The 114,821-nt window shown below is 64.3% G+C and carries 99 protein-coding genes, 2 tRNA genes and 1 other RNA gene (2 of these 102 running past the window's edge); 36 read left to right on the top strand and 66 right to left on the bottom strand.

The genetic code is table 11. The features are described from left to right. The 5 genes from ACQCSW_RS08090 to ACQCSW_RS08070 form a co-directional block, all read left to right on the top strand. A protein-coding gene (locus ACQCSW_RS08090) for a metal-dependent transcriptional regulator (protein ID WP_111907780.1) crosses the window boundary here: on the top strand, positions 1-243 show its final stretch. Its footprint begins 471 nt before the window's first position; the window shows 243 of its 714 coding nt (coding positions 472-714); its start codon lies off the left edge, out of view; the stop codon is at positions 241-243. Further along, a complete protein-coding gene (locus tag ACQCSW_RS08085) occupies positions 244-663 on the top strand; it encodes a fluoride efflux transporter FluC (protein WP_426990280.1) in 420 nt (139 codons plus the stop codon). After that, positions 660-1,058 carry a fluoride efflux transporter FluC gene (locus ACQCSW_RS08080; protein ID WP_426990279.1) on the top strand — a complete coding sequence of 133 codons (399 nt, stop codon included), beginning with the start codon at positions 660-662 and terminating at the stop codon, positions 1,056-1,058. The genes ACQCSW_RS08085 and ACQCSW_RS08080 overlap by 4 nt, the downstream gene beginning before the upstream one ends. Before the next feature lie 42 nt (positions 1,059-1,100). After that, entirely contained in the window at positions 1,101-1,469 is a 369-nt protein-coding gene (locus ACQCSW_RS08075) for a hypothetical protein (RefSeq protein WP_426990278.1), read from the top strand. Between the two features lie 81 nt (positions 1,470-1,550). Then, positions 1,551-1,688, top strand: a complete 138-nt coding sequence (locus tag ACQCSW_RS08070; RefSeq protein WP_181577319.1) for a hypothetical protein — start codon at positions 1,551-1,553, stop codon at positions 1,686-1,688. A gap of 4 nt (positions 1,689-1,692) precedes the next feature. Here ACQCSW_RS08070 and ACQCSW_RS08065 read toward each other — a convergent pair whose 3' ends face one another. The 15 genes from ACQCSW_RS08065 to galE all read right to left on the bottom strand — a co-directional run bounded on the left by ACQCSW_RS08065 (position 1,693) and on the right by galE (position 14,291). Beyond that, entirely contained in the window at positions 1,693-2,673 is a 981-nt protein-coding gene (locus ACQCSW_RS08065) for a S1C family serine protease (RefSeq protein WP_426990277.1), read from the bottom strand. 204 nt (positions 2,674-2,877) lie between these two features. Further along, positions 2,878-3,246, bottom strand: a transfer-messenger RNA (tmRNA) gene (gene ssrA, locus ACQCSW_RS08060). Between the two features lie 87 nt (positions 3,247-3,333). Further along, entirely contained in the window at positions 3,334-3,804 is a 471-nt protein-coding gene (gene smpB / locus ACQCSW_RS08055; protein ID WP_426990276.1) for an SsrA-binding protein SmpB, read from the bottom strand. A gap of 87 nt (positions 3,805-3,891) precedes the next feature. After that, positions 3,892-5,298 (bottom strand): peptidoglycan DD-metalloendopeptidase family protein, encoded by a 1,407-nt coding sequence (locus ACQCSW_RS08050; RefSeq protein WP_426990275.1) that lies wholly within the window; start codon positions 5,296-5,298, stop codon positions 3,892-3,894. Between the two features lie 27 nt (positions 5,299-5,325). Next, complete coding sequence (ftsX, locus tag ACQCSW_RS08045) at positions 5,326-6,240, bottom strand: permease-like cell division protein FtsX (RefSeq protein WP_426990274.1); 915 nt, start codon at positions 6,238-6,240, stop codon at positions 5,326-5,328. Beyond that, the gene (gene ftsE / locus ACQCSW_RS08040) at positions 6,237-7,031 is read right to left on the bottom strand and encodes a cell division ATP-binding protein FtsE (protein ID WP_160672170.1); all 795 of its coding nucleotides are present in this window, start codon (positions 7,029-7,031) and stop codon (positions 6,237-6,239) included. The genes ftsX and ftsE overlap by 4 nt, the downstream gene beginning before the upstream one ends. Positions 7,032-7,209: 178 nt before the next feature. Continuing rightward, complete coding sequence (gene prfB / locus ACQCSW_RS08035) at positions 7,210-8,325, bottom strand: peptide chain release factor 2 (protein ID WP_426990273.1); 1,116 nt, start codon at positions 8,323-8,325, stop codon at positions 7,210-7,212. A gap of 53 nt (positions 8,326-8,378) precedes the next feature. Next, positions 8,379-8,849, bottom strand: coding sequence for a pilus assembly protein TadG-related protein (locus ACQCSW_RS08030; protein ID WP_426990272.1), 471 nt, complete (start codon positions 8,847-8,849; stop codon positions 8,379-8,381). An 8-nt stretch (positions 8,850-8,857) separates the two neighbouring features. Further along, positions 8,858-9,250 carry a hypothetical protein gene (locus tag ACQCSW_RS08025; protein WP_426990271.1) on the bottom strand — a complete coding sequence of 131 codons (393 nt, stop codon included), beginning with the start codon at positions 9,248-9,250 and terminating at the stop codon, positions 8,858-8,860. Positions 9,251-9,323: 73 nt separating this feature from the next. Then, positions 9,324-9,767, bottom strand: a complete 444-nt coding sequence (locus ACQCSW_RS08020) for a TadE family protein (RefSeq protein WP_426990270.1) — start codon at positions 9,765-9,767, stop codon at positions 9,324-9,326. 3 nt (positions 9,768-9,770) lie between these two features. After that, entirely contained in the window at positions 9,771-10,037 is a 267-nt protein-coding gene (locus tag ACQCSW_RS08015) for a hypothetical protein (RefSeq protein WP_426990269.1), read from the bottom strand. 68 nt (positions 10,038-10,105) lie between these two features. Next, entirely contained in the window at positions 10,106-11,047 is a 942-nt protein-coding gene (locus ACQCSW_RS08010; RefSeq protein ID WP_426990268.1) for a type II secretion system F family protein, read from the bottom strand. Further along, complete coding sequence (locus tag ACQCSW_RS08005) at positions 11,044-11,898, bottom strand: type II secretion system F family protein (protein ID WP_426990267.1); 855 nt, start codon at positions 11,896-11,898, stop codon at positions 11,044-11,046. The genes ACQCSW_RS08010 and ACQCSW_RS08005 overlap by 4 nt, the downstream gene beginning before the upstream one ends. After that, positions 11,898-13,121, bottom strand: coding sequence for a CpaF family protein (locus ACQCSW_RS08000; RefSeq protein WP_056343673.1), 1,224 nt, complete (start codon positions 13,119-13,121; stop codon positions 11,898-11,900). The genes ACQCSW_RS08005 and ACQCSW_RS08000 overlap by 1 nt, the downstream gene beginning before the upstream one ends. A gap of 150 nt (positions 13,122-13,271) precedes the next feature. Next, positions 13,272-14,291, bottom strand: coding sequence for a UDP-glucose 4-epimerase GalE (galE, locus tag ACQCSW_RS07995; RefSeq protein WP_426990265.1), 1,020 nt, complete (start codon positions 14,289-14,291; stop codon positions 13,272-13,274). 89 nt (positions 14,292-14,380) lie between these two features. On the opposite strand from galE, the gene ACQCSW_RS07990 reads away from it, so the two are divergent. The 4 genes from ACQCSW_RS07990 to ACQCSW_RS07975 all read left to right on the top strand — a co-directional run bounded on the left by ACQCSW_RS07990 (position 14,381) and on the right by ACQCSW_RS07975 (position 20,501). Beyond that, the gene (locus ACQCSW_RS07990) at positions 14,381-15,532 is read left to right on the top strand and encodes a glycosyltransferase family 4 protein (protein ID WP_426990264.1); all 1,152 of its coding nucleotides are present in this window, start codon (positions 14,381-14,383) and stop codon (positions 15,530-15,532) included. Between the two features lie 88 nt (positions 15,533-15,620). Continuing rightward, on the top strand, positions 15,621-16,604 hold the full coding sequence (locus ACQCSW_RS07985) for a GDP-mannose 4,6-dehydratase (RefSeq protein WP_104172283.1): 984 nt from the start codon (positions 15,621-15,623) through the stop codon (positions 16,602-16,604). Continuing rightward, entirely contained in the window at positions 16,601-17,608 is a 1,008-nt protein-coding gene (locus ACQCSW_RS07980; protein WP_426990263.1) for a GDP-mannose 4,6-dehydratase, read from the top strand. The genes ACQCSW_RS07985 and ACQCSW_RS07980 overlap by 4 nt, the downstream gene beginning before the upstream one ends. A 190-nt stretch (positions 17,609-17,798) precedes the next feature. Continuing rightward, a complete protein-coding gene (locus ACQCSW_RS07975; protein ID WP_426990262.1) occupies positions 17,799-20,501 on the top strand; it encodes a GH25 family lysozyme in 2,703 nt (900 codons plus the stop codon). Between the two features lie 46 nt (positions 20,502-20,547). Here the strand turns inward: ACQCSW_RS07975 and ACQCSW_RS07970 are convergent, their stop codons facing one another. After that, positions 20,548-21,834: a hypothetical protein gene (locus ACQCSW_RS07970; RefSeq protein ID WP_426990261.1), complete on the bottom strand. Its 1,287-nt coding sequence runs from the start codon at positions 21,832-21,834 to the stop codon at positions 20,548-20,550. Positions 21,835-21,992: 158 nt separating this feature from the next. Here ACQCSW_RS07970 and ACQCSW_RS07965 point away from each other — a divergent pair, with 158 nt between their 5' ends. Beyond that, positions 21,993-22,880 (top strand): glycosyltransferase, encoded by an 888-nt coding sequence (locus ACQCSW_RS07965; protein WP_426990260.1) that lies wholly within the window; start codon positions 21,993-21,995, stop codon positions 22,878-22,880. Positions 22,881-22,941: 61 nt separating this feature from the next. Further along, positions 22,942-24,051, top strand: a complete 1,110-nt coding sequence (locus ACQCSW_RS07960; protein WP_426990259.1) for an NAD-dependent epimerase/dehydratase family protein — start codon at positions 22,942-22,944, stop codon at positions 24,049-24,051. Positions 24,052-24,204: 153 nt separating this feature from the next. On the opposite strand, the gene ACQCSW_RS07955 is transcribed toward ACQCSW_RS07960, so the two are convergent. The 5 genes from ACQCSW_RS07955 to rfbB all read right to left on the bottom strand — a co-directional run bounded on the left by ACQCSW_RS07955 (position 24,205) and on the right by rfbB (position 29,024). Beyond that, on the bottom strand, positions 24,205-25,449 hold the full coding sequence (locus ACQCSW_RS07955; RefSeq protein WP_426990258.1) for an acyltransferase family protein: 1,245 nt from the start codon (positions 25,447-25,449) through the stop codon (positions 24,205-24,207). Beyond that, a complete protein-coding gene (locus tag ACQCSW_RS07950; protein ID WP_426990257.1) occupies positions 25,449-25,796 on the bottom strand; it encodes a DUF2304 domain-containing protein in 348 nt (115 codons plus the stop codon). Before ACQCSW_RS07950 ends, ACQCSW_RS07955 begins: the two co-directional genes overlap by 1 nt. Before the next feature lie 32 nt (positions 25,797-25,828). Further along, the gene (locus ACQCSW_RS07945; protein WP_426990256.1) at positions 25,829-26,494 is read right to left on the bottom strand and encodes a glycosyltransferase family 2 protein; all 666 of its coding nucleotides are present in this window, start codon (positions 26,492-26,494) and stop codon (positions 25,829-25,831) included. A gap of 120 nt (positions 26,495-26,614) precedes the next feature. Further along, complete coding sequence (locus ACQCSW_RS07940) at positions 26,615-28,021, bottom strand: sugar nucleotide-binding protein (protein WP_426990255.1); 1,407 nt, start codon at positions 28,019-28,021, stop codon at positions 26,615-26,617. A 4-nt stretch (positions 28,022-28,025) separates the two neighbouring features. Beyond that, positions 28,026-29,024, bottom strand: a complete 999-nt coding sequence (gene rfbB / locus ACQCSW_RS07935; protein ID WP_426990254.1) for a dTDP-glucose 4,6-dehydratase — start codon at positions 29,022-29,024, stop codon at positions 28,026-28,028. Between the two features lie 106 nt (positions 29,025-29,130). Between rfbB and rfbA the strand changes: the two genes are divergently transcribed. Further along, positions 29,131-29,997: a glucose-1-phosphate thymidylyltransferase RfbA gene (gene rfbA, locus ACQCSW_RS07930; RefSeq protein WP_426990648.1), complete on the top strand. Its 867-nt coding sequence runs from the start codon at positions 29,131-29,133 to the stop codon at positions 29,995-29,997. Between the two features lie 55 nt (positions 29,998-30,052). Here rfbA and ACQCSW_RS07925 read toward each other — a convergent pair whose 3' ends face one another. The 7 genes from ACQCSW_RS07925 to ACQCSW_RS07895 form a co-directional block, all read right to left on the bottom strand. Further along, positions 30,053-32,191, bottom strand: a complete 2,139-nt coding sequence (locus ACQCSW_RS07925; RefSeq protein ID WP_426990253.1) for an acyltransferase family protein — start codon at positions 32,189-32,191, stop codon at positions 30,053-30,055. Positions 32,192-32,230: 39 nt separating this feature from the next. Next, complete coding sequence (locus tag ACQCSW_RS07920) at positions 32,231-34,207, bottom strand: DUF6541 family protein (RefSeq protein ID WP_426990252.1); 1,977 nt, start codon at positions 34,205-34,207, stop codon at positions 32,231-32,233. 122 nt (positions 34,208-34,329) lie between these two features. Beyond that, entirely contained in the window at positions 34,330-35,067 is a 738-nt protein-coding gene (locus tag ACQCSW_RS07915) for an ABC transporter ATP-binding protein (protein WP_426990251.1), read from the bottom strand. Position 35,068: 1 nt separating this feature from the next. Further along, positions 35,069-35,962, bottom strand: coding sequence for an ABC transporter permease (locus ACQCSW_RS07910; protein WP_426990250.1), 894 nt, complete (start codon positions 35,960-35,962; stop codon positions 35,069-35,071). Then, positions 35,959-37,986, bottom strand: a complete 2,028-nt coding sequence (locus ACQCSW_RS07905) for a glycosyltransferase (RefSeq protein ID WP_426990249.1) — start codon at positions 37,984-37,986, stop codon at positions 35,959-35,961. Before ACQCSW_RS07905 ends, ACQCSW_RS07910 begins: the two co-directional genes overlap by 4 nt. Then, positions 37,983-39,170, bottom strand: a complete 1,188-nt coding sequence (glf, locus tag ACQCSW_RS07900) for a UDP-galactopyranose mutase (RefSeq protein ID WP_426990248.1) — start codon at positions 39,168-39,170, stop codon at positions 37,983-37,985. The genes ACQCSW_RS07905 and glf overlap by 4 nt, the downstream gene beginning before the upstream one ends. A gap of 128 nt (positions 39,171-39,298) precedes the next feature. Then, positions 39,299-39,886: an acyltransferase gene (locus ACQCSW_RS07895; protein ID WP_426990247.1), complete on the bottom strand. Its 588-nt coding sequence runs from the start codon at positions 39,884-39,886 to the stop codon at positions 39,299-39,301. A 164-nt stretch (positions 39,887-40,050) separates the two neighbouring features. Between ACQCSW_RS07895 and ACQCSW_RS07890 the strand changes: the two genes are divergently transcribed. Together ACQCSW_RS07890 and ACQCSW_RS07885 are read left to right on the top strand one after the other, a co-directional pair. Further along, positions 40,051-40,941 carry an FHA domain-containing protein gene (locus ACQCSW_RS07890; RefSeq protein ID WP_426990246.1) on the top strand — a complete coding sequence of 297 codons (891 nt, stop codon included), beginning with the start codon at positions 40,051-40,053 and terminating at the stop codon, positions 40,939-40,941. Continuing rightward, on the top strand, positions 40,938-44,111 hold the full coding sequence (locus ACQCSW_RS07885; RefSeq protein ID WP_426990245.1) for an FtsK/SpoIIIE domain-containing protein: 3,174 nt from the start codon (positions 40,938-40,940) through the stop codon (positions 44,109-44,111). Before ACQCSW_RS07890 ends, ACQCSW_RS07885 begins: the two co-directional genes overlap by 4 nt. A 14-nt stretch (positions 44,112-44,125) precedes the next feature. Here the strand turns inward: ACQCSW_RS07885 and ACQCSW_RS07880 are convergent, their stop codons facing one another. Continuing rightward, positions 44,126-44,548 carry a hypothetical protein gene (locus ACQCSW_RS07880; RefSeq protein WP_426990244.1) on the bottom strand — a complete coding sequence of 141 codons (423 nt, stop codon included), beginning with the start codon at positions 44,546-44,548 and terminating at the stop codon, positions 44,126-44,128. A gap of 246 nt (positions 44,549-44,794) precedes the next feature. On the opposite strand from ACQCSW_RS07880, the gene ACQCSW_RS07875 reads away from it, so the two are divergent. Then, entirely contained in the window at positions 44,795-45,043 is a 249-nt protein-coding gene (locus tag ACQCSW_RS07875) for a WhiB family transcriptional regulator (RefSeq protein ID WP_015937605.1), read from the top strand. A 134-nt stretch (positions 45,044-45,177) separates the two neighbouring features. On the opposite strand, the gene ACQCSW_RS07870 is transcribed toward ACQCSW_RS07875, so the two are convergent. The 4 genes from ACQCSW_RS07870 to ACQCSW_RS07855 are packed head-to-tail and all read right to left on the bottom strand — an operon-like array spanning position 45,178 to position 53,535. Beyond that, on the bottom strand, positions 45,178-46,647 hold the full coding sequence (locus ACQCSW_RS07870) for a sensor histidine kinase (protein WP_111909285.1): 1,470 nt from the start codon (positions 46,645-46,647) through the stop codon (positions 45,178-45,180). 28 nt (positions 46,648-46,675) lie between these two features. After that, on the bottom strand, positions 46,676-51,529 hold the full coding sequence (locus tag ACQCSW_RS07865; protein ID WP_426990243.1) for an NAD-glutamate dehydrogenase: 4,854 nt from the start codon (positions 51,527-51,529) through the stop codon (positions 46,676-46,678). 57 nt (positions 51,530-51,586) lie between these two features. Further along, entirely contained in the window at positions 51,587-52,894 is a 1,308-nt protein-coding gene (locus ACQCSW_RS07860) for an AAA family ATPase (protein WP_426990242.1), read from the bottom strand. Continuing rightward, a complete protein-coding gene (locus tag ACQCSW_RS07855) occupies positions 52,891-53,535 on the bottom strand; it encodes a hypothetical protein (protein ID WP_426990241.1) in 645 nt (214 codons plus the stop codon). The genes ACQCSW_RS07860 and ACQCSW_RS07855 overlap by 4 nt, the downstream gene beginning before the upstream one ends. A gap of 152 nt (positions 53,536-53,687) precedes the next feature. On the opposite strand from ACQCSW_RS07855, the gene ACQCSW_RS07850 reads away from it, so the two are divergent. Further along, complete coding sequence (locus tag ACQCSW_RS07850; RefSeq protein WP_111909281.1) at positions 53,688-53,903, top strand: helix-turn-helix domain-containing protein; 216 nt, start codon at positions 53,688-53,690, stop codon at positions 53,901-53,903. A gap of 112 nt (positions 53,904-54,015) precedes the next feature. Here ACQCSW_RS07850 and ACQCSW_RS07845 read toward each other — a convergent pair whose 3' ends face one another. Beyond that, positions 54,016-54,588 (bottom strand): hypothetical protein, encoded by a 573-nt coding sequence (locus ACQCSW_RS07845; RefSeq protein ID WP_426990240.1) that lies wholly within the window; start codon positions 54,586-54,588, stop codon positions 54,016-54,018. Positions 54,589-54,736: 148 nt separating this feature from the next. Here ACQCSW_RS07845 and ACQCSW_RS07840 point away from each other — a divergent pair, with 148 nt between their 5' ends. Both ACQCSW_RS07840 and ACQCSW_RS07835 read left to right on the top strand, forming a co-directional pair. After that, on the top strand, positions 54,737-55,570 hold the full coding sequence (locus ACQCSW_RS07840; protein WP_426990239.1) for a LysM peptidoglycan-binding domain-containing protein: 834 nt from the start codon (positions 54,737-54,739) through the stop codon (positions 55,568-55,570). 43 nt (positions 55,571-55,613) lie between these two features. Beyond that, positions 55,614-56,078, top strand: a complete 465-nt coding sequence (locus ACQCSW_RS07835; RefSeq protein ID WP_354251271.1) for an Rv3235 family protein — start codon at positions 55,614-55,616, stop codon at positions 56,076-56,078. Between the two features lie 108 nt (positions 56,079-56,186). Here ACQCSW_RS07835 and secA read toward each other — a convergent pair whose 3' ends face one another. From secA to mtrA, 7 genes are all read right to left on the bottom strand, one after another. Beyond that, complete coding sequence (gene secA, locus ACQCSW_RS07830; RefSeq protein WP_426990238.1) at positions 56,187-58,925, bottom strand: preprotein translocase subunit SecA; 2,739 nt, start codon at positions 58,923-58,925, stop codon at positions 56,187-56,189. 47 nt (positions 58,926-58,972) lie between these two features. Next, positions 58,973-60,238, bottom strand: coding sequence for a winged helix-turn-helix domain-containing protein (locus ACQCSW_RS07825; RefSeq protein ID WP_426990237.1), 1,266 nt, complete (start codon positions 60,236-60,238; stop codon positions 58,973-58,975). A 32-nt stretch (positions 60,239-60,270) separates the two neighbouring features. Then, positions 60,271-60,996, bottom strand: a complete 726-nt coding sequence (gene hpf / locus ACQCSW_RS07820) for a ribosome hibernation-promoting factor, HPF/YfiA family (protein ID WP_426990236.1) — start codon at positions 60,994-60,996, stop codon at positions 60,271-60,273. A gap of 144 nt (positions 60,997-61,140) precedes the next feature. After that, positions 61,141-62,028 (bottom strand): ComF family protein, encoded by an 888-nt coding sequence (locus tag ACQCSW_RS07815; RefSeq protein ID WP_426990235.1) that lies wholly within the window; start codon positions 62,026-62,028, stop codon positions 61,141-61,143. Between the two features lie 162 nt (positions 62,029-62,190). Continuing rightward, a complete protein-coding gene (locus ACQCSW_RS07810; RefSeq protein ID WP_426990234.1) occupies positions 62,191-63,909 on the bottom strand; it encodes an LpqB family beta-propeller domain-containing protein in 1,719 nt (572 codons plus the stop codon). Beyond that, positions 63,906-65,828 (bottom strand): MtrAB system histidine kinase MtrB, encoded by a 1,923-nt coding sequence (gene mtrB, locus ACQCSW_RS07805; RefSeq protein ID WP_426990233.1) that lies wholly within the window; start codon positions 65,826-65,828, stop codon positions 63,906-63,908. Before mtrB ends, ACQCSW_RS07810 begins: the two co-directional genes overlap by 4 nt. Further along, positions 65,800-66,474, bottom strand: a complete 675-nt coding sequence (gene mtrA / locus ACQCSW_RS07800; RefSeq protein WP_111909273.1) for an MtrAB system response regulator MtrA — start codon at positions 66,472-66,474, stop codon at positions 65,800-65,802. Before mtrA ends, mtrB begins: the two co-directional genes overlap by 29 nt. Positions 66,475-66,862: 388 nt before the next feature. Between mtrA and ACQCSW_RS07795 the strand changes: the two genes are divergently transcribed. Genes ACQCSW_RS07795 through ACQCSW_RS07770 form a run of 6 tightly spaced genes read left to right on the top strand, consistent with a single transcriptional unit; the run spans position 66,863 to position 72,882 of the window. After that, on the top strand, positions 66,863-67,930 hold the full coding sequence (locus tag ACQCSW_RS07795; protein ID WP_426990231.1) for a hypothetical protein: 1,068 nt from the start codon (positions 66,863-66,865) through the stop codon (positions 67,928-67,930). Beyond that, positions 67,920-68,576: a DUF4129 domain-containing protein gene (locus tag ACQCSW_RS07790; RefSeq protein WP_426990230.1), complete on the top strand. Its 657-nt coding sequence runs from the start codon at positions 67,920-67,922 to the stop codon at positions 68,574-68,576. Before ACQCSW_RS07795 ends, ACQCSW_RS07790 begins: the two co-directional genes overlap by 11 nt. A 14-nt stretch (positions 68,577-68,590) precedes the next feature. Continuing rightward, positions 68,591-69,826 (top strand): DUF4350 domain-containing protein, encoded by a 1,236-nt coding sequence (locus ACQCSW_RS07785; RefSeq protein ID WP_426990229.1) that lies wholly within the window; start codon positions 68,591-68,593, stop codon positions 69,824-69,826. Then, on the top strand, positions 69,823-70,824 hold the full coding sequence (locus ACQCSW_RS07780; RefSeq protein WP_426990228.1) for an AAA family ATPase: 1,002 nt from the start codon (positions 69,823-69,825) through the stop codon (positions 70,822-70,824). Before ACQCSW_RS07785 ends, ACQCSW_RS07780 begins: the two co-directional genes overlap by 4 nt. 10 nt (positions 70,825-70,834) lie before the next feature. Further along, a complete protein-coding gene (locus tag ACQCSW_RS07775; protein WP_426990227.1) occupies positions 70,835-72,127 on the top strand; it encodes a DUF58 domain-containing protein in 1,293 nt (430 codons plus the stop codon). Positions 72,128-72,168: 41 nt separating this feature from the next. Then, complete coding sequence (locus ACQCSW_RS07770; RefSeq protein ID WP_426990226.1) at positions 72,169-72,882, top strand: DUF4166 domain-containing protein; 714 nt, start codon at positions 72,169-72,171, stop codon at positions 72,880-72,882. Between the two features lie 37 nt (positions 72,883-72,919). On the opposite strand, the gene ACQCSW_RS07765 is transcribed toward ACQCSW_RS07770, so the two are convergent. The 7 genes from ACQCSW_RS07765 to mnmA form a co-directional block, all read right to left on the bottom strand. Further along, positions 72,920-73,930 (bottom strand): hypothetical protein, encoded by a 1,011-nt coding sequence (locus tag ACQCSW_RS07765; RefSeq protein WP_426990224.1) that lies wholly within the window; start codon positions 73,928-73,930, stop codon positions 72,920-72,922. Further along, positions 73,921-74,307, bottom strand: coding sequence for a chorismate mutase (locus ACQCSW_RS07760; RefSeq protein WP_426990223.1), 387 nt, complete (start codon positions 74,305-74,307; stop codon positions 73,921-73,923). The genes ACQCSW_RS07765 and ACQCSW_RS07760 overlap by 10 nt, the downstream gene beginning before the upstream one ends. 120 nt (positions 74,308-74,427) lie before the next feature. Next, complete coding sequence (locus tag ACQCSW_RS07755) at positions 74,428-76,143, bottom strand: ABC transporter ATP-binding protein (protein WP_426990222.1); 1,716 nt, start codon at positions 76,141-76,143, stop codon at positions 74,428-74,430. Then, positions 76,140-77,165 carry an ABC transporter permease gene (locus ACQCSW_RS07750; protein ID WP_426990221.1) on the bottom strand — a complete coding sequence of 342 codons (1,026 nt, stop codon included), beginning with the start codon at positions 77,163-77,165 and terminating at the stop codon, positions 76,140-76,142. The genes ACQCSW_RS07755 and ACQCSW_RS07750 overlap by 4 nt, the downstream gene beginning before the upstream one ends. Before the next feature lies 1 nt (position 77,166). Further along, positions 77,167-78,258 (bottom strand): ABC transporter permease, encoded by a 1,092-nt coding sequence (locus ACQCSW_RS07745; RefSeq protein WP_426990220.1) that lies wholly within the window; start codon positions 78,256-78,258, stop codon positions 77,167-77,169. Positions 78,259-78,386: 128 nt separating this feature from the next. After that, positions 78,387-80,018, bottom strand: a complete 1,632-nt coding sequence (locus ACQCSW_RS07740; protein WP_426990219.1) for an ABC transporter substrate-binding protein — start codon at positions 80,016-80,018, stop codon at positions 78,387-78,389. A 175-nt stretch (positions 80,019-80,193) separates the two neighbouring features. Beyond that, on the bottom strand, positions 80,194-81,318 hold the full coding sequence (gene mnmA, locus ACQCSW_RS07735) for a tRNA 2-thiouridine(34) synthase MnmA (protein WP_426990218.1): 1,125 nt from the start codon (positions 81,316-81,318) through the stop codon (positions 80,194-80,196). 207 nt (positions 81,319-81,525) lie between these two features. Here mnmA and ACQCSW_RS07730 point away from each other — a divergent pair, with 207 nt between their 5' ends. Beyond that, positions 81,526-82,797: an NAD(P)/FAD-dependent oxidoreductase gene (locus ACQCSW_RS07730; protein WP_426990217.1), complete on the top strand. Its 1,272-nt coding sequence runs from the start codon at positions 81,526-81,528 to the stop codon at positions 82,795-82,797. Here the strand turns inward: ACQCSW_RS07730 and ACQCSW_RS07725 are convergent. Next, complete coding sequence (locus ACQCSW_RS07725; RefSeq protein WP_426990216.1) at positions 82,773-84,005, bottom strand: cysteine desulfurase family protein; 1,233 nt, start codon at positions 84,003-84,005, stop codon at positions 82,773-82,775. The two genes, ACQCSW_RS07730 and ACQCSW_RS07725, sit on opposite strands and share 25 nt — an antisense overlap. Positions 84,006-84,061: 56 nt before the next feature. Then, positions 84,062-84,697: a helix-turn-helix transcriptional regulator gene (locus ACQCSW_RS07720; protein WP_426990215.1), complete on the bottom strand. Its 636-nt coding sequence runs from the start codon at positions 84,695-84,697 to the stop codon at positions 84,062-84,064. Between the two features lie 163 nt (positions 84,698-84,860). On the opposite strand from ACQCSW_RS07720, the gene ACQCSW_RS07715 reads away from it, so the two are divergent. Continuing rightward, the gene (locus ACQCSW_RS07715; protein WP_426990214.1) at positions 84,861-85,244 is read left to right on the top strand and encodes a hypothetical protein; all 384 of its coding nucleotides are present in this window, start codon (positions 84,861-84,863) and stop codon (positions 85,242-85,244) included. Between the two features lie 9 nt (positions 85,245-85,253). Here ACQCSW_RS07715 and ACQCSW_RS07710 read toward each other — a convergent pair whose 3' ends face one another. Both ACQCSW_RS07710 and ACQCSW_RS07705 read right to left on the bottom strand, forming a co-directional pair. Next, positions 85,254-85,919: a hypothetical protein gene (locus ACQCSW_RS07710; protein ID WP_426990213.1), complete on the bottom strand. Its 666-nt coding sequence runs from the start codon at positions 85,917-85,919 to the stop codon at positions 85,254-85,256. 74 nt (positions 85,920-85,993) lie between these two features. Continuing rightward, positions 85,994-86,905, bottom strand: a complete 912-nt coding sequence (locus tag ACQCSW_RS07705) for a diacylglycerol/lipid kinase family protein (protein WP_426990212.1) — start codon at positions 86,903-86,905, stop codon at positions 85,994-85,996. 125 nt (positions 86,906-87,030) lie between these two features. On the opposite strand from ACQCSW_RS07705, the gene ACQCSW_RS07700 reads away from it, so the two are divergent. The 4 genes from ACQCSW_RS07700 (at position 87,031) to ACQCSW_RS07685 (ending at position 90,219) form a co-directional block, all read left to right on the top strand. Then, positions 87,031-87,993 (top strand): J domain-containing protein, encoded by a 963-nt coding sequence (locus tag ACQCSW_RS07700; protein ID WP_426990211.1) that lies wholly within the window; start codon positions 87,031-87,033, stop codon positions 87,991-87,993. Between the two features lie 80 nt (positions 87,994-88,073). Next, positions 88,074-88,541 (top strand): tRNA (cytidine(34)-2'-O)-methyltransferase, encoded by a 468-nt coding sequence (locus tag ACQCSW_RS07695; RefSeq protein ID WP_426990210.1) that lies wholly within the window; start codon positions 88,074-88,076, stop codon positions 88,539-88,541. A gap of 189 nt (positions 88,542-88,730) precedes the next feature. Further along, positions 88,731-89,339, top strand: coding sequence for an ECF RNA polymerase sigma factor SigK (sigK, locus tag ACQCSW_RS07690; RefSeq protein WP_111908542.1), 609 nt, complete (start codon positions 88,731-88,733; stop codon positions 89,337-89,339). Position 89,340: 1 nt separating this feature from the next. Next, on the top strand, positions 89,341-90,219 hold the full coding sequence (locus ACQCSW_RS07685; protein WP_426990209.1) for an anti-sigma factor: 879 nt from the start codon (positions 89,341-89,343) through the stop codon (positions 90,217-90,219). 117 nt (positions 90,220-90,336) lie between these two features. Here ACQCSW_RS07685 and ACQCSW_RS07680 read toward each other — a convergent pair whose 3' ends face one another. The 4 genes from ACQCSW_RS07680 to ACQCSW_RS07665 all read right to left on the bottom strand — a co-directional run bounded on the left by ACQCSW_RS07680 (position 90,337) and on the right by ACQCSW_RS07665 (position 94,807). Beyond that, on the bottom strand, positions 90,337-91,116 hold the full coding sequence (locus ACQCSW_RS07680; protein ID WP_426990208.1) for a PIG-L deacetylase family protein: 780 nt from the start codon (positions 91,114-91,116) through the stop codon (positions 90,337-90,339). A gap of 2 nt (positions 91,117-91,118) precedes the next feature. Continuing rightward, a complete protein-coding gene (locus tag ACQCSW_RS07675) occupies positions 91,119-92,072 on the bottom strand; it encodes an electron transfer flavoprotein subunit alpha/FixB family protein (protein ID WP_426990207.1) in 954 nt (317 codons plus the stop codon). A 14-nt stretch (positions 92,073-92,086) separates the two neighbouring features. After that, positions 92,087-92,887 (bottom strand): electron transfer flavoprotein subunit beta/FixA family protein, encoded by an 801-nt coding sequence (locus ACQCSW_RS07670; RefSeq protein ID WP_354251337.1) that lies wholly within the window; start codon positions 92,885-92,887, stop codon positions 92,087-92,089. A 303-nt stretch (positions 92,888-93,190) separates the two neighbouring features. Next, positions 93,191-94,807, bottom strand: a complete 1,617-nt coding sequence (locus ACQCSW_RS07665) for a trypsin-like peptidase domain-containing protein (RefSeq protein ID WP_426990206.1) — start codon at positions 94,805-94,807, stop codon at positions 93,191-93,193. Positions 94,808-95,093: 286 nt separating this feature from the next. Between ACQCSW_RS07665 and ACQCSW_RS07660 the strand changes: the two genes are divergently transcribed. The 3 genes from ACQCSW_RS07660 (at position 95,094) to ACQCSW_RS07650 (ending at position 99,666) form a co-directional block, all read left to right on the top strand. Next, positions 95,094-97,166 (top strand): TPM domain-containing protein, encoded by a 2,073-nt coding sequence (locus tag ACQCSW_RS07660; protein WP_426990205.1) that lies wholly within the window; start codon positions 95,094-95,096, stop codon positions 97,164-97,166. Between the two features lie 109 nt (positions 97,167-97,275). Further along, the gene (locus tag ACQCSW_RS07655; protein ID WP_426990204.1) at positions 97,276-98,061 is read left to right on the top strand and encodes a PspA/IM30 family protein; all 786 of its coding nucleotides are present in this window, start codon (positions 97,276-97,278) and stop codon (positions 98,059-98,061) included. Between the two features lie 129 nt (positions 98,062-98,190). Continuing rightward, positions 98,191-99,666, top strand: coding sequence for a cryptochrome/photolyase family protein (locus tag ACQCSW_RS07650; RefSeq protein WP_426990203.1), 1,476 nt, complete (start codon positions 98,191-98,193; stop codon positions 99,664-99,666). Here ACQCSW_RS07650 and ACQCSW_RS07645 read toward each other — a convergent pair. From ACQCSW_RS07645 to ACQCSW_RS07625, 5 genes are all read right to left on the bottom strand, one after another. Next, positions 99,656-100,588: a cytochrome b/b6 domain-containing protein gene (locus ACQCSW_RS07645; RefSeq protein WP_426990202.1), complete on the bottom strand. Its 933-nt coding sequence runs from the start codon at positions 100,586-100,588 to the stop codon at positions 99,656-99,658. The two genes, ACQCSW_RS07650 and ACQCSW_RS07645, sit on opposite strands and share 11 nt — an antisense overlap. Positions 100,589-100,718: 130 nt before the next feature. Continuing rightward, positions 100,719-100,795: transfer RNA gene (locus tag ACQCSW_RS07640), tRNA-Met, on the bottom strand. 273 nt (positions 100,796-101,068) lie between these two features. Then, positions 101,069-101,142 (bottom strand) — tRNA-Met (locus ACQCSW_RS07635). 80 nt (positions 101,143-101,222) lie between these two features. Further along, positions 101,223-104,210, bottom strand: coding sequence for a UPF0182 family protein (locus ACQCSW_RS07630; protein ID WP_426990647.1), 2,988 nt, complete (start codon positions 104,208-104,210; stop codon positions 101,223-101,225). Between the two features lie 157 nt (positions 104,211-104,367). Continuing rightward, complete coding sequence (locus tag ACQCSW_RS07625; protein ID WP_426990646.1) at positions 104,368-105,456, bottom strand: YlbL family protein; 1,089 nt, start codon at positions 105,454-105,456, stop codon at positions 104,368-104,370. Positions 105,457-105,692: 236 nt separating this feature from the next. Here ACQCSW_RS07625 and ACQCSW_RS07620 point away from each other — a divergent pair, with 236 nt between their 5' ends. Then, complete coding sequence (locus tag ACQCSW_RS07620; protein WP_426990201.1) at positions 105,693-107,114, top strand: zinc-dependent metalloprotease; 1,422 nt, start codon at positions 105,693-105,695, stop codon at positions 107,112-107,114. 118 nt (positions 107,115-107,232) lie between these two features. Next, positions 107,233-107,799: a dihydrofolate reductase family protein gene (locus ACQCSW_RS07615; RefSeq protein ID WP_426990200.1), complete on the top strand. Its 567-nt coding sequence runs from the start codon at positions 107,233-107,235 to the stop codon at positions 107,797-107,799. Here ACQCSW_RS07615 and ACQCSW_RS07610 read toward each other — a convergent pair. From ACQCSW_RS07610 to nudC, 4 genes are all read right to left on the bottom strand, one after another. Beyond that, positions 107,796-108,101: a hypothetical protein gene (locus tag ACQCSW_RS07610; RefSeq protein ID WP_426990199.1), complete on the bottom strand. Its 306-nt coding sequence runs from the start codon at positions 108,099-108,101 to the stop codon at positions 107,796-107,798. The genes ACQCSW_RS07615 and ACQCSW_RS07610 overlap by 4 nt on opposite strands. 188 nt (positions 108,102-108,289) lie before the next feature. Further along, positions 108,290-108,901 (bottom strand): M48 family metallopeptidase, encoded by a 612-nt coding sequence (locus tag ACQCSW_RS07605; protein WP_426990198.1) that lies wholly within the window; start codon positions 108,899-108,901, stop codon positions 108,290-108,292. After that, positions 108,898-111,033: an ATP-dependent DNA helicase UvrD2 gene (locus tag ACQCSW_RS07600; protein WP_426990197.1), complete on the bottom strand. Its 2,136-nt coding sequence runs from the start codon at positions 111,031-111,033 to the stop codon at positions 108,898-108,900. The genes ACQCSW_RS07605 and ACQCSW_RS07600 overlap by 4 nt, the downstream gene beginning before the upstream one ends. Before the next feature lie 68 nt (positions 111,034-111,101). After that, entirely contained in the window at positions 111,102-112,124 is a 1,023-nt protein-coding gene (nudC, locus tag ACQCSW_RS07595) for an NAD(+) diphosphatase (RefSeq protein ID WP_426990196.1), read from the bottom strand. A 156-nt stretch (positions 112,125-112,280) separates the two neighbouring features. On the opposite strand from nudC, the gene ACQCSW_RS07590 reads away from it, so the two are divergent. Beyond that, positions 112,281-113,525 carry a macrolide 2'-phosphotransferase gene (locus ACQCSW_RS07590; RefSeq protein ID WP_426990195.1) on the top strand — a complete coding sequence of 415 codons (1,245 nt, stop codon included), beginning with the start codon at positions 112,281-112,283 and terminating at the stop codon, positions 113,523-113,525. Positions 113,526-113,574: 49 nt separating this feature from the next. Here the strand turns inward: ACQCSW_RS07590 and ACQCSW_RS07585 are convergent, their stop codons facing one another. After that, a protein-coding gene (locus ACQCSW_RS07585; protein ID WP_426990194.1) for an ATP-dependent helicase crosses the window boundary here: on the bottom strand, positions 113,575-114,821 show its end. The gene runs 2,296 nt beyond the window's last position; 1,247 of the gene's 3,543 nt are visible here — the last part of the coding sequence; its start codon lies beyond the right edge, outside the window — the gene reads right to left on this strand; its stop codon occupies positions 113,575-113,577.

Below are 114,821 nucleotides of genomic sequence, written 5' to 3'. Positions count from 1 at the left end.
ACCGGCCGGATCACCCGCATCAGCGACGAGAATCCGGATCTGCTGCGGTATCTTTCCGCCGAGGAAATCGACCTCGACGCCGAAGTAGAGGTAGTGGGCCGCAAGCCGTTCGGCGGCGCGCTGGTGGTGCGGATCAGCAACGCCGGCAGGAAGCGGGACTACGACCTCGCGGATGAAGTCACCGCTGCGCTCTGGGTCCACAGCGACCACCCCCACACCGGCTGCACGCTCAGCGACAGCTGAATGACGAACGCCCTCATTCCGTACTGGCGGGCCTGGCTGGCCGTTGCCGCCGGCGGCCTGGCCGGAACGGAACTCCGATACGGCCTGGGACTCGCGTTTCCGGAAACCGCGGGGGCAATGCCCTGGACCACCCTCGGGATCAACGCGGCTGGCAGCTTTGTGCTGGCCGCCCTGACCACGGTCTGGATGGCCCGGCCGCAGACGGCATTCTGGCTCCGCGCCGGCCTCGGGCCAGGACTTCTGGGCTCCTTCACCACGTTCTCAGCCGTAGTTTTCTCGATTGACCAGCTGGCCAGGACCGGCGAACACCCCATGTGGATTGCGTATCTGGGGCTGTCTCTGATGCTGGGCCTGGGCGCTGCGGCCGGTGGCTGGCGGGCCGGGCGGCTGCTCGCCGACCGGCTGGGGGCAGCGTCATGACGGGCGCGGTCCTGGTCGGAGTGTTCGGTATGGCGGGCGCCCTGCTGCGCTTCGCCATCGACAGCTGGTTCGCTCACCGTGAGGGGCTCCGTGCTACCGTCAGCCACAGCGGTACGCCGCGGCACTGGCCGTGGGCCACGCTGACAGTCAACGTCATGGGGTGCCTGATCATCGGGCTGTCCATCGGCATCACCGGACGGCTCGGCCTTGCTCCCGAGTGGCAGACGGCCGTCGCCACCGGCCTTGCCGGCGGCCTCACCACGTTCAGCTCCTGGACCACCGCCACGGTGCGGCTCCTGAGTGAGTCGCGTTTCGGGGCGGCAGCCCTGAACATCGGCGCCAACCTGGCCTGGGGATTCGGAGCGGCAGCCGTGGGCATCGCCCTGGCGTCGTAGGACGCTCTTCGGGTTTGGCCCGGTCCCGTATCGTTGACTCTGATGATTAGCAGACGCGACGCGGCAATTGCCCTTGATGTACCGATGGAAATGGCCCAGCGCCATGGCATCCCGAAACGACTAACTGAGGCGGAGCTGGGCGAAATCCTGGACAACCCGCCGGTATGGCTCATCCAGTCGCGGGCCAACCGGACCGGCAAGCGTCCGGTCTGGGTGCACCTGGAATGCGCCGTCTGCGGCTACGAGGAAGCGGCCCGACCCAAGAAATGGTGGCCGGAATTCACGCATGTGGTGTGCGAGCACCATGCCCCGGATGAGGTGCCGCCGCTGCGGCCGGGCCTCATCAGGAGCGAGTTCGACGGCGTCGGGACCCGTTTTGTGGGCATCGCCGACGTTGCAGTTCCGGACTGATTCGGGGCATTACATTCGGGGCTGAACAGGCGTATTTTACGAAGTGGGACGCAGCCCGTCCCCCGTTGTAAGGAGCACGCCATGCCGGACAAGTCACCACACCATCAGCTGCACAAAAAGCCGGTCAAAACCATCAAGGAAAAACGCGCCGAGAAGAAGGCCAAGAGCCCGATTGAAGGCCCGCAGGACCCAGTAGCGCACCTGAAGAAGCGCCGGTAGCGGGTTACCCGTTCCCAGCCATCTCTTCGGGCACTGCCACAATGTCCACTTCCTGGCCGTCCCTCACCACTCGAATCGGCAGCGGCTGGCCGATCGCATCGGCGAACAGCAGCTTCTGCAGGCTCTCGGCGTTGCTGACGGGGCGGCTTCCGGCTGTCAGAATCACGTCGCCCGCCCGCAGGCCCCCGCGATCTGCGGGCGAACCGGCCAGCACCTCCACCACGCGCAGCCCGTCCCGTTGTCCCGTCCTGATCACCGCGCTGGCATTTAGCCGGAAGGGTGTGCTGACAACGCCGAGATAAGCCCGCCTGACGCGGCCGTCCTTCAGCAGCGCTGAGATGATGCGCCGAGTGGTGGCGTTGATGGGCACGGCCAGGCCCAGCCCGGCGCCGGCCACTGCGGTGTTGATTCCCACGATTCGGCCGTGGGTATCAGCCAGGGCCCCGCCGGAACTGCCTGCATTGAGTGCCGCGTCGGTCTGGATGACGTCCTCGATCACGCGACGGTTGCCGCTGGACCACACCGGAATGGCGCGGCCCAGGCCGCTGACTACACCTGCCGTGACTGATCCGGCCAGGCCCAGCGGATTTCCCACCGCAATGACCAGCTGGCCCACCCGGAGCGTCTCGGCATCGCCGAACTGCGCCGGGGCCACCTTCGGTGCCCTGCCGTGGACCACCGCGAGGTCGGACAAGGGATCCGCCCCCACCAGTTCGAGATCGGTCCTGCTGCCGTCCGCAAAGGCGGCATGGCCTTGGTGCGTGCCGGCTACGACGTGTGAATTGGTGAGGAGGTAGCCGTCTTCCGTGAAGAGCACCGCCGAGCCGGCACCCATCCGGAACCGGCCGTTGCGGCGGTTGCCGGTCATTTCAAGGGCCGCAACATGTGGGGTGACTGTCTCAGCCACGCGCATGACGGTCTCCGAATACGAGTCCAGCGGACCGTCGTCGGCCGCTGCAGAGTTGGATTCCCGCGCCGGATCCATGGCGCACCTCCTGGCTGGCGTTGCTGCCTCCGGTTTCCAGACCTTGTGCTGCGCCGGAGCTTATTGGCGACAACCACGCGGTGGCGCCCGGTAGTCCCGGAACGGCTACGCCGTGGGTGAACAGGGCTCTTACCACGGCGCTTAAATGCCAGAAGACCCGGACGCGGGGTCCGGGTCTTCTGGCAATGTCTTGCGACATTCAAAATGTGGAGATGGGGGGAATTGAACCCCCGTCCGATGTCGTGTTAACAGGTCTTCTCCGGGCGCAGTTTGCGTCGGATTTTCTCGGCCCCAGCCCTCCTGCAAACAGGTGGCTGATCCGGGCCCAGTCATCTAAGAGTCCCGTTTGCCCCGATGACGGAGGCAAGCAGCAGTGGCTATCTAAATGACGCCAGGATCCGGGGCAATAGCAACCTCGGGCTGACGGACTGTCTTACTGCTTAGGCAGCGAGAGCGAAGTCAGTGCGGTTTGATTTGGCACTTATTGGTTTGCAGACAGCGTTTACGAGATAATTCTGCATCCTCGGCCCGCTTCACCTGTCGCGACTAACATCGTCGAAACCGATCATCCCCGTATTTTGTTTTCAAACCGGCCGGGCTGTGCACGCACAAATCCCTGCCGGACTACTTATCCTAACGCATCTCCGGCGGAAATCATTCCTACCGGCGGTTGCGTTCCCGGACCTCGCGAAGGGCTTCGCGGTTGTCCTGCTGCTCACGCAGTGTCTGTCGCTTGTCGTACTCCCGCTTACCGCGGGCGATCGCGATTTCCACCTTGGCCCGGCCATCGAGGAAGTACAGCTGCAGCGGAACCACCGTGAAGCCGGACTCGCGGATCTTTACGGAGATCTTATTGAGCTCCTCACGGTGCAGCAACAGCTTCCGACGGCGGCGTGCGGAGTGGTTGGTCCAGCTCCCCTGGTTGTACTCGGGGATATGGATGCCCTCCATCCACAGCTCGTCGTTGTAGAACGTGCAGAAGCCGTCCACCATGGAGGCGTGGCCTTCGCGCAGGGACTTTACCTCGGTCCCCATCAAGGCGATGCCGGCCTCGTAGGTATCCAGCACATGGTAGTCATGCCGGGCCTTGCGGTTGGTGGCCACTACTTTACGGCCACTTTCTTTGGGCACGGTGGAACTCCTCAGTTCTTGGATCCTGGTTGGCTCCGGCCGTTCCGGCGCGGAGTTATACAAGTGTACGGCAGGCGCGGCCGGGCGTTACAGCAGCCGCATCGGGTCTACTGCGGCCCCGTTGAGCCAGGTTTCAAAGTGTGCGTGGCAGCCCGTTGAGTTGCCGGTGCTGCCCGAGTAGGCGATGAGCTGCCCGGCCGAAACCTGCTGGCCGTTGGAGACCACGATGCTGCTGTTGTGGTAAACGATGGTGGTCAGCGAGTTGCCCTGCACCACTCCGTGGGACAGCTTCACGCGCCAGCCACCGCCGTCGGCGGAGTTCCAGCCTGAGGAGAACACCTCGCCGGCCGCCGCCGCGTAGACGGGGGTGCCGCAGGCGGCGCCAAAGTCGATGCCCGTGTGGAGGTACCCGCCGGTGCCATAGAAGTCGATAGTTCCCGGCGGCGTGGCACGCCAGCCGAAGCCTGACGTGATGGGGATGTTGCCGTCGAACGGATGCCGCAGGCCAAAGGCCGACGGCGATCCCGTCACCGGGGCGTACGGCTGCTCGGCCTGGCCCTGCGCCCGGGCGGCGGCAGCGGCAGCCTCAGCGAGGCGGCGCTGCTCTGCTTCCCACTGCTCGCGGAGCCTGCGGTCACGTTCAGCGATTTCGTTGGCAACGGAGTTCTGGCTTGCTGCAACCGCCGCCATCTGGGACTGGATGCCCGGCTTCGCCGCCTGGAGTTCGGCGTCAAGTCTTGATGTGTCGGCGATAAGCTGGTCAACCTGGGCCTTCTTGGCAGCGGCCTCGTCGCGCGCAGCCTTTTCCCGCTCCAACGCGGCGTCTGCCTTGGCTTTGAGGTCCCTGATCTCGGCCTCAACGGCTTCGAGCCGGGCCTGGGAGTTCACGTTGGTGGCACTTTGCTGGGACAGCTTGTCCATGGCGGCGTTCTGGCTGCGCATGGCCTGGTCCGCGAGGTCCATGGTATCGGTCAGGCTGCCGCCGTTGTTGGCCCCGAAAAACAGGGTCAGATTCGACGGGACGCCGCCGGATTTGTAGGCCTGTGTGGCGATCTGGCCGATCAGCTTCTTGGTGTCGGCGATTTTCTGCTTGTCAGCCTCAAGCTGCTGCGTGATTTTGGCCTTGTTCTGCTGCGCAAGGTCAACGCGCGCCGTCAGCGCCTCGACTTCCTTGACCGCACTGGCCACGCGCCCCTGGGCCTCCAGGAGGGCCTGCTGGGCGCCGGGCAGCTGGCCCTGGTAGATCACCAGGTCGCCGGCGGCCTTCGCGATGCGTGAATCCACGAATTCCAAGGACTGCTGGACCCGGGCCGCCTCAGCTTCCAGGGCGGCACGCTTGTCATCGAGCTCATCGGCGTGCGCCACTGGGGCTGATGCGCCCATGCTGGCGGCGAGGAGCAGTGCCAGGACGCCGCTGATCAGGCCGGCGCGGCGGCCCTTAGGTCGCGTGCGTTCCGCACGGTGCCGGGGCGTAGTTCGGTGCAATTCGCTCATGAGGATTCCTTGTTCGGTTTGCACAGCCTAAACCTTCAAATATCTGCGTAAGGTCAAGAGAGACGAAATTCCTGCCAAAGATCCGCCCAGGATCAGCAAGGCCGGCGCAAGAATCAGCGTCTGCCCCGGTGAGATAAACGCCGTGTCCGGATACTGCTTGGACAGGTACTCGCCCAGGAAGAAGTGCGCCACCGCCCACAAGGTGCCGGATGCCAGGGCTGCGCCGATCACAGCCGCTATCACGCCTTCCAGGATGAACGGGAGCTGGATGACCATCTTGGACGCGCCCACCAGGCGCATGATCCCGGTCTCGCGGCGGCGGCTGAAGGCCGAGAGCCGGATGGTGGTGGCGATCAGGAGGATGGCGCAGACAATCATCACACCGGCGATACTGACGGCCACGAGAGAGGCGGCGTTCATGGCGGAGAAAAGCCGCTCGAGCAGCTGGCGCTGGTCAATGACCGTCTCGACGCCCGGCTGCGAGGAGAACGTCTCGCTGATGATCTGGTACTTTTCCGGATCCTTCATGTTAATCCGGAAGGAAGAAGGGAGCTGGTCCGGCGTGACGGAATCGACGATCGGAGAATTGGAGAACTGGTCCTTGAAGTGCTTGTAGGCCTCTTCCTTGGACTCGTACTGGAAATCGTTGACGTACTGGGCCACGGCAGGTGATGCGAGCAGGGTCCGCAGGTTGTCCTGCTGCTCCGGGGTGACCGGGCCTGTGGCACAACCGGCCGCCGTCGAACCGTCACTGCAGAGGAAGATGGCAACCTGGACTTTGTCGTACCAGTAGCCCTTCATCTGGTTGATCTGGAGCTGCAGCATGCCTGCAGCACCCACAAATGTCAGTGAGACAAAGGTGACCAGGATGACCGAAACCACCATGGAAACGTTGCGACGCAGTCCGCTGCCGATTTCACTGAGGACAAAGGCGAGCCTCATCGCTGCTCCTCTCCTGCGCCGGGATTGCGTTCCCCGGGTGCGGGGGGCTGAGCTTCGTCCCGGCCGCTGGCGTCCCTGAGCCTGCGGGACTGGCCCACGACGGGGATCATGGAGGTATACAAAGCCCTGGCCTCGTCGCGGATCACGATGCCGTTCTTGAGCTCTACAACGCGTTTGCGCATCTCGTTGACGATGTCGTCGTCGTGCGTGGCCATGACCACGGTGGTGCCGTTCTGGTTGATCTTGTCCAGCACGCCCATGATGCCCATCGAGGTGGTGGGGTCCAGGTTGCCGGTGGGTTCGTCGGCAAGAAGGATGCCGGGGCGGTTGACTACGGCGCGGGCAATGGCGACACGCTGCTGCTCGCCGCCGGAAAGCTCATGGGGAAGGCGATTTTCCTTGCCTTCCAGGCCCACGGTCTTGAGGACTTCGGGGACGGTGTCGCGGATGACGCTGCGGCTCGTGCCGATGACCTGCATCGCGAAGGCAACGTTGGCGAACACGCTCTTCTGCGGAAGGAGCCGGAAGTCCTGGAAGACCACGCCGATTCCACGGCGGAGCCTGGGCACGCGCCAGCTGGAGATCTTGGCGACGTTTTGCCCGGCCACGTACACGGCGCCAGACGAGGCCCGGTCTTCCTTCAGCACCAGCCGCAGGAAGGTGGACTTTCCGGATCCGGAAGCGCCGACGAGGAACGCGAATTCACCACGGTCAATCTCAAGGCTGACATCGTCCAGCGCAGGCCGGGCCGTCTGGTCGTAGACCTTGGTGACATTTTCGAATCGGATCATGGCCCTAATTACCCTGCAGGGCACGGCTGATACAGCCCAGATCTGCAGCCGGCGCACGGGCATTCGTTTGGGGGAAGTAGAGCTCCGGTTCCTCGACTATACGCAGTCTTTTGGCCGGTTTTAGGGGGCCTCGGGGGTGTGTCGCGCGATCAGGCTGACCGGGTAGGCACGGCTGGTGCTACTTCGCAGCGTTGCGGTTGTCGGTGCGCCAGCGGATCCCGGCGTCTATGAAGTCGTCAATTTCGCCGTCGAACACAGCGGAGGTGTTCCCCACCTCGTGGTCGGTGCGGAGGTCTTTGACCATCTGGTACGGGTTCAGGACGTAGGAGCGCATCTGGTCGCCCCAGGATGCCTTGACATCGCCGGCGAACGCTTTCTTCTCGGCGTCCTCCTGTTCCTTCTTCAGGAGAAGGAGCCGCGACTGCAGAACGCGCAGGGCTGCTGCCCGGTTCTGGAGCTGCGACTTTTCGTTCTGCATGGACACCACGGTGCCGGTGGGGATGTGGGTCAGGCGTACGGCAGAGTCTGTGGTGTTAACGGATTGCCCACCCGGGCCGGAGGACCGGAAGACGTCCACGCGGATCTCGTTGTCCGGGATGTCGATCGAGTCCGTGGATTCGATGAGCGGAATGACTTCCACTGCCGCGAAGGACGTCTGGCGGCGGCCCTGGTTGTCGAACGGGCTGATCCGCACCAGGCGGTGGGTTCCGGCTTCGACGCTGAGCGTGCCGAACGCATACGGTGCTTTGACTTCGAACGTTGCAGACTTCAGTCCCGCCTCTTCGGCGTAGGACGTGTCCATCACGGTGGTGGGGTATCCGTGGCGTTCGGCCCAGCGCAGGTACATACGCATCAGCATTTCGGCGAAGTCTGCGGCGTCAACGCCGCCTGCTCCTGCCCTGATGGACACGACGGCTTCACGTTCGTCGTATTCCCCGGAAAGCAGGGTCACTACTTCGAGGTCCTTCAGGGATTTACGGATGGACTCCAGTTCGGCGGCGGCTTCGCCCATGGAATCGGCGTCGTCTTCGTCCTGGCCAAGCTCCACCAGCACTTCGAGATCATCGATCCGCGACACAAGCCGATTCAGCCGCTCCAGCTCAGACTGGCGGTGCGACAGGCGTGACGTGATCTTCTGGGCCGCGGCGGGATCATCCCACAGGTCTGGCTCGCCGGCGCGTTCGCTCAGTTCGGCGATGTCTTCCTTCAGAGCCTCAACATCGCTGACTTGCTCGATGGAGGTGTAGGTGGCGCGAAGTGCGCGGATTTCTGCGGAAAAATCAATATTGGCCATGGTTGTTTAAGCCTACGCTATCCGGCCGGAGTGCCTGACTTCCCTGCTTCCGCTCATCGGGTGAGCCGGGAACGGGCCGTTGAGGCAGCCTCGATTCTGATGCCATCAGGCACCAGGAAGTTCACCACCGGCGGGTGGACAGCAGCGCTGAGAACCACGACGGCGGTGGACCCGTCAGGGCTGCCGGTCGCCGCTGAAACGGCTAAGCCGTCGAACCGGGCCGACGACGGGCTCCTGGCGATAAAGTCGGCCGCCACGCTGCGGACGCGGCCGGAACCCAACACAGCTGAGGGGCTCCCGCCCTCTCCCCCAACCTCGCCCAAGGTGTAGCTGTCGGCGGCGGCCAACGAGGCGCCATCGGCGAGGGACAGCAGCCGCTTGTGTTCGAGGTAGACGCTCGAGATGCCGATAACCACTGAGACCACCAGCAGGGCCAGCAGGACGTAGCCAATAATCATGACGATCATCTGGCCGTCCTCACCTGAATCGTTGGGCTTGGCTTTGGGGATCGCTTTGTGCCTCATCTTTGGGGTCACCGGAACCTGCCCACCAGTTGGGTGGACGAAGCTTCAACTTCGCTTGCCTTGAGCCTGAAGTCCTCGTTGAACGGCACGAACGGTAGCGGCACGGTGAGGTTGACCGTGACGGTGACGGCCGTGCCCGCAGCCTGGCAGTCGGCAGGGTCGCAGCGCGTGGATACGCGTGCCTGCCCGGCATCGTGACCGAAGTCCGCTAGTGCGATGAGGGCTGCCTGTTCGGCGGCGGCCTGGGCAGACCCTGCATCCGGCTGGGCGACGAACACCTTCGCCGCCTGATCGGCCGCGCCGACCACGGCGAAGGACCCACCCTGGATCTGGCCCACGGTGATGATGAAGTACACCAGCGGGACCATCAGGAGCAGTGCCAGGAACGTGAATTCGACCACCGCGCTCCCTTCTTCACTCGATCCCTCGCCAAGTGCCTCCCGGTATCTCTTGCGTAGGCGGGAACGCAAGCCATTAGGGTTGGATGGCCGCATGGCCTTTCACCTCCAGCAGGTCCCGGGGGCCGATCAGTCCGATGACGGGCATGGGAGCCTTGATGGTCACTTCCAGGGTCCGCAGACCCTGGAACGTCACTTCGGTAGTGCTGATGTCCTGCGCGAAGTCAGCATTCAGTGCGGTCCCAATCAGCATCGCCGCCCGTTCCTGTGCATCTGATGCTCCCCGGTCTGCGAGCGTTCCGTAGCGCGCCCCGGAGGCGGCGGCGTCGATCAGTGTGTTGCGGACGTGCAGGACCAGGGTCAGCTGGATGATCGCCAGGAAAAACATGGTGAGCAGCCCGCCCACCAGGACGAAGTCCACTACGGCGGAGCCACGTTCCTCGAGGCGCCAGCCCGGCCCAGCGCCGATCCGGGACCGGCACAGCTCCCGGCTTGACGTGCACTGGCTGGCGCCCTGCATGTCCTACTTTCCGACCTTGTCCATGGCCTGGTTGAACATAGTTTCGAGGGCCGGGCCGGCGAGAGCCAGCAAGCCCGCCACCAGGACTGCGGACATCAAAGTGATCATCACCCACCCTGGTACGTCGCCGCGCTCGGGGTGGTCGTCGACAGGCGCGTCGGTGCCGGTCCGGCCGTATTTGCGACCCGACGCGGTACCGGTCGCCCATGACCACAGGCCGGCCAGCAACGCAAGGAGCAAGGCGCTGCTCGAGATTCCCATGTTTTTCATTTTGGTCCCAATCATTGTGGAAGTGATGTGGCGGTTTAGGGATGTGTCGGCTGGGGTGATGGTCATGGCTACAGTCCGAGGCTGATGGCCGCGATGCCTGGGAACACCGCGAAAACGACGGTTAAGGGAAGGACACCGAAGACCAGAGGAACCATCATGGCAATTTCCTTCTTGCCCGCCGATTCCATGAGGTCCCGCTTTGCGGTGTCCCGGACGTCCTGGGCCTGAGCCCTCAGCACACCTGCCAAAGGTGTGCCCCGCTCGACCGCGACGATGATGCCATCAACAAATCTGACGAGCGGCCCAAGATCTGTCCGGGAGGAAAACTCCTGGAGCGCTTCCACCAGCGGTTTCCCGGCTCTGGTCTCAGCAAGAATCTCTGAAAACTCCTTGGCCAGTTCTCCACTCGCACTGCGACAGACGCGGTCCAGTGCACCTGTGGCACTTTCACCGGCACCGACAGCCAGGGCCATAAGCTCGGCGAGACTGGGAAACTCCGCCATCATCCGGGATTCCCGCTTGCTGATCTGGACGCCCAACCAGAAGTCACGGAACAGAAAACCGCCGAGCGCGCTTCCGAGGACGGCCACAACCGCGAGGAAGGGACTGAACCGGCCGGCTACCGCGCCCAGCACCACCGCCGCCAAGGCGGCAGCGAAGCCGGCGGCGGCCCAGAGGAGCTGCTCGGCCCGGAAATCAACGGGTGATTTGTTGATGCCTGCTTGGGCCAGCCTTCGGGTCAGTGCCTTGGATCCGAGGTTCAGCTTCCCCAGGGCGGCGTGTCCGTCGTGAAGTAGGGGACGCACGATCCTTTCCAACGGTCCGAATGGCGTGGCGTTCTGCCCGCTGGCCCGCAGCAGCCGCGATTCGAGGTTTTGCGATTTCAGCTGCGGCTCGATGCGCTCGACGAACGTGAGCGGCCGCATAAAGGGCAGCCGGACGAAGAGCAGCCACAGGCCCGTCCCGAGGACGATGCCGCAAACAATCGCAGCCGCCGGGATCCCGTTCATCGCAGCACCCGTTCGTCCTGCGGAAGGGCGCCGATGCGCAGCATGATGGAGTAGCAGACCAGCGAAACGACGAGGCCGCCCAGGAGGACACCGGCTCCCATGGGGGTGTTGTAAGCGTTGACGGCCTCAGGCCTGGTGGCAAGGAGGAGCATCACGATCCAGGGAGCGGCAACCGCGAGCCTGGCGGCGTTGACAGTCCAGGACTGCCGGGCCTCGAGCTCGCTGCGGGTCCGCGCGTTTTCCCGGAGAAACTCCGCGAGGGTGCCCAGCAGTTTCCCCAGGTCCGAACCGCCCACTTCACGGGTCAGCCTGAGTGCCTCGACGATCCGGTCCGCCACCGGGTCCGCCAGCCGGTCCTTGAGCTTGTTAAGAGATGCATCGAATTGCCCGCCGGCGCGGTGGTCGGCTCCGAAGTCCCGGAAGACATGCCGAAGCTCCACGGGGCCCTTCTCCCCCAGCTGGATCAGGGCCTCCGGCAGTGAAAGCCCGGCGCGGATGGCTGAGCGCAGGTGGTCCACCACGTCCGGCCAGAGCTGGCGTAGGACGGCGGTCCTCCTGTTCGCCCGCCACCGCACAATGCTGACGGGCAGCCAGGCGCCGAACAGTCCGAAGCAGACGGAAATCGGCCATGACCGGCTGACCACAAAGAAAATGAGAGCCACAAAAATGCCTAATCCCAGACACGAGGCGACAAGGCCTGTCCCGGTGACCTTTTCGATTCCGGCGGAGGCCAGCAGGTCCTCGAGGCGGCTGGCCCGGGGGCGGCGCTTCAGCGCTGTCGGCTTTTCCCAGAACGACCACCAGATCAGAAATAGCCCGGCGCCCGCAATCACCCCAAACAGGGGCGCCATCAGCGCGGCTCCAGCAGCGCCGCGACGTCGTACCCTGCCCTGGAAAACTTCTCCGCCGCAGGCATGGAGTTGGCCCGCGGCTGCAGCTGGCCATCCTCCATGGCGAAAACCATCGAGGACTCAATGATGCCGTTTTCCACCCTCCGGCCGAGGGAAAGGATCTCGGTTACCTGGCGGCGGCCGTTGGCGTGCCGGCTGCAGTGGACCACGAGGTCGATGCACGATGCCACGGTGGGAACGACGAAGGCAGACGAGATGTTTTCGCCGGCGAGTAACGGCAGCGTGCAGATCTTGGTGACGGCGTCGTGGGCTGAGTTTGCATGGACGGTGCACATCCCCGGAAGACCACTATTTAAAGCGATCAGCATGTCCAGGCTTTCCGCTTCCCGGACCTCTCCCACCACCAAGCGGTCCGGGCGCATCCGGAGGGCTTCCTTGACGAGTCTCCGGAGCGGAATCTCACCCTCGCCCTCGAGGTTGGGCTGCCGGCACTGGAGGCCCACCACATCCCGGAGCGGGAACTGGAGTTCGAAGATCTCCTCGACCGTAATGACGCGTTCACGGCTGCCGATGCTCGCAGCCAGGCAGTTGAGCATGGTGGTCTTGCCCGCCTGTGTTGAGCCCGATACCAGGATGTTCAGTCCGCTGGAGACTGCTGCACCGAGGAACCGGGCCGACTGCGGCGTCAGTGTGCCCAGCTCGACCAGGTGCTCAAGCCTGCTGGCCTTGACCACGAACTTGCGGATATTCACGGCCCAGTGCCGGCGGGTGACATCCGGGATAACCACATGCAGCCTGGAACCGTCGGGGAGGGCGGCGTCAACAAAGGGTGATGACATGTCCAGGCGCCGGCCCGAACTCTTGAGCATGCGTTCCACGAGATCGCGAACCTGCTGGTCCGTGAGGCTGAGGGAGGTCAGTTCCGACTCGCCGTTCCTGGCGACGTAGATTTCGTTGGGCGCGTTGATCCAGACTTCCTCGATGGTCGGATCGTCCAGCAGCGGCTGAAGCACTCCGAAGCCGGCCACCGCGTCAAAGACGAATCTGCGCGCGGCCTCCAGCGGACCTATCGGAGGGAGCGGCCCCATGAGAGCGCGTTCGTCGTAATCGCTGACAGCTGCCTCGACCAGACGGCGGACCTCGCCCGCCTGCCGCAACGGATCCAGACCCCGACGGCGGATCAGCTCGCGGACTTCGTCTTCAACGATTCGCACGGCGTCCATGTTGTTCCCCAATACAACTGCCGCCCCCGGCGGAGGCAGTTCAACTGGGTACAGCCTAGGGACCGTACACCACGCCGCCAAGTCACATGGAGTGGCCTGTGGATAACAATTGGGGTCAGGCCCGTCCTAGCAAGGCTCGGAGCGCCAGCCTCAACCGACCTGGTTGTAGCCCATTGGGTTTGAACTCTGCCAACGCCAGTGGTCTTCGCACATCTGCCGCAGGTCACGGCGAGCAGCCCAACTCAGGTCGGCCAACGCTGCCGACGGATCGGCGTAGCTGACAGCAGCATCGCCAGGACGCCGTCCTGCAATCTCAAACGGGATGGGCTTGCCGACAACCGCACCGAAAGCCTCGATGACTTCCATAACCGACGATCCCTTGCCTGTGCCGAGGTTCCAGCGGAATACTCCCTTTTTGTTCGCCAAGTAGCCAAGTGCGGCAAGGTGCCCAGCGGCCAAGTCCATGACATGGATGTAGTCGCGTACACCGGTACCGTCGGACGTCGGGTAGTCATTGCCAAACACTTTGACTGTTTCCCTGCGGCCCACCGCAACCTGGGCAACAAATGGCAGCAGGTTGTTGGGGATGCCGCTGGGATCTTCGCCAATCAGGCCGGATTCATGGGCACCCACGGGGTTGAAATAACGGAGCAAAGCGATACTCCAACTTGGGTCAGCGGCTCCCAGATCAGTGAGGATGTCCTCGATCTGTTCCTTGGTGCGTCCGTAGGGGTTGGTCGCGTCCAAGGGCTCTTTTTCGATGAGCGGCACTTCTTCGGACGCGCCGTACACGGTGGCCGAGGAGCTGAACACCAACTGACGGACATCATGGGCATCCATGCTGTGCAACAGGTTCAGCGTTCCCACAACGTTGTTCTGGTAGTACCAGAGCGGCTTTTCGACCGACTCCCCCACGGCCTTCAATCCGGCGAAGTGGATGACTGCTTCGAAGCCACCCTCGGTGAAAAGCTTGTCGACTGCCTCAGCATCAAGTAGGTCCAGTTGCCTGAAGTCGACCGCCCGTCCAGTTAGCTGCTCCACTCTCCGCAGTGACTCGCGGCTTGAGTTCATCAAATTGTCGAGCACGACGACGTCGTGTCCTTCTTCGAGGAGACAAAGCGTGGTGTGCGATCCGATGTAGCCGGCGCCGCCGGTGACCAGTACTTTCATGCAGGACAGTTTAGGCTAACCCTTTCCTTAAACCGCATGCGGTTAAGGAAAGGGCTTGTTGAGTATGCCTCACCGTTAGGATATTCAGCATGACTAACCCGGAACCAGGCCAATCACACAGTCCTCAACTTCCTCCCAGTGAGGTATTAAACGTGGGGGTGTCCATGCTCACCCTGGTCCCGGGCGGGATGGGTGGCAGTGAGACTTATGCCCGAGAGTTGACTCGGCAGCTAGGTGCTTCCAAAACTGTGAATGCCACGTGCTACGTCAATGAAGCAGCGAGAGGTTTCTCCGAAGGAGCGCAGGAGGTGGTTGTTTCGGGGTTGAGTGGAGGGGCTTCCACGCTGTCGCGACTGGCCACTCTGGTGATGGGGATGGCGAAGCGGAACACGATTCTGCGCAGAATGCGTCCGATGGACGTATTCCATGTCCCGTTCACCGTTCCGCTGCCTAGGCCGCCGAAGGGCACGCCGTTTGTTCAGACACTGCTGGACGTTCAGCATCTCGACCTTCCCGAGCTGTTCGGCACCGCCGACAAGCTCTACCGGAAGGTCTTCTATGAGAAAGCCGCGCGCGACGCGGACGCCATCGTGACCATCAGCGACTTTGCCAAAGAGAGCATCGTCAAGCACCTCGGCATCGCACCGGACAAGATCTTCACCGCGCATCTGGGCGTCAACGCCGAAGAGTTCATACCGAATTTCGGACCGCGCGAAAGTTTCATCATGTACCCGGCCCGAGGGTGGAAACACAAGAACCACGCCAAGCTTTTCGAAGCCATGCGGTTGCTTCAAGTCACCAACCCCGAGCTGCGCCTCATCCTGACAGGCGGGGCCTTGGACACACTTACGGACATTCCCGCCAACGTGGAGGTCCGCGGCCTGGTTCCGCTCGCCGAGCTCAGGGAACTGTACCGCAGCGCCGCCTGCATGGTGTTCCCCAGCCTTTACGAGGGGTTCGGCCTGCCGCCGCTGGAGGCCATGGCTTCGGGCTGCCCCGTGGCAAGCTCAACCGCCGGTTCACTTCCTGAAATTGTTGGAGACGCCGCCGAATTGTTCGATCCGCAGGACCCTGCGGCCATCGCCACGGCGATCCGGAACGCCATCGCCAGAACCGACGAGCTGCAGCGGCTTGGCCTGGAGCAGGTGCGCAAGTTCACGTGGGAACACTGCGCCGATGTGCACGAACAGGCGTACCGCTATGCACTCAATCAGCGCTCCACAGCAGCGAGCACCGTTTGATCACCCGTTACACGCCGCCTCTGAGCCAAAGCTCCCTGCCATATATAGTTGCTGTAGCCCCGCAAACAATCTGTAAGGACCTCTTCCCATGCCCCGTGCGCTAATCACCGGAATCACTGGCCAGGACGGCCTGTATCTCGCAGAGCTCCTTCTCTCGAAAGGCTACGAGGTGTTCGGCCTCATCCGAGGACAGAACAACCCCAAGCACGATCTGGTCCGCCAGACCGTTCCGGGCGTGAAGCTGCTCACCGGCGACCTCACCGACGTCTCCTCACTGGTCCGGGTGCTCGGCGTTGCCCAGCCGGACGAGGTCTACAACCTCGGGGCAATTTCCTTCGTGGCTTACTCCTGGGAGAACGCGTCCCTGACCACTGACGTCACCGGCAAGGGCGTCCTGAACATGCTCGAGGCAACCCGCCTGTATGCCGGGGACGACATCTCCAGGGTGCGCTTCTACCAGGCGTCCTCGTCCGAGATGTTTGGCAAGGTTCAGCAGGTGCCCCAGACCGAGGAAACCCTCCTTTGGCCCCGGTCCCCCTACGGTGTAGCCAAGGTCTTCGGCCACTACATGACCATCAACTACCGCGAGTCCTACGGCATGCACGCATCAAGCGGCATCCTCTTCAACCACGAGTCGCCGCGCCGAGGTCCGGAATTTGTTACCCGCAAGGTTTCCATGGCTGTTGCACGGATCAAGCTGGGACTCCAAGACGAAATCGTCCTTGGCAACCTGGACGCCAAGCGCGACTGGGGCTTCGCCGGGGACTACGTGGAGGCCATGTGGCTGATGCTGCAGCAGCCCGAAGCTGACGACTACGTCATCTCCACCGGCGCAACGCACTCCATCGAAGAACTCCTCCAGGCTGCCTTTGACGCCGCGGGCCTCGACAACTGGCGGCAGTACGTCCGGCAGGACCCCAAGTTCATGCGCCCCGCCGAAGTCGATCTGCTTATCGGTGACGCATCCAAGGCCCAGGAGAAGCTCGGCTGGAAGCCGAAGGTCTCCTTCAACGAACTCGTCAAGATGATGGTTGAGAACGACATTGCCGAGCAGACTGCCTTGATGCGGTGAACCCGCTCAGCGAGGCGGGACCCGTTCCCGTCGGCACCGCCTTCCTTACCGGGGTAACGGGCCAGGACGGGTCCTACCTTGCGGAATCACTGCTCTCCCGCGGATGGGAAGTCCATGGCCTCATCCGCGATGAACTGCGGCCGGGAGCGCACGAGGGGGAAACAACCGTGGACGGGGTGGAATACCACGTCGGAGATCTTTCACGCCCGGATGCTGTGGGCTCCATTCTGGAATCGGTCAAACCTGACCTGGTCTTCAACCTCGGCGGCATCAGTTCGGTGTACCAATCGTGGCAGCACCCCTACGACACGGCGCTGATCTCAGGTGCCTCGGTCGTCTCAATGCTGGAAACCACCTGGCAGCTGCAGCAGGCCACCGGCAAAGAGATCCGCTTTCTCCAGGCCTCGAGTGCCGAGCTGTTCGGCGAGGCGGAGTCGGCGCCGCAGAGCGAGACCACCCCGATCAGGCCCATCTCCCCCTACGGCGCCGCGAAGGCGCTGGCGCACCACACCGTCAGCGTCTACCGGAGCCGTGGCATGTTCGCTTGCTCTGCGATTCTCTACAACCACGAGTCGGTGCGACGGCCGGGAAAATTCGTCACGCGCAAGATCACATCGGGAGCTGCGGCCATCGCGGCGGGCAAGCTGGACAAGCTTTCGCTGGGAAACCTGAACGCTATCCGGGACTGGGGCTGGGCTCCGGACTTCGTCGACGCCATGGTGAGGATTATCCACGCACCCGAGCCTGACGACTTTGTCGTCGCGACCGGCGTCTCGCACTCCGTCCAGGACTTCGTGGAGGCGGCCTTCAAAGCTGTCGGCATAGACGACTGGCGCGCGGTGGTGGACGTTGACGAATCTTTGGCTCGTCCAACCGACGCTGCGGAGATGAGGGGCGACATCTCCAAGATTTCGTCCCGGCTGGGCTGGCGTCCTTCCGTCGATTTCGACGCCCTGGTTACTGCCATGGTTCGGCACGACCAGTCGCTCCTCGCAGGCAAATAGGTTCCCGCAAGTTTCACATTGGCAACAGCTAGCACTCTGGTTACACCCGTAACATTGGTGCTACATTGGCCGGGTCATAAAGATGATCTGGAAACGGCACAGCTGTCCCCCACCGTCCGAAATGACAAAACCAATTGGTTTCTAATTTTGCGATGTGTGGGGATCTGCGCGTTGCTGGCCGGAGCAGAACATGAGTCTCAGCAAAGTCACAAGCGCACGTGCGGGCGCAGCAACTTCCTTCGGCGTTCGGGTACTGGCCGCGGCCCTTCTGACCTCAGCCCTGGTGTGCAGTTCCTTCGTGCCGGCCGTGCCGGCTTCCGCCGCCGAACAGGTTACGCCGTCACCGTCGTCGACACCCACACCGGCGACCGTTTCCACTGCGGCGCCGACTACGGACACCGCAACTGAAGGCCCGACGGCGTCCGCTCCGGCTTCGTCGTCGGGCGAGGCAACAGCGGCCAGCCCGGCGCCGATCCCCACCGAGGCAGTTCCGCCGGGATCGACGGTCGACGCAGAAACGCAGTCCAAGCTCAAGGCCGCCCAGGGGGTAGATGGCGCGCACATGGGCCAGGGGCTGCAGCAAAAGCTCGGGATGAGGGCAACCTCCGAAGCAGCCGTGGCGTCAACACAGGCCACATACATGCCGCCCGGCATCCAGGGGCTTGATGTCAGCAGCCACCAGGGCGACGTAAATTGGCAGCAACAGCGCAACATGGGCGGGCTGTTCGCCTATGTTAAGGCGACAGAAGCCCTAAACTACCAAAACCCCTACTTTTCCAGTCAGTACAACGGCTCCCGCAGCGTTGGCATGATTCGGGGCGCCTACCACTTCGCGATCCCGAACGTATCTTCCGGCGCCTCGCAGGCGAATTACTTCGCGTCTAACGGTGGTGCCTGGAGCGGCGACGGAACCACCCTGCCTCCCCTGCTGGATATCGAATACAACCCATACCCGGAACTGGGCAACACCTGCTACAACTTGTCCCAGAGCCAGATGGTCCTCTGGATTGCGGACTTCTCCAACACGATGTACACCCGGACAGGCCGCTATCCAGCGATCTACACCACCACAGACTGGTGGACACAGTGCACGGGCAACAGTCCGGCGTTCCGAAACCAGCCGCTCCATATCGCGTCCTACCGGGCTGACAGCCCCGGGACATTGCCGGCCGGATGGTCCAAGTACGCCATCTGGCAGTACAGCAGCCAGGGCCCCTTCGTCGGGGATTCTAATGTGTTCAGTGGGAGCTATGCAGAACTCCAGGCGCTGGCCACCGGCTATGATCCCGTCCTCAATAAGTACGCAGCCATGGGCGGGGTATCCAGCAGACTTGGCGCGCAAACCCTCCCGCTTTACTGTGGCCTGCTTGGCGGCGGCTGTTACCGGCAGTATGTCGGTGGCCAAATTATCTGGCATGCCAACACAGGTGCGCAGGCGGTTTATTTTAGCTCGATCGGAGCGACGTGGCGGTCGTCAGGTGGTGTAGACGGCCGGCTCGGCTACCCAACTTCTGATGAGACGTGTTCGGCGTCCGCCTGTTTGCAGAACTTTCAGGGTGGCTCAATCTACTGGAGCACGTCCACGCCTGCCGTTTCGGTATTCCAAGGCGGCATCGGTCAGCGATGGCTTGCGATGGGAGGCACAGCCAGTTCCCTCGGGTATCCAACAGTTGCCGAATCGTGCTCGGCAATTGCGTGCAGTCAGCCGTTCCAGGGCGGGCGAATTGTCTGGACTGCAGACACAGGAGCGTGGGCACTCACTAAGAGTGCGATTGCCTCGAAGTGGACCAGCCTGGGTGCCGAAACTGGAAAGCTTGCCTACCCGGTCGACAATGAGTCGTGCAATTCAGTTACTTGTATCCAAAACTTTCAAGGTGGATCCCTGACCTGGAGTTCCGCCGCAGGACCGGTACCGGTCTGGAACACCCTGATTGGATGGAAGTGGAGGTCACAGGGCGGCCTCTCGGGGCTTCTGGGTGCGGCACTTTCTGCAGAAACCTGTGGGGCGGTGTCCTGCCTGCAGGCTTTCACCAGCGGCGAGGTTTTCTGGGCGCCTGATACAGGTGCCCAGATACTTGCCAGCGGCGAAATCTCCAAGAAATGGAAAGCCTCGCAATCAGACAGTGGCCGGTTCGGGGCCCCAACCGGCGACACTGCCTTCTGCAACGATAAGGAATGCTTCCAGGAATTCACCGGCGGAAAAATCCTCAAGGATCCGGTCGCAGCGGGACCCGCATTTGGCGTGCTCTGGCGCACCGGGATCGGATCCTTGTGGCACGGCATGGGCGGTCAGCAGGCCCGCCTCAGTTATCCCACGGCGGATGAGACATGCCAAGGCTCAACATGCCTGCAGTCGTTCAATGGCGGAACAATCTATTGGACTCTTGAAACCGGTCAGTGGGCTGTCTACAACGGAAGCATCGGAAATCTCTGGAAGGCGCTCGGAGGTGCTGGCGGACGTCTGGGGTACCCTACGAGCAACGAGACCTGTGGCGTCGATTCCTGCCGGCAGAATTTCCGCGGTGGCGACATCCTCTGGTCTTACGCCACGGGGGCAGTAGCCGTCTATAAGGGCAGTATTGGCTTGCTGTGGTCCTCGATGGGCGCAGAATCCGGCAGACTGGGCTTTCCTACTTCGTCAGAAACTTGCGCGGCCACTTCCTGCACCCAAGGGTTTGTCGGTGGGGAAATCCTATGGGCTTCAGGAGTTGGCATGGGTGCCGTCTACAACAGCGGTATTGGCGGAATATGGCGGTCTAACGGGGCCCAACAGGGTTTCTTCGGATTTCCCACAAGCACAGAAACGTGCATCACCAACGAGTGCATGCAGTACTTCAAGGGCGGCTCAATCAGGTGGAGTGCGACGGCGGGCTACACCACTACCCGGTACTGAGTCTTCCCGTCCCCACTGCAACCCAGTTGTAGGGCCCCGTGGGATCCTACGCCGTAGGAACAGCAGTGCGGCGTGAGAGTGCCACCGTGTGGATCGACACACCAAACAGTGGACCCACCAGCAGGGACACGACGGCCCTGACGTCCGCGTCCAGGGGCAGCAGGAGGACCACCAGCGTAAGGACGCCTGCGCTCACCCAGCCGACAGAAGATACCCGGTGCCGGTTGAGGGCTACACACATACCGCCGGTGAGCGTGAGCAGCGCCAGCACTGCGGCGGCAGCGGTCAGCCCAGCGAGGACCCACGGTGCTACGTGGTAGTCCGGGCCAAACAGCAGGACCATTAGCCAGGGTCCCAGGAAGTACGCCGCCACGGCGCCCACAACCGCGACGCCGGTAATTGCGAGGGCGATCGGCCGGAGTGCCGCAAGGCCGCGGTCGCGGTGCCGGACGAAATGGGCGATGGCGACGCTCTGGAAGGTTCCCAGTGGAACCATCAGCGGTGCCCTGGTCAGGAGTATGGCAAGCAGCAGCGGAGCCGACGCGAGGTATACGTCAGCCGGTGTCGTGATCCGATACAGGATCGGGAATCCGACAACGAGCGACGCGCTGGCGGCCGTCGAGATGCTGGCGTGGCCCACTTTCCGTGCAAAGTCGCTGACGGGAACGGCCAACGGCATCCTGAACGCGGACCGCAGCCCGGGGCTGAAGACGGCTACCAGCCCCCAGGCGAGGGCACCGGCGGCTGCCGCGGCTGCCAGCCCGGCAGTGGAACCCGCCAGCAAACCGACGATGAGGACAAGGACCAGCCGGAACGAGGACTCGGAAGCGACGAGGGCCGAGAAATTGCCCCAGAGGTGCCGGCCGCTGAGGACGCCCGCCAAGGCGGCGTGGACGGAAAAGGCCACGCAGGCACCGGCGAGGACGAAAACCAGCACCACCCAGTGGGGGCCCAACACTGCGCGGCCCCATAGCAGGGACGTCAGAACCAATACGAGGGCGACCCCGGCGGCAATGCCGAAGACCACTGCGAAGAGGGGCACTGTTCGGGGCTGCTCCGTGCCGCCGCGGGGCTTGCCGGCAGGGTCCGTGCCCAACGCGGTCACGTACCTAATGATCTCCGTTTGAAGGCCGCCGAGAATACCGAACAGCAGGAAGAGCGCTGACCAAAAAGCCAGGAACTCGGCGTTATCTGCCTTGTTCAGTACGCGCGGCACAAACCAGATGACCAGGTACCCGGCTGCAGCAGAAGCAATCGACGCCAATCCCACGGAAGCCGCCTGGCGTGCAGCAATAGTCGACTTCTCCGGTGCCCTGCCTTCAGTGTGCGTCATCCGTTAAGAACCGGGGCTGCGGGGGTCAATGTCCGGATAACTTGGGAGGTCATGGCAACATATTAGTATCGGATACGGACGGGCACTCAATTGAAGCCGCCGCCCCGGCACCCGTGAACGAGCTCAGTTGAGCTAGGACAACCCGTGGAAGTTGGAAAATGCCGCTCGATATTTTTGTACCGTACTGGGGCGATCCGTCGCTGCTCAAGGAAACAGTCGCGAGCGTCTTTGCACAAACCAACGGGCACTGGATACTCACGGTCATCGACGATTGCTACCCCGATCCCTCCGTGAAGGAGTACTTCGCGACGATCGATGATGAACGGGTCTCCTACCAGCGGAACGAATCCAACAAGGGCATCACGGAGAACTACCGCACATGTGTTTCCGAGGCCACGCAGGACCTCATGGTGATCCTCGGCTGCGACGATGTGCTCCTGCCGAACTACGTGGACGTCGTCCTGCAGGCCCACCGCGATTTTCCGGACGCTTCCGTGATCCAGCCCGGTGTCCAGGTCATCGATGAAACCGGGCGGATTGTCAGGTCCCTTGCCGATTCCGTTAAGCGGAAGTTCGTCGGACCCAAAACCAACGCCACAACCGTTCTGGCCGGGGAATCCCTCGCCGTCAGTCTCTTGGGCGGCAACTGGCTGTACTGGCCTTCCCTCGCCTTCCGGACGGATGCAATCCGCAAGGTCAACTTCCGCGACGGCCTCCCCATCGTCCAGGATCTGGCGCTGGTCATGGACATCGTCCTGCAGGGCAGATCGCTGGTTCACGTCCCCACGCTGGCGTTCTCCTACCGCCGCCACTCCGCAAGTGCCTCGGCTGCGACGCTGACCGACGGAACGCGTTTCGCCGGGGACCGGGAGTACGCCCGCATTGCCGAGGACCTTTGCCGGGCGAAGGGCTGGAAGAAGGCCGCGATGGCAGCCCGTGTGCGCTGGACATCGCGCCTGCACGCCATCACCCTCATGCCGGGAGCCCTGCTCTCCCGAAATCCGAAAGCGGTCAAAGCAGCATTCGGGCACGCGTTCGGTCACTGAGCCGCGCCAGTCCTATGAGAAACTGGACCTTGCAGACGTCCGCCCCAGAAAGGTTTCACTAGTGACCCCCTCAACGTCATCAACAACGTCCACTGCCAAACGGGGTACTGTCCTCGTGACGGGAGGCGCCGGGTTTATCGGATGCGCCATTTCCCCGGCCCTGGTGGCGGGGTTCGACCGAGTGGTAGCTGTGGACAGCCTGCACCCGCAGATCCACGCCAGCCAGTCGCGGCCGGAGGAACTCGATCCCGCCGTCGAGCTGATAGTTCGTGACATCACTGACGCTCAGACCTGGGACGAGGTGCTCGCTGGTGTCACGCCCGACGTCGTGATTCACCTTGCCGCCGAGACCGGAACCGGACAGTCGCTGGAGGAATCCACACGACATGCCATCGCCAACGTGGTGGGCACCACGCAGATGCTGGATGGCCTGAACCGCAGCGGCAAGCTGCCGCGCCGCATCGTCCTGACGAGCAGCCGCGCTGTATATGGAGAAGGTGCCTGGAAGTCGGACGCAGACGGCGCCCTGTTCTATCCCGGCCAGCGATCAAACGAAATCCTGTCACGCTCACAGTGGGATTTCCCCGCGGCCCAGCCCGTGGCGATGTCTGCTTCGGTCGTTGCCCCGGCTCCGGTCAGCGTGTACGGCTCCACGAAGCTCGCCCAGGAGAACATCCTGGAGTCGTGGGCCAAGTCCTACGGGGTCGAAGCCGCCGTGCTGCGCCTCCAGAACGTTTACGGTCCAGGCCAGTCCCTTATCAACCCGTACACCGGGATCATGTCCCTCTTCTGCCGGATGGCAAAAGCCGGCAAGTCCATCCCGCTTTACGAGGACGGCGAGGTGCGCCGCGACTTCGTGCTGATCGACGACGTCGCCGCAGCTGTGGTTGCAGCCGCTGTCGCTGACGAGGCACATGATGGTGCCCTCGACATCGGCTCGGGTGAATTCCAGACCATCCGCACGGCCGCTGAGATCATCAGCCGCCACTACGGCGCACCGGAGCCGCACGTCACGGGCCAGTTCCGCCAGGGCGACGTCCGGCATGCGTGGGCTGATGTGGAGCCGGCCAAGGCCGCGCTGCCGTGGGAACCCCGCTACGACCTGGAGGCCGGCATTGCACGTCTTGCTGAATGGATCGACGGGCGCTTGCCGGCAGAGGCAAACCTCTAGGATTACTGCCCGCTAGCGACTGCTTGGGCACACAAAAGGGCCTCCGGTATCGATTGGGCGATTACACTCAACTGATACCGGAGGCCATCATTTTTTACGTCGGTTAACGTGGGCGCGAACCATACACGCACCCGCGGTCACCGCGCCGTCGTGCTAGTGTCTTCCTGCCGTTGTGATTCCGGCTTCCGACGGGGAGTCAGCGGACACAGATACGCCGTCGTTCGCGGCTTCGGGAGGCACCACCGCCGGAACTGCAGACGGCACCGATGCTTTGCGCCGCCGGACCGCACGCATGACAGGCCGCTCCACCAGCAGCCAGCTGAGCGTGGCCAGGACCAGAGTGCCGGCACCGGAGGCCAGGATGTAGATTGCCATGCCGCGGTTATGCACACCATAGAGCGCCAGCAGCTGCTGAACGGGCCAGGCATAGATGTAAAACCCGTAGGAGACATCGTGGATATGGATCAGCTTCGGTGAGGGAAGCACTGACGAGACCCACAACAGGCCGTAAGCGATAAACGGGCCGGCAAGCTGGCCTCCCCATACGGGAATAGCGAAAATGCAGAGCGCCGCCGCCGCGATTGACCCGATGCCAGTGGCCCAGTGGAGGCCAACCCATTTGGAGATCGACTGGACAAGGGCTCCGCCAAGGAAGAACGGCACCAATTTCGCCAGCAGGGAGAAGTCAGTGTCCTGCAGCAGGGGCATGACGGCCGGCAGGTTCGCGTAAACTGCGACGCTTGCGCCGAACGCCAGCGCGAGCGGCAGCGGTGAGCGCCGGACCCACGCCAGGCCGCCAATGGCCGCAATGATCAGATAGCAGAGGAATTCGTAGTAGAGGCTCCACAGTGACCCGTTCCACGAGCCGGCAAAGGGCACCGTCGCGGGAGTCAATGCGACATCGTAGTTCTTCATCTCCAGGAACAGGTTAGAAAAGACGAACCGGAGCGGCGTCGTTTCCGTGGACCAGTAGCCCGTCAGAGTGCCGTTCTGGCGCAGGAATCCCAGCGGAGCAAACACGAGGACCGTGACCGCGAGGCACGCCAGGAATGCGGGATAAATCCTCGCGACACGGTGTACGAGGTACTCGCCGAGGCCGTTGGTGAAGCGGCTCCCGGTGATCAGGTATCCGCTGAGGGCGAAGAAGCCCGCAACAGCCCAGCCGCCCAGGTTCTCACCGCGAAGATGGGGCCCCTCCCCCGCACCGGCCAGATAGAAGCTGTGGGCAAAGAGCACCATGGCTGCCAGGCCCAGCCTGATCATGTTCATGCTGTTGTTGCGCGAATCCAACGCCTTGCCCCAGCGCGGTCCGGAACCCTGCGGCTCAACCCGGCTCGGGGCAGCCGAAGCGGCCAACGGCTTTCGCGTGCTTTGGGATGTGGCGGAGATCTCCTCCACTAGCTCAGCTGCCCGGGTTTCTCGGCTTCATCGATCGCGATGCGGCGCGAGAGCTTCGTGAGGGCGTTTTCAGCGTGCCGGAAGCGCTGGTAGGTGGTGGCCATGAAAACGAAGAGGGAAACTACCGTGCCGTAGAGCACCAGGTCGGTTCCTCGTCCGATGCCAAGGAAGCCCGCAACCCGGGTGAGGGCCTCAGGAAAGAACACCGACAGCGCCGCGACGACTGCGAAGATCATAAGCAGGATGCGGCGTACGGCCAGGTGCCGGGCGTTGGAACCGCCGCGCATCAGGGCGAGCGAGACAACCATGACGGCAGAAACGAGGACAATTTGGACAATGATTAGCAATCCGACACCTTGGCTTGTTGAAGAACTGGGGGCTATTTGAAGAACAGTTCGGCCACGATGTTGACCGAGTTCAGCAGCGACTGTCCCTTGGACTTGGAATAGTCCGTGTAGATGATCTCCACGGGGTGCTCCGCATATTTCGGCTTGAGCCTGGCCAGCTGGTTCACCAGCTCGGATGCATGGGCCATCCGGTTCTGGGTCAGGTGGATGTTGGAGGCGACCCGGGGGTTAAAGGCGCGCAGCCCGTTGTGCGCGTCGGTCAGGTTCATACCTGTGGCAAGCCTGGACTGAATGGCTGCCGTCTTGAGAACGAGCCGTTTCGCTGACGAGAGCTTTGTGCGGTCGTCCAGGAAGCGCGAGCCGAGGATGATTTCGGCCTCCCCCGATTTCACCCGCTCCGCCATGGCCATGGCGTCGTCAACCCGGTGCTGGCCGTCGGCGTCGAACGTTACGATGCACTCCAGTTCCGGATCCTGCAGGGCGAACTCGATGCCGGTCTGCAAGGCAGCACCCTGGCCCAGGTTGATGGGGTGCTGTACAACGACGGCGCCGGCCGCCCGTGCCTTCTCCTGAGATCCGTCCGTGCTGCCGTCATCAACGCAAACGACGTGGGGGAACTGCTTCCGCAGCCCCTCGATGACCGAACCTACGACAGTAGCCTCGTTGTACATGGGGATTACGATCCAGGTGCGACTCACAGATCAATTGTTGCATATGGCACGCCGCCGGCTTGGCAGCGGCACCGGAACACGATGCCGCTGCCAAGGCCCCAAATCCGGCAATTTATACCCGGTCCAGGCCGGGCCGGCGCCCTCCGGCTAGCTCAGGTACTCTTTTAGCCTGCTGGCGACGCTGGCCGGATGAAAGCCTGTGGACTGGATTTTTGCCAGGTCCAGCACGCTGTTCAGCGGCCGGGGTGCGGCGGCCTTGCCTTTGAAGTATTCTTCGGTGCTGACGCCGGTAACGGCTGTCCGCGGCCGCCCTGACAGCTCGTACACGTCCGCGGCAATGTCCGCCCAGGACTGCGGTTCACCGTCGTTGCTCAGGTTGTACGTGCCGTACGCGCCGCCGGATTCGAGCAGGTGCCGGATGCCGGCGGCGATGTCCGCGGTGAAGCTGAGTCGGCCGATCTGGTCATTGACCACGGACGGGCCGATGCCGCGGCCGGCGAGGGACGCCATGGTGCGGACGAAGTTGTTGCCTTCGCCGATGACCCAGCTGGTCCGCACGATGTAATGACGGGGAACAACGCTGACAACGGCATCACCGGCCGCCTTCGTCTGCCCGTATACGCCAAGCGGCGTGAGCGGTTCAGCCTCATCGTGGCTCTCACGGACGCCATCGAAAACGTAGTCGGAGGAAACGTGCACCAGGGTGAGGTCATGCTCGACGGCGGTCCGGGCCAGCCGGGACACTGCGGCGACGTTGACGGCCCAGGCAGCGGTGCGGCCTTCTGCGGTTTCCGCGGTGTCGACTGCGGTGTACGCGGCGGCGTTAATGATCGTCGAGTAGTTTTCCCAGTTCCGCTCCGCGAAGGAGGCTTCGCTGGACAGATCGAACCCGGCCCGGCCGGCGAACTCGACGGTCGCGTCCCCGTCGTACAGTTCCCGCAGCGCCTTGCCCAGCTGTCCGTCGGCACCGACAACGAGGATCATCTTCGCCGGCATCGGCACGACGTCAGCGAGGTGGGGGTGGGCCTGGTCCTTATCGGACAGCTCAGCGTCCGCCAGCGGGACCGGCCACTGGATGGCTGCGGTTTCGTCGGCGAGGTTCAGAAACGTGTACTGGCCCTGCGCATCGGCGGACCAGTGATCGTTGACCAGATACGCGTATGCGGTGTTGTCTTCCAGGGTCTGGAAGGCGTTGCCCACGCCGCGGGGAATGAAGATCGCCTGGCTGGGATCGAGTTCGGCAGTGAAGACTGCACCGAACGAAGGTCCTTCGCGCAGGTCCACCCAGGCACCGAAGATCCTGCCCGTGGCGACGGAAATGAACTTGTCCCACGGCTCGGCGTGGATGCCGCGGGTGGTGCCGGCCTTTTCGTTAAAGGAGATGTTGTTCTGCACGGGGCGGAAGTCCGGCAGTCCCAGGGCCACCATCTTTTCCCGCTGCCAGTTTTCCTTGAACCAGCCACGGTTGTCACCATGGACCGGCAGGTCATAGAGGACGACGCCGGGGATCGGGGTTTCGTGCGCGGTCAGCTTCTTGGAGAACTCGATCGACATTGCTCTACTGGCCCTGTTCCTTGTATTTGGCTTCGGTCTGGGCTTTTTGCGGCCGCCACCAGTTTTCGTTGTCGCGGTACCAGGCGATGGTGTCCTCGATGCCGGCGTCGAAGTTGGAGAACTTCGGTTCCCAGCCGAGCTCGTCGCGGAGCTTGGTGGAGTCGATGGCGTAGCGCAGGTCGTGGCCGGGCCGGTCCACGACGTGGTCGTACGCGTCGCGGGGCTGGCCCATGTGCTCAAGGATCAGCTCGACGACGTCCTTGTTGTTCTTTTCGCCGTCGGCACCGATGAGGTAGGTCTCGCCGATGATGCCTTTGTCTATGATCGCCAGCACGGCCGAGGAGTGGTCGTTGGCGTGGATCCAGTCCCGGACGTTCTCGCCCTTGCCGTAGAGCTTGGGGCGGATCCCGTCGATCACGTTGGTGATCTGGCGCGGGATGAATTTCTCCACGTGCTGGTACGGGCCGTAGTTGTTCGAGCAGTTGCTGATGGTGGCCTGCAGCCCGAAGGAGCGCACCCAGGCCCGGACCAGCAGGTCCGAGCCCGCCTTGGTGGAGGAGTACGGGCTGGACGGGTTGTACGGGGTGTCCTCGGTAAACCGCTCCGGGTCATCGAGTTCCAGGTCCCCATAGACCTCGTCGGTGGAGATGTGGTGGAAGCGCCTGTTGTGCTTCCGCGCGGCTTCGATGAGCGTGTAGGTCCCGATGATGTTCGTGTCCAGGAACGGGCGCGGGTCATGCAGGGAGTTGTCATTGTGTGACTCGGCCGCGTAGTGAACCACCACGTCGACGTCGGCCACCAGACCATCAACCAGTCCGGCATCGCAGATATCACCCTGCACGAACCGGAAGCGCTCCTCGGGGAGCCCGCTCAGGGATTCCAGGTTGCCTGCATACGTCAGCTTATCCAGAACCAAGACGTGATCCTCAGTGTTCTCAAGGACGTAGTGGACAAAGTTGGAACCGATGAAGCCGGCACCGCCGGTGACAAGGAGTTTCTGCATTCAGCCAGTTTAGCTCGCGCCTGCAGCAGGGACTTTCCGCGACGGGCCCTCCGCAGCAGGTCTTACTGGTTTGCTGGCCGTGACAATGCGCGCAATGATAGAGCGCATGCGTGGAATCATCTTGGCCGGCGGCACAGGCTCGCGGCTGCACCCGATCACTCTTGGCTCAAGCAAGCAACTGGTGCCTGTCTACGACAAGCCCATGATCTACTACCCGCTCTCCACCCTAATCCTGGCCGGCATCCGGGACATCCTGATCATCACCACGCCCCACGACGCCGAACAATTCCAGCGCCTGCTCGGCGATGGTTGGCAATTTGGCGTCAATATCACTTACAAGCAGCAGCCAAGTCCGGACGGACTCGCTCAGGCATTCGTTCTGGGAGAAGAGCACATCGGCAATGAGCCGGTGGCCCTGGTACTCGGCGACAACATCTTCTACGGCCAGGGCATGGGCACCCAGCTCCGCCGTTTCAAGGACATCGAGGGCGGTGCCGTGTTCGGTTACTGGGTCTCGGACCCGACAGCCTACGGTGTGGTGGAGTTCGACAGCAGCGGACAAGCGATCTCCTTGGAAGAGAAGCCGGAAAAGCCGCGCAGTCACTACGCCGTTCCCGGACTATATTTCTATGACAACGAAGTCATTGCCATAGCCAAGGACCTCAAGCCCTCTCCCCGAGGCGAACTCGAGATCACGGACGTCAACCGCACGTATCTGGAACGCGGCAAGCTGAAAGTTGAAATCCTTCCCCGCGGCACGGCATGGCTAGACACGGGCACGTTCGACTCGCTCAACGACGCGTCCAACTTCATTCGTACCGTGGAGAACCGCCAGGGCCTGAAAATCGGCGCACCCGAAGAAATCGCGTGGCGGCTCGGCTTCCTTAGCGATGAAGAACTCCGCGAACGAGCTGAGCCCTTGGTAAAGAGCGGCTACGGCAGTTACTTGCTGGACATGCTTAGTCAATCGTAAACCGGGCGGAGGCTGATACCCCAGGCTCCGAGGCGATGCGAGCACGTACTACCTTTCACCTCCCGGCGATTCGCTCTTCTATCATCGGCGCAAGAAGTCTGCTGAACTCGCCGTTGAGATGATTGGCGTCGAAGTAGACAACCACCCCGCCGACCACGCTAAAGCACCGTTGACTGTCGCAGAAATAGTCAGTTAGGTCGACCAGCTTAAGCAGGGGATCTTGCAGTCTTTCCGCAGCGCGCACCATTGGGTCTACCGGGGCGGCATCGCTACGGTTGACAGCACATTTCAGGGGCTCAGCCGCATTCAGCTGAGCACAGTCTGGAGTTCGGACATCCACATTGTAGGGCGGGTCCGCCAACACCACGACGTTACTGCCATTTGCCATCCACGGCTTCCAGTAAGCTCCGAATCCATCAATGTACTGATCAATCTGGGATCTTCCTGTGTTGTCGTCAACGGACTCTTTGCGGGAAAACGAAGAGGTAAAAACATATGCAGGCTTGTCTGCAATGACGGCCCCGGAAACAGCACGCCCCCAACTTTCGCATCCCTCCACCGCGGACGGCTCCGCCCTTGCGTTGTAGTAGCCTACGTAAGAAACCTCGGCCGGTGGGCACGCCCCCAAAAAGCTAACCTTCAGCATCCAGTTATGTCGTCTTGCGAGCTCAAAAACAGGCGCCTGCCACTGTTGAGCGTGGGAGTCCCCCACCAGCCAGACGGTCTCCGCATCGGCGCTGCCCTCCGTGAAGTCGCAGTGCCGAGTTGTCCTCTTATCGCCCGCCATTAGTTCATTCAGGTTATCTGAACACTCGCCAGGCGTTTCGTAGTAGGCGTTGGCCTCGCTCATAGTTGGGACGTGGGCTGGACCAAATCGTTCTGTGCACTCGATTGGGAGGTCCATGGCGCCTGGCCCGTAGCAAGCTGAGTCGCCTTGACTGGCTATCAGCTGTTCAGCCTCAGAAACCCGCGTTTGATGTGCCGCCAAAAGGCCAGCGGCCAGGGCCACGATGAGAACCATCCCTGTACCGGTGAAAAGAAACGTTCGAGCAACAGGCCTCGACTTGGGTTTCCAGCTGATACCCCAGTCCTCGACGGAAACTTTCGTCAACCATGCCAGAACAACAGAAACCGCGAGGAGAACCAACTTGGAGGGCGTTCTGAGTTCGGCGTTGAATAGAAAGGGTCCGAACACGATCAGGGGCCAGTGCCAGAGATACAGCGAGTAGGATACGTTTCCGATGAACTGGACCGGATAGGCTGACGTCAACCGTCTATGCCACAGGTTATGACCCGGGGTGCCGCTCGCAATCACCAAAGCTGTTCCGAGGACCGGAATAAGTGCAGCGCTGCCCGGGAAGGGCGTGGCCGAACTGTACGCTACAGAGCACCACAGAAGGGCGAAGAAGCCTGCCATGGCAATGACGTTTGCAATCCGCCGGGACATATTCATGAACGGCGACATCAATGCGAGTGCACCGCCCACACCGAATTCCCAAAGCCTGCCGTGAGTGAAGAAGTATGCCTCGGGAGCGCCAGCTTCAGCCAGATGGGCAGACACGGCGAACGAGGCTGCCGATGCGGCACAGATGCCCACAAGCACGAGCGTTCGTCTACTGACCCTGACGGAGGGGGCCAGGGCGGCTAGCGCTACAAGGAAGAGCGGCCAGACCAAATAAAACTGTTCTTCAACCGATAGCGACCAATAATGTTGGGCCACCGTCGCGGACGCCGTCGACGCTGAATAGTCAACTGATTTGGAAGCTAAAAGCCAATTCTCCGCATAGAAAATGCTCGCGATGACCTCCTGGGCCGTATCCCCCCAGCGGGAAAACGGAAGGATAAAGTAGGCGGCCACAAGAGAAATAATGGATACCAGGAATGCCGCCGGCAGTAGGCGCCTAACACGACGGGAATAGAAAGACGAGAAATCAAGACGCGCGGACGAAAGGACTTCCTTGGACAAATGACTCGTGATGAGAAAACCCGAGATTACAAAAAAGACGTCAACGCCAACGTAGCCTCCGGTGAGGGATTTTGGCCAAAGATGGCCTACAACGACCAGAATGACCGCCAGTGCGCGCAGGGCCTGAATGTCATGCCGAAACTGGCTGGGGCGCCGCTCCGCTTTGAACGGGACTGGCCGTGTTCCTTGTGACCGTACTTCAAGACCGGGAACTGTGTTAGTTGACAAACTCGCTCCACTCAGCTCGAACGGAATCGTTGAATATGGCTATCCGCATGCCACTACCTTGTAAAGAGCAGCTTGGCCTTGGGAATCAACGAGGGTCGCGACCCCCTCCGCAACGAGATCATCCAACCCGCGATACCCGTGGTCCCCGCCATGTACCTCAGAATGTCCAAAGTCCAGTACGTACTCTACGTTCAGGCGCTCAACGATTGGGCAAAGGGAGGGATCCATCTCGGCGTCATTAAGGCTGTCGAACACGTGGCTTGCCCCGTCGGGCGGCACGCCGTTCATATGGGCCTGAAGCACGTTCCGGCCTGCAAATGCGTAGGCAAGGGCGCTGCCATTCCATGGATTTCCCGCGATGATAGCGCCTTCCGGGACCTCCTGCGGAAGCCGATGTATAAGGGCCAGTTCATCCGTCGTGATCAAGGGTGAGGAATTCGAAATCTGATAACCCGGTACTGCCGCTGCGACGGCTTCCCGGACGTTAGCCTGTTGTGTTGAGAAAGTAAGAAGGCCGACAACCACCATCCCGCCAACAAGCCGGCAAGCCAACGGAACGGACACACCATGCTCTGGTTCACCAGCTCCGATCCTGGCGCTGACCCTGCCCAGGGCGGGACATATCCACTTGTCCCAAAGTACGACAGCGCCAACAGTCGCCAGCGGGATAGTGGCCAATGGCAATAGGGAAGCAAGCCGTGGCGGGTCGTTGTACCAAACCCCGGTGATGAATGTCCGTAACCCACCGAAGGGAACGGACGCCGCGACTATGAATAACGCTGCAGCCACGGCGTACATCCCCACCAGCCACAGGCGGGACCGCTGAACTATCAGGGCAACGATGCCGGTGAGGGCCAGGGCCATCACTGCCCACGCGACCGGGCGCCCAATGGCTGAGCTTGTGAATACTTCCCCGATTGCTCGGCCCGTCGTTTCGATTGGCGACCAAGTGGAAGCCTCCTCTGGAGGCCGCACTTGTTTCCAGGCCACGACGAGCGTCAGGACCGCAGCGGCCAGCGCCGCCAGCATTCCTGCAAGTGTTAGCCCTGGTACGGGCCTACGCCGCCCCATGCTGACGAATGCCTTTGCCCAAACATACGCTGCAGGGGCAACCATGAAAGCGAGAAAAGCCATGGCACTACTGGGGTGGGCCAGAGCTACGCCAGCCAGGATGGTCGCCAAGATCATCCCGTCAAGGATGCGCGATAGCGACATGTCGTGGGCCAACCCCAGTACTTTGAGGCCCATAGCCAGTGCTACAGGGAGCAGCGCATTTCCGAGGAAATTGGGGTAAAGGACGCCGAAATCGATGAGCAGTAATGGAAAGGCTCCAAAAGCGGCTGCCATAATGGCGGCTGTAATGCTGGCTGCCACCCGTTTCCCGACAATCGTATGAACTAGATAGATGCAACCAAGCGGCCATACGAGTGCGCCAACAACGAGGTTGACGACGTTCACGGCGACCGGTATCTCGGCTCCGGCCATCGTGGCGATCAAAGCGACCACATCGTGCCAGGCCGCAGGGTAAAAAGTTCCCCCGGTAAACGTGCTGAGACTCAGCGAGGAGCCCGAACCGCTGTCCTGAATGTATCGGACCGCGTTGAGGTGGAAGACGTTGTCGAAGGTCTGTGAAAACGAATCAGGTGTTCCGACTGCCGCAACAATTCTGCGCCCAACAAGGAAGGCTCCAATGGCCGCCGCCGCTAGGTAGCCTGCCCCCGCTGTCCAATCAATAGGAGCACTAAGTGCCGTGTGTCGCTTGACCAGCAAACGGCTAAGCACGAATGCCACGACACTAACGGCGAGGGCTAGCAGTACGACGACGATCCACGACCAGGGTAACCCGACCAAGGGTGCACACACAGCGGCCACTGCTATCAGCGAAACCGTAATGGGTGGGGTTATAGCAACCAAAGCGAAGCCGCGAACTCTGCTCGCCCAAGCCACTGCCGCTCCCGGCAGCATGAGGACCGCTACCGCAAGGCCAATGTTCGGAACTACGGACCACCAAGACACAAAGAATCCTCACGAGAGCGAAAAAGGTATTGGCCGTCTTCGTCCGGCCTTCCATGAACAGTACAAACTCAAGCTGCGTCTCTGGCAGATTTTGCACTGCTAAGACGCGGAGCGCTAAGTAATCAGTGCTGGTTTGCGGACCTCAGTACCGCAACCGCATCAACGATAGGCCCGTCGAAAACGACATTTCCACGTTGCAGAACAACCCCTCTGTCACAGATTCGGGCCACAAGATCGAGGTCATGGCTGACGACAACCAGTGTTTTGCCCGCTGAGGACAGCTCCTTGATCTTGTCGAGGCACTTGCGCTGGAAGGGCTCGTCGCCGACGGCCAGGATCTCATCTACTAAAAAAACCTCGGGATCTGTGTGGACCGCAACCGAGAACGCCAGCCGTAGGTACATCCCGGACGAGTAGAACCTAACTTCCGTGTCGATGAATTCGCCAATTTCGGCGAACTCGACGATTGAGTCAAATTGCTCGTTGATCTGGGTCTCGGTCATGCCCAAGATAGCGCCGTTCAGGTAGACGTTGTCCCGACCAGACAGATCATGGTGGAACCCGGCGCCTACCTCGATGAGGCCAGCGACCTTCCCCCGAGTGCGGACTGTCCCAGTGTCCGGAAGCATTACTCCCGATATGTGTTTGAGCAATGTGGATTTTCCTGAGCCGTTCAGGCCCAGGAGCGCCACAGTCTCGCCCTTTTGCACCTCGAGGTCGACGTCGTGAAGCGCATGGAACTTCTTGGAAAGGTCACCCTTCCGTCCCTTGATGAGCCACACGACGGCCTCCTTTAGGGACCTGGTATGGCGCAAAACAAACTGCTTGTTGACTTTTTGTACTTGGATTGCAATAGGCATCTCAAAGCTCCTGCGCGAAACGGCCCTCAAGCCTACGGAATATCCACTGGCCCAGAAGGAGCACCAAGAAGGAAGCAACCAGACCCACCGGGATCCACAGCGAAACAAGGTTAGGCGGGATCGCCGAGCTGCCATCGGTCGTGGGGTACCAGAACGCATAATGAAAAGCTTCAACACCGATTGTGATGGGGTTGAGTTGATAGACGAAATACCATCCCGCACCGACTTTGTCCCGCACCATTGTCCACGCGTACATTACCGGCGAAGCCCAAGTGGCCACCATAAGGAGCATATCGACGATGTTCTCGAAGTCCCTGAAGTACACATTCGCGGAACCGAAGAGCAGTCCCAAGCCTGTGGCCAACATGGCGACGATCACGAATCCTGCTACGGCTGCCGCGAGCTGGAGCGGCGTTGGATGCCAGCCAGCCACGAAGCAGGCCGCAACAAGTACAACCAGTTGAGGAACAAAATGTACACCGGAGACCCAAACTGAGGCTACCGGAAATAGTTCGCGTGGCAGGTAGATCTTCTTAATTAGGCCGCCGTTGCCCACGATAGATCTAGCTGCGTTGCTCAGGGATTCCGTGAAGAAATTGATCAGCACAATGCCTGAGAACAGGTAAACAGCATAATTCGCAAGGCCTTCTGGGTTTCGAGGACTCTTTTCCAGACCCAGAAAAACGCCCAAAGCAATGTAAAAGACAACGAACTGAACGCCGGGTTTTACATAGGACCACAACAGGCCCAGCACGGATCCGCGGTAGCGGATCTGCAGCTCCTTGCGGACCAACAACTTAAGAAGGAAGCGTTGCCTAAAGACTTCAGCGAGTCCGCCTCCTACCCCAGGGTGAATGAGGGAATCAGCCTTCCCTCCGGTAGTGTCTGAGGTCACTTCTTGTCCGGAGTCTTGCCAGACGACTTGTCGGTCATGGCCTCAAAGGTCTCTTTCCAGGCACCGGGCGAAGTGAATTCGGGTAGCGCCTCGGAATACTCCCGGGCCAGCTTGTCCCAGTCCCTTAGCAGTTGTTGATGGAGCCTAAGGCTGCGTGCCATCATCGTTCTGAATTCCTGTGGCTGCCGCTTATACCATGAAGCGCCGGATCCATCTGCCGAAGAAACTATTGCCGAGTCGAGCTGCGACAGTCTCCACCAGCGGGCATCCATCGCCGGGACGACGGCTTCCGGGTTCTCCAAAGCTCCTGGGCGCACGGCTTGAATCGCACGAACGCCGGCCGATGCCGCCGTAGCCAACCCACCGAGAATCGACTTGGGAGCCGCAGGCTTTTTCCCACGTTTAGGCGGCTTGACCCTCTTGACCTGAGGAAAAGCTGCCACGTCCTTGGTGATGCGGGCATCGTCGAAGTCCGCTCGACGGGCCCGGATCTCCGGAAGCTTCGTCCTGATCGTCTCGTGCAGATGGGACGGTCCTTTAAGGAGGTCATCAAGGGCATCAAGTCGAAGCTCCACCGCTGAATACTGCATGGACAAGAGGTGCTTGACGTCCACCATCAGACTCTTGCGCGGCAGGATGCCACCCTTTTTGTAAGGCGAGTACATGAATGCAGCCAGCCAGCGGTTTCGCTGGTGGAAGTAGGCCTGCCAATCAATGGTGTCGTCTTTTTCCGTCCACGGCATGTGCCAAACAGCCGCGCCTGGCAAGGTAACGGTCGAGTATCCGTGGCGCTTGGCACGGATGCCGTATTCGGCGTCGTCCCACTTAATGAAAACAGGAAGCGCGAGACCAATCTCTCGCACAATGCTCGTGGGGATGAGGCACATCCACCATCCATTGAAGTCCACATCGATCCTGCGATGCATCCACGGTGTAGTGCGCAGGTTGCTAGCAGAAAAGTCGTGAGCCTCCTTGGTGGTGTCAACGGCACCCCAGAAGAATCTGTACTCATCAATTTCTTCGCCAAAGCTATGCAAGACTGAACGCTCGTAGAGGTTGAACATATGTCCACCCACGATGGTCGGCCTGCGCGTGAAATCCGCGAAGTTGATCGCACGGAGGACGCCTTCGGTCTCGATGATGACATCGTCATCCAGTAGCAGGACATACTTGCTACGGCCGTCCTCCACTGCTTCGTGCATTCCTCGAGCGAAGCCTCCAGAGCCTCCGAGGTTACCCTGCTCGATCAATGCAAACTTGTCCCCAAGCCGCGCTGCCGCTTCATCGAATCCGTCTTGGTTGCGAACCTTCTGCGTGCCCTGGTCCGTAATCAGCAAGCGATCGAGAACGCTCAAAAGCTCAGGGGCGTCAGCAAAGGTCGACAGGTGTTTGACACAGTAATCCGGCCGGTTGAACGTAGTTACGGCCACAGTGGCAGTTCCTGGCACGAAGCCGTCCGGGGTCCGGACCGACCACTCGGCGCCAAGGAGTTTAACCTGTTCAGCGCCTGCAACCAGATCGAACCAGTACCAGCCACCGTCGCCAAAATTGGACAGTGGCAACACGACATCTGCCGGCTGTCCGGCCTTTACATCGATGCTTTCTACCCGGTTTGAGGTTCCGCGTGCGGTCGAGCGCGAGATCACGACGGTCGCTGCCGCATCCACTTTAACAGTGAGCCGAACACTAGACACATCCGTGTGGGCGCGCCAGTAGCTCGCCGGAAACGCGTTGAAGTAGGTACCGAACGACACGCGTCGGTACGCAGGCAGGTGCATCTGCCTGCGGTTCTCAATGAAGTCCGACCTCATCTTGGCGCCGGTATTCGCTACGGCAGTCACGCTGGCGCCGGACTTTGCGTTCTGTCCGTCGTCCGCTACGACTCGCTGAGCCGCATTGAAGTCTAGGTAAAGGGGAAGCGTGTCAGTATCGCCATCGGTCGGAAAGACAACCCGGTGAACTGTCTGCCATTCGGAGCCGGCAGAGAGGTCCTGTCCGCCTGAGGTAAGTTCAGTGATCGTCATGCGTCTACGCCTCCGCTTTCAAGCTTCGCTCCGGCCTCAAAATGCGGCCGAATCTGGTTGTCAAACATGGTCAGGGCCGAGCCGATGGCCATGTGCATGTCGAGGTACATGTAAGTGCCGAGCCGTCCGCCGAAGAGAACGTCCTTCTCGGCTGCGGCCAGGTCGCGGTACTTCAGCAGCCGCTCCCGGTCCGTTGGCGTGTTGATCGGGTAGTAGGGCTCGTCGCCCTTCTCCGCGGCACGCGAGAATTCGCGCATGATGACGGTCTTTTCCGTCTGGTACTCACGCTCGGGGTGGAAGTGGCGAGGCTCGATGATGCGTGTGTACGCCACATCGGAGTCGTTGTAGTTGACCACCGAAGTTCCCTGGAAGTCGCCGACGTCGAGCACTTCCTTCTCGAAGTCGATGGTGCGCCACGAAAGGTCGCCTTCGGCGAAATCGAAGTAACGGTCAACCGGACCCGTATAGATCACCGGGATGTTGCCCACAACCTTGTTCTTGCTGTACTCGTGCGACTCATCGAAGAAGTCGGTGTTGAGCCGGACTTCGATGTTCGGGTGCTCCGCCATCTTTTCGATCCAGGCCGTGTAGCCGTTGGTGGGCAAGCCCTCGTACTTGTCGTTGAAGTACCGGTTGTCGTAGTTGTAGCGCACCGGGAGCCGGGAAATGATGCCGGCGGGCAGGTCCTTGGGATCGGTCTGCCACTGCTTGCCCGTGTAGTACTTGATGAACGCTTCGTAGAGCGGACGCCCGATGAGCTGGATGCCCTTGTCGTTCAGGTTCTGCGGATCAGTTCCGGCGAGCTCGCCAGCCTGTTCCTGGATCAGGGCCTGGGCCTGGGCCGGCGTCAGGTTGGCGCGGAAGAACTGGTTGATCGTGGCCAGGTTGATGGGCAGGGAGTAGACCTCGCCCTTATGTACGCCGTAGACCTTGTGGACGTAGTTCGTAAACGTGGTAAACCGGTTCACGTACTCCCACACGCGCTCGTTCGAGGTGTGGAACAGGTGAGCACCGTAACGGTGCACCTCGATCCCGGTCTGTTCTTCCTTTTCGCTGTACGCGTTTCCACCGATGTGGTGGCGGCGGTCGAGGACGACCACCTTCAAGCCGAGCTCGGTGGCGGCCTGTTCTGCGATTGTCAGGCCGAAAAAGCCAGACCCTACGATGACGAGGTCAGCGGTCACAAAATCTCCTGGTTCGAAAGCGGGCAGCGCAATGTTGCGCATTGTCTGCTGAACCAGCCTACCCGAGACCCCATCGTGACCTACTAATCCGGGGAGGCCGCCCCCATTCCGCCTGCACAAAACGGCCGCTAATCCACCAACTGGCGCAGGCCGCCGTCGTGCTCCTCGTAGCGGTTGCCCGCGTGCGGGCACACCCACGATCCGCTGTCCTCATGCGGAAGTCCCGCCTTTCCCACCCAACCAATGCGTTTGGCCGGGACACCCGCCACCAAGGCGAACTCGGGCACATCGCGTGTCACAACAGCGCCGGCGGCTATGGTGGCCCAGGCCCCGATGATCACCGGGGCAATGCATACGGCACGAGCTCCGATTGCGGCACCTTCTTTGATGGTGACGCCCACCTTGTCCCAGTCGTCCTCGGTCTTGACGGTCCCGTCGGCGTTGATGGCCCGTGGAAACACGTCATTCGTCAGCACCACCGCCTGTCCTATGAAGACACCCTCCCCAAGCACGGCAGGCTCGTAGACCAAGGCGTAGTTCTGCACCTTGCAGTTGTTTCCCAGCTGCACGCCGGGACCGATGTAGGCGCCGCGGCCGATGATGCAGTTTTCCCCGAGTCTGGCCCCCTCGCGGACCTGCGCAAGGTGCCAGATCTTCGATCCCTTACCGATGTCTGAGCTGGCTGAAACGTCGGCGCTTGCTTCCACTGAACTCAAGGGAATCGCTCCTTCTGGTGGAGGGCTCGGACATTGCGTGCGGCGTAGTGCCACTGATCCTAAGAAGCCGGTCCCTTTATCCACATACGGGCAGCACCCCCGCGACACACTCCTGCCTGACGGCTAGCTTGAAGGGACAAGCTGACCGTAAGGACTCTCACATCATGCCGCTGCACTGCACGCTCGTTCGAAGCCCGGGCGCAGCTCTTCAGGAACCACCCGTGGAGCTGACCATCGAGGCTCCAGACGGGGCTGCCGGTGCGGAACTGCAGGCCGCGCTGGCGGGCAAATTCGGGACCGGGATCGTGTCGGTCGACAGCCTGCGTGTCACTGAGCTCACGCTCGGGCAGCCTCCGCTGGTCAACGGGGCCACACTCGTCGATGGAGCGTACCTGACGGCGCGCAGGTCCCGGCAGCGCGCCTCCGAGGCTCCGGCGTCACTGGCATTGGCGGTCCACAGCGGTGCCGGCGCGGGGACCGTAGTGCCGCTGCGGCGGGGCACCTACACCATCGGCCGCAGCAATGCCGACATCCTCATCCCCGACGCCGACCTTTCGCGCGCCCACGCACGCCTCGTGGTCACCGAGACTGCCATCACAATTGTTGATCTGGGCAGCGCCAACGGCACCGACGTGGACGGCGAGCGCGTGCGGAACGCCGTGATTTCGACCGGCTCCACCATTCGATGCGGCAGCTCCACCATGTCATTGGTGTTCCTTGAGCGTTCGGGCTCCGGCCTGGGCGACGCGGGGATGGATGTCCATGAGCCGCTTGTTGTCAGCCGCCGAGACGATCCCACGAACCGCGCGGCCCTGCTCCTGACGGCTGTGCTGCCGGTGGTCATCGGCGTGGGCCTTGCCGTCATGACCGGAATGTGGATGTTCCTGGCCTTCACCGCCGTCTCTGCAATCTCCATCCTGGTGCCCGTGATCGGCGGGCGCCGGCAACGCCGCGAACTCTCTGCCGCAGTCCATGCCGCGCTCTCCCATGATCAGGAACGACGACGGCGGGCCGCGCCGCCGCTCTCGGACCTGATTATCGGGGCACAACGGTGAAGGACCGGGCCGGGCCGGTCGCCAACGAGGGCATCTGGCTGCGGCTGGGCCAGGCCATTCAGCCGGCCAACCTCCGGTTCGAGCCCACGGATCCGGGCCGCGCAGTTCCTTCGGCCGGTACACTGCCACTCACGCTCAGTCCGGCCCGGCCCCTCACCACCATCCGCGGACCACGCCCCGCCGTCGACGGGCTGGTGCGCTCACTCCTGATGCAGCTCGCCGGCTATCCGCTGGGCCGGAATACCCGGGTGGTTATCCATGGCAAGGCGGAGCATCTCCCCCTCGCCGCACGCTTTCTGGACGGCGTCACGCTTTCCTGTCAGTTCAGTACCGTCGGGACCCTGCTCGAACAAGGCTTCGGGCCTGCACATGGACACGGGCTGCTCCTTCTTGTGGACGGCACGGAGTCCGCGGCCAAGATCACCGCCACCGCCTTGGAACACGGGTGGCAGGTCATTCATGCCCCCGAAGGCGCGACCGTGCTGACGACAGCCGACGTGGAACTCGGTGAACGCTCGTCCGTTTCCAACGCTGGTGACGAAAGCATCCGATTCGCCCCTGATCTGGCGCCAGTTGACGTCTTCAACAGGTTTTGCCACAGCATGGCGCGGGATGAGAACCGGCCCGGCGGCGCAGGACGCACCATCCCCACGTCCTGCCGGCTCGCAGAGCTGCTCCCCCACTCCACGCCCGAAACATCCAGGCGATGGTCGGCAAACAGCATCCTACCCGGACTTGCCGTTCCCATCGGGCGCGGTCTTGAGGGTGTCCGGACACTCGATCTCCAAAACGACGGACCCCACCTGCTGGTCGCCGGCACCACCGGCTCAGGCAAATCCGAACTCCTGCGCAGCCTGACTGTGGCCCTCGCCCTCAGCTACGCGCCGGACCGCATCAACTTCCTGTTTGTGGATTTCAAGGGCGGCTCCGGACTCGGACCCCTGACCGGGCTCCCGCACTGCGTGGGAATGCTCACCGACCTGAGCAGCCATGAGCTCGAACGCGCCCTGCAGTCCCTCCGTGCTGAAATCAGGTTCCGTGAGGAGGCACTGGCAGCAGTCCAGGCGCCGGACCTCACGTCCTACCGGGCAACGCCGGCAGGCCTTACCTCGCCGCTCCCTCACCTCGTGATCATCATCGATGAATTCCGGATGTTGGTGGAGGATGCCCCCGAATCGCTCCGGGAATTGATGAGGATCGCCGCCATCGGCCGTTCCCTGGGCATCCACCTGATCATGGCCACGCAACGGCCCCAGGGCGCGCTGACGGCCGACATTCGCGCCAACGTCACCACCAGCATCGCGTTGCGAGTCCAGTCGGAGATGGAATCGGTGGACATCATCAATTCCAAGGCCGCGGCCGGGATCAGTGTGGATACGCCGGGCCGGGCATATCTGGCCCGCGCAACGGAGGCTCCTCTGGAGTTCCAGGCCGGATCGCTGACAGCCGGAGCCATCCGGTCCGAACCGGCCGGAGTCTCGGTATGGTTGGCCTCCGAGTACATTGATGCCCCTGCCGTACCGGAGGGGTCCGGATCCGCCGGCAGTGATCCGACTCCTGCCGAGGCAACTGCCCCGTTGATGGCTTCCATGTCCGGGTTGTGGGAGGCCATGAACCGTCCGGCCATCCGGAAGCCGATTGCTGCACCACTCCCCTGTCTCCTCCCCGAACCTGCAGGCTCGTCTAACCCCGAGACCGCTGACGAGGACAGTGACTGTGCCCATTACACGGCCAAGGCCGACGGCGGTGGAGCCAGCTGGTCCGTAACGCTCGGCCTGATGGACCTGCCCGCCGCACAGCAAACGGCACCTTTGATCTGGGAACCGGCCCGCCACGGACACCTGGCGCTCGTCGGCGGACCGGAATCCGGGGTGCCCGAGGCAATCCGGCTGGCAGTCCTCCGTTTGGCATCCCACGCCCGGGAATCGCACTTGTATGTGCTGGACCCGGACAGTTCGTTCGCCTGGTTGGCTTCCCACCGGCAGGTGGGCGCCAGGGCAGGACTGCAGGAGCTTCGCCGCGCCGTACGCATCCTGGAACGTCTGGCACGGGAGCAGTCGCTCCGGCTCGGACGTCCCGCCGCCGACGACGACATACCGCTCGTGCTGGTGATCAGTGGCTGGGGATCCTGGCTCTCGGCCTTACGTGCCGGGCCGCTGGCGTGGGCCGAGGACGTTCTCCATGACCTGGTCCGTGATGGAAGCCGGGCCGGTATCACGGTGATCATCTCCGGACAGCGGGAACTGGTCACTTCCAGGTTCTTCGCGGCCGTTCCCAACCGCGTGTATTTCCCGACCGGATCCAGCGACGACAGCCGGATTGCCTGGCCGAAACTGCCTTCGACAGCGCCCGTGGTGGGAAGGGGCGTGGCAGTGGGCGCACTGTCGGGTGGAAGAACTGCCGTTTGCCAGTTCTACACCTCCGCCGGCGGTGAGGCAGGAGATCCGGGGGTAGCCCAGGCGCAGGAGCCTTCCGTGCGGCGTCGACCATTCCGCGTGGAGCCCCTGCCGGCCGTGGTACCGGCGGCCCGGATTCTTGACAGGGCCGCCCCTCAGATCCCGGCTGGACTGAAAGCCAGGGTCACGCAGGGGCTGCGCGTCCTCCGCGTCGGCGTGGGCGGCGATGAACTCGAACCGGTATCCGTCCGGGTGCCGCCGGGCGGAGTGCTGGCCGTGCTGGGCGGGCCGTCGTCGGGCAAGTCATCATTTCTCCGGCTCCTACCCAGGCTCAACCCTGAAGCAGGACCGTGGCTCACGCCGGAGCAGGACACCGAACCAGGAGCCTACTGGTCCGGGATCCTGCGCCAGGCGACAGCGGGCGGTCTGGAACGGAACTCGGTGGCATTGGTTGACGATGCGGACCTGTTGCCGCAGGACGTCAACCGCGACCTTGCCGACCTCAACACGCTTGGAATCACAGTGGTGATGGCTGCGGGGTACAGTCCGATACTCGCCCAACGGGTGCCGCTGGCACTCCACGCCCGCAACCTGGGCTGCGGCATCCTGATCGCGCCCCGGACCTTCATGGACGGCGACCTCTTAGGGGTCCGCTTCGAGGCGGAACGCAACCCGCCACCGGGACGGAGCATTCTCATCCAGAACGGCCGCGCCACCTCCGTCCAACTGGGCTGGTTACCGCCGGATCAGTCGCTGGAAGGATTGGCCGCCTAGAGCGCAAGTAATGCCTAGAATGCTGGAGGCGAATCGCCTGTCCGGGATGCATAGCTGATGACGCGTTTGTCGAACAGGAGCACTATGGCAGCAAGTGCCGGCACCACCATGGCAATCCCCGCCCAGATAACGCCGCTGGTAAGGGTCGGGACGCCGATAGTGAGGACAAACAACTGGGCCACCAGCGCCGCTGCCCGCGTCCACCGGCGCCCACGGAAGAGGAAGTGCCCCACCGAATAGAGCCAGGCCGAGAAAGCGAGCAAGAGGCCCAGGGTAAAAACGGCTCCCCAAAAAGACAGGACCGGCGCGCCGGTCAGGAGTTCGTAGCCATACCAGGCGGCGGCAATCAAAAGCGCGGTGGCCTCAGCGGCAACAACCAGCGCTATCGCCACAATGCCGCGCGGGCGCGTGGAAGGCGACGGATCTGAAGGATTCATGGGGGGTCTTGACACACTGGCACCCTACCGGAGATAGTCGGACAGTGGCGGGGGTCGGCAATGCCCGTGTGATGTATCGCTCAGCTATCCGGGGATTTCAAGCTGTATTACCCCTTGTTTACACAGCGTTAACATGACAGGCTTGACGGAGATGACCAAGGGGGCCCCTCAGGGCCCTTTTCCTTTGTAGCTACTAGTGAATTATTTCACAAATGGCTTATCCCAGAATTGGAGCAACTGATCAGCATGGATTGGCGTAACCGCGCGGCGTGCCTCGAAAAGGACCCGGAACTGTTTTTCCCCGTAGGAAACACAGGGCCTGCCCTCCTCCAGATTGAGGAAGCCAAAAGCGTTTGCCGCCGCTGCCCCGTCGTTGACACGTGCCTCCAGTGGGCTCTCGAGTCCGGCCAGGACGCCGGCGTCTGGGGCGGCATGAGCGAAGACGAACGCCGCGCCCTTAAGCGCCGCGCCGCACGCGCCCGCCGCGCCTCCTAGGCTCGGTCCCACCGGGCCCAGTCCCACCAGGCCCAGTCCTACCGGGCCCACGCACCAACAGCCTCACATGCCGATGGCCGCGACCCTTCCGGGTTGCGGCCATCGGCGGTTAAGTCCCTGGCTAGGTCCCGGGGCTACCTGGCCGCCAGGCTGAGGCGGATCTGGACAGCCGTCCCGCCGCCGTCGCGCGGGTGCCACGCGATGGTGCCGCCCAGCTCACTGGTGACCAGCGTACGGACAATCTGCAGCCCCAGTCCCTCCACGTGCGGCGTATCCGGCAGTCCCACACCGTCGTCGGCAATCGTGACGGTCAGCAGTTCCTCGCCGTCTTCCTCTTCGGAACGGTCCGCGATGAGCCAGACGGTGCCCGTGCGTCCTTCGAGGCCATGCTCGACGGCGTTGGTCACCAGTTCATTGATGACCAGTGCCAGCGGGGTGGCGAAGTCGCTGGGCAGTTCCCCAAACAGTCCGGCACGCTCGGTCTTGACCTGCTGCGACGGCGAAGCGACCTCGGCGGACAGCCTGAACTGGCGGCCGATCAGCTCGTCGAAGTCAACGCTCTGCGCCAATCCCTGTGAAAGAGTCTCGTGGACCAGCGCGATGGTGGCCACCCGCCGCATCGCCTGCTCCAGGCCCTGCTTGGCCTCGTCGCTGACCATCCGGCGGGACTGCATACGCAGCAGGGCTGCTACGGTCTGCAGGTTGTTTTTCACCCGGTGGTGGATCTCGCGGATGGTGGCATCCTTCGTGACGAGTTCCATCTCCCGGCGCCGCAGTTCCGAGACATCCCGGCACAGCACCAGCGCACCAAAGCGCTGCTGCTCATCCCGCAGCGGGATGGCCCGCAGTGACAGGCTCACACCGCGGGATTCAATCTCGCTGCGCCACGGCATCCGCCCCGTCACCACCAGCGGCAGCGTCTCGTCCACCAGCCGCCGGTCCTTCAGCAGCCCGGCGGTCACCTCGGCCAGGGAACGGCCTTCCAGCGACTCGCCGTCACCCAGCCGCCGGAAGGCCGATACCCCGTTGGGGCTTGCGTACTGCACAATTCCTTCGGCATCGAGCCTGATCAGCCCGTCCCCCACACGAGGCGCGCCGCGGCGCGAACCGGTGGGCGAGGCAAAGTCGGGCCACAGTCCCAGCGTTCCCATCCGGAGGAGATCGTAGGCGCACTGCCGGTACGTCAGCTCCAGGCGGGACGGCATCCTGGAACTGGACAGGTCCATGTGGGTGGTCACCACAGCCAGGGTCCGGCCGTTGCGGACCATCGGCACAGCCTCCACCCGCAACGCCATGTCCGTGCTCCAGTTGGTCTCGCTGGACCGCTCGATGGCACGGCTGCTCCAGGCCTTGTCCACCAGCGGCTGCAGGTCCTGCCGGATGGGCTCGCCAACAAAGTCGCCGTGGAACACGGTGTGCGTGGTGGAAGGCCTGACGTGCGCCAGCGCCACATAGCCGTGATCCGGGTGCGGGAACCACAACGCCAGGTCAGCGAACGCCAGGTCAGCGACCATCTGCCAGTCGCCCACCAGGAGGTGCAGCCATTCGGCATCGCCCGGCCCGAAATCAGCGTGTTCCCTGATGGGGTCCGTAAAGATTGCCACTGCACCTCCAGTTACGACGCCGGGATTCCTAGCGTCGGACGATTGACCTCAAGAGCCTCAATGCTACCGACAGTGAAGCCATATCGTCGGCCTCGAGCGAGTTGACCTCGTCAAACATGCTCTTCGCCCTGCCCAGTTGCTCGGCATTCTGGCGTTCCCAGTCTTTCAGCCTGTCCTCCGCAGAGTCCCCGGACGCTGTCGACTCAAGCACCGCCGTCGTCATGTCCGAGACGGTGGAATAGAGGTCATCCCGCAGTGCGGCCCTGGCCAGTGCCTGCCACCTGTCCTGGCGCGGCAGGCTGCTGATCCGTTCCAGCAGCGAGTCAGCGTGGAAGCGGTTGAACACGGTGTAGTAAACCGCCGCAATCTCCTCCACCGGCTCCTTACGGGCATGCACGATTTTGGCGATGTCCAGCAGGGCAAAGCTCTCGAAGAGCTCCGCCCACCGGAAGGCAAGCCCATCCGGAAGTTCCCATGCGCGCGCGGTCTCCAGCCAGCTGGCAACGCGGTCACGGTCATCGCCACGCAGGTAGTCCAGGAGCCGGGCGCGCATCGGGTCCAGAAGCGGCTTGAATTCGGCAACGGTGTCAGCGATGGGCCGCGACGTGCCGCCCTGGGCCAGCAGCCACCGGACAGCGCGGTCCAGCAGACGGCGGATGTCCAGGTGGACGGTGCTCCAGTGTTCGGTGGGGAACGACGCCGGCAGGCTGTTCAGCTCCCCCACCATGGTGTTCAGGTCGAAGATCTCGCGGAGCGCTACGAAGGACTTGGCCACAGCCACTTCCGTGGCCGAGGTTTCCTCCATGGTCCGGAAGGCGAACGTGATGCCGCCCATGTTGATCATGTCGTTGGCCACCACCGTGGCAATAATCTCGCGCCGCAGTGGATGGGTGTCCAGTTCGGCGTCGAACCGTTCGCGCAACTGCTGCGGGAAGTACGCGCGCAGCGTCCCCCGGAACCACGGATCGTCGGCGAGGTCGCTGTCACGCAGCGCCGACGCCAGCTCGATCTTCGCGTAAGCCGCCAGCACCGAGAGCTCCGGTGACGTCAGCCCCTGCCCCTGGCCCAGCCGTTCCCGCAGCGTTTCCGTGCTCGGCAGCGCTTCAAGGTCACGCTTCAGGTCAGCCGACTTTTCCAGCCAGTCCATCAGGCGCTCATAGCTGGGGCTCCACTCGGCCACCCGCATCCGGTCGTTCAGGAGCAGGATGTTCTGGTCCACGTTGTCCTCGAGGACCAGCCGCCCCACCTCGTCCGTCATGGAGGCGAGGAAACCTGCCCGTTCCTCCGGGGTCAGTTTGTCCGCAGCCACCATCCGGTCCACAAAGATCTTGATGTTCACTTCATGGTCGGAGCAGTCGACGCCGGCCGAGTTGTCGATGGCGTCGGTGTTCAGGATGACCCCCTGCAGGGCGGCTTCGATGCGGCCGCGCTGCGTCATGCCCAGGTTTCCGCCTTCGCCCACCACTTTGACCCGCAGGTCCTTGCCGTCCACGCGGATGGCGTCGTTGGCCTTGTCACCCACGGAGGCGTTGGACTCGGTGCTGGCCTTAACGTACGTTCCGATCCCGCCGTTGTACAGCAGATCGGCGGGGGCGAGCAGAACGGCGCGGAGAAGCTCCGGCGGGCTCAGCTCGGTAGTCGCCTCGGGCAGACCCAGTGCTGCCCGGACCTGCGGCGAGACCGGAATGGACTTGGCCTGGCGGGCGTACACGCCGCCGCCTTCGCTGATGAGGGATTTGTCGTAGTCGTCCCACGAGGACCGCGGCAGTTCGAACAGCCTCCGCCGCTCCACGAACGACGATTCCGCTTCCGGCGCGGGGTCAAGGAAGATGTGCCGGTGGTCGAAGGCTGCCAGCAGCCGGATGTGCCGGGACAGGAGCATGCCGTTGCCAAACACATCGCCGGACATGTCGCCCACGCCCACCACGCTGAACGGCTGGGTCTGGGTGTCCACGTCGAGCTCGCTGAAGTGGCGCTTGACCGACTCCCAGGCCCCGCGGGCCGTGATGCCCATGGCCTTGTGGTCATAGCCCACCGAACCTCCGGAGGCGAACGCGTCACCAAGCCAGAACCCGTATTCTGCGGCCAGGCCGTTGGCGATGTCCGAGAACGTGGCCGTTCCCTTGTCCGCCGCCACCACAAGGTAGGAATCGTCGTCGTCGTGCCTTACAACGTCCGACGGCGGCACAACAGTTTCGCCCTCAGCTCCGGTGACGAGGTTGTCGGTGAGGTCCAACAGACCCCGGATGAACGTCTTGTAGCTTTCAACACCCTCAGCCATCCACGCCGCACGGTCCGCGGCGGGGTCGGGCAGCCGCTTGGCGAAGAAACCGCCCTTGGCCCCGGTGGGAACAATAACCGCGTTCTTGACGGTCTGCGCCTTCACCAGGCCAAGGATCTCCGTCCGGAAGTCCTCGCGCCGGTCAGACCAGCGCAAGCCGCCGCGGGCCACCTTGCCGAAGCGCAGGTGGACGCCCTCGACCCGCGGGGAATAGACCCAGATTTCGAACATCGGCCGCGGGAACGGCAGACCCTCGATCCGGGCAGGATCGAGCTTGAAGCTCAGGTGCGTCTTGTACTGGTAGTAGTTGGTGCGGAGGGTCGCCTCGACCAGGTTCGCCAAGGTCCGCAGCACACGGTCGGCGTCGAGCGTTGCCACCCCTTCAATGGCAGCTGACAGCTCGCCGCGGACTTTCTCCTGCGCCGCAAGGCGCTCAGTCCCGCTCAGGGCGGGATCGAACCGGGCCGCGAATAGAGCTGTCAGTGCCTTGGTGACATCAGGATTGGCGAGCAGCGTGTCCGCCATGAAGCCCACCGAGTTGGTGTTCCCCATCTGCCGCATGTACCGGGCATAGGCCCGCAGGACCGTGATCTGGCGCCACTGCATCCCCTCACGCAGCACCAGCCGGTCAAAACTGTCCGACTCAACGGCACCGGATACTGCGGCACCAAACGAGTCAGCCAGCAGCTGTCCCGTAGCCAGCGGATCAATGCCCGCAGGGTATTTCAGCCCGAGGTCATAGAGGAAGAAATCCCGCTGGTCAGCCGTCTCGATCTCAAAGGGCCGCTCATCCAGCACCTCGAGTCCCAGATTGTGGAAGAACGGCAAGATCTGGCTCAGGCTCTTGGGCTCGAGCATGTACAGCTTGACGCGTGCGTCCTCCTCCAGGACCTCACCGGCACCCTTGGGCAAGTACACGTGGACGCCCGGCCGCTCCTGCCTGGCACCGGCTGTGCGCTCGGCTTCAGCCCCGTATTTCTCGAAACGGGCGATGTCCTCCAGCGCGTCTTCAACCTCGTAATCCACGCGGTATCCGGCAGGAAAAGCCTCCGACCAGATCGCGGCGAGCTCCTTCGCCTGCTCGTCAGCGCCGCCTTCCCGTAGGACTTCAGTGATGCCCTCACCCCACGAACGGGCCGCCCGGACCAGCCGCGCTTCAAGCTCATCGGCGTTAACGTGGCTGATCTCAGCGCCCTTGGGCAAGCGGATCCGGAAGAACAGGCGGGCGAGGGCCGACTCGGTCATCCGCGCCTCGTAGTCGATGGACTCAGCCTGGAACGTGGTCCGCAGTTCCTCCTCGATGCGGAGCCGGACATTGGTGGTGTACCGGTCACGCGGAAGGTAGACCAACGCGGACATAAAACGGCCGTAGATATCCGGCCGGAGGAACAGGCGGGTCCGCCGCCGCTCCTGCAATCTCTGGATGCCGGTTGCGGTGGCCGCCAGGTCCTCGGTCTCGATCTGGAACAGTTCGTCGCGGGGGTAGGTCTCCAGGATCCCCAAAAGGTCCTTGCCGGAGTGTGAATCCGGCGGGAAGCCGGCATTGCCCAGGACTGCGTCCACTTTTTCGCGCACGATGGGGATGTTCCGGACGGAGCCGGCGTAGGCACTGGTCGCGAACAGGCCGATGAAGCGGCGCTCGCCGTTGACGTTGCCTGCCGCATCAAAACTCTTCACGCCGATGTAGTCAAGGTACGCGGGACGGTGGACCGTGGACCGTGAGTTTGCCTTGGTGATTACCAGCGCCCGTTTTTCCCGTGCCTTTTTTCGTCCGGCGTCGGTGAGGTGCTGCATATGCGGAGCGCCCGGCTTCGCCCGGAGCAGTCCGAGACCGCTGTCTTCACGCAGTTCCAGCACATCTTCACCGTCGACGGTGACGAGGTCGTACTCGCGGTATCCGAGGAAAGTGAAGTTGCCGTCGTCGAGCCAGCGCAGAAGGTCCTGCGCCTGCCGCAGTTCGGCGATTTGGGCCGGGTGGGACACCTGGTCCAGGCTGGCGGCAATCTGCAGGGCCTTGTTGCGCATCTTGGGCCAGTCTTCGACGGCGGCGCGCACGTCTCCCAGGACCCGGTCCAGGCCTTCCAGTAAGGACGCGTGTGCTTCGTCGGAGACACGATTGATTTCCACTGCGATCCACGACTCCATGTGGGAGGCGTTTTCGTCCTGAGCGATGAGGTGGGACAGCATGGGCATCGCCGCGGTATCACCGCTGGAGAGACCTATGTGGGACGGGACGCGATCAACTTTAACCAGCTGCCCCGTTTCCCGGTTCCGGGTCACCACGAACAGCGGATGAAGGACGAGTCCGATGGCGGCGTTCTGCCGCACTAGCTCGGCGTTGACCGAGTCAACAAGGAAGGGCATATCGTCCGTGACGACATAGACGACGCTGCTGTCCTCCTCGTTAACGACGGAAACCTGCGCCTGACCCGGCAGCCGGTTCGCGGCTACACCGCGGTGGGTTTCCGCCCGGCTGGCCAGCGACTCCGGGGAATAAGTCCGGGCATCCTCTTCGGCAAGATGCTGGTAGTAATCCGCCAGGAATCCCTCCCGGTCACCAATAGCCAAGGCTTGATCCTCCACGCTGGATCCAGACGACATCGACAAACGCCTCCATCACAAGTTTGATGCTGCACCGTTGCAGCTCCTACGGTGAGCCTAGCTGTTTCGTTGAAGCCTCGGTGTGGAAGAAAATACAGAGGATCTGGAGGATCGCTGGACAGGTGCACAAACCAATTCGGCGATAGCCTGCCTGAGCTTGGAATCCGGCGCCGTTTCGAGCAGCAGCGAGCCGCCGAGCAGCGCCGCGTCAGCTGCGGGGTTGTCCGCCGGAAGGAAGGCTGCGATCCGTGACGACGGGCCATACCGCTCCCACGCATCCTTCAGCTGGCGTTCCGGGGATCTCCCCACCGCCGCAGCCCGGACCTTATTCATCACTACAACAGGTGACACGTGCGGTACTGCCAACTCGAGCTCCGCGAGTCCGCGGACCAGCCGGGGAACCCCCACCGGATCGGCGGCCCCCACGGCATAGACGGTGTCCGCCAGTTCCAGGCTCCGCAGGGTCGCGGCATTCCGGCGCGGAGCCATCGTGTCGAAGCTGAGTTCCTCGTCCGCCTCCAGGCAGAAGCCGGTGTCCACAACCACGACGTCGGCAACCTCCTTCGCGCGTTCCAGCACCAGCGACAGGGCTGCTGCCCGCAATTCGGTCCACCGGTCCGCCCGCGTGATCCCGGTCAGTACCCGGAAGGTCCCAAGCTTGGTGGTGACCGGTGTGGCCACCTTCAGCAACGCATCGGCGTCGAGCAGTCCCTGGTCCGCGAGCCGGCAGGCCTGCGCGATCCCCGCAGATTCATCAAGCAGGCCCAGCACTGCCGCGATGCTGGCCCCGTAACTGTCCGCATCGACGAGGAGCACCGACTTCCCATCTGCAGCCAGCTCCCCCGCGATGTTGGCCGCGACGAAGGTCCGGCCGGGTGAACCGGCGGGACCCCACACGGCAATGATCTTGCCCGCTCCGGAGGCCGGTGGCACGTCCGCCTGGTCGGCGGGACGCTGACGTAGCGCGGCGCTGGTGTCCCCCATCCCGCTCCCGAACGTCGCATCCTTGCCGGTGCCGGTCAGCTGGGCAACCGCTTCGGCAATCCTGCCGGCCAGGGCTGCAGACTCCACTCCGGTCAGTGCGGACGCCACGCCGATCCCGCGCAGCCTGGCGGCCTCGTCGGCGTCATCCGTGAGGGCGATGATGGCCACGCCCACGGCGCCGAGCCGGTCAACGAGCGAAGCCGTCAGGCCCTCGCAGCCATCGGCCACAACCGCCGCCCGGGCCAGTCCGCTCTGGCAGGCGGCCAGCAGTTCAGTCAATTCGGAGCAGCGCCGGACCACCGTGACCGGACCGTGGAGCCGCTCCAACCCGCCCACCACATCCTCGCGGGCCTGGCCCACGGTGACCACGGGGATGCTCATGAGGCCCCACCGCCCGGGTTCCACACCACGGAAATCTTGGCCTGGTTCGCCTGCGCGCCGAGAATGGCCGGCATCTGACTGTCGGCAACCAGCACCATCAGCACCGTGTTGCGGGAGGACCCCAAGGCAGTGGAGCCGGCGGTGACCTGTGCAATTTCCGCGCCGGGCAGCAGGAGCTTCGGCTCACTGAAACCGTTGCGCGCATCCGGCAAAGCAACCCAGACATCCACCCGGGTCCCGGCCACCGCCTGCGGCGGCAGTGCTTCATCAATGGTCACGGCCACGGGCTTGCGGTCCAACGCATCCACAGTGGCCAGACTTTCCTTGGGCACCAACTGGTTCTTGCCGATTCTTTGGACTGCCACCAGCCCGTCGGGAAGCCCCGCTTCAACAGTGACGTAATGCTGTTCGGTCTCACCCAGGCGGACCTTGGCCCGGACCACATTGTCGGTGGTGAGCTTCTCACCCACCGCAATGGAGTCCCGGGCGGCGTAAACCTCGGTGGTCTGATCAGCGCTGCCAACCAGGGAGATGACTCCCACCACCGATGCCAGGACCAGCAGTACGCCAACCAGCAGGCGGGGATCCTTCCACGACGGCGGTTTCAGCCTGGCACCTGTAGTAGCTGCATCGTGGCTCATGCTCTTCTCCCCCTAGCTCCGGTCCAGACGGTTGACTGCGCCCGGACACCTCATTGTTACGGCATGAGCCCCGGAACAAAAGTCAAAAGCCCAAACAACATCAAACTGTGGATAACCGCACTAGATAGCGCCTTCAATGGCAAAATGGAACTATGCCCAGATTCCTCACTCTCGCCGATGTTGCTGAACAGCTGCAGATCAACTCGCCAGCGGCCTATGCCCTGGTCCGCAGCGGAGAGCTGAAAGCCATACAGGTGGGTGGCCGCGGGCAGTGGCGCGTTGAGGAAAAGATGCTGGAGCAATACATCGAAGAGCGTTACGCCGAGGCCAGCCGCGTGATCCAGGAAGCCAAGGCCAAACAGGGCTGATCCAGGCCCGGGCGTCCGCCTCGGCTACCCCCGTCCGCTGAGTTTTTGTCCAGATAATCGCCTCAAACGGGCCGGAAATCTCGATTATCTGGACAAAAACTCTGGCCCACGGCTAGAGTTCCCCTGCACTCCGTGACCGGAGGGCACCCAGCGCTGCAAAGGGAATCGTGGCAACCTGCCGGACCTGCGATGCCCGCCGGGACTCCCCGGGACTGACCAGCGCCAGATCCAAAAAGTCACCGCCCACCCTGTCAATGACTCCGGCCAGCCCGGAGTCCCTCTCCTGCACGTGGCGCAGAGTAACTGCAAGTTCGGCCCGGTCCCGCGCGAGGCCCCGCAGCGCATGTGCCAATCCGATCCGCCGCCGCACCTGCGAAGTCTCGGCCACGGACACGCGCCCCAGGCCCGCGTAGCGCGCCACCGCGCCATACGGGATCAGGACCTGGTGACGCAACTCGTCCAGGACCAGGGCGTCGGCGCCGGCATGGCTCAGGGTTCCTTCGAAGACGAGCCCACACGCCAGGTGCACGGCCACGTGGCTGTTCAGGGAACCCCGCAAGCGGTCAGCCAGGGCTACGGAGGCTGTTTCTGCTCTTGCCCGCTCAGAGATCTCGGCATCGAAGGCCAGCCGTTCGCCCTCGGCGAACTGTGCCTCCATATCACTGAACAGAGCATCCCAACGCATGGGGCCAAGCGTAGGGTGCGGCTTCATTCGCGGTCAATTCACCAACAACTTCACTCCAGTCTCTGGACAAATCCAGCACAGTTGCGTCAAACTGGTCCTAGATTCATCAAACTGCATCAAACTGCATCAAACGCGAGTTAGGAACACGATGACGGCAGGCACAGCACGGGGGCTCCGCGCAGACGCAGTCATGGCAGCGTCCATCCTCCTGTTGGGATTCTTCCTCTGCATTGCCGGCGGGGGCATGGTGGATCGGTGGCAACTCTCCACAGCCCGCCGGCAAGGCCCGGACGTCGATGACCTTCTTGGTGCCGTGGCTGTTGCCGTGGGGCTGGCCATCGTGGCGTGGTGGATCTTCTCGATGATTTTAGCGTCAGCGGCCGCCGTCCTGGACAGGTCCGGCAGGCGGCGGGCCGCCGACAGGGCAGGCAAGTGCTGCCCGGCATTCATGCGCCGGCTCGCTGTGGCCGCACTATCTGTGCAGCTACTGTCGGCACCGTTGGCTCACGCAGCCGTCCCACCGGCCGGACCCGCCTGGGTACCGACGCAGGAAGCGGCCGTCCAGGACGTACCGGTCCACGGCGTAGCCATCCAGGCCCAGTGGTCCCCCGCAAACGGCCACCGGCAGCTCCCGGAAGCAGAGGGCAAAGTCCCCGCGGACACAGGAGAACAGACCACCCAAGCTCCTGCGGCTGCAGTCCGGCCCGACTGGCGTCCCAGCCCGCCGGTCCCGGACCCCGGCCTGATGGCGGCCCGGCCCGTCCGGGCGGAACAGGGTACGCCTCCGGCATTGAGTGAGGTCACGGTGCTGGCAGGCGACACACTGTGGGACATCGCATCCCGCTACTTGGGCCCGTCGGCTTCGGATGTGGACGTCGCCCTGCACTGGCCTCGCTGGTACGAGGCCAACAAATCCCAGATCGGCGAAAGCCCGCACGTCCTGCTGCCCGGGCAGATTTTGAAAGCACCGTCCACGGCCTAGCCGACGTTCCGACATTCATCAGCTCACGACTAAGGGGAATCACATGTATGCAGTTACGCCAATCCGCTCCGCCACGGTTAACCCGGGCCGCGCGGCAGCAGTCCGCCAGGTTCCTCTGCGCACTACCGCACCGGTCGCGCCGCTGCGTGCGGCAGACGAGACCTCCGAAATCCTGGCGATCACCCGCAGCACAGTGCAGGCGGCTATGGAAGTCCTCGCCGGCATCAGGCCGATTCACCAGCTCGCCCGCCGTCTGGATCCGCGCTGCCTCGCCGTGCTGCAGCACCGTGCGGCCCTGATCCGCCGCGAACAGGCGCGCTCCGCCTCCCCATCCCTGGCCCGGCTGCACAAGAACTCCATGGTGCGCTCTGTCCGCGCCTGCCCGGTCGCCCCGGGCATTTATGAGGCAAGCGCCGTGGTGGTTGACGATGTCCGCGCACGCGCTGTGGCGGTCCGGCTTGAACGCAGCAAACAGGTCTGGCGGGTAACTGAGTTTATGGTCGGCTGAACCGTTTGCCCCCCGAATGCAGAAGTGCCCGGAGCTGAGGCTCCGGGCACTTCCAGTGTCGATCTATTTCAGTGTCAACCTATGGCTGATCAGCCTCGATCCCTGCTGTCAGCGGCGCTTTTTCTTGGCCGGACGCTTGGTGGCGTCCTGCGCTGCAGCCTTGGCGGGATTTCCGGACCGTGATGAAACACGGCCCTCCACCCGGGTCTGGGATGCGCCGTCCTCGCCGGGTGCGGTGTACTGCAGCTGGGCGGGCTTCTCCGGAGCCTCCAGGCCGGCCGCATGGATCTGCGGCTCGACATGCTCGGTGTGGCCACCTGCTGCGTCGGCCACCACCACATCCTGGGCCGGGGTCACCTCAACTTCAAGGTTGAACAGGAAACCGACGCTTTCCTCGCGGATGGCCTCCATCATGCTCTGGAACATGGTGAAGCCCTCCCGCTGGTATTCCACCAGCGGGTCACGCTGTGCCATGGCGCGCAGGCCGATGCCTTCCTTGAGGTAGTCCATCTCGTAGAGGTGTTCCTGCCACTTACGCCCGATGACGGACAGCACCACGCGGCGTTCCAGCTCACGCATGCTCTCTGCGCCGATGGTCTCCTCCCGGGTCTGGTAGACCACGCGGGCGTCGGAGAGCAGTTCCTCCTTAAGGAATTCAACAGTGAGCTTGGACTTGCCACCGGCTTCCTCGATGATCTCTTCCGCTGTGACGCTGACGGGGTAGAGCGTCTTCAGGTTGGTCCACAGCTGGGTGTAGTCCCAATCGTCGCCATTGCCTTCGGCCGTGGCGGAGTCGATCAGGGCGGTGATGGTGTCCTCCACAAAGAACTGGACCTTCTCGTGCAGGTCGTCACCTTCGAGGATCCGGCGGCGGTCACCGTAGATGGCTTCGCGCTGGCGGTTGAGGACGTCGTCGTACTTGAGGACATTCTTGCGCTGCTCGGCGTTGCGGCCTTCAACCTGGCCCTGCGCAGACGCGATGGCCCGCGAGACGAGTTTCGATTCCAAGGCCACATCATCCGGGACGGAACTGTTCATCAGCCGTTCGGCAGCGCCTGAGTTGAAGAGCCGCATCAGGTCATCGGTCAGGGAGAGGTAGAAGCGTGATTCGCCGGGGTCGCCCTGGCGGCCGGAACGGCCACGGAGCTGGTTGTCGATGCGGCGGGATTCGTGCCGCTCAGTTCCCAGGACATACAGCCCGCCGAGGTCCAGCACTTCCTCGTGTTCGTCCTTCACGGACTGCTTGGCCGCCTCCAGGGCAGCCGGCCATGCGGCCTCGTACTCTTCGGAATTCTCTTCCGGGTCCAGCCCGCGCTTGGCCAGGTCGGCCACCGCGGTGAATTCGGCGTTGCCGCCCAGCATGATGTCAGTGCCTCGGCCTGCCATGTTGGTGGCCACCGTGACAGCAGCCTTGCGTCCGGCCTGCGCAACGATGGCCGCTTCACGGGCGTGGTTCTTGGCGTTCAGGACTTCGTGCCGGATGCCCTCCTTGGCGAGCAGCCCGGAGAGGTATTCGCTCTTTTCGACACTCGTGGTGCCCACAAGGATCGGCTGGCCCTCTTCGTGACGCTCGGCAATGTCCTTCACGACGGCGTCGAACTTCACCTTTTCGTTCTTGAACACCAGGTCCGACTGGTCGAGACGCTGCATGTCCCGGTTGGTGGGGATGGCCACCACGCCGAGCTTGTACGTGCCCATGAACTCGGCGGCCTCAGTCTCGGCCGTGCCGGTCATGCCTGCCAGTTTGGAGTACATCCGGAAGTAGTTCTGGAGCGTCACGGTGGCCAGGGTCTGGTTTTCGGCCTTGATCTCCACGGCTTCCTTGGCCTCGATGGCCTGGTGCATACCCTCGTTGTAGCGGCGTCCGGCCAGGATGCGGCCGGTGTGTTCGTCAACGATCAGCACTTCGCCGTCGAGGATGACGTAGTCCTTGTCCCGCTTGAACAGTTCCTTGGCCTTGATGGCGTTGTTCAGGAACCCGATGAGCGGAGTGTTCGCGGATTCATAGAGGTTCTGGATGCCCAGGTAGTCCTCCACCTTTTCGATGCCGCTCTCAAGGACGCCGACGGTGCGCTTCTTCTCGTCCGCCTCGTAGTCCTCGCCGGCCTTCAGGCGCTGCACCATCTTGGAAAATTCGCTGTACCACCGGTTGGTGTCGCCCTGGGCAGGGCCGGAAATGATGAGGGGCGTGCGGGCTTCGTCGATGAGGATGGAGTCGACCTCGTCAACAATGGCGAAGTTGTGGCCGCGCTGGACCAGTTCTGATTGGTCCCACGCCATGTTGTCGCGCAGGTAGTCAAAGCCGAATTCGTTGTTGGTGCCGTAGGTGATGTCCGCGGCGTATTGCTGCCGGCGCACCGCGGGATCCTGGTTGGACAGGATGCAACCGCTGGTCAGGCCAAGGAAGCGGTAGACCCGGCCCATGAGGTCTGACTGGTATTCGGCAAGGTAGTCGTTCACCGTGATGACGTGGACGCCATTGCCGGTGAGGGCATTAAGGTAGGCGGGCGCGGTGGCCACGAGGGTCTTGCCCTCGCCGGTCTTCATTTCGGCGATATTGCCCAGGTGGAGTGCGGCGCCACCCATGAGCTGGACGTCAAAGTGACGCATGCCCAGGGTGCGGGACGAGGCCTCGCGCACGGCGGCGAAGGCCTCCGGGAGGAGATCGTCCAGTTGTTCGCCGTCCTGGTGGCGGGCGCGGAGGTGGTCAGTTTCCTCGCGGAGCTCAGCATCCGTAAAGGTTTTGAACGAGTCTTCGAGCGCATTGATGGAGTCGGCATAGTTCCGAAGTTGCCGCAGGGTTTTTTTGTCACCCGTGCGGAGAAGTTTTTCGATAAGTGATGCCACGTGAAGATACTCCCAGTCTTATGCTGCCGAATTCTGGCGTTTTTAGTCTACGGGAGAGACACCGGCCACGTGGCCGGTGTTCCCTGAGAGCGGAGCGGGCCGGCGCGGTGACGCAGGGCGCCCGCGAGGGACTCCGCCAGGTCCCCGGCCGGGCTGACCACAATGTCCTCCAGCTCCAGCCACTCGGCCATCAGTTCCAGCTCGGCTGCGAGTTCGACGGCGGTCCCTGGCGGTGCGTCCGGCTCACCGTAGGCGGACCTGACCAGCAGTTTTCCGGCTGCACGGTCAGCTTTAAGGTCCACCCGCGCCACGATGGTGTCGCCCAAGAGAAAGGGCAGGACGTAATACCCGAAGCGCCGGAGGTGCGCGGGCGTGTAAATCTCGATGCGGTAGTGGAACCCGAAGAGCTCCTCAAGCCGGCGCCGCTCGAAGACCAGGGAGTCAAAGGGACTGACCAAGGCCCGCCCTGCCGCCCGCCGCGGCATGGTGGCGTCGGCATGGAGGTATACCTTTCGGTCCCAGCCTGCGACAGCCACCGGCTCCAGCCTCCCTATGCTGGCCAGATGGTCCACCGACGCGGCAGCCGCCTTGACCGGTGTACGGAAGTAGTCCGCGAAACACTTCACGGTTCCGATGCCATGGGCTTGCGCGGCCGCATCGATGAGCCGATGCATGGCCTCAACAGGGTCCGGGGTGGCTTCTAGTGCCGGCCGGCGCGGCAGCACCCTGGCCGTCAGCGTGTACTTTCGCTCGAACTGTTCGGTTCTGGACGCCGCGGAAATGATGCCGGCCTCGAACAGATCTTCAAGCACGCGTTTGACGGCGTTCCAGTTCCATCCCCAGTTGTCGTCCCGCCGGTCCTCCACGTGCCCGATGTTCGCCGTCAGTTCCACCGCTGTCAGGGGCCGCCCGGCGGCGAGGGCGTCGAGGATCTTTCCGGCCACCGCGCCGCGCAGCTCCGGGTCCATGGCTGACGCACCCACCCACGTGCGTTTCTGCCACAAGAGGAGGTCCTGGAAGTGCTCGGGCCGGATGAAGCTGGCCTCGTGCGCCCAGTACTCCATCATTCGTCTGGGAGGCGAGCTGGCCATCCGCTGAAGAATGGTGCGGTCGTAGTTGCCGAGCCTTGAAAAGAAGGGCAGAAAGTGACTGCGGGACAACACGTTGACGGAATCGATCTGGACAAGCTGGATCCGGGCAAAGGTACGGCCCACCGTCCGTGAGGTCACGGGGCCGGCGGGCCGTCCTTTGTCGAGTCCCTGAGCTGCCAAGGCGATCCGCCGGGCCTGATTAAGGCTCAGCGTCGCTGGCACATCAGTCCTTTCATTGAGGGGCGTGAGCCACCCTAGACTTTTGCAGCCTCGTCATCGGAGCGGTAGGCGAGGATCTTTTCTTCGACGGCTGTGTCCCCCGGTTCGCATTCGTGGTCCAGGGTGATCACCCCGTACGTCCAGCCACGGCGCCTGTAGACGACCGAGGGCGTGTTGGTGGCTTTGTCCACAAACAGGTAGAAATCGTGGCCTACGAGCTCCATGTTGTCCACAGCATCGTCAAGGGTGAGGGAGGCCGCGGGGAAGACTTTGCGCCGGATCAGCACTGGGGAGTCCCCTGCCGGAATGTCGTTCTCGACCTCGTAGGGCGATCGTTCAACGGGCGGCGTCTGGGGTTCGCTGCGATGGCTCGCCTCGACGTATATGGGTTCACTGGCGCTTGCAGGCTCCAATGCCGCGGTGGCCTCACGTACTGCCTTGGGGGTGTGGCGCCCGTGGTGGACCTTCTTGCGGTCCTTGGCGCGGCGGAGACGTTCAAGCAGTTTGGTGTAGGCGAGATCGAATGCAGCGAATTTGTCTGCGGCGCTGGCTTCGGCACGGATTACGGGTCCCCGGCCCAGGACTGTCACTTCAACGGTGAGCTGGTCGCCGGTCTGGCGTGCATTCGTTTCCTTGGAAACCTTCGCGTCAACCCGTTGGACCTTGTCGCCAAGTGACTCGATCTTCGAGATCTTCTCACCGGCGTATTCGCGGAAGCGGTCTGAGACCGTCAGATTTCGTCCGCTGATCATAAACTCCATGGTGCCCTCCAAATGACTTCGGTGACACGACGGCGGCACATCCCAAGGCCGATCTGCTTGACAGTCGAGCCCCTTTCCGAGCCGCTATCGAAAGGTACAACTTGTTCTTGGTACCCATAACCGACGTTAGTTCATAGCCAACTGTTATTCATCCTTTCTTCGTTTATTTTTTTCTAAGACGGGCAGCTTTCCGCCAGCTCCCGGGCCGGGCGATTCGCCGCCAGCTGAATCGGGCGGGCGTGTCGCGGCGAGGACCACCGCCCCCACCACCACGGCGCCGCTGAGGTGGAGAGCGCGGGCTGCTTCCGCGAGTGTGGCCCCGGTGGTGAGGACGTCGTCGACAATGATGCAGCGGCGGCCGGCCACCCGCGCGCGCTGGCGTCCCGGGACCTTCATGGACCCCCTGACCCGGCTCGCCCGGGCACCGCGGCCGAGTCCCTTTTGGCCTCCAGGCAGCCGCTCCAGTGCGGCGCGGCGCCGGGATTTCCGGATCACGTCAACCACCGGGGTTCCGGGAATGATGGTCCCCCGCCGCAACTCTGCGAGCAGGAGGTGGACCGGACTGAACCCCCTCTTGACGTAGCCGGCCGTACTGCTGGGCACCGGAACCAGGCAGACGCCGTCGACGCCGGCCAGGGCCGCGGCAATGCCCTGTCCCAGTCCCCGCGCGAGGACTGACGTGAGCTGGTGCTGGCCATGGCTCTTGAACGACAGCACGGCCTGCGCCAACTCCTCGCGGTACACCCCGGCCGCCACCACGGGAAGGATCAGGCCGCCGTCGACCTTCATCAGGGCCGGGGCTTGCTCCTCTGCCCGGAACGGGTGCCTGGTCAGCAGGCGGACCTGGCGTTCGCACGCGACGCACAGGGCCAGGTCCTCCGCACCGCAGCAGACGCAGTCCACGGGAACGGCAAGTGCCAGCAGCTCCGCGGCGGCGGCGCCCATCTGGTCGGCGGCCCGCAGCCAGCGGCGGCGGTGGCCGCCGCGATGCTTGGCGGACTGCAGCGGAGGCGGCAGGAGGTCCGGATCCATGCTTGCCACACCTCTGGCCAGGCTACCCCCGGCGCGGCCGCCGGAGTGGCGCGCAGGAGGGTGGCGCGCAGGGCGAGGTGCGGGCTGAATTTCGGTCACACCCCATGATGGCTTCCCGGCCGCGGCCCCGGAACCCTCAGCCCGCGCTATGTGGATAGCACGCTAGCCGGGGAATGAGGGGTCGATGGGACCCTTTAGCTGGGGCGACCAGCCGTTGCCCAGCCGCTGGAAGATGCCCTCGGCCGACTGGCCGTAGATTTCCTCCAGCCCGTTGCCGGCACTGAGCCGGACCAGGCCGGGCCAGGGCGCCAACTGCTGGGGTTGTCCGGATGTGAGGGACAGTAGCTCAGGCGTGACGTTCGAGCCTGCGGATGCTTTCATCACGCCAACTGTTGTGTCGTTCACCCAGACTCCCTGGTCCGGATCACCGGAAGCCACCAGGGTGATCGGCGCAGTCAGTTCCCGGGGAGTCCCGTCGGCGTTCCGGATGATCCCGGCAATCTGCACGTTCGTCTTGCCGTTCTGTTCCGAAATGACCAGCGCCCGGACACCCTCGCGGGAGATCCTCAGCTCCTTGACGGTCCGTCCGGCCAGCCAGGACGGTGTGAGGGTAACGGTGGGAACAGCGGCACCTTCGGCCACACCGATGGGCCGATAGGCGACCACCTCCGTACCGCCGGTTGCTCCCGGCCCTGCGGCCCACACCCAGTCATAAAGACTGAAGGAAGGGTGCGTGATAGTGCTGCGCGTTGTCAGCGCCCGAGCGGGCTGTCCCGTCACCATGCTGTAGAGCGTCGTCCGGCTTTCGTTGAGGAAAGCAACGGTCTGGGACACGGGAGATTCCGCCGGGTAGCGGGGCCCGAGCGAGGAAACAGGCTGCATATCCGGCAGCGGGGACACCCTGTTGTTCTCGTAGCGAACCAGCTCATTGCCGCTGACGGCGATCTCGCGGACCGGCACGTTTTTGTCCCGCACCGGGGGCAGCACTGAGCCGTTGTCTTCGACCCGGACCAGGTCCTGGTTGGCGTGCAGCTCCACATTAACGACGTCGGGCTGGCTGCGGAACGTGAGTGATAGCTGCGTCTGCATCCGGAGCCTGTCCTCAGTGGATGCCTCAGTGAGTTCCTTGGCGGTGAGGTCCACCTGAGCGGCTCCGGACACCACCGGAACCGATTCGCGGGCAAGTTTGATGCCGGACGGGAAGGCGCTCACTACCGCGCCCCGAAGGTACGGCGCGGGGCCGGCAAGCAGGGCGCTGGTCATTGCTTTGACGGTCTTGTTCTTGATGAACCAGCGGACGTCGGGCACGGCATAAGTGAAGCTGGGATCGTAGAAGTAGATGGGGTAGGCGCCGTAGATGACCTTGAAGGTTTCCTCCGGGATTGCTGTTCCGTCGGGGATGGCTGAGATCCGCCATTCGCCGTCCACCTGGGTGAGCGTGGCCGGAATGTTCTCGATGGTGCCTTCGGGCATCTGGGTGGCGATGCCGTCAACATCCACGCTGTAGGCAACGTCCAGCTGGTAGTTGTAGACGTTGTCGACGCCGGTGCCCACCACTTTCGCCTCTCGGTACACCAGCGCGCGCTGGTCGGGTTTCCAAGACACTGACGCTGCCTGCGTCAGGTATTCGCGGGCCACCGCGTAGTCACCCTCGTATCCGGTACCGGCACGGTAGAAGTAATCAATGATGTTTTCCGGTGTAGCGCCGGGCTGGGGCGCGGCCGGGAGGAACACCGGTGCATTGACGTTTCCGGCGCTGCCTTCCGCGCTCTTCCCCACCGGCCCGGCCGTGGGAATGCGCGCGCACGAGGCCAGCACCAGGACAACGACGAGCAGCACAACGCTCCGCTTCAGCATTGCCCGCACTTTTGCTCCCGTCATGAAGACTCCTTCGGTGTCGCGGCTGTCCCGGCCGGTGCGCGCCCGGCGCCCTGGCCACGCCCGCCAGCGGTGGAACCGGACTCCCCGGTGGGGCCAGGCCCCAGGACCAGCACGTTCTTCGCATGTGGCACGTCGGGGAGGATGATGTCCTCCGGTTCAAGCTGCACGGGTGAGCGGTCGATCTCCTCGCCCTGGCGCAAGGGAATGGTCAGCCGGAAGTTGGCCCCTCTGCCCTTGTTTCCCCATGCCTGCAGCCAGCCGTTATGGAGCTTGGTGTCCTCCATCGCGATGGACAGGCCCAGGCCGCTGCCTCCGGTGGTGCGGGCCCGGGCCGGATCCGCACGCCAGAACCGGTCAAAGACCCGGGCGGCTTCGGCCGGAGTCATGCCGATCCCCTGGTCCCGGACAGCAACGCCCACCGCTGACTGGTTAGCCGCAACAGTCACCGTGACCGGCCGGCCTTCGCCGTGCTCCACCGCATTCAGAATGAGGTTCCGCAGGATCCTGTCGATTCTCCTGGCGTCCATTTCCGCAACAATTCCCTCGGCTGGCGCCCGGAGAATGATCTCCGAGCCGTACTCGGCCGCGACAGGCGCTGCTCCGTCAATGACGTGGGCGATCACCTGCAGGATGTCCTCGGGCTCGGCGTCGAGCATGGCCACGCCGGCGTCGAAACGGGAGATCTCAAGCAGGTCGGCCAGCAGCGACTGGAACCTCTCCACCTGGTTGTACAGGAGTTCGGCGGAGCGCTTGTTGATGGGGTCGAAGTCGTGGCGTGCGTCGTACAGCACTTCCGCGGCCATTCGCACCGTGGTCAGTGGCGTGCGGAGCTCGTGGGAGACATCGGAGACAAACCGCTGCTGCATCTGGGACAACATGGCCAGCTTGGTGATCTGCTCCTGGAGACTGGCGGCCATGTGGTTGAACGATGCCCCGAGTCGGGCCACCTCGTCTTCGCCTTTGACCACCATGCGCTCCTGCAATTGGCCCGCCGCGAGCTTCTCCGACACCAGGGCAGCGTGGCTGACCGGGCTGACCACGTTGCGGGTGACGTACCAGGCGATGGCCCCGATCATCAGCACCAGCACTGCACCGCCGGCCAGAAGGACGCCCTGGATTTCGTCGAGCGTCTGCTGGGCAGTGTTGACGTCATAAATCAGGTAGAGCTCGTACACTGTGCCGTTGAATGTCACCTTGTTGCCTACGGCGATGCCGGGCCTGTCCTCGGTTCCCACCGGGATAATGGTGGATGCCCAGTACTGGTCCTTGCCCGTTTCCTGGACCGCCGTGCGGAGTCCAGGCGGGATGACGCTGACGGTCAGTTGGTCGGACGCCCGGGACTCCACCCAGCGGTTCCGGGGTTTGGTCTGTTCGGGCATGGCCTCAAAGACGTACCGCCGCTGGATCACGGAGCCGCGCCCCTCCACCGCGTTCAAGGTGTCGTAGACGAGGGTGATGACGCTGGACTGGTCGGTGACCTGGGCGCCGTCGAACGTCTCCTGGACCTGCTTGACGTAGTAACGGGTTTCGGATTCGGCCTGCGTAAGGCGTTCCTGGAACAGGTTGTTGGCGATCTGGTTGGACAGGTAGGCGCCCACGGCGCCAAAGGATGTCACGGCCAACAGCAGGGTGGTGAGGACGGTCCGGAACTGCAGGGACCGGCGCCAGCGCCGCCGCAGGGACAGCCCGGCAAAGCGGACCGCAGGGATGAACCGGGTCACGCCCATCTGGACAAGACGGCCCACCCGTAGCCCCACGATTACCCCACGGCGCCGCCAGATCCGTGCCCGGAACGGCAGCGATGCCAGCTCAGCCGGCAGTGCATCAGTATGCTCCGGGCCCTTGGCTGCGTGAAGGTCCGGGGCGCGGTGCGCTTCTGGTCCTGAGGGCTCAGGAACCTGCTTTGTAGCCGACACCACGAACCGTCAATACAACTTCGGGAGCTTCCGGATCCCGCTCAATTTTTGACCGGAGGCGCTGGACGTGGACGTTGACCAGCCGGGTGTCCGCCGCGTGGCGGTAGCCCCAGACCTGCTCCAGCAGCAGCTCGCGGGTGAACACCTGCCATGGCTTCCTCGCCAGGGCCACGAGAAGGTCAAATTCCAGGGGCGTCAGGGAAATCCGCTCATCGACACGCTTCACGGTGTGGCCGGCCACGTCGATGGTGATGTCTGCGATCCGCAGCGTTTCAGGCGCCTTCTGGTCGCCGGGCCGCAAGCGGGCACGCACGCGTGCCACCAGTTCGGCGGGTTTGAAAGGCTTGGGTACGTAGTCGTCTGCGCCGGACTCAAGGCCGCGGACGACGTCGGACGTATCCGACTTGGCGGTGAGCATCACGATGGGCACGTCCGATTCGGAGCGGATCTGCCGGCAGACCTCGATGCCGTCCACGCCGGGAAGCATCAGGTCAAGCAGCACGAGGTCCGGCTTCGATGAACGGAAAATATCCAGCGCCTGGCCGCCGTCAGCGCAAAAGACGGGCTCAAAGCCGTCATTGCGCAGAACAATCCCAATCATTTCGGCCAGCGCTTCGTCATCGTCAACTACCAGAATGCGTGCCTTCATAGCTATATGTTCCCTTATTGAACAGGGTTTGTCCTGTTGAACGGCCTTACGGCATGGCGCCACGCTATGACGCCCGACGCCGGAACTATAGGCTGGCAGGACGCGGACAGTCCCGCACGGGGGAAGGAACACGGTGCCACACCAGGATCCGAACATGCAGCAGCCGCATCCTGCCGGGGAGGCTGGGAGGGGCCAGTCTCCCGGGAGCCAACCTCCCTGGAATCAGGCTCCGAGGGAACAGCCTCCGTGGGGGCCGCAGCCCGGCCCGGCACAGGCGCCTTGGGGCGGCCAGCCGGTGTGGGGCCCACCCCCGGGTGGCCCGCCGGCCTGGGGCATTCCCCCGCACAACCCTTACGGCGCTCCGCCGCCCTACCAGCAGCCCCTTTACGTGGCCCCGCCCAAACCCGGCATCATTCCCCTGCGCCCGCTGTTGTTCGGCGAGATCCTGGACGGCTCATTCCAGGCGATCCGGCGCAATGCCAAGGCCATGCTGGGCGCCGCGCTGCTGGCGCAGACGCTCGCCGCAGTGCTGACGGCAGTCCTCACGGCATTTTCCGCCACGTCCGCGGCGTCGCTGGAGACCTGGGCGGAGGGCCTGACAGAGCAGGACCTGGTCCCGGTGGTGCTCACCTTCGCGTCCGGCGTCGTGCTCGTCTCGGTGCTGACCGTTTTTCTGTCGGCGGTGCTTCAGGGCGCCATGGTGGTTCCGGTAGCCAGGTCTGTCCTCAACCGCACTACCGGCTTCAGGCAGATGTGGTCCCTGACGCGGTCCCGCGCGGGGGCACTGATCCGCCTCGCGGCGCTGCTGGTTGGCGGCGGGCTCCTGGTGACGCTGCTGTTTGTGGCGCTGGCCGTGCTGCTGGTCAGCACGGTGGGTGGAGTGGGCGCCCTGATCCTGATCCCGCTGGGGCTGGTGTGCTTTGTGCTGTACGTGTGGATCTACATCAAGCTCATGGTGGCGCCGGCCGCCGTCGTGGTGGAGGAGCTCGCGGCGGTGGCCGGCATACGCCGCTCCTGGGAACTCACGCGTAACAGCTGGTGGAGGCTCCTGGGCATCACGCTCGTGGTGGGCATCATGGTGGGGGTCATCGCCCAGATAGTCACCATACCGGTCTCGCTTCTCTCAGGCTTTTACACCGGCGTGGTCTCACCCCACGGCGGTGCCGACCAGGCGATTACTGCGGCCGTGGTGGCGGGCGTGGCCACCGCCATCGTCGGTGCGGTGGTTGGAGCGGTGGGATTCGCCTTCCAGACCTCCGTGATGGCGCTGCTCTACCTTGACCTCAGGATGCGCCGGGACGGACTGGATATCTCTCTGCTCCGGCTACTGGAGTCTGGCGCGGATCCCGACGGCGTCCCGGGCCGCGGCGTCCCGGTCTACCGGGCAGGACCCGGCCAAAATCCGCGGCCGCCCTACGGGGCACCGGCCGGCGGGGCATGGCCCGATGGCCGCTGAACCACCGGTCCTCCCTGGCCGCGACGAGGCCCGCCGCTGGGCCGAAGAAGAACTTGCCAAGCCGGAATACCGTGACGCGGCCCCCAGCTGGCTGGACAGCGTGTGGGCGGACATCCTGGACTGGCTGCGGTCCCTGGACGGCGGCTCCGGCCCGGACAGCACAGTGGCGGCGCCGTGGATCGGTGTGGCCATCGCCGTGCTGATCGGCGCCGCGGTCATCCTGGCTCGCCCGCGCCTCAACGCGAAGGCCACGCGGGCCGGAGACGTGTTCGACGCCGACGCAACAGTCAGTGCCGCGACCTACCGCGGGCGCGCGGCGGCCGAAGCCGCCGCCGGCGACTTGAGTGCCGCCGTCGTGGACTGTTTCCGGGCGCTGGTGCGCACGGCCGAGGACAGAGCTGTGCTCGACGCGCGGCCGGGCCGGACCGCCGACGAGGTGGCACACGAACTGGCCACACCGTTTCCGTCCGAGGCCGGCCGTCTGACGGAAACTGCGCGGACTTTCGACGGGATCCGCTACGGAAATGAGTCCGCCGGCCAGGCTAACTATGCCGCTGTGCGCGAGCTGGATATCGCCCTGCAGTCGCTCACACCGGCGAGCGCTGCCCTGCCCGCTGAACGTGGCGAACCGGCGGTTCCGAGATGACGCAGAGTCCCACGATGCAGAACCCTTCGCCGGATAGTCTGACGCCCAATCTCCTGACCCCGGGTGCACCGGAGGCGCAGCCGGATTCCGTCCCTACCCTCCGGTCCGATGCCGGGTCCGGTGCGGGTTCCTGGCTCCGGCGGCACCGCGGCAAGGCAGCGATCAGTGCGGCGGCCGCCGTCGGACTGGCGGTGGTCATTTCCAGCCAGCTCGCGCCAAAGGGCGATTCCTTGCCCTTATCCGTACACAACGCCGGCCCGAACGGCGCCAGGGCGGTCAGCGAGATACTAGGCCGCCACGGAGTCGCGGTCAAGAATGTTGGATCCTTCGACGCCGCCGCGGAGGCACTGTTGGACAGGCCAGGTGCCACCCTCCTCCTGTACGACCGGAGCGGCTTCCTGGACCAAGCCCGGTTGCAAGAGCTGACAGCCAGCGCGGGAAGGGTGGTGCTGGTGACGCCGCGGCTGGGCACGCTGAAGGCTTTCAATGCCGGCATCAGCCAGGCCGGCGTGGTGCCGGAGTCCTCGCCACTCCTGGAACCGGGCTGCAGTCTCAGCGATCCTGCGGCGGCGGGTCCTGTCTCCGGCACCGGCGGCTTCCTGTACGACGGCGGCACGGTGTGCTACCGCCCGCAGGGAAGCGCCGCCGGGCTGCTTGCCGGCACGGACGACGGCGGCCTGACGGTCCTGGGCAGCACCGCGCTCATCAGCAACGGCGGGCTTGCCGAACACGGCCATGCCGCGCTGGCCCTGCGGACGTTGGGCAGCTCAGGGGACCTTGTCTGGTACCTCCCCGGGCTGGGCGACGCGGCCGCTACGGAGTCAACACAGACACTGGATGACCTCGCCCCTGACTGGGTGGCTTTCCTGGGGCCGTGGCTGGTCTTTGTGGCCGTGCTGGCCATCGTGTGGCGGGGGCGCCGCCTGGGCCCGCTCGTCTTTGAACCACTCCCCGTGGTGGTCAAGGCCGTGGAGACCGCCGAAGGCCGTGCCCGCCTCTATCAGGATTCCCACGCACTGGACCGGGCGCGGGACAACCTTCGGGCGGGCACCCTGGTTCGTCTGGCGCAAGCCCTTCGACTGGGATCCCAGGCCACTGCTGACGACGTCGTGCAGGCAGCGGCCCGGCACCTGGGCCGGCCGGCCACCGATATCAGCGGCCTGATCCAGGAACGCCCCAGGACCACAACCAGGCTGGTGCAATGGTCACAGGAACTGGACAAACTAGAGAACGAGGTCAGGACCCGATGAACGAACCGTACGGCGCCCCGCAGATCATGGATTCTTCCCCGCAGACGCTGGATCCCGCCCGGCAGGCACTCCTGGACGTCCGCCACGAGGTTGCCAAGGCTGTGGTGGGCCAGGATGCCACCGTCACGGGACTCCTGATCGCGCTGCTCTCCCAGGGTCACGTACTCCTCGAAGGCGTGCCCGGGGTGGCCAAAACACTCTTAGTGCGGGCGCTGTCCGCCGCGCTGAGCCTGGACACCAAACGCGTACAGTTCACGCCTGACCTGATGCCCGGCGACATCACCGGCTCCCTGGTCTATGACTCGCACACCTCGGAATTCAGTTTCCGCGAGGGGCCGGTCTTCACCAACATCCTGCTGGCCGACGAAATCAACCGGACGCCGCCGAAAACGCAGGCCTCCCTGTTGGAGGCCATGGAAGAGCGGCAGGTCTCGGTGGACGGAGTGTCCAGGCCGCTGCCGGTGAACTTCCTGGTGGCGGCAACCCAGAACCCGGTGGAGTACGAGGGAACCTATCCCCTGCCCGAAGCCCAGCTGGACCGGTTCCTGCTCAAGCTCACCATGCCGCTGCCCGGCCGGACTGACGAGGTTGAGGTGATCCGGCGGCACGCGGCCGGCTTCAATCCGCGGGATCTTGCTGCCGCCGGTGTCCGGGCGGTGGCCGGCGCCGAGGACCTCGAACGGGCGCGGCAGGCTGTGGCCACCGTTGCCGTCGAACCGGAAATCATCGGCTACATCGTGGACCTGGTGCGCGCAACCAGGCAGGCGCCGTCGTTCCAGCTGGGTGTTTCACCCCGCGGCGCGACTGCACTGCTTAACACCTCCCGCGTCTGGGCCTGGCTGTCCGGCCGCAGCTTCGTCACCCCCGACGACGTCAAGGCACTGGCGCTGCCGTGCCTGCGCCACAGGGTGGCCCTGCAACCTGATGCCCAGATGGACGGGGTCCGTGTGGACGATGTCTTGGGCAGCATCCTGGCGTCCGTCCCCGTCCCCCGCTGATCGCTTGCACATGGCACTCTCCGGACGGTTCGTCTTGCTGGCACTGCTGGGCATGGTGCCGGTGCTGCTGTTTCCTGGCTGGGGAACGGTCCTGGGCGTGGTCCTGGCACTCGCTGCTCTCCTTTGCCTGGACCTTTGCCTGGCTGCTTCCGCGCGGGCCATCGACGTCACGCGCGCCGAACCCGGCAACGTGACGCTGCACGGCACGGCCGCTTCGGTCCTCACGCTGCGCAACAGTGGCCGGCGACGCCTGCGCGCCACGGTCCGGGACGCGTGGCAGCCGTCTGCCGGGGCCGTGAATCCGGTTCAGGAGCTGGACGTCCCCGCTCTGGAAAGTCGCCGGATGACCGTCAGGCTCCACCCGGTCCGCCGCGGCGACGTGGCCGCCCGGCACGTCACTGTGCGCTCCCGTGGACCCCTCCGGCTCGCGGCACGCCAGCGCACCTTTGCCTGCCCTGGCATCCTGCGGGTCCTGCCGCCGTTCCATTCCCGCAGGCACTTGCCGTCGAAGCTCAGGAAACTCCGCGAACTCGACGGCAAAGCCGCCGTGCAGATCCGGGGTGCCGGCACCGAATTCGACTCGTTGCGTGACTACGTCCGCGGGGACGACGTCCGGTCCATCGACTGGCGCGCCACCGCCCGCCGGTCCGCCGTCGTCGTCCGCACCTGGCGCCCGGAACGCGACCGGCGCGTGGTGATCATGCTGGATACGTCCCGCACGTCAGCGGCGAGGATCGAAGACGAACCCCGGCTGGATACCGGCATCGAAGCGGCGCTGCTGCTGGCGGTGCTGGCCGAGCGTGGCGGTGACAGGGTGGACTTCCTGGCGTACGACCGCCGTCCGCGCGCCAGGGCCGGCTCCGCAACCACCGGCAACCTCCTGGGGCAGCTGGTGCAGGCGATGGCGCCCCTCGAGGCCGAACTGATTGAGCTTGACTGGTCCAGCCTCCCGGGCCAGATCCGTGCGGTCTCCGCCCACCGGTCCCTGGTAGTGCTGCTGACCGCGTTGGACGGCGGGGCCCCGGAAGAAGGGCTCATTCCCGTGGCCGCGCAGCTCGCGCAGCAGCACGTTGTGGTGGTGGCCGCCGTCCGTGATCCGATGCTCGGGCAGATGCTGCGCGAGCGTGAGGACGCCGCCGGTGTATTCCGGGCGGCAGCGGCTGAACGCGTACTCCTGGAACGGGCGGCGGTCAGCGCCGAACTCCGGCACCACGGGGTGGAAGTGGTGGATGCGGAGCCACACCAGCTGCCGCCGCAGCTTGCCGACATGTACATCAGGCTCAAGGCGGCCGGTAGATTGTGAATCACTGCAGCGCCGCTGACGGTACCGTCCAGGAGGTCACGATGAACGTCCCTATTTACCAGCAGGCCCTGGGCGAGGACTTCCACCGGCTGCAGCCTGAGCTGCAGGAGTACTTTTCCTTGGCGCCCGGCTCGGGGCACTATGGCGCCGGGGAGGGCGTGTTCGACGTTGTGGGCTGCCGGCAGGCGTGGCTGCGGCCGCTGCTCAAGCTCACCTCCGGGGAGGACGCGTTTTTCCCGGATTACGGAGAAGGCATCCCCTTCCGGATTGAAAACCATGCGCACCAGGATCCGTTCGGCCGCTCCAGCCTGACTGCCCGGCGGGAAATCCGTTTCCCCGGGCACCTCCGGATTTTCCAGGACACTACCAGCCTCGTGGATTCCGACGGCGGCCCGCGGCTGGTGGACTACCTGGGCCGATTCCGGCGCATGGTGACCGACCTCAAGCTCAGCGTGACGGAAGAAGGCAGGCTGCGCGGCGTTTCCGAAGCGTCCCGGCTGTTCCTTGGCCCCCTCCGCCTGCCGCTGCCGGCCACCGTGGATGCCAAGGCCTACGCCGAGCAGTGGTGGGACGGCGCCGCCGGCGAGCATGGACAGCACCGGATCCAGGTCAAGGTCATCCAGCCGCAGATAGGGCTGATCCTGGTCTATGCGGGCAGTTTCGACTACCGCCTGCGCCCCTACGTTGGCGGCAGTTCGGCGCAGAGCTTCCTGCCCCGCTACGCCCAGCCGGACCGTTGGGAAAACCGGACGTAGAAGTCGTGCCCCTAGGTCCGCTCAGCGGTGGGCCCGATCAGCCGTGCGCGCGCTGGTTCAGGCCGTCGGCCACCTGGGTGAGACGGCCCAGCACCGCTGTGGCGGTGGACGGTGTGTGGCCGGCAAGTCCCGCCGAGGGGGTGACCCGGATACTGCCCAGGGACGATGCCGACAGCCCCAGCTGGTGCCACGGCCGCCAGACAGACTCAACGACGTCGGCCACCTTGGGCAGCGTGCCGCTGCTGACGTCCAGGGCGCCGGCCCAGATCCGCTTGCCTGCCTCCACTGCTGTGGCCAACTGCTCCCACTGCCGTGTGGTCAAGGCCCTCAGCGGCACGGCCACGCCGTCGGCGCCGGCGGCAATGATCCGGTCGATTGGGGCCTCGATCTCCGGGACGGAGACAACAATTTCAGTGGCACCCGCGGCGCGCAGCGCCTCGATCACCACCTGCCAGGACTCGGTGACCTCCTGGCCACCCACCGCCCGCAGCGTGCGGTAACCGCTCGACGTCGGAATAGTGCCGGCGAGTACGGCGGCGATATCAGGTTCGTCGACCTGGACCACCAGCCGCGCGCCCGGAACCGCGCTGGAAATCCGGGACAGGTAGCCGCCAACCCCTGCGGCCAGCGAGTCGGCAATGTCCCGGCGTGCGCCGTAATCGATCAATGCCCGTTCGCCGCTATGCAGGTGCAGGCCGGCGGCAATGCTCAGCGGACCAATCAGCTGGAGCTTGAGTTCGGGGGCAGGGGTGTCCTCGGCGCCGGCAACGTCTGCCAGGACGTTGATGTCGGTGGACAGGGCCGACGCGGCCCGGCGGAAATCCTTACCGGGCCGGTCCACCAGCCGCCAGCCGTACGGCTGGACATCCACGGCCATTTCAACCAGGAGTGCGGCCGTCCGCCCCAAGGCGTCGGAGCCGACTCCGCGGTCCGGAAGTTCTGCCAGGAACGGTACGTGCGGGCTGCCGAGCTCGCCGCGGATGATGCGGGCGGCCTCTACGGGGTCCTCCCCCGGCCAGGGCCCAAGCCCGGTGGCGGTTACTTCCACTCTGCAGCGGCCTGGTGGTCCTCGGCGATGGCTTCATGATGGCGGATGACCTCGCCGATGATGAAATTCAGGAACTTCTCCGCAAACGCGGGATCGAGGTGTGCATCCTCTGCCAGTCGCCGGAGACGGGCGATCTGGGCGGATTCCCGGCCGGGATCCCCGGCCGGGAGCCGGTGCGCGGCCTTGAGGAAGCCCACTTTCTGGGTGGCCTTGAACCGCTCGGCCAGGAGGTACACCAAGGTCGCATCGATGTTGTCGATGCTGGAGCGGATGGACAGCAGTTCCGCCATCACCGAGTTGTCCACCTGGCCTGCCAGCGAACTCGCGGCGGCATCGTAGGTGTCGGCGTCGGGAACATCATGGTTTTGCTGCGTCATGGTCCAAGTCTATGGGCAGCCGCGGAAATCCTTCCGGTGTTAAGCGGCGGACGGACACCCCACCTGGTTGGGTGGGATGTCCGTCTGTTGGTGCCGCGACTGTGGGGTCGCTGGCGGTGCCTACTGGGCCAGCAGCGCCCGGTGTTCTTCCCGGCGTCGAGCCTGTTCGTCCGGATCGGGGACGGGCAGGGAGGCAATCAGCCGTTTGGTGTAGTCGTGCTTCGGTGCGCCCATCACCTGGCTGCCGATGCCCTGCTCCACCAGCTTGCCCTTGTACAGGACGCCGACCCACTGCGACAGGATGTCCACCACCGCGAGGTCGTGGCTGATGAACAGCGCCGCAAACCCGAACTCGGCCTGGATTTCCTTGAAGAGTTCCAAGACCTTTGCCTGCACGGAAACGTCCAGGGCGGATGTCGGCTCGTCGGCGATGAGGAGCCGCGGGTTCAGGATCAGTGCCCGCGCCAGCGACGCCCGCTGACGCTGCCCTCCGGACAGCTCGTGCGGATACCGTGCAGCGTACGACGCCGGCAGCTGCACTGATTCGAGCAGTTCAGCAACGCGTTTGCGCGCCTGCGCCGGGCTCGGGTTGGTGTGGATGATCATGGGCTCCGCTACGCAGTCGCCGATGGTCAGCTGGGGGTTGAAGGACGCTGCCGGATCTTGGAACACAAAGCCGATGTCCTTCCGGAGGGGCCTGAACGTCCGCTCCTTCAGGTTCAGCATCTCGTAGCCAAGTACCTTCAGGCTGCCGCCCGTGGTCCGGTTCAGGCCCGCGATGGCCCGCCCGATGGTGGTCTTGCCTGACCCGGATTCGCCCACCAGTCCAAAGACCTCGCCTTGGGACACGGTGAAGCTGACCCCGTCCACGGCTTTGAACGCCGGAGTTCCCAGCCTGCCGGGGTATTCGATGGTCAGGTTGGTTGCCTCCACCAGCACCGGCGAGTCCTGGTGGGCACGTTCCAACAAGCCCTCCGAGGCGGAGTTCCGGCCCAGGTGGGGCACGGCGGCCAGCAGCTTCTTGGTGTAGTCCTGCTTGGGTTCGGCGAACAGCACCCGCGCCGGCGCTTCCTCCACCACATCACCCTGGTACATCACCACTACACGGTCCGCGAGGTCGGCCACCACGCCCATGTTGTGGGTGATGAGCACGATCGAGGTCCCGTATTTGTCCCTGAGGTCCCGCAGCAGCTCCAGGATCTCAGCCTGGACCGTGACATCCAGGGCCGTGGTGGGTTCATCGGCCACAATCAGTCCCGGGTTCAGCGCAAGCGCGGCGGCGATCACCACGCGCTGCTTCTGGCCGCCGGAGAACTGGTGCGGGTAGTAGTTGACCCGATGCTCCGGATCCGGGATCCCCACCTTGCGCAGCGCCTCAATGGCACGGGCCTTGGCATCCTTGGCCGAGACCCGCTTCCCGCCGGCACCGCCGGCGTGGGCACGGATGCCCTCGGCAATCTGCCAGCCCACGGTGAACACCGGGTTCAGGGCCGTGGAGGGCTCCTGGAACACCATGGCCACATCGCGGCCTCGGATCTGCCGCAGCTTCGCGGCGCTGACGCTGATCACGTTGTTGCCGTTAATCAGGACGGCGCCCCCGCTGGTGGCGGTCTCCGGCAGCAGCCCGAGGATGGTTTTCGCGGTCACGGTCTTGCCGGAACCGGATTCACCCACGATGGCCAGGACCTCGCCGGAGCGGACGTCCAGGCTCACGTCCTTCACGGCGTAGACGTCTCCGCCGTCGGTGGCGAACGTGACTTTGAGGTGGTCGATCTCCAGTACGGCCTGGTCTGCCGGCCTGGACCGGTCAGATACCGAATCAATATTGATGGTCACAGTCCTCTCACATCCGCTGCGATGGCAGCCTGCGCGGCCGCGGTTGATGGTCCCGGGGCGCCCTTGGCGCCCGCAGCCTTGCGTCCGCGCAGGCGCGGATCGTTCAGGTCATTAATGCTTTCACCCACGAGGGTGAGGCCAACCACCGTCAGGACGATGGCGAGGCCGGGGAAGAGGCCCGTCCACCAGATGCCGGAGGTTGTGTCGGCGAGGGCCTTGTTCAGGTCGAAGCCCCACTCCGCCGCGGAGCTGGGCTCGATGCCGAACCCCAGGAAACCCAGGCCGGCCAGGGTGAGGATGGCCTCCGAGGCGTTGAGCGTGAAGATCAACGGCAGGGTCCTGGTGGCGTTTTTATAGATGTGGCGGCTCATGATGCGGATGTTTGAGGCGCCGACAACTTTCGCGGATTCAACGAAGGGTTCTGCTTTCAGCCGGACGGTCTCGGCCCGGATGACCCTGAAGTACTGCGGAATGAAGACCAGGGTAATGGCCGTGCCCGCTGCGAAGACACCGCCGATCAGGCTGGACTGGCCGCCGCTGATCACGATGGCCATCACGATGGCCACGAGCAGGGACGGGAAGGCATAGACCGCATCGGCAATGACTACGAGGATCCGATCCAGCCAGCCGCCCAGGTAGCCGCTCACCAGTCCGAGGATCACGCCGATGACGATGGACATCAGGACAGCCACCACAATGACGAACAGGGCCGTTTGGGCACCCCAGACAACGCGGGACAACACATCGTACCCACCCACCGTGGTGCCGAGCAGGTGCTTTCCGCCGGGGGCCTCCTGGGTGGGGAAGTTGCCGTCAGCGTCCGAGAGCTGGGCGAAGCCGTAGGGTGCAAGCAGCGGGGCGAAGCACGCTGTCAGGAGGAACAGGCCCGTGAGGACCAGGCCCGCCACCAGCATGCCGCGCTGCAGTCCGACGCTTTTGTTGAAGTGTGAAATTACCGGCAGCCGCCGGTAGAAGGGGGCCCGCGGGTTCGCCAGGGGCTCGTTTGCCGGAACGACGCTCATGTCAGTACCTCACCCGGGGGTCGATCAGCGCGGCAACTATGTCCACGATGAAGTTGGTCACCGCGACGATGATGGCCAGCAGAACTACAATGCCCTGCACTGCCACGAAGTCACGGGCGGTCAGGTAGTTGGCGAGCTGAAATCCCAGGCCCTTCCACTCAAAGGTCTTTTCCGTAAGGACGGCCCCGCCGAGCATCACGGCGATCTGCAGGCCCATCACGGTGATGATGGGGATCAGCGCAGGCTTGTAAGCGTGCTTTGTCACCAAGCGGAACTCACTGACACCGCGTGAACGGCCCGCTTCCACATAGTCCTTGCCCAGTGTTCCGATCACGTTGGTCCGGACGAGCCGGAGGAAGATTCCGGCCGTCAGCAGGCCCAGTGCGACGGCGGGAAGTACGGCGTGTGCCATGACGTCGCCCAGTGCCGCCATGTTGCCGCTGCGGACGGCGTCGAGCCAGTAGATTCCAGTGGGGTTCTGGAGGGAGGTCAGTGCCAGCTCGGAGGACGTCTTGGCGCGTCCGGCGACCGGGAGCCAGCCCAGCCAGACGGCGAACGTCAGTTTGAGCAGCATGCCGGCAAAGAAGACCGGCGTTGCGTAGCAAAGGATTGCGAACACCCGCAGCACGGCGTCCGGTGCGTGGTCGCGGCGCTGGGCTGCAATCATTCCGAGCGGGATTCCCACCAGGAGCGCCAGGATCAGCGCGTTAATGGACAGTTCCAGGGTGGCTGAACCGTAGGTGGTCAGCATCTCTGAGACGGCCCGGTTGTCCGTAAGGGTCCGGCCAAAGTTTCCGGTGGCCAGCTGGCCCAGGTATTCGAAGTACTGGACCAGGATGGGACGGTCGTAGCCCGCGTTGTGGATCCGTTCCTGGAGCTGTTCCGCGGGCAGCCTGCCACCCATCGCCGCTGTGATGGGATCACCGGTGATCCGCATCAGGAAAAACACCATGGTGACGAGGATGAAGATGGTGGGGAAGATCAGCAGGAAACGGACCAGGATGTACTGCCCCAGCCCCCCGCCTGAAGATTTCTTGGTGGACGGAAGGATTCCGTCTGCGTCGCTGGGCGGCGCGTCAATCAAAGTAGTCATTGGTACCTAAGTTTTTGTGGTGGCCGGAGCCAGCTCCCCCAAGGCGCTGGCCTGTGACCAGCAGCGAGGCGGGACGCCGGTAGACGTCCCGCCTCGTTGCCGCAATCAAAGCCGGATGGGTCGGGGACCTACTTGGACATCACACCAAGGCGGGTCTTGAAGGAGGCATCCAGCGTCTTCTCGACGCCCTTCACATCCGTGCCGGCAACCATGACCTGGGCGCCCTGGAGCAACGGAAGCGTGGAGAGATCCTTGGCAATGGCCTCCTGGGCCTCGCCCAGGAGCTTGCTCCGCTCCGCCTTGTCGGTGGTGACCAGCTGCTTGTTGACAACCGCGGCGACCGCCGCGTTCTCGTAGTGGTTGCCCAGGAAGTTCCCCGGGATGAAGAACGGCGTCAGGTAGTTGTCGGCGTCGGAGTAGTCCGGGAACCAGCCGAGCTGGTAGACGGGGTAGGCGTCAGCACGCCGCTCCTTTGTGTAGGTGGTCCACTCGGTGGACTTGAGGTCCACCGTGAACAGGCCGGACTTTTCCAGCTGCTGCTTCACCAGCGCGTATTCGTCAGCCGCCGACGTGCCGTACCTGTCGGTGTACTGCAGCTTCAGGTCCACCACGGAGGTGACGCCGGCATCCGCCAGCACTTTCTTGGCCTTGTCCAGGCTGGGCTTGCCGGTTCCGTCACCGTAGAGGCTCTTCAGCGGCTCGGCGGCCCCTTCGAAGCCTTGCGGGACGTAGGAGTACACGGGCGTGTACGTGTTCTTGAAGACCTGGGACGCGATGATGTCACGGTCCACGAGGTGGGCGATGGCCTGGCGCACTGCCAGCGACTTCTTGGCGTCGGCTTCAGGGGTCTTGGCGCCGAAGGGCATGGTGTCGAAGTTGAACACCATGTAGCGGAGCTCGCCGCCGGGACCCTTGTGGACCTTGACCTTGGAGTCCTTCTCAAGGTCGGCAACGTCCGTGGCAGTCAGGATGCGGCCGGCGACGTCGATATTGCCTTGCTGCACGTCCAGCTTGAGGTTGTTCGGGTCGGCGTAGTGCTTCAGGTTTGCACCCTCGTTGGATGCAGCACCGAGCAGGCCCTTGTAGTCCGCGTTGGGTTTGAAGCTGACAAGCTCGTTCTTTTTGTAGCTTTCAATGGTGTACTGACCGGCGAAAGGCTTGCCCTTGATGATGGCGTCGTCATCCATGACCTTGTCAGCCGGGAAGACCTGCTCGTCCACGATGGGACCGGGGTTGGAGGCGAGTACGCCCGGGAACACCTGGTCATTGGCCGCCTTGAGCGTGAAGACCACCGTAGTGGGATCCTTGGCTTCCACCGTGCTCATGTTGGACAGCAGCGACGCGGGACCGTTGGGATCGTTGATGGCCACCACGCGGTTGAACGAGAACACGACGTCCGAGGAATCGAGGGTGTTGCCGTTGGCGAACTTCAACCCGGATTTGAGCTTCACCGTGTATTCGGTGGGGCTGGTGAAGGAAGCCGATTCCGCGATATCCGGGCTGGCGTCCGCGGTGCCGGGCTTGTAATTCAAGAGGAACGGGTAGATCTGGTTCATCACCATAAAGGATCCGCCGTCATAGGAACCGGCGGGATCGAGCGTGACCACTTTGTCAGTCGTTCCGTAGGTGATGGTGCCGCCACCGGCACTCTGGGTGGAGGTTCCGCCGCCGCCTGTTGGGCCGGTGCAAGCCGTCAATGCGAAAGCGGAAACGCCTGCGAGCGCGATAACGCTCCGCAAGGCTTTGGTGCTCTTGGTCATCTGTGAACTTTCTGTTCGATGAGTACGCGCTCGCCGCCCGCTAATGGGTGTATTGGCTTGAGCGGGCAGCGCGCTGTCCTGATGCCTAGATTCAATCAGACGCCGGACTCATCAACCGGCTTTTTTGTGAGTTGAGACACAAAATTTACCTGACCAAGGTAAATTTTGCTCCGTATCAGAGCTCCGCGCGCTGCAACGACCGGGCAGCGTCGATGGTAGCCTGTCCCAGGACGCGGCTGCCCTGGTAGAGGACCACCGTCTGGCCGGGCGCCACACCGCGCAGCGGGTCGGTCAACGTGACCAGCAGCTGAGCTGAATCCTCGCCGGGCAGCATGCGTGCGGTTGCCGGCACGGGATCCCCGTGGGCGCGGACCTGGGCATAGCAGTCAAACTCGGCGCCCGTTTCGATTTCCGCGATGGGCAGGCCGGCCCACGAGACCTTGATGCCGCGGATCTCGTCAATGGCCAGCAGCGCCTGGGGCCCCACCACCACCTTGTTTTCCTTGGGCCGGATCTCCAGGACGAATCTGGGCTTGCCGTCCGCTGCGGGCGTGCCGAGCTTCAGGCCGCGGCGCTGGCCTACGGTGAACGCGTTGGCTCCCGGATGCTCCCCCACCTTCGTGCCGGTCTCGTCCACGATGTCGCCGGTGGTCATGTCGATCTTTTCGGCGAGCCAGCCCGCGGTGTCGCCGTCGGGAATGAAGCAGATGTCGTGGCTGTCGGGCTTGTTGGCCACCGACAGTCCACGGCGCTCGGCCTCGGCCCGCACTTCAGCTTTGGAAGGCGTGTCCGCCAGCGGGAACATGGAGTGCTTGAGCTGCTCGTGGGTCAGGACACCCAGGACGTAGCTCTGGTCCTTGGCCCAGTCCGCGGCCCGGTGAAGTTCGGGGTTGCCGTCGGCGTCCGTGATGACCTTGGCGTAGTGACCGGTGCAGACGGCATCAAAGCCCAGGGCGATGGCCTTCTCCAGCAGGGCAGCAAATTTGATCCGCTCATTGCAGCGCATACAGGGGTTGGGGGTTCGCCCGGCAGCATATTCATCGATGAAGTCCTGGACTACATCTTCCTTGAAACGCTCCGAGAAATCCCAGACGTAGTACGGGATACCCAGCACATCGCAAGCCCGCCACGCATCGCGCGAGTCTTCGATGGTGCAGCAGCCGCGGCTGCCCGTCCGCAGGGTGCCGGGCATCCGGGACAGCGCAAGGTGAACGCCGACGACGTCGTGCCCGGCTTCAACGGCACGTGCTGCGGCAACGGCGGAGTCGACTCCACCGCTCATGGCTGCTAGAACTCGCATGCTGGCTTTCTTTAGGGTTCGGGGGATGCCGGCAGAGGGCGGCTGCCGTTCAACCGGTGGCCGCAGGAATAGCACAATGCCTGCCGCACCAGTCTATCGCCACGCCGAATCCTCCCCAAAAGACCCTTGACCCCGCCGGCCTTCCCTTCTAAAGTCAGGATTAACAGTTTTAGACTTCGAGCACGCACCAGCGGGAATCGGGCGGACATGGCTGAGGACATTGCTACCGCGGGGGACATCGTGATTGCCGGCGGCGGACTGGCCGGGGCCACCGCTGCCAAGACCCTGCGGGCAGAAGGGTTCGCTGGCCCGGTGACCATCATCGGCGCAGAGCGCCATCATCCCTATCTGCGCCCGCCTCTGTCCAAGGAGTATCTGCTGGGCAAGGCCGGCGAGGACGCCGTCCCGGTGGTGCCGCCAGGCTGGTACGCGGAGAACGACGTCGGCCTCCGCCTGGGTGCCCGCGTCACGGGCATCCGGCCGGGCGCCAGGACGGTGGAGCTGGACGACGGAAGCACGCTGGCATACGGTTCCCTGCTGCTCGCCACCGGGGCGACGCCCCGCACCCTCCGCCTGCCCGGAAGCGACCTTGCCGGCGTATCCACCTTCCGCACCCTGGATGACAGCCGGCTGCTACGAAGCAGCCTCGCGACGGGCGGCCTGAACGTGGTGATGATCGGCTCCGGCTGGATTGGCATGGAACTTGCTGCGGCTGCGGCCACGTACGGCAACAACGTCACTCTCCTCGGCCTGGAAGAGATCCCCCTGGCCGGGGCTATCGGCCCTGACCTCGGACGATTCTTCCGCAGACTCCACGAAGCCAACGGCGTGAGCTTCCGGCTTCCTGCCTCAGCGCGGGAAATCACGGGCGACGGCGGGGCTGTCGCCGGCGTGATCACCGATACCGGAGAGGTGATCCCGGCGGACATCGTGGTCATCGCCGTCGGCGTTGTTCCCGAGACGGGCCTCGCACAGGCGGCCGGCCTGGCGCTGGACAACGGGATCCTCACGGACGCCTCCCTGCGGACCAGCGCGCCCGGCATTTTTGCCGCGGGCGACATCGCCAACGCGCTGCACCCCTTCACCGGCCAGCACCACCGCAGCGAGCACTGGTCCAACGCCCTGAACGGAGGAAAGGTGGCTGCCAGGGCCATCCTCGGCCAGGACGCCGTCCTGAGCACCCTCCCCTACTTCTACACCGATCAGTACGACGTCAGTATGGAGTACTCCGGCTTTCCGGCCCTGGCTGCGGGCGCTCGGCCGGTGATCCGGGGCTCGCTGGAGGACAAGGAGTTCATCGCGTTCTGGCAGCAGGATTCCAGGGTGGTGGCCGGGATGAGCGTCAACTGGCCGCGAAAGCCACAGCCTGGCGCGCAGAAGACCATCAAGGCCCTCATCTCGGCCAGGACGCCCGTCTCGGCGGAGCGCCTGGCCGACAACTCCGTTGGGCTCGATCAGCTCCTGCCGGAGGACGCCTGACGCGCTACCGTTCCCGCAGTCTGGATCGAGGATTCATGCCCGGCCATCCCTGCCTGGCGGGCGCGTTGGTACGCGCCGGGGAGGGCTGCCAGCAAGGCATCCACGTCCGCGTCGGTTGAGGCATGTCCCAGCGTGAAGCGCTGCGCGCCGCGGGCTGTCTCCTCGTCAAGCCCCATGGCCAGCAGCACATGGGACGGGCGCGGGACACCGGCCGTACAGGCGGATCCCGTGGAGGATTCCACCCCCGCCAGGTCCAGCAGGAACAGCAGGGAATCACCTTCGCAGCCAGGGAACGTGAAATGCGCATTGCCGGGCAGCCGACGCCGCCCCGGGGCGCCGCGGAGCACAGCTTCGGGCACGCGCTCAAGGACGCCGTCGATGAGCCTGTCCCGCAGGGCAGCGATCCTCGCGGACTCCGCGGCAAGCCTTGCGGTGGCGGCTTCGGCGGCCGCAGCGAAAGCGGCGATGGACGCCGTGTCCAGCGTCCCGGAGCGCACGTCGCGTTCCTGCCCGCCGCCGTGCTGCACCGGGGTCAGCTTGACGGCCCGCCCCAACAGGAGGGCACCGACTCCCACCGGTCCGCCGATCTTGTGCCCGGAAACGGACATGGCATCCAGTCCAGAGGCCTTGAAATCCACCGGCAGCGACCCGAACGCCTGCACGGCATCCGAATGAACCGGCACCCCGGCGGCGTGCGCCAGCTCCACAATCCTCTGCACCGGCTGGATGGTGCCCACCTCGTTGTTGGCCCACATGACCGTCACGAGCGCAATGGTCCCCGGTTCCCGGGCCAGCTCGGCGGCGAGGACGTCCAGGTCCACCACGCCCTCGCTGTCCACCGGAAGCCACGTGACAGCGGCGCCCTCGTGCCGCTCCAGCCATTCCACCGTGTCCAGCACAGCATGATGCTCGACGGCGGAGCAGAGGATGCGCCGCCGTGCCGGGTCTTCGCCGGACCGGGCCCAGTACAGGCCCTTGACGGCAAGGTTGTCCGACTCAGTGCCCCCTGACGTAAAGATGACCTCGGAGGGATGGGCGCCGGCCGCCGTCGCGATGGCTTCCCTGGCGTCCTCCACTGAGCGGCGGGCACGGCGGCCCGAGCCGTGCAGGGACGAAGGATTGCCGGTGCGGGACAGTTCCCGGGTAAGGGCTGCCAGCGCCTCGGCAGAAAGTGGCGTGGTGGCTGCATGATCGACGTAGACGGGCACGCCTCAATTCTAACGGCGCCCAGGGCGGCGCACCCGCGGCGTCTGCGCATCAGGCGTCAGGGCGGGGTGATCCTGGCACAGCACTGGCCCGGCTCACGGTTTGGTGCCACGCGCTCCTCCGGCTCCCCGCACGCCGCAGCCGCGCCCTGCAGGAATGACCCGTTCATGGCGCAGACCACGTCCGGGTGCCCGTCGGAGAGCCGATGGAACGGACAGTTCACCAGCACGAAGCCGCCCGCGCCGTCGGGCCGGGGCTCGTAGCCTTCTCCTGCGATGAAGTCCGCCAGGCTTGCGGCGCCGGAGGCCAGCGCCTGGCCCTTGCCGTACGACGTGGCCAGCAGGGAATCGCCCACCGCGCCGCCGGTCGCTGTGGAATGCTCGATCGCTGCGACCAACAGCTCAGCGGCGAGATCATAGTTGCGGTCAGGCACGGAGGCGCCGACCTCGCTCGTTGCCTTCCGGTACATTTTCGCCGGCCGCCCGGAGCCGGGACCCGACTTTCCGGCAGCCTTGTGGAATTCCACCGCAAGGAGTCCGTCCTGGACCAGCCTGTCGAGGTGGAAGGACGCCGTGCTCCTTGGCAGCCCGAGGGCCAGCGCGGCGTCATCCCGCCCCACTGCGGCATCCGAGGCAGCAATCAGCTCAAAGAGCTGCCGGCGCTTCTCGTCGCCCAATGAAGCGACGGCCGCCATGCGGCGGCTCCACGGAAGTCTGCGCACCCAGTGCCCCTCACTCTAAAAACAACATCCATTGCTTAATGGTGTAGACCTTTTCTAAAATAACAATACCTACTTTTAGAAGGAGTCCACCATAACAACCAACGCGAAAATCAACGCAGGCGGTCGGCTTCAGGCGATGGCACCGGACCGGCAGGCGTTTTTCCTGCTGCGCACCGTGTTCACCGTCGCACCGATTCTCTTCGGTCTGGACAAGTTCACCAACATCCTGACCGACTGGACCATCTACCTCGCGCCGGTTGCCACCTCCGTGGTGCCGGTGTCGGCGCAGACCTTTATGTACATCGTCGGCGTCGCGGAGATCATCGCCGGCATTGCGGTAGCGGTCCGTCCCCGGTTCGGTGCCCTGCTGGTTGCCGTCTGGCTGTTGGGAATCATCATCAACCTGCTGGTCCTGGGCAGCTTCCACGACGTGGCCTTGCGGGACTTCGGGCTGCTCGTGGGCGCGCTTGCCCTGAACCGCCTTTCCCCCGCCGGGTCCCGGCGCCGACACGGTAAGTAACCGGGACGGCTAGTTCGACGGCGGAACCACCAGAAGGCGTTCTGCGACGTCGGCCCGGGCGGCTGCCAGTGCGGCGTCGTCCGGGCAGGCCACGGAAATGTAGACCGATGATGCGGCGGTGCCGAACACCCGGGCCATAACGGCCGTGGACCTGGCGCCCGGTCGGCCGGGTTTCTCCAGCACCAGCACTTCGGCCGACGGCCCCGGCTTGCCGGCCTCACCGCCCCACCGCAGCGTCGCGGTCTTCAGATAACCGGGCAGGATGCTCGGGTCCAGGTAAGTGAAGAGGCCAATGGTTGACTCCTTGTCGTCCTGGAGCGCCAGCGGGGCTTGGTTGGCGCGGATCTTGGCCGCCACCAGGCAGCCATCGGCCTTCAGGTACTGGCTCTCGCCGGCCAAATTCTCCTTAACCTGCTGCCAGCCGGGTGCTTCCCTGAGTCCGTCAGAGATCCCCACGGGGACCCCGGCGGCGAGGGAACCGCCAGCGGAGAACGGCATATCCTTTGCGGCCACCGCTTCTGCGTCGTGGCCAGGGGTAATAGTGGGGGTGGCCAGGGCGGTGACGGTTGGCTCCACTTTCGGGGCGGCCGGATCGGGCATGCCAACACTGCAGCCTCCCAGTGCTGTCACGCCAAGCAGCGCCCCCGCCACGAGTACAGCCGCCTGCGCCTTCACGTCCACCCCAGTATGTTTGCCCGGACGGCCAGCCTGCCGTCATCCTCAAAGAGTCTAGACGCCGGCCGCGGCGCCTACGCGAGCACGTGGACGGCGCCGGGCACCACCTCGATGGTGAGGGGCAGCGCACCGATCCTCTCGCCGTCGGCATAGGCCTTAATGTTGGCAGCTGAAATCCGCACTTTCCGGACCTGCCGGATCTCCACTGCCGGGTGTCCGAGATGCCTGCCGGAAAAGACCTTCGGGAACACTGCAAGGAAGGCCGCGCGCGACAGGGGTTTGACGATGAACAGCTCAAGGAGGCCGTCGTCTATGCGGGCCTCCGGTGTGATGCGCATGCCGCCGCCGATGGACTGGCCGTTGGCCACAGAGATCAGCATGGCGCCCTGCCGCCAGGTGTCGCCGTCGTCGGACGCTGTGAAATCTGTGACGGTGTAGTCGATGGCACGGAAGGTGGCCAGCTCGCGCACCATGGTCAGGTTGTAGCGGGACCTCCCGTGCGGCCAGCCCCAGGCGTTTGCCCTGGCATTGACGGCGGCGTCGAAACCTGCCGAGACCACGCCGGCAAACCAGCGGGGCGGGCCGTCGCCGGTTATCCTGCCCAGGTCCATGGGCCAGCCACCGGTCACCAGTGCCGCCGCGATGCGCCTGCAGGCGGCGGGGACGTCGTTGAGCGGTATGCCCAGCGCCCTGGCCGTGTCATTGCCCGTTCCGCTGGGCACAATCCCGAACGGCACGCGGGCCCACTCCGAGCCTGCCAGCACGTTTACCGCCAAATGCACCAGGCCGTCGCCGCCCACCACCACCAGCGCATCTATGCCCGACGCCAAAGCGGCCCGCACCGCCTCTTCAAGCCGGACGGCGTTTTCCGCCCGCAGCTCCAGCACGTCCTCCCCCTCCGAACGGAAATGCTGGACGGCTGCCGCGCCCGCGGTGCTGCGTTTGCCGAAGGAAGCCTGCGGGTTGACGGCGACGGCGATCCTCATGGGCTGAATTATGCCAGCCGCGGGAACCACTGAGGCTTGCGCAGACGTTGTGTGGGCAGGCCGTAAACTGGGGCCCACCGGGCTGCCTGCCGTGGACTGGCCAGACGAAGAAAAAGGATGAGTGTTTGACCGAGAGCAGCAGCTCCTACTACGAGGTGCTCCGTGTCGCCGTTACAGCCACCGACAAGGAGATCAAGGTGGCCTACCGCCGGGCCGCGCGAAAGGCCCATCCTGACCATGGCGGGGACGCCGCTGCCTTCCGGCAGGTGACGGCAGCATACGAAACCCTGATAGACCCCACGCGCCGGAAGGCCTACGACCGCTCGTATGCCGCGGGGACTGACCGCAACACCGACGATTCCGCCGCAGGGCCGCACTTTGATGCGCCGGCGGCGGGCAGCCGCGCCTCGGCTACCGTGCACAGGACCACGACGCCCCGGAACACCGCGGGCGACCCGCCCCTTTACGTCCCGCCCTACGATCCTGCGGCCTTCGAGTCGTCCGGAACGGTACCGCTCATCCCCTTCGCCCAGGCCAGCCAGCAGGTCCAGGGGATGCCGCGCAAACGCGGCATCTTTGGCGCCGAGGCCCGGATCCAGCGCGAACTGCGCACCGTGCAGCTCATCACCCGCCAGGTCCTGCCCGCGATTCCTGCGGCCCGGCTGGTCAATGGCCTGCAGTCCCCGGCCGACAACAGCCACATCGATCATGCGCTCCTGTCGGGCTACCGGCTGGCGCTGATCGGGTCCATGCTCCTACCCAAGGGTGCCTATGCCTGGGACGGACAGACGCTGAACCACGGCGGACGTTCGATCACACCGCCGCAACTGGCCCACGTTGTCCGGGCCATGCAGGACATCTTCCCGGAACTGAACGTCACCGGCTGGGCAGTCATCCACAGCCCCGACGGCAACCTCCACGAACCCGTCATCGACCGCCACCGGCGAACAGCCGGCATCTCGGAAACCATCCAGGTGGTGAACGCGGCAGGCCTGGTCCGTGGCCTCAAGCACTTCCTGTCCTCAGGTCCCACGCCGAACACTGTCAATGTGCCCGTCCTAGCCAGGCTGCTGCGCGGCATGCACTGAGCTGTTGGGTGCACTGAGCTGCGCGCACTGAGTTGGATGCACTGAACCGTTGGCCGGGATTGGTTGACTAGGATTGGACGGTGTTCCGAATCCTCTTCTACGCCCCCGAAATCCCCGGCAACACCGGCAATGCGATAAGGCTGGCAGCCATTACCGGCGCCGAACTGCACCTGGTGGAACCCCTCGGCTTTGATTTCTCCGACGCCAAGCTCCGGCGCGCCGGCCTCGATTACCATGACCTCGCCGTCGTCACCGTCCACAAAAGCATCGAGGATGCCTGGCGCGAACTGCAGCCAGAGCGTGTGTACGCCTTCACCTCGGACGGCGCCGCCAGCTACGCCGACATCGCCTACCGCCCCGGGGATGTGCTGATGTTCGGCCAGGAATCAGTAGGCCTGCCTGAACGCCTCAAGAGCGATCCGCATGTCACGGCCACCGTGCGGCTCCCCATGCTGCCGTCCCTGCGTTCCCTGAACCTGGCCAATGCGGCGTCCATTGCTGTCTACGAGGCCTGGCGCCAGCACGGATTTTCCGGCGCCCAGATTTGAGTGCCCCCGGCCCATCCGCAGGGCCGCCGGCACCGAATCACTCCTGACAGCAATTCCGGGGCGAGGAAGGAGCGGTAGGTGACACTGTTAGCGACGAGGCGGGCGGCGCCGTCGACTTTCCCCTTTCCCAGGGGCAGCACCGGCCGCGATGCTCAGGTTTCGCCGCCGGGCGACCTATGCTGGGTAGTGATGGAAACTCCCAACGCGCCAAACTCCGAGGCCCCGGCCGCAGTCACAGACTCACCGGCGGATCTCAGCAAGCGCTTGGCCGGACTGCTCGCCCGCATAGCCGGCGGCGACCAGGCCGCGTTTGCCGAGTTCTACCAATTGACATCGCGCCGGGTGTTCGGCATGGCGCGGCGGGTGCTCATCGATCCCGAACTCAGCGAAGACACCACGCAGGAGGTTTTCCTCCAGGTATGGCAGAACGCCGCGAAGTTCAACCCGGAAGCAGGCAGTCCGCTCTCGTGGCTGATGACCATTTCGCACCGCCGGGCCGTGGACAAGGTCCGTTCCTCGCAGTCGGCCACCGACCGTGAGGCCAAGTACGGCGCCAGCAGCCAGGACGTGGACCACGATTCCGTCTCCGCCGAGGTGGACAGCAGGCTCGAGGCCGAGGCGGTGGTCCGGTGCCTGGAAACGCTGACCGATACACAACAGGAATCCGTGCGGCTGGCCTACTACGGCGGCCTCACGTACCGCGAAGTCGCTGAAAAGCTAAACGCAGCAGTACCCACCATCAAGTCCCGCATCCGCGACGGACTGATCCGCTTGAAGACCTGTCTGGGGGTGAGTTGAGATGACAGAAATGAATAGTCAGGGAGGCACCCGCCGTCCCGGCTCGTTCGGAACTGAGATCGCCGCCGACCTGGATTCCGGGCGGGCCGTGGATCTCGCCGAGCTCTATGCGCTGGACGCGATCAGCGATGCCGAACGCGCCGCCATTGAGCGCTACATCTCCGCCGCGCCCGACGCCGAGCGCACGTCCTTCCTTGAGCGTGTCCGCCAGGCCAGGGAGACCCTCGCGGCGTCCTTTACGGCTGAGGCGGGGCCTCCCGCGGATCTTTTCGCACGTATCGTCTCGCAGTTGCCGTCCCTCGCGCAGCTGCCTGCCGATGGGCCCACCGCAGTCACTGCTGCTCCTTCCGCCACGGCCACGACGGCCGCACAGCCGCCGGCAGAAGCCCCGGATGAGCTCGCCGCGGCCAGGGTCCGCAGGGACGAACGACGCCGCCCTACCGGCGCCCGCCGCTGGCTCACCGCAGTGGCGGCCGCCGCCGTGATCGCCCTCGGTGGCGTGGGCGTGGGCGCCTACATCACGGACCAGAACGATCCCCTGAACCAAGTGGTCCGGGCCGACGACGTCCGTGAGGCCTCCGTTCCCGTCTCCGCCGGTGGCACCGCCACAGTGCTGATTTCGTCGTCGAAGGATGCTGTGGTGGTCAAGATGAACGGTGTACCCGCGCCGCCGGCCGGCAAGGTCTACCAGATGTGGCTGATCCCGAAGGACGGCTCGGCACCGGTTTCCCAGGGCCTGATGGACGAAGCAGCCCTGTCCAAGCCTGCCGTGGTGAAGGGCATTGCGTCCGCTGCGGCGCTCGGCATCACCGTGGAGCCGGTGGGCGGCTCGGCCACCCCAACGTTCCCCACCGTGGCCGCCGCACCTCTGGGCGCCTGACAGCCCCGCTTTTGTCCCGCACCCCCGAGTTTTTGTCCAGATAATGTGGTTCAAACGGCGCTTAGGGCACGTTATCTGGACAAAAACTTACGGGGGAAATCCGCGGCGGCGGCCGTCCTAGAAGCCGGCGATGGTCCCCGGGCCGTTGACGGCGACCACGTGGAAGACTTCGGCACTGCGGCCCTCCGCAAAGCCCGCACGCCGTGCATTCATGTGCATGCCGTTCCGCACCGCTGCTTCCATGGCTGCGACGTCAGGATGCTGGCTCACGTGCACGTGGATCGCGGCGAGCTTGGCGTCCACGTGGTCGGTGACATCCACAAAGTGGTTCTCCCGCTCTTCCGGCCCGGCATAGAGCCACAGCCACGGCAGCTTGTACGCCGCGAGTCCCGCCTCAGCCAACTCCGGATAGGCGAACGGGTTTTCGACTGCAGGGTAGACAGCCCGGGTCACGGCCTCCCCCACGGCAAGGTGGTCCGGGTGGCTCATCTGCAGGCGGTTCCAGTTCCGTTCCGGATGCATGGCAAGCACGACGTCGGGACGGATTTCCCGGATCAGCTTCACCACACCTTTCATCACCTCGTGCGTCGGTTCCAGGTAGCCGTCGCGCTCATGGAGGTAGTGGATGTCAGTCACACCCACCAGTTCGGCGGCCCGGCGCTGCTCGGCCGCCCTGAGGGCGATAATCTCCGCCCGGTGCGCCGGGTCGAAGCCGCCCGCGTCGCCGTCGGTCATGATGCAGTAGCTGACCTGGATTCCCGCGGCCGTCCAGGCGGCGATGGTGCCGGCCGCACCGAAGTCGATGTCGTCCGGGTGGGCGGCGAAACAGAGCACCCGCCCAATCCGGTGTGTGTCCGGGTTGAACGGGCTCTGTGCTGAGGCAGCGGAGTGGGCCAAGGTCAGCCTTTTCGCTTCTTGATTTCTTCGGTGGCCTGCGGAAGGACGTCGAAGAGGTCCCCGATGATGCCAAAATCGGCGATTTCGAAGATCGGCGACTCGGCGTCCTTGTTCACGGCCACGATGACCTTGGCTGTCTGCATCCCGGCTTTCTGCTGGATGGCACCGGAAATACCGGCAGAGATGTAGAGCTGGGGCGACACGGTCTTGCCGGTCTGGCCCACCTGGGCGTCGTGGCTGATCCAGCCGGCGTCCGTGGCCGCACGGGAGGCACCGACGGCAGCACCGAGGGCGTCCGCAAGCTGCTCCACGGGGCCAAAGTCGCCGTCCACTCCGCGTCCGCCGGCCACCACGATGCGGGCGTCCACAAGATCCGGGCGGCCGCTGGCCACCTTCTGCTCGCGGGCGGTGATGCGGGCCGCCGTGGCTGTGCCGTCCGCCGGCACTTCGACGGTGGACGTGTCCGGGGCCGAAGCCACGGATGCCGGCTCCGGCGTTACGTTGTTGGCCTTCACCGTCAGCACGGAAACCGCCGTGGTGGTCCTGGCAGCGGTGGTGTAGGAACCCGCGAGGACCGACTTGTGCGCTGTACCATCGGCGTCGACCGCCACAACGTCAGTGATGACGCCGGCATTGAGCCGGATGCCGAGCCGAGCCGCGATCTCTTTGCCTTCGGGCGAGTTGTCCAGGAGGACCGTGCCTGCACCGGCGGCACCTGCGGCGGCCGCGAGATAGGCTGCCTTCGCCGAGACGAGGTAGTCATCCAGGTCCTGGGCGGAGGGCCGGAATACGGCGCTGACACCGTATTCAGCGAGCGTGGCCGAAACATCCTGATGCAGGTCACCGTTCAGGGCAACAGCGGTCTCTCCGAGGGAACGTCCCAGGGTGAGCAGTTCGAGGGTGCTCTTCTTCAGGGCATCGCCGGGGTTGTCAATGAATACGAGTACGTTTGCCATGTCTGTGATCCCTCTTAGAGCAGCTTCTGGGCGGCCAGGAAGTCGACGAGTTTGATGCCGGCGTCGCCTTCGTCGGTGATGATGGTTCCGGCGGTGCGCGGCGGGCGTTCCTCGGCAGCGGTCACCGTGGTCCAGGATCCGGCGTGGCCCACGTGCGCGGGATCAACTCCGATGTCTGCCAGCGACAGAGTGGTGATGCTCTTGCGTTTGGCCGCGATGATGCCCTTGAAGTTGGGGTAGCGCGGCTCGTTGATCTGGTCCGTCACGGATACCACCGCGGGCAGCGATGCTTCGACGGTCTCCGAGTACGTGTCGGCGTCGCGGCGCGCGGTGAGGCGTCCTCCGTCGACCGTCAGGGAGGACGCGAAGGTGATCTGCGGCAGGCCCAGGCGCTCGGCGAGCTGGGCCGGGACCAGGGACGTTTCGCCGTCGGTGGAGGCCATGCCGGTGAGGACAAGGTCCACCGGGGCGCCGGTGCCGATGTGGCGGATGGCGGCCGCGAGCGCGAGCGAGGTGGCGGCGGCGTCTGAGCCAGCCAGCGCACTGTCCGTGAGGTGCACACCTTCGGTGGCGCCCATCTGGAGTGACTTCTTCACCGCGTTCACCGCACCGGACGGGCCCATACTCAGCGCAATGACCTGGTTGCCGGCTTTGGCACCACCGCGGGCCTCAGCCAGCTGCAGGGCGGCCTCCAGCGCGTATTCGTCCAGCTCCGAAAGGATGCTTTCATCGCGGTCCGTGGTGTAGCCCTCCCCGTTGAGGTGGCGGTCGAACTGCGCGTCCGGTACGTGCTTGACCAGGACGATGATCTTCAATGTCTCTTCCACTGTATTTACAGCAGCCTTCCATGCTTGTGGACAGCCAGCCGGATGGGGTCATGGCCTCGGAACGCCCGGGGTACGGGTAGATCCTAGCTAACCATATAGCCGTCCCCCGTTGCCGTCCCGTTAACGCCTGTGTCACGGCCCTGGCCGCGCGCACGGGAAACACGTACGACTACGGCGGCATAGGACGGTGGCATAGGACGGTGGCAACACAGGACGACGGCGGCGATCACCTTTGGTGAGCCCCGCCGTCGTCCGCGTTTATGGTGTGCCGTACGTTCTGCCGATCAGTCCCTACTGGTCCGCTGCGGTGCCGAGAGTTACGTCGAACGTCTGTTCCTGGCCGTTGCGCAGGACCGTGAGCTTGACCTTGGAGCCGCCGGCCTGCTCGCGGACAGCCGCGGTCAGTTGGTTGGGCTCGCTGATGACAAGGTCATTGACCTTGGTCACCACATCGCCCACCTTGATGCCGGCTTTGCCTGCTGCTGAATTTGGCTCGACTGTGGCCACGTCCGCGCCGACGGAGAATCCTGACGTCGTCCCGCTGGAGGACTTGTCCCGGACGCTGACACCCAGCTGGCCGTGGGAGGCCTTGCCGGTGTCGATGATCTCCTGCGCCACCCGCTTGGCGTGGTTGATGGGGATGCTGAAGCCCACGCCGATGTTGCCGGCCTTGGACGAGGAATCGGAGCCGGCGGACGCGATGGCCACGTTGACGCCGATGATCTCGCCCTTGCTGTTGACCAGGGCACCACCGGAGTTGCCGGGGTTGATGGCGGCATCCGTCTGGATCACGTTGATCGAGATGGAACCCTGGTTCGCGGTGCTTTGGCCCTGGCCACCGTTTGGCGGCGCGAACTGGAAGCCCTGATCGCCGCCCTGGGAAGTGTCGCCCTCCTTCGGCGCTGCCGATGAGGCAACGCTGATGGTCCGGTTCAGGGTTGAGACGATGCCGTCCGTGACCGTACCGGTGAGGCCAAGCGGGGAGCCGATGGCGATAGCAGTGTCGCCCACATTGAGCTTGCCGGAATCGCCGAGAGTCGCAGGAGTGAGCCCTGATGCGTCGTCCACCTTGATGACCGCGAGGTCAGAAAGGGGGTCGGTGCCTACGAGAGTGGCTTTGAGGACCTTGCCTGCGCTGGTGCGGACCTCCAAAGCTGCGTTGGCGCTCTGGCCATCGAGGGTTACCACGTGGGTGTTGGTGAGGATGTGCCCGTCGTCGTCCAGGACGATGCCGGAGCCGGTGCCGCCGGAGCTGCCGCTGGAGGCGCTGATGGTCACCACACTGGGGGACGCCTTCAGCGCTGCCGCCGTGATGGCGTTGACGTCGTCCTTGTTGTTCACGATGACGGTGTCAGGCTGGCTGCTGCTGCTCGCCGCCGACGGGGAGCCGTTGTTAAAGAGGTTGCCCGAACCGACTGTCGCTACGCCCCCACCCACGAGGCCCGCGGCAAGGATGCTGGCCACCAGGGTACCGACGCCGAACGAGGCTTTCCGCCGGGGTGTGTCGGCCGGGTTCGGGCCAGCGTTGTACTGGCCCGGAGCGTACTGGCCCATGCCGTACTGACCTGTGCCGTACTGACCCGGGTTGTGCTGACCTGCCGAGGCGCCGGGCGCTGCCGAATGCGCTTCATGCTGGGCGTACTGGTGCCCGGGAGCCTGCTGGCCCGGCGAGTGCTGGCCAGGTGTCTGCTGGCCGTAGAAGGGCTCGCCGGAAGGATAAACCGGACGGGGCGCACCCGGCAGCGGCTGGGTGGGGTTCTCGGGTGCCCCGGACCGGTCCAGCTGCTCCGTCGGATTAGCCTGACCGACAGCGTCACTGCGGACCTCCGCAGGGTTCTGGTCCGCATTCCGGTTCTCATCCGGATTGCGGTTCTCCGGCGCTGCACCCTGGGTTGGGTTCTCAGTCATTGGACTTCCTTTCATCCTCGTCTGCATTAACTATGTACTGTCTGGCTGGAACTGGGGCGAACGTTGGCTGGGAGGTTGCTGAGAGACCGAATTCCGCTATTAACAGGCTCTTCCAGGGGTTTCGCTGGTGGCATATTCGCCGCTGTGGACGCACCAGGAGGTGCACCATAGAATCAAAAGGAAATGCCACAGCGACCTGCGGCTTTACACCACGCGTGGGGGCGCTGCTGCATTCTGAGACGCTCATTCGTCCCGAATCGGTGTTAGGCGTGCTGAAGGGTTGCACATGCGGTCAAAGTTCAAACGTATCCTCGCCGTGATCGGCCTGACCGGGCTGCTAGCGGTTTCTGCCGGCGCGGCCTGGGCTGAAGACCCGGTGACTCTGGATCCAGCATCAAAGGTAGTGGACAAGGCCGGAGTTCTCGGTGGCCGGCAGTCCGAGGTCGAAGACGCCATAAAGAAGCTCGGCACGGACCACCAGATGAACCTGTACGTCGTCTACGTCAAAACATTCACCAACCCCAATGTGCCCTCGGAATGGGCTGCTGAGGTGGCCACTACCGCGCAGCTGAGCAAAAATTCCATGCTCCTAGCGGTCGCCACCGACTCACGTAAATACCAGCTCAGCAAGCCTGACAACAGCGCCATCAGCGATGCTAAGCGCGACAACATCATAAAGAGTGCCGTTGACCCGCAGTTGCGGGCCAACGATTGGGCTCAGGCGGCCATTAACACCGCAGCAGCCATTGGCGATGCAGCGGGCGGCGGCAGCGGCAACGTCCCTTCGGGTGAGGGCGCCGGCGCCGCTGTCCTCGTAGGCACGGGCGTAGTTGCTGCCGGTGGAGCCGGCGCCTACCTCTACTTCCGTAACAAGCGGAAGAAGGCGGCCCAGGCGTCCAGTGCCAGCTATGGCGCCCAAGGCGCCGAGCTGGATCCGCTGGCTTCGCTCAGCATCGAGGAACTCCGGCGAAAGAGCGGTTCCCTGATTATCGAGGCCGACGACGCCATCAAGTCCAGTGAGCAGGAACTCGGGTTCGCGGAGGCCCAGTACGGCGATGCCGCGGTGGGGAACTTCACCAAGGCCCTGGCCGAGGCCAAAGCCCACATGTCGGAATCCTTCAAGCTCCAGCAGCAGCTTGACGACCACATCCCGGATACGGAAGAACAGCAGCGCAGCTGGCTCGGCGAGATCATCCGCCGTTCAGAGGCAGCGCTGGGCTCGCTCCAGGAGCAGAAGGCCGACTTCGACTCGCTCCGCGAGCTCGAGAAGAACGCCCCGCAGGCACTGGCAGCCATCAGCGCCGGAGCCCACGAAGCCGACGCCAAGATCGTCAGCGCCGAACAGTCACTGACGGCTTTGCGCGCCAAGTACGCGGACAGCGCGCTGGTGCAGGTCGCTGACAACATCACCCAGGCCAAGGAACGGCTGGCCTTCGTGCAGAATGCCACGGCCACCGCCCAGGAGAAGCTCACGGCCGGTGAAGGCAGCCTCGCCGCGGTCGCCGTGCGGGCGTCTGAAGAGAGCCTGCACCAGACCAACGTTCTGCTGGACGCCATCGCCAAGGTGTCCACCAGCCTGGACGAGGCTCGCAACGGCCTGGAGGCAGCCGTCGTCGAAACCTCCCAGGACCTCGCGCAGGCGAAGGCAATGATCCAGTCCAGCGAACACCCCGAACTGGCAGGCCCGGTCGCCGGTGTTGAGGCCGCTCTGGGTCAGGTCAAGGCCGAAATCCAGGGCGGGAAAATCGATCCCATCGCCACCCTGCAGCGCGTTGAATCAGCGCACCAGGCCTTGGACCAGTCCCTCACCGGCATCCGGAACCAGCAGGACCAGGCCCGCCGCGCCCAGGCGTCGCTGCAGCAGACCATCATGTCGGCGCAGGCGCAGATCAGTGCCACCTCGGACTACATCACTGCCCGTCGTGGCGGCGTGGGCACGGAAGCACGTACCCGGCTCGCAGAGTCCCAACGCAATCTCGACTACGCGCTCTCGATCTCGCGCAACGATCCAGTCACTGCCCTCACGTACGCCCAGCAGGCCCACGCCCTTGCAGCCCAGGCAGCGCAGCTCGCCCAGGCCGACGTCGACAACTTCGGTGGCTACGCCAACCAGGGCTTCGGCGGCGGGGGCATGTTCGGCGGTCGCGGCGGAGGCGGTGGCGGCCTCGGCGGCGCCATCCTTGGCGGTATCCTCATCAACTCCATCCTCAACGGCGGCAGCGGCGGAGGCTGGGGCGGTGGCCACAGCGACGGCGGAGGCTGGGGCGGCGACTCCGGCGGCGGGGATATGGGCGGCGGCTGGGGCGGAGACTCCGGCGGCGGCTGGGGCGGAGACTCCGGCGGCGGCGGAGACTTCTGACTCTGCGCGGCTAGGCGCCGGCAGGTATGACCGGCCGGCGGATAGAAGCGGTACAACAACTGTTCACTGATCTCAGTGGCCACCATTGAGCAGGACGAAAGGTAACACCATGGTTAAGCAGTCCATTTTCGGCCGGATCGCACAGCTGGCAAAGGCAAACATCAACACCTTGCTGGACAACGCTGAGGATCCGCAGAAGATGCTGGACCAGATGGTCCGGGACTACACAAACAACATCGCGGAGGCTGAATCCGCTGTAGCCCAGACCATCGGCAACCTGCGTATGCTCCAGGATGACTACCGCGAGGACATCAAGAACGCCCAGGACTGGGGCAACAAGGCCCTCGCCGCGTCACGCAAGGCTGACGAATACCGCGGCGCCGGAGACAGCATTGACGCCGAGAAGTTCGACAACCTCGCCAAGGTGGCCCTGCAGCGCCAGATGTCCGCGGAAAGCGAAGCCAAGGGTGCTGAGCCGAGCATCGCCTCGCAGACCGAGGTAGTGGACAAGCTCAAGTCAGGCCTGGACCAGATGAAGGGCAAGCTCAACGAACTCACCAGCAAGCGCAACGAGCTGGTGGCCCGCTCCAAGACGGCCGCAGCACAGTCCCAGGTGCACGATGCCATCAAGAGCATCGACTTCATGGATCCCACCAGCGAGGTTGGCCGCTTCGAAGAGAAAATCCGCCGCGAAGAGGCCAAGGTCCGCGGCCAGCAGGAACTTGCCTCGTCGAGTCTGGACTCCCAGTTCAACCAGCTCGAAGACCTCGGCGAGCAGGTGGAAATCGAGGCACGCCTGGCGGCCCTGAAGTCCGGCGGCGCCAAGCCGGCCATCGGTGCTTCCAGCGCCAGGTCTGAGTCCACGGTCGACGAAGCCGACTTCGACAGGCTGTAGCCAGCCGCGGCTGCTGCTGAGCGGTCCAGCCGGGGCCGGGGTTCATCACGAACCCCGGCCCTTGCCATGCCCGGACAGAACCTGCAATCGGCCGTGCGGCTCCTGTCGCGGATGTGTAGCGTGGAGGCCATGGTCTCCCCCGTCGCATCCTCCATCGTCTGGCTCCGTGATGACCTTCGACTGGACGATAACCCCGCACTGTCCCACGCCGTCGAACTCGGCTTGCCACTCACGGTGGTCTACATCCTCGACGAGGAATCCCCCGGAATCCGCCCCCTGGGAGGCGCGGCCCGCTGGTGGCTGCACCACTCACTGACGGCCCTGGCGGCGGCGCTTGCTGAGGCCGGTTCCACACTCACCCTCAGGCGTGGACCTGCCAGCCGTGTGATCCGGGACCTGGCCGCGGAGACCGACGCGCAGCACGTGCTGTGGAACCGGCGCTACGGCGGTCCCGAGCGGTCCCTGGACGCGGACATCAAGGCCTGGTCGGCGGAGAACGGCATCGAAGCCGTCAGCTTCCAGGCCAACCTGCTCTTCGAGCCGTGGACCATCACCACCGGCAGCGGAAGCCCCTACAAGGTGTTCACGCCTTACTGGCGAGCCTGCACGGCGTCCGGAGAGCCTCGTCCGCCGCTGGATGCGCCGGCCCGTCTGCCCTCCCCCGACGTCGCCGGTTCGATGAAGCAGGCCGGCAGCGACGCGCTGGCGGACTGGGGACTACTGCCCGTGTCCCCGGACTGGAGCGGCGGGCTGGCTGCGACCTGGGAACCCGGGGAGGCCGGAGCACACAGCAGGCTTGAGGACTTCCTGGACGGGCCTGCACAGGAGTACGGCACAGGGCGGGACATTCCCGGGGTGGAAGGCACTTCCAGGCTGTCCCCGCACCTCCGTTTTGGTGAAATCAGCCCATTCCGGGTGTGGCATGAGCTCCGCCGCCACTTCCCCCGCGAGTCGACGCCCGACGTCGGGATCTTCCGGTCCCAGCTGGGCTGGCGGGAGTTCTGCTGGCAGCTGCTGTATGCCAATCCCCAACTGGCTACCCGAAACTATCGGCCGGGCTTCGACCGCTTCGAATGGCAGCAGCCCCCCGCGGCGGAGCTGGGCGCCTGGCACCAGGGCCGGACCGGCTATCCGCTGGTGGATGCGGGGATGCGGCAGCTGTGGCAGACAGGCTGGATGCATAACCGGGTCCGGATGGCCGCGGCGTCCTTCCTCGTCAAGAACCTGCTGGCCGACTGGCGTGAGGGCGAGGCCTGGTTCTGGGACACCCTGGTGGATGCCGATGCCGCCAGCAACCCCGCCAACTGGCAGTGGGTGGCAGGCTCGGGCGCCGACGCGTCCCCGTACTTCCGGATCTTCAATCCGGTGACGCAGAGCAAGAAGTTCGACGCCGACGGCCGGTACCTTCGCGAGTTCATTCCGGAACTCGCCCAGATGGACCGCAAGACCATCCATGAACCGTGGAAGCAGCCCGATGTCCAGGGCTACCCCGCACCATTGGTGGGACTCCCCGAGTCCAGGGAGCGTGCGCTGGCCACCTACCAGAAGCTTCGGGAGGACCAGCAAGGCCAGGACAACGTCACCGGCCCGGAAATCAGCGGCTGACTTTGCCCATCAGGGAGGCGATGGGGCGAAGGAAGAGGGGACGGGCCAGGAACCAGGCTGCCACCATGGCTGCAACGGACGCGACGAAGACCCAGAATCCGAACCAGCCGGCGTCGTCGCTGCCGCCATACATGTGGTTCAGGTTCCGCAGCGCACCGGTGGCGAGTACCAGGAAGACATGCACCACGATGAACGCCACGAAATAGATCATGACCGGGAAGTGGATGGCCCGCGCTAGCTCAATGGGGTAGGCCTTGTTGAGGGCTGTGGCCTTCTTGGGCCAGGCGGAGGACGTCCGGATGCCGGAGATGAAGGCGAGTGGTGCGGCGATGAAGACGGTGGCGAAATACGTCAGCAGCTGGAGCGCGTTGTAGTTGACCCATCCGTTGTCGGTGGGCCAGTTCAACGAGGCGTACTGAAGCGCTGCGGAGAGAGCATTGGGGATAACGTCCCAGCTGGTGGGCACGATCCGCATCCATTGGCCGGTGGCGAACAGCAGGATGGCGAACACCAGGCCGTTAAGGACCCAGAGCGCGTCCAGCGTCAGGTGCAGCCAAAGCTCCAACGTGATCTTGGTGGGCGCGTTCTTGGTCTTGATCAGCCCTTTGTTGTTGCGGGTCCAGTGGCCGCTGGGCCGCGTGGTGGTCCGCACCTGCCAGCCGGTCCTGATGATGAGCAGCAGGAAGAAGCCGTTCAGGAAGTGCTGCCAGGCCAGCCATGCCGGGAATCCCACGGGCGCGCCGTCAGGCAGTTCCGAATGGCCAGGATAGTCAGCCAGGAACGAGGCCACCGCCGGAAGGCCGGTCATCCACTTGGCCAGCAGCACCACGAGCACCAGCACTACGAGAGCGGCAGGAACACCCCAGTAGAGTCTGGACCGCTTGCCCGTCGCGGAGCCGGGCTTCTTCGTGGGTGTGGACATCGAACAACATTCCTCTCGAGAATGACTGACCAGGTGCTCAAATGGCTTTGCGAACGAGAATACTAGGAACCAGGTGTAATCGGGCAAAAGAAGACCCCGGCCGGCGTAATGCCGGTCGGGGTCTTCTACATGGTTGCGGGGACAGGATTTGAACCTGTGACCTCTGGGTTATGAGCCCAGCGAGCTACCGAACTGCTCCACCCCGCGTCGCAAGATCAACACTACCGTACTTTGGAGGAGGTAAAAACCAATCGGGATTGAGGGTCGTCATGACCCCGCTTTGGGGTCCCATAAACTCCCAGCCTGCCCGGGTTATGGGACAACGAGTAACTCGGGCCCTACGGCACCGGCTCATCGCCGACGAAGGACTTTGGTACCGCAAAGGCTGGGCAGCACAATCATGAGACACCCGGGATCCGGGCCGGTCCCCTTAAACCAAAAAGTCCGGATTCTGTTTCCAGAATCCGGACTTTTCGCCAGTTGCGGGGACAGGATTTGAACCTGTGACCTCTGGGTTATGAGCCCAGCGAGCTACCGAACTGCTCCACCCCGCGTCGCAAGATCAACTCTACCGTCCGGCGAACGGGGGGCCAAATCCTGGTGGCGTGATGTGCGTCTCGCTGGGTCAATCCCCTTAGTTGCTGGCCACAGGCGAGGGCGTCGCCGTCGGTGTAGCTTCCGGCGACGGGGTCGCCCCTGGCGATGGCGTGGCTTCAGGGGCCGGCGCCGGGATCTTGCCCTCAGCGTCAATAGCCTTCTGCAGGGCCGCAGCCAGCTTCTTCTGCTCTTCCCCATAGGCTGCAAAGTCGCCGGCCGCCAAGGCTGCCTGGCCCGCCCTGATGGCGGCGTTCGCCTCATCCAGCGCTGCCTTCAGGTCCGCTTGGGCACCCGCACTCACCGGTGGTGTCGTGCCAGGAGCAGGCGGAGTCTGGCCGGTGTTGTCGGAGTCACCCGCGGCAGCGCCCGAGTCGCCGCCGAAGAGTTGCTTCAGGGCTCCGTCGAGGGTCGGAGCAAAGCCGACCTTGTCACCGAAGGCCACCAGCACACGCTGCAGCGTGGGGTAGGACGTCTCGCCGGTCGACTTGAGGTAAACCGGCTGGACGTACAGGATTCCGCCGCCCACAGGCAGAGTCAACAGGTTGCCGTTGAGCACCTCGGAAGCACCCTGCCTCAGAAGGTTCAAGGCCTGGGACACCGTGGGGTCCGAGTTGAACTTGTTCTGGGCCTGGCCAGGTCCCGGAACCTGAGTCGCGGGGGGAATCTGCAGGAGCCGCAACTGGCCGTAGCTGTCAGCCTTGACGCCCTTCTGGTTCCCGGCATCGGAGTCTGCCGCCAGGAACCCGTAAAGTACGTTCCTGGCAGTCCCGTTGACGATCTGCGGGATGAAGGACGAGGTGAGCTGGAACGCCGGATTCTTCTGGTCCGGCATCTGCAGCGACATATAGAACGGCGGCTGCTTGACGTCCGTAGACACGGTGGGGTCGTTCGGCACGCTCCACACTTCGTCACTTTTGTAGAAGCTCACCGGATCCGTGACGTGGTAGCGGCCCAGGAGCTCGCGCTGCACCTTGAACAGGTCCTCCGGGTAACGAACGTGGCTCATGACGTCCCCGGACATCTCCGAGTACGGCTTCACGGACGTGGGGAAAACCTTCTGCCAAGCCTTCAATACGGGGTCCTGATCGTCCCACGCGTAGAGGGTCACCGAGCCGTCATAAGCATCAACGGTGGCTTTCACGGAGTTCCTGATGTAGTTCACCGAGCTGTTCGGCAGGGCAACTGTCCGGCCTGAAGTGGTCTGGGAATCCGCGGTGGCAGCCGAGAGCTGCTCCTGCTGCGAGTACGGGTAGTACTGGCTGGTGGTGTAACCGTCCACGATCCACTTGACGCGGCCGTCAACAACGGCCGGGTAGGCGTTGCCGTCAACGGTCAGGTACGGGGCAACCTTCTCGACGCGGTCACGCGGGCTGCGGTCATACAGGATCTGGGATTCTGCGTTGACCCCGTCGGAGAGGAGGAGATCCGAGGACTGGAACTTGATGGAGTAGAGCACCTTGTTGAAGAAGCTGCCCACGTTGGGCCCGCCGTTGCCGGTGAAAGTGTACTGGGTTTCCCCGTCCCCTTCCTTGCCGGAAGGCCTGTCCTGTTCACGGTGCGGTGATCCCGCCGGCGCCCCGACAATGGAGTACTCCGGGGAATCCTCGCCGAAGTAGATCCGCGGCTCGTAGGTGGAGTCATCGCCAAGGACACCGGTGGACGGGATACCCGATTGGAGGAACTCCGGCTTGCCGTCAACCGTGAACTTGTTTCCCTTGGCCGCCACCACGCCGTAGCCGTGGGTGTAGACAACGTGCTGGTTAAGCCAGCCCTGCTGGTTGGAGGCAACGTTCGCCGGGTTCAGCTCGCGCACCGCGATGACCGTGTCCTGGATCTTGCCGTCCACCTCATAGCGGTCGACGTTCAGCGCCTCCGGGAACTGGTAGTACGGACGGTACTGCTCCAGCTGGGCGAACGCATCGGAGATCAGGTTGGGGTCCAGCAGCCGGATGTTGGCTGTGGTCTGGGCGTCCGGGGCCAGCGCACCGGTACTGGCGGTGTTCGTGGCGTCATAGCGGTCCACCTGGATCTGATCCAGGCCATAGGCGGCCCGGGTCATTTCGATGTTGCGCTGGATGAATTCCTTCTCCAACGTCTGCTCGGAAGGCCGCACCTGGAACTGCTGGATGACCCACGGGTACACGCCGCCGGCCAGGATTGACGTGATGATCAGCATGGCCGTGCCGATCACCGGCAGGCGCCAACGGCCGATAACCGCCGCAATGATAAAGAGGATGGCCACCAGGCCTGCCGCCACGGCGAGGATCGCTTTGGTGGGGATCACTGCGTTCACGTCCGTGTACAGCGCACCGGCCCAGCGCCCGCCGTTGCCCTGCAGGGCAGCATAGCGGTCCAGCCAGAAGTTGACGCCGAGGAGGATCAGGAATGCTGCGCCGGTCACGGCGAGGTGGATCTGCGCCGCCCGGCTGGTGAACACGCCACGTTCCATCAGCCGGATACTGCCGTAGAGGTAGTGGGTGAGGATGCCGGCGATGCCGGCCACCACCACCACGCTGATGAGGAACCCTGTGACGAATCCCAGGAACGGAAGTGTCATCAGGTAGAAGCTGATGTCCAGGCCGAACTCAGGATCGCTCTGGCCGAAGGGCTCCTGGTTGAAGAACAACAGCACTTTCTGCCATTGGCTGGCCGCAGCGCTGCCCGCGAACAGTCCGAACAGGATGGGCAGGCCCACCATAACGACGCGGCGGACCGGTTCAAGCTGGGCCTGGTAGCGGTTCAGGTTGTCGCGCATCTCGGAGTCGGGCGCGTACACGGGCCGTGCGTGGTAGGCAACACGGATGGCAAAAAAGACTGCCAGGAACATGAGTACGAAGCCGGCGAGGAAGATCCCGATCCGGGAGAGGTTTTCTGTCACAAACACTTCGAAGTAGCCGAGCTGCCGGTACCAGAGGACGTCAGTCCACACGTTGGCGAAGAAGATGAAGCCCACCACTGCTATGGCAACAACGATCAGCGTAGGCGTTAGGGCCCCGCGTCGCGAGGGGGGTCTTCCGGGCGGGATGGGGCTGGTAGGACGGGACAAACTCGGTACCTCATAGCTGGTCGTCAGGTTTACATGAGAAGCGTGCGTGCGGTTGACGTCCGGCACCGGTCAAGCGTGTGGCAACGTCCGTCATATCTGCCACGAGTGGCGGTAAAGCTTAGTTCCTGGCCTCAGTCTAGTTGTTGGTGCAGACCGGCAAAGCGCCCGTGTCCTGCCCTGATCCGGCGACTTCGACGGCGCGGCGCGCCTCTGCAATGTTCTCCACTTTGAGCACCTGCAGTCCCTCCGGCACATGGCCCACAACCTCGTCGCAGTTTTCTGCCGGGGCGAGGAACACCGTGGCTCCCCCGGCACGCGCGCCCAGCATCTTCTGCCGGATACCCCCGATGGGGCCAACGGCGCCGTCGGGGGTGATGGTCCCCGTTCCGGCGACATGTTTGCCGCCGGTCAGGTCCCCCGGCGTCACGGTGTCGATAATGCCCAGCGAAAACATCAGCCCGGCGCTGGGCCCACCAACCTTGTCCAGGGAAATCTTCACGTCGAACGGAAACGTGAACAGGTACTTGAGCATGACTCCGAGAATGTAGCGGCCCGCACCGTTGTCCATGGGGGTAATGGTCTGAGTGACGGACTCCCCTGCCCGTTGCACCACCAGCGTGGCTGGCGCTCCCTGGCCGGCGGCAAGTTCCTCCTGCACAACAGCGAGCGAGGTGACGGGTTTACCGTTGATCGATTCGAAGATGTCGCCGTTCTCGATCTTGCCCGCCGACGGCGAACCGTCGGGGAGCCCCGCGGCCTGGAGTTGCTGGCCGAAGGGAATGTCGAGTTCCTTGAGCGCTGATGCCACAGCGTTCTCCTGGGACGTGGCCATGGCCATGGAGCTCTGCTCGTCAGCCTCTTCCTTCGTAGTCCCGGTGGGGTAAAGCAGTTCCACCGGGTGAACGGACTTGGACCCGTCAAGCCATGCGGTGAACGCACCCAGGATGCTCACGGGGCCATTGGGGCCACCATCGACATAAACGGTGGTCAGGTCCAGATTTCCCTTGGCGGGATAGGTTTCGTGGCCCGTGACGCTGATGACAGGGCTGCCCTGGCTCTGGCCGAGGGTGTTGAAGGTTGGTCCGGGTGACTCCACAACATAAGGCACCGGGACTGTGACAGCCGCGATCCCCAGACCCAGCGCCAGGACGCCGGAAAGCATCATCACGGACACCCGCCGGTCCCCCGGCGGGGAGCTGCGGGGGGCAAACTGCCCGGTTGGCATAGCGCCGGCCGCACCCGTTCCGGGTGCTGCGGCACTCGCTGTGGCGCCGGCGTCGAACTCTGGAGCGTGGTCCTCATGCGGATGATCGCCGCGGGTTGTAGTCACTGAATCAACACTACGCGGTACCGCCCCCCGGCAGCTCTTTGCCTACAGCGAACGTGACGCCTGTCCGGCAGACAGCCGCCCCCGCCCGGGGTACCGTGAAGTGAACAGTCACACCGACGATCGGCGGGATCATGACCTCCAACCCACTCAATCCGTCCAACGGCGACGATGCGCCGAAGGATCCGTTGACCGAGATGCTGCAGAACCTGATGGGTGGCAAGGGCATGGAAAACTTCGACCCCGCCGAACTGGCGAAGGCGGCTGGCCTGCCAAACGACCCCAATCTCCTGGCCCAGATGTTTTCCCAGGTCCAGGCCATGATGAGCGCCCCTTCCGAAGGGCCCGTCAACTGGCAGCTGGCGCACGAGAACGCCCGCCGGGTTGCCGCCAGCAGCGCCGACCCGTCCGTCACGTCCCTGCAGACCCGCGAAGTCGATGAGGCCCTGCGGCTGGCGGAACTTTGGCTCGATCCCGTGACCGACCTCCCTGCCACCGGTCTGATCGGCCGTGCATGGTCCCGCGCTGAGTGGGTTGAGGCCACCCTCGGAACGTGGAAGCGGCTGACCGAGCCCGTGGCCAACAGCATCGCCAACGCTCTCTCCAGTGCCATGACAGAACAGATGCCCGAAGAGATGAAGTCCATGATGGGCGGGGCCTCTTCCATGTTGCAGAACATGGGCGGAGCGATCTTTGGGATGCAGCTCGGGCAGGCGATCGGTGCCCTGTCCGCCGAGGTTGTCAGCTCCACCGACATCGGCGTTCCCCTGGCCGATCTGGAAATGGCGCTCCTGCCAGCCAATGTGTCGAAGTTCGGCGAGGGCCTGAGCCTGCCGGAGAACGACATCCGGCTGTTCCTGGCCGTCCGCGAGGCAGCCCATGCGCGCCTGTTTGTCCAGGTTCCCTGGCTTCGCGGCCACTTGCTCGGCGCCATCGAGGCCTATGCCCGCGGCATCCACATCGACACTTCCAGGATTGAAGAGCTGGCCCGCGACCTGGACCCCAGCAACCCTGAAGGCATCCAGGAAGCGCTGTCCCAGGGTGTCTTTATGCCGCAGCGGACCCCTGCGCAGGAGCAAGCGCTTGAAAAACTGGAGACGGCCCTGGCCCTCGTTGAAGGCTGGGTGGACGAGCTCACCGCTTCGGCCACGGAGAAGCTGCTGCCCTCGGCCGGCGCTCTCCGGGAAACTGTCCGGCGGCGCCGTGCCACCGGCGGTCCGGCGGAGCACGCTTTCTCTTCCCTGGTGGGACTGGAACTCCGTCCCCGCCGCCTGCGCGAGGCTGCCACGCTGTGGGCCGCGCTTAAGGACGAGCGGGGCATTGCCGGACGCGATGCCATCTGGCAGCACCCGGACCTCCTCCCCACCGCCGAGGACCTCGATAACCCGCAGGGCTTCAGCGGCCGCCGCCAGCTGGCCGAGGCCAGCGACAGCGAAGTGGACGATGCCCTGCAGAAGCTGCTGAGCGGCGGCTTCGACGACGCGCCGCAGGATGATTCCGATGCCAGTGACGACGGGGACCAGCCCACAGCCGATGGTGAGCAGCCCAAGGGTTAGCCAGACCGCAGGTTAGGTTGCCGGCCGGAACATGTCCTGTTCCGCCGGATCCCGGAGTGCTTCCCTGGAAGGTACGGCGGTGGCCACGCCGTCCGTCGCCGCCACTGGAGGAGCTCAAATGCGCAAGATCATCCTGACGATGTCGGTGTCTTTGGACGGATTCTTCGAGAGGCCCGACCGGGACATCAGCTGGCACCTTGTGGATGACGAACTCCACCGCTACTTGAACGAGCAGTTCCGGGCGATGGGGGCCTTCATTTTCGGGCGCGTCACCCACGAACTGATGGCCGATTACTGGCCCACTGCCGACCAGGATCCGGACATCCCGGCGGAACTCGTTAAGTTCGCCGGGATCTGGCGCGAGATGCCCAAGTTCGTGTTTTCGCGGACCCTCAAGCAGGCCGGTTGGAACACCACGGTGATTCACGACGTCGTGCCTGAACAAATCGCGGAACTGAAGGCGCGGCCCGGCGGCGACATCGTCCTTAGCGGCGCCAATTTGGCCGCCACCTTCATGCGGCACGGCCTCATCGACGAGTTCCGAATTCTCGTCCATCCCGTGGTTCTGGGGCAAGGCCGGCCGCTGTTCGAGGCCCCAGATGTCCGGATGGACCTCAGGCTCGAGGGGACACGGACGTTCGGCAATGGCGTGGTACTGCTCAACTACTCGCGCGACGGCGCCTAGGGTGTGTTGCGGCGAATGTCGTCGAACGCAACTTCGACCTGGCCCTCTGGGTCGCCGGCCGACATATCGCCGACGCCAGGCGTGCCATCGGCGAGCGCGTAGCGCTGGAGCACCGCGTCGGCGAAGACCGTCTTTGCACCGCCGAGGAGGATCGGATACACCCAGAGCGTGAGCTGATCGAAGAGCCGCACGGCGAACAGGGTCCATCCGGAGTCGACCTGCTCGCCTACGACCTCGCCTAAGAGAGGCGCCTGCGCGACGCCGTCGAGCGTGGTGAACAGGTCGATATGGATGAGTCCCATGCCGTGCTCTTTTCCCTGTTGCCCGTCGTCGCCCCGGCGACGGGATCACTTCGAGGCTGCCACACGATCCCCCCGCGAAGCAACCGTTATCAACGGCCCGACGCGAGGCCACTGCGCATCCGACAACACCTCAGCCGAGCAACGACAGCTGCCCGTCCCCAACACTAGGCGAAGGTAGAAGACACGCCCTAGTCGGCGTCGCCTGGCTCTGCGTCGTTGCCTCCCGCGGGCAGGCCCCGGGAGGTGGCAAACGAGACGCCTTCCAGGAAGGCCTTGGCCCGCATTGTGTCGGGGTAGGCCTCCAACAGTTTCCAGAAGGCGGCGTTGTGCCCGGCCACCAGCAGATGGGCGAGTTCGTGCAACAGGACATAGTCGATGACCCACTGCGGCATGGGCCGGAGCTTGTCGGAGAGCCGGATGGATCCTTCCGACGGCGTTGCGGAGCCCCAGCGCGAGTTCTGGTTGCTGACCCAGCGGACCGACGTCGGGACTGCCCGTCCGGCGAAGTGCCGGGTCGAAAGGTCTGCGGCATGGGCCGCCAGCGCGGCATCCGTGGCCGGCTGCCTACTTCCTTTGCGGGAGCGCCGCTCCCCCTGGCGGTGCAGCTTGGCCAGCATGCGGTGCACCCATTCGGACTCCTGTGCGGCCGTGAACCGGGCCGGAATGGCCACCACTGCCGTCCCGTTTTCCCAGAAGGCAGCCACGGTCCGGGTCCGGCGGGCCGACCGCCGCACCTCAACCGGCGCTCCGTCCGCCGTCGTGAGGGGCGGGTTGCCCCGTTCTGCCGGCTGGCGGGTCACAGGGTGGTGCTTTCGACGAGCACCCGCAGCACGTCTTCGCCGTATCGTTCCAGTTTGGACGGACCCACGCCGGCCAGTGCCGCCAGTTCCTCCAGCGTGGACGGTTTGGCCTCTGCGATAGCCGTCAGCGTGGCATCCGTGAAGACCACAAACGCCGGCACCTCGGCAGCCAATGCGATTTCCTTCCGCCACTGCCGAAGGGCATCGAACGTCTGTTCTTCGTAGCTGGGAGGACAGTCGTTGCAGCGGCCCACCTTGCGTTCGGCACCGCTGGCCAGCATGCTCCCGCAGACCCTGCAGGTGGCTGGGGCGGCCGATTTCCGGCGCGGCACCGGCCCTTTTCCGCGGGCACTGGAGCTGGCCACCGAGTTGGGCCGGAGTCCGTCGAGGAAGCGTGAGGGTTTGCGGTTGGCCCGGCCGCCCGGTGTCCGCGCCGTGGACCAGGAAAGCGCCAGGTGCTCGCGCGCACGCGTGATGCCCACGTAGAGCAGTCGGCGCTCCTCATCCACGGCTTCCGGTGTGTCCGCGAAGGAAATGGGCATCAGGCCTTCGCAGAGGCCCACCAGGAACACGGCGTCCCATTCGAGGCCCTTCGCGGCGTGCAGCGATGCAAGCGTCACGCCCTGGACAGTCGGGGCATGCTGCGCCAGCGATCGTTCCTGAAGTTCATTAACAAAGTCACCGAGACTGAACTGCTCACCGCGGACGTGGACCAGCTCGTCCGCGAGCGCCACCAGCGCTGCCAGCGACTCCCAGCGTTCGCGCAATGCGCCGCCGTTATGGGGCGGGGCGTCCGTGTAGCCAAGCGAGGCCACGATATCGCGGACCAGCTGGCCGAGCGGTTCCGGCGACGCGGTTTCAGCGACGGCCCTGGTTGCCGCGCGCAGCTGAAGGATGGCGTCGCGCACTTCCTTGCGGGCGAAGAACCGCTCACCGCCACGGAGCTGGTAGCTGATCCCGGCCGCCGCGAGCGCCTGTTCGTAGGCTTGGGACTGCCCGTTCGTGCGGAAAAGGACAGCGACCTGGCTCGCGGGAGTGCCGGCGTCGAGCAGTTCCTGGACCTTGATGGCGACTGTGGCGGCTTCGGCTTCATCGTCGGTGCATTCGGTGAACTGTGGGACGGGCCCCGCCGGCCGCTGGGCCACCAGCTGCAGCGGAGCCGCCCAGGCAGCATCGGCCACCGGTCCGCCGCCGCGCCGTGCGGCAAGGAGATCGTTGGCCAGCTTGACCACCTGCGGCGTGGAACGGTAGTCCCGGATCAGTTTCACCACATTGGCCTCGGGGTACTGGGCCTTGAATCCCAGGAGGTGTTTGGGCGAAGCGCCGGTAAACGAGTAGATCGTCTGGCTCGCATCGCCGACCACGCACAGCTCGTCCCGACCGCCCAGCCACAGTTCCAGGAGGCGCTGCTGCAGCGGAGAAACGTCCTGGTACTCATCCACCACAAAATGCCGGTACTGCTCGCGGACGGTGGCCGCGACTTTCTGGTCCTCCTGCAGGATCCCGACCGTGATGAGGAGTACGTCCTCAAAATCAATGACGTTGCGGTCGGTCTTGACGTCCTCATAGGACTGGAAAACCCGGGCGACGGCGGTGAGGTCGAACCCGCCGGGGGTTCCCCTGCCCTGCGCGTTCTCCAGGTAGTTGGCCGGGGTCAGCATGGAGACCTTGGCCCACTCGATTTCGGAGGCGAGGTCCCGGATGGAAGCGCGGTCAGTGCTGAGCCGCAGGCGGCGGGACGCTTCGGCGATCATCTGGGCCTTGTGGTCCAACAGGTTCGGCAGCGTGCCGCCTACCGCCTGTGGCCAGAAAAACTGCAGCTGCCGCAAGGCGGCCGCGTGGAAGGTGCGCGCCTGCACGTTGCCCACGCCGAGGTCCCGCAGCCTGCTCCGCATTTCCGCCGCGGCCCGGGCCGTGAACGTCACGGCGAGGAGCCGCTGGGGACTGTAAACGCCTGAATGCACGCCATAGGCAATCCGGTGCGTAATAGCCCGGGTCTTGCCGGTGCCGGCACCGGCAAGGACGCACAGCGGGCCGTTCAGCGTGCTGGCAACCTCACGTTGTTCGGCGTCAAGTCCCCCGAGGATTCGTTCCTCAAGGGACTCTGCACTGTCAAAATTCTCTGTGGTCACTTCTGCTGCTCTGTTGTCGCGACTGCCACATGCTGGCGTCTGGCCAATGGTGATGCCTGTTCCGGGTATCAGGTGTCCGTGCGGTCCATGATCCGGCCGCCATACCAGTGCTCAATCAGCGAGCGTGCAATGGACAGCCGGCTGGAGATGGTGATTTCACCGGCAAGCACGGCGTCCTGGAGTTCCTCCCGGCTGAACCAGCGCGCACGGGTTACCTCCACGCCGTCGGGCTTTGCCTCGTTGTCTGCGGTGATGGCGGTAAATCCAAGCATAAGGGAGGCCGGGAACGGCCACGACTGCGAGCCCAGGTACTGGCAGCCGGTAACCCTGACACCCACCTCTTCGTGGATTTCACGCACGACTGCCTGTTCAAGGGATTCTCCGGGTTCTACGAATCCGGCGAGGGTGGAGTAATTTTTCGCGTCAACGGGCCCGCCGCCGCCGAGCAGCAGCCGTCCGTCAGGCCCTACTACCGTGACAATGATGGCCGGATCCGTCCGGGGGTAGTGTTCCGAGTTGTCCTGGGGGCAGCGGCGTACCCAGCCGCCGGCTTCCACGACAGTGTGGGCTCCGCAGCGGGGGCAGTGCGTATGGCCGGCGTGCCAGTTGGCGATGGCGCTGGCTTCGACGAACAACGCCGTGTCAGTGGGGTTCAGGACGGCGGCAATGTCACGGAAGCCGGTCCACTGTACGTCGGCCGGGATGCCGGCCGTGCCGGGCTCGGCAGGTTCGGGAAGGACAACCAGGACCACTTCAGTGCCGGCGGCCAGGTCGGAACCCTCCAGCGCGGCGCCAAGATAGATGACCTGCTCTGGGGCTGAGCCACCGTCGCGCAACTCAGCCAGCAACCGGGTGGCTACGGGCAGCAGAAGCTGGTTCCCCTGTACCAGGGCCTGCCGCCCGGCAAGGACCACTGTCCGCGTGTTCTCGCTGTCCAGCAATTCCTCAACCATGCCTGGCCGGACGCGGTCAGCAGAGCCACGGTCCACGGCAGCCGGGAGAACCGGCAGCACGGTATCGAACAGGTGGTTGGCCGGCAACTGGACTGCCTGCGGCTGGTAGGCCGGTATAGCGGACTCCGCATGACTCATAGGTCCACCGTACTGACTCGGACTGACAATTCACATTTGGCGGGGACATTTGGCAGGGTCGTCCGGACAGGGTGTGAGAGCCGACTTTTGCAGCATATCTGGAGACTCGCCGCCGCACATCGTTGTCTTGGACGCCACTCAATCTACCGTGGAACGGTGAGAAGAAAACCGATCGAACTGGCAGCCGTGGCAACCGCGGCAGTCCCCGGGCTGACCCCAACCGCCGTTAGCTCCGCTGCGGACGATCCCGCGGATTTCGACTCCGCGCTGCTGCTGGATTCGGAAGGCAAACAGTGGCGGGTCAGGTCCCCGCGGCATGCGGAAGCAAGCGCCAGGCTCGAGACGGAGTTCCTTGTCCTCCGGGCATTCGCGCCGGCCATCCGGGCCGAGCTGCCCTTCCTGATGCCCACTGTGGCCGGCAGCGTCCGGCTTGGCAACCTCAGCACTTTTGTATACTCCCATCTGGCCGGGGGCACGCAAAGTGTGGAAGAACTCACCGCGGGTCCGGCCGCGCTTGCCCGGGAAATCGGGACAGCCCTGGCGGCCATCCACGATCTTCCGCACGCCTTGGTCAGCAATGCCGACTTGCCCAGCTATACGCCCAACGAATTCCGCCAGCGCCGCCTGAATGAGCTCGACCAGGCGGCCACAACCGGAAAAATCCCGGCGTCGCTGCTGCTCCGCTGGGAGCATGCCCTTGAAGACGTCTCGCTGTGGCGGTTCAACCCGTGCGTTGTCCACGGTGACCTCCATGAGGACAACCTGCTCGTCGAAAGCGGCCGTGTCACGGCGGTTACGGGCTGGACGGACCTGCGGATCGGGGATCCCGCCGACGACTTCGCCTGGCTGGTTGCCTCGAACGAACAGGATTTCGTGGACGCAGTTCTAGCCAGTTACACCGGCAGCCGCCGCGACGCCCCGGACCAGCACCTGCTCCGGCGGGCTGCCCTGTCTGCCGAGTTCGCCTTGGCGCAATACCTGGTCAAGGGCATTGCTGCCGCCGATACCGGGATGGTTGCTGAAGCCGAAGGCATGCTGGAAACGCTCGCGGCCGACGTCGAAGAGCATGGAGGCCAGGCCATCAGTGTCGAGCCGCTGCCGGCCCCGGCCGCCCCGGCCGACGACGCCGCTCAGTCCCCTGCGGCCGACTCCACGGCAGCCCAGTCCCCCGCAGTGAGTGTGGTCGCTGCTCCGGCGGTGACCATCGTCCCCGTGCCCGTCCCATCGGTGGAGCCGGTTCCGGTCGTGCCCGCCGTCGAAGTCAGCCCTATCCCGGCTGAGCCCATCCCGTCCGGCGTAGCACCGGCGGACGAAGACACTGCAGACGAAGAGCCGGCCGACAAGCCGTCGGTACGCCCGTCCGCCGAGGACACGTCCACTGCGGCCATCAGCATCGTCTAAGCCAGGGAGCACTGACCTTAGGGAGCACTGACCTTAGGAAGCACTGACCTTAGGGAGCACTGACGTCGAGGGCAGCGGTCACGATCTGTTCGAGCTCCTCAGCGGAGCCCAGATCGTGCGGCCGCACCACCTGGTTGTCCGCAACGTAGAAGAAAGCGGCCCTGACGTCCTGCACTGCCACGCCCTTGAGCCGGGCCCACGCCAGCCGGTACGCGGCGAGCTGCACCGATTTGGCCCTCAGCGGCGCGGCAGAGGGCCGGCGGCCGGTTTTCCAGTCCACCAGGTCCCACCTCCCGTCCGCGTCCTGGAAGACAGCATCTATGCGTCCACGGACCACCACGTCGCCTACCCGCGTTTCCACCGGCACTTCGACAAATGCCGGTGACCTGCCAGCCCATTCCGAGGCCTTAAATGTGGCCACCATGGTGTCGAGGTCGTAGGCGGCGTCAATATGGTCGTCGGAGCCGGGGGCCTCGCCGAGATCCAGCATGCCCGCTGCGCCGAAGTATTCTTCAACCCAGGCGTGGAATGCCGTCCCCTTTCGCGCCGACATCCCGGGCTCACGCGGAACAGGCCTTCGCAGCCGGCCCACAACTCCCGCCGGGTCCTCGCCAAGGTCAACCAGCGTGGACGCAGAGATATGGCCGGGCAGGTGAACGTCCTGCCCGGAGGCACGCCTGGAACGCCGTTCCAGCAGCAAGGCAGCTTCCCTGGCCCAGCCCGCCGCATTGCCCCGGAGCCTTGGCCCGGACTCATCGGCCGTTGCAGGCTCAAGGACCGGCACTGAGTCCTCGGAAATCAAGGGCTCCAAAGCTGCCCGGACGCGTGCCGCGGCGTTCTCCATGGACAGCCGCCTACCGGGAACAACCCGCAGGCGCTCCCCGGTCCGCGGATCCACCGGGCCTTCGAGGGGGTCATAGGGCCATCCGGCCACCTCGGTTTCGGTAGTCAACGGGCTCTTTTCAGGCAGGGAGGCTTCGTCCACTGACGCCGAGTGCACTATGGCGGCACAGATTTCCGCTGCGTCCGCCGGTGCGGTATTGGGGCCGGAGCCGACAAGCTGTTCCAGTTCAGCGAGGAACGGTGACATCTCGGCACGGCCTGCCCGGGAGCCCACCCATGCTGCGCTTGAGACCCAGAGGACGTGCTTTGCCCTGGTGTAGGCCACGTATGCCAGGCGGCGTTCCTCGCCCTCACCATGGACCTGGACGGCTGATTTGAAGTCCTTCTCGGCGTCCAGCCAGCCCTTCTGGTCCGGCTGGTCGGTATCCCATTGGGGCAGATCCAAACGGTCCC

Origin of the sequence: Pseudarthrobacter sp. Y6, from assembly GCF_050156205.1 — a bacterium.
Lineage (GTDB): Bacteria > Actinomycetota > Actinomycetes > Actinomycetales > Micrococcaceae > Arthrobacter.
Note: the sequence above shows the minus strand (reverse complement) of the source record. Positions and strands in the feature narration are given on the sequence as shown.

Excerpts from the sequence above, each read along its gene's own strand:
- ACQCSW_RS07660 (WP_426990205.1), top strand. The coding sequence starts at position 95,094 with ATGCGGTCAAAGTTCAAACGTATCCTCGCCGTGATCGGCCTGACCGGG.
- ACQCSW_RS07675 (WP_426990207.1), bottom strand. The coding sequence starts at position 92,072 with ATGGCAAACGTACTCGTATTCATTGACAACCCCGGCGATGCCCTGAAG.
- ACQCSW_RS07645 (WP_426990202.1), bottom strand. The coding sequence starts at position 100,588 with ATGTCCACACCCACGAAGAAGCCCGGCTCCGCGACGGGCAAGCGGTCC.
- mtrA (WP_111909273.1), bottom strand. The coding sequence starts at position 66,474 with ATGAAGGCACGCATTCTGGTAGTTGACGATGACGAAGCGCTGGCCGAA.
- ACQCSW_RS07985 (WP_104172283.1), top strand. The coding sequence starts at position 15,621 with ATGCCCCGTGCGCTAATCACCGGAATCACTGGCCAGGACGGCCTGTAT.
- ACQCSW_RS07650 (WP_426990203.1), top strand. The coding sequence starts at position 98,191 with ATGGTCTCCCCCGTCGCATCCTCCATCGTCTGGCTCCGTGATGACCTT.
- ACQCSW_RS07905 (WP_426990249.1), bottom strand. The coding sequence starts at position 37,986 with ATGACGATCACTGAACTTACCTCAGGCGGACAGGACCTCTCTGCCGGC.
- ACQCSW_RS07880 (WP_426990244.1), bottom strand. The coding sequence starts at position 44,548 with ATGAATCCTTCAGATCCGTCGCCTTCCACGCGCCCGCGCGGCATTGTG.
- ACQCSW_RS08050 (WP_426990275.1), bottom strand. The coding sequence starts at position 5,298 with ATGAGCGAATTGCACCGAACTACGCCCCGGCACCGTGCGGAACGCACG.
- ACQCSW_RS07970 (WP_426990261.1), bottom strand. The coding sequence starts at position 21,834 with ATGACGCACACTGAAGGCAGGGCACCGGAGAAGTCGACTATTGCTGCA.
- ACQCSW_RS07965 (WP_426990260.1), top strand. The coding sequence starts at position 21,993 with ATGCCGCTCGATATTTTTGTACCGTACTGGGGCGATCCGTCGCTGCTC.
- ACQCSW_RS07625 (WP_426990646.1), bottom strand. The coding sequence starts at position 105,456 with ATGCCAACCGGGCAGTTTGCCCCCCGCAGCTCCCCGCCGGGGGACCGG.
- mnmA (WP_426990218.1), bottom strand. The coding sequence starts at position 81,318 with ATGCGAGTTCTAGCAGCCATGAGCGGTGGAGTCGACTCCGCCGTTGCC.
- ACQCSW_RS07865 (WP_426990243.1), bottom strand. The coding sequence starts at position 51,529 with ATGTCGTCTGGATCCAGCGTGGAGGATCAAGCCTTGGCTATTGGTGAC.
- ACQCSW_RS07840 (WP_426990239.1), top strand. The coding sequence starts at position 54,737 with ATGACGGCAGGCACAGCACGGGGGCTCCGCGCAGACGCAGTCATGGCA.
- ACQCSW_RS07720 (WP_426990215.1), bottom strand. The coding sequence starts at position 84,697 with ATGGCGGCCGTCGCTTCATTGGGCGACGAGAAGCGCCGGCAGCTCTTT.
- ACQCSW_RS07815 (WP_426990235.1), bottom strand. The coding sequence starts at position 62,028 with ATGGATCCGGACCTCCTGCCGCCTCCGCTGCAGTCCGCCAAGCATCGC.
- ACQCSW_RS08070 (WP_181577319.1), top strand. The coding sequence starts at position 1,551 with ATGCCGGACAAGTCACCACACCATCAGCTGCACAAAAAGCCGGTCAAA.
- ACQCSW_RS07855 (WP_426990241.1), bottom strand. The coding sequence starts at position 53,535 with ATGAGCCACGATGCAGCTACTACAGGTGCCAGGCTGAAACCGCCGTCG.
- prfB (WP_426990273.1), bottom strand. The coding sequence starts at position 8,325 with ATGGCCAATATTGATTTTTCCGCAGAAATCCGCGCACTTCGCGCCACC.
- rfbA (WP_426990648.1), top strand. The coding sequence starts at position 29,131 with ATGCGTGGAATCATCTTGGCCGGCGGCACAGGCTCGCGGCTGCACCCG.
- ACQCSW_RS08015 (WP_426990269.1), bottom strand. The coding sequence starts at position 10,037 with ATGAAAAACATGGGAATCTCGAGCAGCGCCTTGCTCCTTGCGTTGCTG.
- ACQCSW_RS07685 (WP_426990209.1), top strand. The coding sequence starts at position 89,341 with ATGACAGAAATGAATAGTCAGGGAGGCACCCGCCGTCCCGGCTCGTTC.
- ACQCSW_RS07715 (WP_426990214.1), top strand. The coding sequence starts at position 84,861 with ATGGCACCGGACCGGCAGGCGTTTTTCCTGCTGCGCACCGTGTTCACC.
- ACQCSW_RS07775 (WP_426990227.1), top strand. The coding sequence starts at position 70,835 with ATGGCACTCTCCGGACGGTTCGTCTTGCTGGCACTGCTGGGCATGGTG.
- ACQCSW_RS07860 (WP_426990242.1), bottom strand. The coding sequence starts at position 52,894 with ATGAGCATCCCCGTGGTCACCGTGGGCCAGGCCCGCGAGGATGTGGTG.
- ACQCSW_RS07975 (WP_426990262.1), top strand. The coding sequence starts at position 17,799 with ATGAGTCTCAGCAAAGTCACAAGCGCACGTGCGGGCGCAGCAACTTCC.
- ACQCSW_RS08085 (WP_426990280.1), top strand. The coding sequence starts at position 244 with ATGACGAACGCCCTCATTCCGTACTGGCGGGCCTGGCTGGCCGTTGCC.
- ACQCSW_RS07610 (WP_426990199.1), bottom strand. The coding sequence starts at position 108,101 with ATGGGACTCATCCATATCGACCTGTTCACCACGCTCGACGGCGTCGCG.
- ACQCSW_RS08020 (WP_426990270.1), bottom strand. The coding sequence starts at position 9,767 with ATGCAGGGCGCCAGCCAGTGCACGTCAAGCCGGGAGCTGTGCCGGTCC.
- ACQCSW_RS07730 (WP_426990217.1), top strand. The coding sequence starts at position 81,526 with ATGGCTGAGGACATTGCTACCGCGGGGGACATCGTGATTGCCGGCGGC.
- ACQCSW_RS07850 (WP_111909281.1), top strand. The coding sequence starts at position 53,688 with ATGCCCAGATTCCTCACTCTCGCCGATGTTGCTGAACAGCTGCAGATC.
- ACQCSW_RS07875 (WP_015937605.1), top strand. The coding sequence starts at position 44,795 with ATGGATTGGCGTAACCGCGCGGCGTGCCTCGAAAAGGACCCGGAACTG.
- ACQCSW_RS07740 (WP_426990219.1), bottom strand. The coding sequence starts at position 80,018 with ATGACCAAGAGCACCAAAGCCTTGCGGAGCGTTATCGCGCTCGCAGGC.
- ACQCSW_RS07810 (WP_426990234.1), bottom strand. The coding sequence starts at position 63,909 with ATGACGGGAGCAAAAGTGCGGGCAATGCTGAAGCGGAGCGTTGTGCTG.
- ACQCSW_RS07655 (WP_426990204.1), top strand. The coding sequence starts at position 97,276 with ATGGTTAAGCAGTCCATTTTCGGCCGGATCGCACAGCTGGCAAAGGCA.
- ACQCSW_RS08030 (WP_426990272.1), bottom strand. The coding sequence starts at position 8,849 with ATGAGGCACAAAGCGATCCCCAAAGCCAAGCCCAACGATTCAGGTGAG.
- ACQCSW_RS07760 (WP_426990223.1), bottom strand. The coding sequence starts at position 74,307 with ATGACGCAGCAAAACCATGATGTTCCCGACGCCGACACCTACGATGCC.
- ACQCSW_RS07785 (WP_426990229.1), top strand. The coding sequence starts at position 68,591 with ATGCAGAACCCTTCGCCGGATAGTCTGACGCCCAATCTCCTGACCCCG.
- ACQCSW_RS07845 (WP_426990240.1), bottom strand. The coding sequence starts at position 54,588 with ATGCGTTGGGATGCTCTGTTCAGTGATATGGAGGCACAGTTCGCCGAG.
- ACQCSW_RS07790 (WP_426990230.1), top strand. The coding sequence starts at position 67,920 with ATGGCCGCTGAACCACCGGTCCTCCCTGGCCGCGACGAGGCCCGCCGC.
- ACQCSW_RS07750 (WP_426990221.1), bottom strand. The coding sequence starts at position 77,165 with ATGAGCGTCGTTCCGGCAAACGAGCCCCTGGCGAACCCGCGGGCCCCC.
- sigK (WP_111908542.1), top strand. The coding sequence starts at position 88,731 with ATGGAAACTCCCAACGCGCCAAACTCCGAGGCCCCGGCCGCAGTCACA.
- ACQCSW_RS07665 (WP_426990206.1), bottom strand. The coding sequence starts at position 94,807 with ATGACTGAGAACCCAACCCAGGGTGCAGCGCCGGAGAACCGCAATCCG.
- hpf (WP_426990236.1), bottom strand. The coding sequence starts at position 60,996 with ATGGAGTTTATGATCAGCGGACGAAATCTGACGGTCTCAGACCGCTTC.
- ACQCSW_RS07620 (WP_426990201.1), top strand. The coding sequence starts at position 105,693 with ATGACCTCCAACCCACTCAATCCGTCCAACGGCGACGATGCGCCGAAG.
- ACQCSW_RS08065 (WP_426990277.1), bottom strand. The coding sequence starts at position 2,673 with ATGGATCCGGCGCGGGAATCCAACTCTGCAGCGGCCGACGACGGTCCG.
- rfbB (WP_426990254.1), bottom strand. The coding sequence starts at position 29,024 with ATGCAGAAACTCCTTGTCACCGGCGGTGCCGGCTTCATCGGTTCCAAC.
- ACQCSW_RS07890 (WP_426990246.1), top strand. The coding sequence starts at position 40,051 with ATGCCGCTGCACTGCACGCTCGTTCGAAGCCCGGGCGCAGCTCTTCAG.
- ACQCSW_RS08010 (WP_426990268.1), bottom strand. The coding sequence starts at position 11,047 with ATGAACGGGATCCCGGCGGCTGCGATTGTTTGCGGCATCGTCCTCGGG.
- ACQCSW_RS08075 (WP_426990278.1), top strand. The coding sequence starts at position 1,101 with ATGATTAGCAGACGCGACGCGGCAATTGCCCTTGATGTACCGATGGAA.
- ftsX (WP_426990274.1), bottom strand. The coding sequence starts at position 6,240 with ATGAGGCTCGCCTTTGTCCTCAGTGAAATCGGCAGCGGACTGCGTCGC.
- ACQCSW_RS08000 (WP_056343673.1), bottom strand. The coding sequence starts at position 13,121 with ATGGACGCCGTGCGAATCGTTGAAGACGAAGTCCGCGAGCTGATCCGC.
- ACQCSW_RS07745 (WP_426990220.1), bottom strand. The coding sequence starts at position 78,258 with ATGACTACTTTGATTGACGCGCCGCCCAGCGACGCAGACGGAATCCTT.
- nudC (WP_426990196.1), bottom strand. The coding sequence starts at position 112,124 with ATGAGTCATGCGGAGTCCGCTATACCGGCCTACCAGCCGCAGGCAGTC.
- ACQCSW_RS08080 (WP_426990279.1), top strand. The coding sequence starts at position 660 with ATGACGGGCGCGGTCCTGGTCGGAGTGTTCGGTATGGCGGGCGCCCTG.
- ACQCSW_RS07770 (WP_426990226.1), top strand. The coding sequence starts at position 72,169 with ATGAACGTCCCTATTTACCAGCAGGCCCTGGGCGAGGACTTCCACCGG.
- ACQCSW_RS08005 (WP_426990267.1), bottom strand. The coding sequence starts at position 11,898 with ATGGCGCCCCTGTTTGGGGTGATTGCGGGCGCCGGGCTATTTCTGATC.
- galE (WP_426990265.1), bottom strand. The coding sequence starts at position 14,291 with ATGAAAGTACTGGTCACCGGCGGCGCCGGCTACATCGGATCGCACACC.
- ACQCSW_RS07705 (WP_426990212.1), bottom strand. The coding sequence starts at position 86,905 with ATGAGGATCGCCGTCGCCGTCAACCCGCAGGCTTCCTTCGGCAAACGC.
- ACQCSW_RS07835 (WP_354251271.1), top strand. The coding sequence starts at position 55,614 with ATGTATGCAGTTACGCCAATCCGCTCCGCCACGGTTAACCCGGGCCGC.
- ftsE (WP_160672170.1), bottom strand. The coding sequence starts at position 7,031 with ATGATCCGATTCGAAAATGTCACCAAGGTCTACGACCAGACGGCCCGG.
- ACQCSW_RS07940 (WP_426990255.1), bottom strand. The coding sequence starts at position 28,021 with ATGTCGATCGAGTTCTCCAAGAAGCTGACCGCGCACGAAACCCCGATC.
- ACQCSW_RS07990 (WP_426990264.1), top strand. The coding sequence starts at position 14,381 with ATGACTAACCCGGAACCAGGCCAATCACACAGTCCTCAACTTCCTCCC.
- ACQCSW_RS07780 (WP_426990228.1), top strand. The coding sequence starts at position 69,823 with ATGAACGAACCGTACGGCGCCCCGCAGATCATGGATTCTTCCCCGCAG.
- ACQCSW_RS07615 (WP_426990200.1), top strand. The coding sequence starts at position 107,233 with ATGCGCAAGATCATCCTGACGATGTCGGTGTCTTTGGACGGATTCTTC.
- ACQCSW_RS07915 (WP_426990251.1), bottom strand. The coding sequence starts at position 35,067 with ATGCCTATTGCAATCCAAGTACAAAAAGTCAACAAGCAGTTTGTTTTG.